The organism is Paraburkholderia tropica, from assembly GCF_014171495.1.
Classification (GTDB): domain Bacteria; phylum Pseudomonadota; class Gammaproteobacteria; order Burkholderiales; family Burkholderiaceae; genus Paraburkholderia; species Paraburkholderia tropica.
Window position 1 is genome coordinate 1,492,948 of sequence record NZ_CP049134.1, and the last position, 115,343, is coordinate 1,608,290.

Annotated in this window: 98 protein-coding genes and 1 pseudogene (2 of these 99 only partly in view); 64 read left to right on the top strand and 35 right to left on the bottom strand. The window is 65.7% G+C overall.

Annotated elements, in window-relative coordinates; all coding sequences use genetic code 11:
• From uraD to G5S35_RS06700, 3 genes are all read left to right on the top strand, one after another.
• Nucleotides 1–140 carry the 3' end of a 2-oxo-4-hydroxy-4-carboxy-5-ureidoimidazoline decarboxylase gene (gene uraD / locus G5S35_RS06690; RefSeq protein WP_065060139.1) on the top strand. The gene continues 382 nt to the left of window position 1, outside the view, so 140 of the gene's 522 nt are visible here — the last part of the coding sequence; its start codon lies off the left edge, out of view; the stop codon is at nucleotides 138–140.
• Nucleotides 141–218: 78 nt separating this feature from the next.
• Entirely contained in the window at nucleotides 219–1,229 is a 1,011-nt protein-coding gene (gene alc, locus G5S35_RS06695) for an allantoicase (RefSeq protein WP_124262037.1), read from the top strand.
• A gap of 8 nt (nucleotides 1,230–1,237) precedes the next feature.
• Entirely contained in the window at nucleotides 1,238–1,762 is a 525-nt protein-coding gene (locus G5S35_RS06700; protein WP_110329165.1) for an ureidoglycolate lyase, read from the top strand.
• Nucleotides 1,763–1,886: 124 nt separating this feature from the next.
• On the opposite strand, the gene G5S35_RS06705 is transcribed toward G5S35_RS06700, so the two are convergent.
• Together G5S35_RS06705 and G5S35_RS40255 are read right to left on the bottom strand one after the other, a co-directional pair.
• Nucleotides 1,887–5,273, bottom strand: a complete 3,387-nt coding sequence (locus G5S35_RS06705; protein ID WP_237181353.1) for a YadA family autotransporter adhesin — start codon at nucleotides 5,271–5,273, stop codon at nucleotides 1,887–1,889.
• Between the two features lie 12 nt (nucleotides 5,274–5,285).
• Nucleotides 5,286–5,369, bottom strand: a pseudogene (locus G5S35_RS40255) (ESPR domain-containing protein); the annotation flags it as partial.
• 674 nt (nucleotides 5,370–6,043) lie between these two features.
• On the opposite strand from G5S35_RS40255, the gene G5S35_RS06710 reads away from it, so the two are divergent.
• The 4 genes from G5S35_RS06710 (at nucleotide 6,044) to G5S35_RS06725 (ending at nucleotide 11,924) form a co-directional block, all read left to right on the top strand.
• Entirely contained in the window at nucleotides 6,044–7,003 is a 960-nt protein-coding gene (locus G5S35_RS06710) for a hypothetical protein (protein WP_183038760.1), read from the top strand.
• A 72-nt stretch (nucleotides 7,004–7,075) separates the two neighbouring features.
• The gene (locus G5S35_RS06715; protein ID WP_074984537.1) at nucleotides 7,076–8,284 is read left to right on the top strand and encodes a beta-barrel domain-containing protein; all 1,209 of its coding nucleotides are present in this window, start codon (nucleotides 7,076–7,078) and stop codon (nucleotides 8,282–8,284) included.
• Between the two features lie 2 nt (nucleotides 8,285–8,286).
• A complete protein-coding gene (locus G5S35_RS06720) occupies nucleotides 8,287–10,398 on the top strand; it encodes a peptidase domain-containing ABC transporter (RefSeq protein ID WP_124262042.1) in 2,112 nt (703 codons plus the stop codon).
• Nucleotides 10,399–10,430: 32 nt separating this feature from the next.
• Complete coding sequence (locus G5S35_RS06725; RefSeq protein WP_237181354.1) at nucleotides 10,431–11,924, top strand: TolC family outer membrane protein; 1,494 nt, start codon at nucleotides 10,431–10,433, stop codon at nucleotides 11,922–11,924.
• A 115-nt stretch (nucleotides 11,925–12,039) separates the two neighbouring features.
• Here G5S35_RS06725 and G5S35_RS06730 read toward each other — a convergent pair whose 3' ends face one another.
• Both G5S35_RS06730 and uraH read right to left on the bottom strand, forming a co-directional pair.
• Nucleotides 12,040–13,233 (bottom strand): urate hydroxylase PuuD, encoded by a 1,194-nt coding sequence (locus G5S35_RS06730; protein WP_124262043.1) that lies wholly within the window; start codon nucleotides 13,231–13,233, stop codon nucleotides 12,040–12,042.
• Between the two features lie 244 nt (nucleotides 13,234–13,477).
• Complete coding sequence (gene uraH / locus G5S35_RS06735) at nucleotides 13,478–13,831, bottom strand: hydroxyisourate hydrolase (protein ID WP_065060131.1); 354 nt, start codon at nucleotides 13,829–13,831, stop codon at nucleotides 13,478–13,480.
• Between the two features lie 270 nt (nucleotides 13,832–14,101).
• Here uraH and G5S35_RS06740 point away from each other — a divergent pair, with 270 nt between their 5' ends.
• Together G5S35_RS06740 and G5S35_RS06745 are read left to right on the top strand one after the other, a co-directional pair.
• Nucleotides 14,102–14,293, top strand: coding sequence for a hypothetical protein (locus G5S35_RS06740; protein WP_065060130.1), 192 nt, complete (start codon nucleotides 14,102–14,104; stop codon nucleotides 14,291–14,293).
• Nucleotides 14,294–14,446: 153 nt separating this feature from the next.
• Nucleotides 14,447–15,856, top strand: a complete 1,410-nt coding sequence (locus G5S35_RS06745) for an 8-oxoguanine deaminase (protein ID WP_110329143.1) — start codon at nucleotides 14,447–14,449, stop codon at nucleotides 15,854–15,856.
• Nucleotides 15,857–15,919: 63 nt separating this feature from the next.
• On the opposite strand, the gene G5S35_RS06750 is transcribed toward G5S35_RS06745, so the two are convergent.
• On the bottom strand, nucleotides 15,920–16,852 hold the full coding sequence (locus G5S35_RS06750; RefSeq protein ID WP_065060128.1) for a LysR substrate-binding domain-containing protein: 933 nt from the start codon (nucleotides 16,850–16,852) through the stop codon (nucleotides 15,920–15,922).
• A 365-nt stretch (nucleotides 16,853–17,217) separates the two neighbouring features.
• Here G5S35_RS06750 and G5S35_RS06755 point away from each other — a divergent pair, with 365 nt between their 5' ends.
• From G5S35_RS06755 to G5S35_RS06770, 4 genes are all read left to right on the top strand, one after another.
• A complete protein-coding gene (locus G5S35_RS06755; RefSeq protein WP_074984543.1) occupies nucleotides 17,218–18,840 on the top strand; it encodes an ABC transporter ATP-binding protein in 1,623 nt (540 codons plus the stop codon).
• Nucleotides 18,841–18,906: 66 nt separating this feature from the next.
• Nucleotides 18,907–20,013 (top strand): ABC transporter permease, encoded by a 1,107-nt coding sequence (locus tag G5S35_RS06760; RefSeq protein WP_065060127.1) that lies wholly within the window; start codon nucleotides 18,907–18,909, stop codon nucleotides 20,011–20,013.
• Nucleotides 20,014–20,109: 96 nt separating this feature from the next.
• Nucleotides 20,110–21,039: an ABC transporter permease gene (locus G5S35_RS06765; protein ID WP_065060126.1), complete on the top strand. Its 930-nt coding sequence runs from the start codon at nucleotides 20,110–20,112 to the stop codon at nucleotides 21,037–21,039.
• A gap of 60 nt (nucleotides 21,040–21,099) precedes the next feature.
• The gene (locus G5S35_RS06770; protein WP_065060125.1) at nucleotides 21,100–22,185 is read left to right on the top strand and encodes a BMP family ABC transporter substrate-binding protein; all 1,086 of its coding nucleotides are present in this window, start codon (nucleotides 21,100–21,102) and stop codon (nucleotides 22,183–22,185) included.
• A gap of 162 nt (nucleotides 22,186–22,347) precedes the next feature.
• On the opposite strand, the gene G5S35_RS06775 is transcribed toward G5S35_RS06770, so the two are convergent.
• Nucleotides 22,348–22,557, bottom strand: coding sequence for a dodecin (locus G5S35_RS06775; protein WP_065060124.1), 210 nt, complete (start codon nucleotides 22,555–22,557; stop codon nucleotides 22,348–22,350).
• A 217-nt stretch (nucleotides 22,558–22,774) separates the two neighbouring features.
• On the opposite strand from G5S35_RS06775, the gene G5S35_RS06780 reads away from it, so the two are divergent.
• The 4 genes from G5S35_RS06780 (at nucleotide 22,775) to G5S35_RS06795 (ending at nucleotide 28,531) form a co-directional block, all read left to right on the top strand.
• Nucleotides 22,775–23,674, top strand: a complete 900-nt coding sequence (locus G5S35_RS06780) for an NAD(P)-dependent oxidoreductase (protein ID WP_065060353.1) — start codon at nucleotides 22,775–22,777, stop codon at nucleotides 23,672–23,674.
• Between the two features lie 213 nt (nucleotides 23,675–23,887).
• Entirely contained in the window at nucleotides 23,888–25,480 is a 1,593-nt protein-coding gene (locus G5S35_RS06785; RefSeq protein ID WP_110329145.1) for an ABC-F family ATPase, read from the top strand.
• A 255-nt stretch (nucleotides 25,481–25,735) separates the two neighbouring features.
• Nucleotides 25,736–27,169, top strand: a complete 1,434-nt coding sequence (locus G5S35_RS06790) for an aldehyde dehydrogenase family protein (RefSeq protein ID WP_183038761.1) — start codon at nucleotides 25,736–25,738, stop codon at nucleotides 27,167–27,169.
• Nucleotides 27,170–27,340: 171 nt separating this feature from the next.
• Nucleotides 27,341–28,531 (top strand): NAD(P)H-dependent flavin oxidoreductase, encoded by a 1,191-nt coding sequence (locus G5S35_RS06795; RefSeq protein WP_183038762.1) that lies wholly within the window; start codon nucleotides 27,341–27,343, stop codon nucleotides 28,529–28,531.
• Nucleotides 28,532–28,623: 92 nt separating this feature from the next.
• On the opposite strand, the gene G5S35_RS06800 is transcribed toward G5S35_RS06795, so the two are convergent.
• Nucleotides 28,624–28,827 (bottom strand): DUF1289 domain-containing protein, encoded by a 204-nt coding sequence (locus G5S35_RS06800; protein ID WP_074984548.1) that lies wholly within the window; start codon nucleotides 28,825–28,827, stop codon nucleotides 28,624–28,626.
• A 120-nt stretch (nucleotides 28,828–28,947) separates the two neighbouring features.
• Nucleotides 28,948–30,171 carry a phospholipase A gene (locus tag G5S35_RS06805; RefSeq protein WP_234774757.1) on the bottom strand — a complete coding sequence of 408 codons (1,224 nt, stop codon included), beginning with the start codon at nucleotides 30,169–30,171 and terminating at the stop codon, nucleotides 28,948–28,950.
• A gap of 651 nt (nucleotides 30,172–30,822) precedes the next feature.
• Between G5S35_RS06805 and G5S35_RS06810 the strand changes: the two genes are divergently transcribed.
• From G5S35_RS06810 to G5S35_RS06825, 4 genes are all read left to right on the top strand, one after another.
• Nucleotides 30,823–31,923: a polyamine ABC transporter substrate-binding protein gene (locus G5S35_RS06810; protein WP_065059395.1), complete on the top strand. Its 1,101-nt coding sequence runs from the start codon at nucleotides 30,823–30,825 to the stop codon at nucleotides 31,921–31,923.
• A 112-nt stretch (nucleotides 31,924–32,035) separates the two neighbouring features.
• Nucleotides 32,036–33,205 carry an ABC transporter ATP-binding protein gene (locus G5S35_RS06815; RefSeq protein WP_065059396.1) on the top strand — a complete coding sequence of 390 codons (1,170 nt, stop codon included), beginning with the start codon at nucleotides 32,036–32,038 and terminating at the stop codon, nucleotides 33,203–33,205.
• Nucleotides 33,202–34,137 carry an ABC transporter permease subunit gene (locus G5S35_RS06820; protein WP_065059397.1) on the top strand — a complete coding sequence of 312 codons (936 nt, stop codon included), beginning with the start codon at nucleotides 33,202–33,204 and terminating at the stop codon, nucleotides 34,135–34,137. The genes G5S35_RS06815 and G5S35_RS06820 overlap by 4 nt, the downstream gene beginning before the upstream one ends.
• Nucleotides 34,134–34,952, top strand: a complete 819-nt coding sequence (locus G5S35_RS06825; protein WP_065059398.1) for an ABC transporter permease subunit — start codon at nucleotides 34,134–34,136, stop codon at nucleotides 34,950–34,952. Before G5S35_RS06820 ends, G5S35_RS06825 begins: the two co-directional genes overlap by 4 nt.
• 119 nt (nucleotides 34,953–35,071) lie before the next feature.
• Here G5S35_RS06825 and G5S35_RS06830 read toward each other — a convergent pair whose 3' ends face one another.
• Nucleotides 35,072–36,490: a methyl-accepting chemotaxis protein gene (locus G5S35_RS06830; RefSeq protein ID WP_183038763.1), complete on the bottom strand. Its 1,419-nt coding sequence runs from the start codon at nucleotides 36,488–36,490 to the stop codon at nucleotides 35,072–35,074.
• 247 nt (nucleotides 36,491–36,737) lie between these two features.
• Between G5S35_RS06830 and G5S35_RS06835 the strand changes: the two genes are divergently transcribed.
• Nucleotides 36,738–36,881 carry a hypothetical protein gene (locus G5S35_RS06835; protein ID WP_161495517.1) on the top strand — a complete coding sequence of 48 codons (144 nt, stop codon included), beginning with the start codon at nucleotides 36,738–36,740 and terminating at the stop codon, nucleotides 36,879–36,881.
• Nucleotides 36,882–36,940: 59 nt separating this feature from the next.
• Nucleotides 36,941–37,711, top strand: coding sequence for a class I SAM-dependent methyltransferase (locus G5S35_RS06840; protein ID WP_065059401.1), 771 nt, complete (start codon nucleotides 36,941–36,943; stop codon nucleotides 37,709–37,711).
• 43 nt (nucleotides 37,712–37,754) lie between these two features.
• On the opposite strand, the gene G5S35_RS06845 is transcribed toward G5S35_RS06840, so the two are convergent.
• The 4 genes from G5S35_RS06845 to G5S35_RS06860 all read right to left on the bottom strand — a co-directional run bounded on the left by G5S35_RS06845 (nucleotide 37,755) and on the right by G5S35_RS06860 (nucleotide 42,267).
• Nucleotides 37,755–39,245, bottom strand: a complete 1,491-nt coding sequence (locus tag G5S35_RS06845) for a flavin-containing monooxygenase (protein ID WP_124262048.1) — start codon at nucleotides 39,243–39,245, stop codon at nucleotides 37,755–37,757.
• 124 nt (nucleotides 39,246–39,369) lie between these two features.
• The gene (locus tag G5S35_RS06850; protein ID WP_183038764.1) at nucleotides 39,370–40,548 is read right to left on the bottom strand and encodes a tetratricopeptide repeat protein; all 1,179 of its coding nucleotides are present in this window, start codon (nucleotides 40,546–40,548) and stop codon (nucleotides 39,370–39,372) included.
• A 96-nt stretch (nucleotides 40,549–40,644) separates the two neighbouring features.
• Complete coding sequence (locus G5S35_RS06855) at nucleotides 40,645–41,325, bottom strand: PspA/IM30 family protein (RefSeq protein WP_065059403.1); 681 nt, start codon at nucleotides 41,323–41,325, stop codon at nucleotides 40,645–40,647.
• A gap of 348 nt (nucleotides 41,326–41,673) precedes the next feature.
• Complete coding sequence (locus tag G5S35_RS06860) at nucleotides 41,674–42,267, bottom strand: hypothetical protein (RefSeq protein WP_124262050.1); 594 nt, start codon at nucleotides 42,265–42,267, stop codon at nucleotides 41,674–41,676.
• Between the two features lie 657 nt (nucleotides 42,268–42,924).
• Here G5S35_RS06860 and G5S35_RS06865 point away from each other — a divergent pair.
• From G5S35_RS06865 to G5S35_RS06875, 3 genes are all read left to right on the top strand, one after another.
• Nucleotides 42,925–45,426 carry a penicillin-binding protein 1A gene (locus tag G5S35_RS06865; RefSeq protein WP_065059406.1) on the top strand — a complete coding sequence of 834 codons (2,502 nt, stop codon included), beginning with the start codon at nucleotides 42,925–42,927 and terminating at the stop codon, nucleotides 45,424–45,426.
• 394 nt (nucleotides 45,427–45,820) lie between these two features.
• Complete coding sequence (locus G5S35_RS06870; protein WP_161495531.1) at nucleotides 45,821–45,970, top strand: hypothetical protein; 150 nt, start codon at nucleotides 45,821–45,823, stop codon at nucleotides 45,968–45,970.
• Between the two features lie 6 nt (nucleotides 45,971–45,976).
• Nucleotides 45,977–46,384 carry a hypothetical protein gene (locus G5S35_RS06875; RefSeq protein ID WP_183038765.1) on the top strand — a complete coding sequence of 136 codons (408 nt, stop codon included), beginning with the start codon at nucleotides 45,977–45,979 and terminating at the stop codon, nucleotides 46,382–46,384.
• A 495-nt stretch (nucleotides 46,385–46,879) separates the two neighbouring features.
• Here G5S35_RS06875 and G5S35_RS06880 read toward each other — a convergent pair whose 3' ends face one another.
• The 4 genes from G5S35_RS06880 to G5S35_RS06895 form a co-directional block, all read right to left on the bottom strand.
• The gene (locus G5S35_RS06880) at nucleotides 46,880–47,302 is read right to left on the bottom strand and encodes a YfiM family lipoprotein (protein ID WP_124263260.1); all 423 of its coding nucleotides are present in this window, start codon (nucleotides 47,300–47,302) and stop codon (nucleotides 46,880–46,882) included.
• Between the two features lie 258 nt (nucleotides 47,303–47,560).
• Nucleotides 47,561–49,096 carry an efflux transporter outer membrane subunit gene (locus G5S35_RS06885; protein ID WP_124263264.1) on the bottom strand — a complete coding sequence of 512 codons (1,536 nt, stop codon included), beginning with the start codon at nucleotides 49,094–49,096 and terminating at the stop codon, nucleotides 47,561–47,563.
• 20 nt (nucleotides 49,097–49,116) lie between these two features.
• Entirely contained in the window at nucleotides 49,117–52,275 is a 3,159-nt protein-coding gene (locus G5S35_RS06890) for an efflux RND transporter permease subunit (RefSeq protein WP_183038766.1), read from the bottom strand.
• Nucleotides 52,272–53,432 (bottom strand): efflux RND transporter periplasmic adaptor subunit, encoded by a 1,161-nt coding sequence (locus tag G5S35_RS06895; protein ID WP_074984091.1) that lies wholly within the window; start codon nucleotides 53,430–53,432, stop codon nucleotides 52,272–52,274. Before G5S35_RS06895 ends, G5S35_RS06890 begins: the two co-directional genes overlap by 4 nt.
• A 336-nt stretch (nucleotides 53,433–53,768) precedes the next feature.
• Between G5S35_RS06895 and G5S35_RS06900 the strand changes: the two genes are divergently transcribed.
• Entirely contained in the window at nucleotides 53,769–54,401 is a 633-nt protein-coding gene (locus G5S35_RS06900) for a TetR/AcrR family transcriptional regulator (protein WP_065064693.1), read from the top strand.
• Nucleotides 54,402–54,420: 19 nt separating this feature from the next.
• On the opposite strand, the gene G5S35_RS06905 is transcribed toward G5S35_RS06900, so the two are convergent.
• The 5 genes from G5S35_RS06905 to G5S35_RS06925 form a co-directional block, all read right to left on the bottom strand.
• Nucleotides 54,421–54,651 carry a DUF2795 domain-containing protein gene (locus G5S35_RS06905; RefSeq protein WP_065064695.1) on the bottom strand — a complete coding sequence of 77 codons (231 nt, stop codon included), beginning with the start codon at nucleotides 54,649–54,651 and terminating at the stop codon, nucleotides 54,421–54,423.
• Between the two features lie 206 nt (nucleotides 54,652–54,857).
• Nucleotides 54,858–55,124 carry a hypothetical protein gene (locus G5S35_RS06910; protein ID WP_065064697.1) on the bottom strand — a complete coding sequence of 89 codons (267 nt, stop codon included), beginning with the start codon at nucleotides 55,122–55,124 and terminating at the stop codon, nucleotides 54,858–54,860.
• 366 nt (nucleotides 55,125–55,490) lie between these two features.
• On the bottom strand, nucleotides 55,491–57,248 hold the full coding sequence (locus G5S35_RS06915) for a ClcB-like voltage-gated chloride channel protein (protein WP_183038767.1): 1,758 nt from the start codon (nucleotides 57,246–57,248) through the stop codon (nucleotides 55,491–55,493).
• Nucleotides 57,249–57,450: 202 nt separating this feature from the next.
• Entirely contained in the window at nucleotides 57,451–58,185 is a 735-nt protein-coding gene (locus G5S35_RS06920) for a glutathione S-transferase (RefSeq protein ID WP_110329154.1), read from the bottom strand.
• Between the two features lie 200 nt (nucleotides 58,186–58,385).
• On the bottom strand, nucleotides 58,386–59,477 hold the full coding sequence (locus G5S35_RS06925) for a YeiH family protein (RefSeq protein ID WP_065064702.1): 1,092 nt from the start codon (nucleotides 59,475–59,477) through the stop codon (nucleotides 58,386–58,388).
• Nucleotides 59,478–59,590: 113 nt separating this feature from the next.
• Between G5S35_RS06925 and G5S35_RS06930 the strand changes: the two genes are divergently transcribed.
• The 8 genes from G5S35_RS06930 to G5S35_RS06965 all read left to right on the top strand — a co-directional run bounded on the left by G5S35_RS06930 (nucleotide 59,591) and on the right by G5S35_RS06965 (nucleotide 67,523).
• Nucleotides 59,591–60,550 (top strand): LysR substrate-binding domain-containing protein, encoded by a 960-nt coding sequence (locus tag G5S35_RS06930; RefSeq protein WP_183038768.1) that lies wholly within the window; start codon nucleotides 59,591–59,593, stop codon nucleotides 60,548–60,550.
• A 186-nt stretch (nucleotides 60,551–60,736) separates the two neighbouring features.
• Nucleotides 60,737–61,549, top strand: a complete 813-nt coding sequence (locus G5S35_RS06935; RefSeq protein WP_183038769.1) for a sugar phosphate isomerase/epimerase family protein — start codon at nucleotides 60,737–60,739, stop codon at nucleotides 61,547–61,549.
• A 68-nt stretch (nucleotides 61,550–61,617) separates the two neighbouring features.
• Complete coding sequence (locus G5S35_RS06940) at nucleotides 61,618–62,622, top strand: sugar kinase (protein WP_183038770.1); 1,005 nt, start codon at nucleotides 61,618–61,620, stop codon at nucleotides 62,620–62,622.
• Between the two features lie 142 nt (nucleotides 62,623–62,764).
• The gene (locus G5S35_RS06945) at nucleotides 62,765–64,048 is read left to right on the top strand and encodes an MFS transporter (protein WP_074984101.1); all 1,284 of its coding nucleotides are present in this window, start codon (nucleotides 62,765–62,767) and stop codon (nucleotides 64,046–64,048) included.
• A gap of 63 nt (nucleotides 64,049–64,111) precedes the next feature.
• A complete protein-coding gene (locus G5S35_RS06950; protein WP_110329158.1) occupies nucleotides 64,112–65,077 on the top strand; it encodes an NAD(P)-dependent oxidoreductase in 966 nt (321 codons plus the stop codon).
• 2 nt (nucleotides 65,078–65,079) lie between these two features.
• On the top strand, nucleotides 65,080–66,174 hold the full coding sequence (locus tag G5S35_RS06955) for a LacI family DNA-binding transcriptional regulator (RefSeq protein ID WP_065064714.1): 1,095 nt from the start codon (nucleotides 65,080–65,082) through the stop codon (nucleotides 66,172–66,174).
• A 133-nt stretch (nucleotides 66,175–66,307) separates the two neighbouring features.
• Nucleotides 66,308–67,114, top strand: coding sequence for a YhfC family intramembrane metalloprotease (locus G5S35_RS06960; RefSeq protein WP_065064716.1), 807 nt, complete (start codon nucleotides 66,308–66,310; stop codon nucleotides 67,112–67,114).
• Between the two features lie 43 nt (nucleotides 67,115–67,157).
• Nucleotides 67,158–67,523, top strand: a complete 366-nt coding sequence (locus tag G5S35_RS06965) for a DUF3022 domain-containing protein (protein WP_065064718.1) — start codon at nucleotides 67,158–67,160, stop codon at nucleotides 67,521–67,523.
• 37 nt (nucleotides 67,524–67,560) lie between these two features.
• Here the strand turns inward: G5S35_RS06965 and G5S35_RS06970 are convergent, their stop codons facing one another.
• Both G5S35_RS06970 and G5S35_RS06975 read right to left on the bottom strand, forming a co-directional pair.
• On the bottom strand, nucleotides 67,561–67,995 hold the full coding sequence (locus G5S35_RS06970; RefSeq protein WP_183038771.1) for a PGDYG domain-containing protein: 435 nt from the start codon (nucleotides 67,993–67,995) through the stop codon (nucleotides 67,561–67,563).
• 250 nt (nucleotides 67,996–68,245) lie between these two features.
• Complete coding sequence (locus G5S35_RS06975) at nucleotides 68,246–68,794, bottom strand: Spy/CpxP family protein refolding chaperone (protein ID WP_074984106.1); 549 nt, start codon at nucleotides 68,792–68,794, stop codon at nucleotides 68,246–68,248.
• Nucleotides 68,795–69,069: 275 nt separating this feature from the next.
• On the opposite strand from G5S35_RS06975, the gene G5S35_RS06980 reads away from it, so the two are divergent.
• Nucleotides 69,070–69,534 (top strand): Lrp/AsnC family transcriptional regulator, encoded by a 465-nt coding sequence (locus tag G5S35_RS06980; protein WP_065064724.1) that lies wholly within the window; start codon nucleotides 69,070–69,072, stop codon nucleotides 69,532–69,534.
• A gap of 256 nt (nucleotides 69,535–69,790) precedes the next feature.
• Nucleotides 69,791–70,897, top strand: coding sequence for a saccharopine dehydrogenase family protein (locus G5S35_RS06985; protein WP_065064726.1), 1,107 nt, complete (start codon nucleotides 69,791–69,793; stop codon nucleotides 70,895–70,897).
• Nucleotides 70,898–70,945: 48 nt separating this feature from the next.
• Here G5S35_RS06985 and G5S35_RS06990 read toward each other — a convergent pair whose 3' ends face one another.
• Both G5S35_RS06990 and cydX read right to left on the bottom strand, forming a co-directional pair.
• Entirely contained in the window at nucleotides 70,946–71,527 is a 582-nt protein-coding gene (locus tag G5S35_RS06990) for a P-loop nucleotide/nucleoside kinase family protein (protein WP_074984108.1), read from the bottom strand.
• The gene (gene cydX, locus G5S35_RS39395) at nucleotides 71,524–71,697 is read right to left on the bottom strand and encodes a cytochrome bd-I oxidase subunit CydX (protein WP_074984110.1); all 174 of its coding nucleotides are present in this window, start codon (nucleotides 71,695–71,697) and stop codon (nucleotides 71,524–71,526) included. Before cydX ends, G5S35_RS06990 begins: the two co-directional genes overlap by 4 nt.
• Before the next feature lie 297 nt (nucleotides 71,698–71,994).
• On the opposite strand from cydX, the gene G5S35_RS07000 reads away from it, so the two are divergent.
• The 20 genes from G5S35_RS07000 to G5S35_RS07095 all read left to right on the top strand — a co-directional run bounded on the left by G5S35_RS07000 (nucleotide 71,995) and on the right by G5S35_RS07095 (nucleotide 98,378).
• Nucleotides 71,995–72,381, top strand: a complete 387-nt coding sequence (locus G5S35_RS07000) for a hypothetical protein (RefSeq protein WP_231957737.1) — start codon at nucleotides 71,995–71,997, stop codon at nucleotides 72,379–72,381.
• Nucleotides 72,382–72,557: 176 nt separating this feature from the next.
• A complete protein-coding gene (gene corA, locus G5S35_RS07005; protein WP_065064734.1) occupies nucleotides 72,558–73,535 on the top strand; it encodes a magnesium/cobalt transporter CorA in 978 nt (325 codons plus the stop codon).
• A gap of 177 nt (nucleotides 73,536–73,712) precedes the next feature.
• Nucleotides 73,713–74,669 carry a sugar ABC transporter substrate-binding protein gene (locus G5S35_RS07010; RefSeq protein WP_074984113.1) on the top strand — a complete coding sequence of 319 codons (957 nt, stop codon included), beginning with the start codon at nucleotides 73,713–73,715 and terminating at the stop codon, nucleotides 74,667–74,669.
• Between the two features lie 361 nt (nucleotides 74,670–75,030).
• A complete protein-coding gene (locus tag G5S35_RS07015; RefSeq protein WP_110329162.1) occupies nucleotides 75,031–76,713 on the top strand; it encodes a sugar ABC transporter ATP-binding protein in 1,683 nt (560 codons plus the stop codon).
• Nucleotides 76,710–77,726 carry an ABC transporter permease gene (locus G5S35_RS07020; RefSeq protein WP_065064740.1) on the top strand — a complete coding sequence of 339 codons (1,017 nt, stop codon included), beginning with the start codon at nucleotides 76,710–76,712 and terminating at the stop codon, nucleotides 77,724–77,726. Before G5S35_RS07015 ends, G5S35_RS07020 begins: the two co-directional genes overlap by 4 nt.
• A 43-nt stretch (nucleotides 77,727–77,769) precedes the next feature.
• On the top strand, nucleotides 77,770–78,024 hold the full coding sequence (locus G5S35_RS07025; protein WP_146230084.1) for a hypothetical protein: 255 nt from the start codon (nucleotides 77,770–77,772) through the stop codon (nucleotides 78,022–78,024).
• Nucleotides 78,003–79,043: a LacI family DNA-binding transcriptional regulator gene (locus G5S35_RS07030; RefSeq protein ID WP_065064742.1), complete on the top strand. Its 1,041-nt coding sequence runs from the start codon at nucleotides 78,003–78,005 to the stop codon at nucleotides 79,041–79,043. The genes G5S35_RS07025 and G5S35_RS07030 overlap by 22 nt, the downstream gene beginning before the upstream one ends.
• Nucleotides 79,044–79,214: 171 nt before the next feature.
• The gene (gene rbsK / locus G5S35_RS07035) at nucleotides 79,215–80,096 is read left to right on the top strand and encodes a ribokinase (RefSeq protein WP_183038818.1); all 882 of its coding nucleotides are present in this window, start codon (nucleotides 79,215–79,217) and stop codon (nucleotides 80,094–80,096) included.
• Nucleotides 80,097–80,282: 186 nt separating this feature from the next.
• Nucleotides 80,283–82,022, top strand: a complete 1,740-nt coding sequence (locus G5S35_RS07040; protein WP_183038772.1) for a methyl-accepting chemotaxis protein — start codon at nucleotides 80,283–80,285, stop codon at nucleotides 82,020–82,022.
• 546 nt (nucleotides 82,023–82,568) lie between these two features.
• The gene (locus G5S35_RS07045; RefSeq protein ID WP_074984120.1) at nucleotides 82,569–83,330 is read left to right on the top strand and encodes a 2-keto-4-pentenoate hydratase; all 762 of its coding nucleotides are present in this window, start codon (nucleotides 82,569–82,571) and stop codon (nucleotides 83,328–83,330) included.
• A gap of 695 nt (nucleotides 83,331–84,025) precedes the next feature.
• Nucleotides 84,026–85,948: a PrkA family serine protein kinase gene (locus G5S35_RS07050; protein WP_065057456.1), complete on the top strand. Its 1,923-nt coding sequence runs from the start codon at nucleotides 84,026–84,028 to the stop codon at nucleotides 85,946–85,948.
• 164 nt (nucleotides 85,949–86,112) lie between these two features.
• On the top strand, nucleotides 86,113–87,381 hold the full coding sequence (locus G5S35_RS07055) for a YeaH/YhbH family protein (protein ID WP_065057457.1): 1,269 nt from the start codon (nucleotides 86,113–86,115) through the stop codon (nucleotides 87,379–87,381).
• Nucleotides 87,378–89,108 carry a SpoVR family protein gene (locus tag G5S35_RS07060; protein ID WP_065057458.1) on the top strand — a complete coding sequence of 577 codons (1,731 nt, stop codon included), beginning with the start codon at nucleotides 87,378–87,380 and terminating at the stop codon, nucleotides 89,106–89,108. The genes G5S35_RS07055 and G5S35_RS07060 overlap by 4 nt, the downstream gene beginning before the upstream one ends.
• 288 nt (nucleotides 89,109–89,396) lie before the next feature.
• Complete coding sequence (locus G5S35_RS07065) at nucleotides 89,397–91,073, top strand: SulP family inorganic anion transporter (RefSeq protein WP_110328987.1); 1,677 nt, start codon at nucleotides 89,397–89,399, stop codon at nucleotides 91,071–91,073.
• 281 nt (nucleotides 91,074–91,354) lie between these two features.
• Nucleotides 91,355–92,752, top strand: coding sequence for a GH1 family beta-glucosidase (locus tag G5S35_RS07070; protein ID WP_183038773.1), 1,398 nt, complete (start codon nucleotides 91,355–91,357; stop codon nucleotides 92,750–92,752).
• Between the two features lie 217 nt (nucleotides 92,753–92,969).
• Nucleotides 92,970–94,211 carry an ABC transporter substrate-binding protein gene (locus G5S35_RS07075; RefSeq protein WP_065057461.1) on the top strand — a complete coding sequence of 414 codons (1,242 nt, stop codon included), beginning with the start codon at nucleotides 92,970–92,972 and terminating at the stop codon, nucleotides 94,209–94,211.
• A 7-nt stretch (nucleotides 94,212–94,218) separates the two neighbouring features.
• Nucleotides 94,219–95,154, top strand: a complete 936-nt coding sequence (locus G5S35_RS07080; protein ID WP_065057462.1) for a carbohydrate ABC transporter permease — start codon at nucleotides 94,219–94,221, stop codon at nucleotides 95,152–95,154.
• Complete coding sequence (locus tag G5S35_RS07085) at nucleotides 95,151–96,098, top strand: carbohydrate ABC transporter permease (protein ID WP_080180155.1); 948 nt, start codon at nucleotides 95,151–95,153, stop codon at nucleotides 96,096–96,098. Before G5S35_RS07080 ends, G5S35_RS07085 begins: the two co-directional genes overlap by 4 nt.
• A 15-nt stretch (nucleotides 96,099–96,113) precedes the next feature.
• A complete protein-coding gene (locus G5S35_RS07090; RefSeq protein ID WP_074984125.1) occupies nucleotides 96,114–97,214 on the top strand; it encodes an ABC transporter ATP-binding protein in 1,101 nt (366 codons plus the stop codon).
• Between the two features lie 156 nt (nucleotides 97,215–97,370).
• A complete protein-coding gene (locus G5S35_RS07095; protein WP_110328991.1) occupies nucleotides 97,371–98,378 on the top strand; it encodes a LacI family DNA-binding transcriptional regulator in 1,008 nt (335 codons plus the stop codon).
• A gap of 19 nt (nucleotides 98,379–98,397) precedes the next feature.
• Here G5S35_RS07095 and G5S35_RS07100 read toward each other — a convergent pair whose 3' ends face one another.
• Nucleotides 98,398–99,798, bottom strand: coding sequence for a cytochrome c peroxidase (locus G5S35_RS07100; protein WP_124260988.1), 1,401 nt, complete (start codon nucleotides 99,796–99,798; stop codon nucleotides 98,398–98,400).
• A 301-nt stretch (nucleotides 99,799–100,099) separates the two neighbouring features.
• Between G5S35_RS07100 and G5S35_RS07105 the strand changes: the two genes are divergently transcribed.
• Nucleotides 100,100–100,861 (top strand): IclR family transcriptional regulator, encoded by a 762-nt coding sequence (locus G5S35_RS07105; protein WP_065057466.1) that lies wholly within the window; start codon nucleotides 100,100–100,102, stop codon nucleotides 100,859–100,861.
• A 44-nt stretch (nucleotides 100,862–100,905) separates the two neighbouring features.
• Here the strand turns inward: G5S35_RS07105 and G5S35_RS07110 are convergent, their stop codons facing one another.
• From G5S35_RS07110 to G5S35_RS07120, 3 genes are read right to left on the bottom strand one after another with little or no spacing between them, the layout of a single operon-like run.
• Nucleotides 100,906–101,757 (bottom strand): citryl-CoA lyase, encoded by an 852-nt coding sequence (locus tag G5S35_RS07110; protein WP_074984128.1) that lies wholly within the window; start codon nucleotides 101,755–101,757, stop codon nucleotides 100,906–100,908.
• 2 nt (nucleotides 101,758–101,759) lie between these two features.
• Entirely contained in the window at nucleotides 101,760–102,956 is a 1,197-nt protein-coding gene (locus tag G5S35_RS07115) for a CaiB/BaiF CoA transferase family protein (RefSeq protein WP_124260989.1), read from the bottom strand.
• 24 nt (nucleotides 102,957–102,980) lie between these two features.
• Nucleotides 102,981–104,423 carry an MFS transporter gene (locus G5S35_RS07120; protein WP_183038774.1) on the bottom strand — a complete coding sequence of 481 codons (1,443 nt, stop codon included), beginning with the start codon at nucleotides 104,421–104,423 and terminating at the stop codon, nucleotides 102,981–102,983.
• 372 nt (nucleotides 104,424–104,795) lie between these two features.
• Between G5S35_RS07120 and G5S35_RS07125 the strand changes: the two genes are divergently transcribed.
• From G5S35_RS07125 to G5S35_RS07135, 3 genes are all read left to right on the top strand, one after another.
• Nucleotides 104,796–105,689 (top strand): DUF2092 domain-containing protein, encoded by an 894-nt coding sequence (locus tag G5S35_RS07125; RefSeq protein ID WP_124260991.1) that lies wholly within the window; start codon nucleotides 104,796–104,798, stop codon nucleotides 105,687–105,689.
• 425 nt (nucleotides 105,690–106,114) lie between these two features.
• A complete protein-coding gene (locus G5S35_RS07130; protein ID WP_065057472.1) occupies nucleotides 106,115–106,300 on the top strand; it encodes a DUF6515 family protein in 186 nt (61 codons plus the stop codon).
• Between the two features lie 297 nt (nucleotides 106,301–106,597).
• Nucleotides 106,598–107,035: a Fur family transcriptional regulator gene (locus G5S35_RS07135; RefSeq protein ID WP_231957394.1), complete on the top strand. Its 438-nt coding sequence runs from the start codon at nucleotides 106,598–106,600 to the stop codon at nucleotides 107,033–107,035.
• A gap of 177 nt (nucleotides 107,036–107,212) precedes the next feature.
• On the opposite strand, the gene G5S35_RS07140 is transcribed toward G5S35_RS07135, so the two are convergent.
• From G5S35_RS07140 to G5S35_RS07150, 3 genes are all read right to left on the bottom strand, one after another.
• A complete protein-coding gene (locus tag G5S35_RS07140) occupies nucleotides 107,213–107,620 on the bottom strand; it encodes a PRC-barrel domain-containing protein (protein WP_065065502.1) in 408 nt (135 codons plus the stop codon).
• Nucleotides 107,621–107,764: 144 nt separating this feature from the next.
• Nucleotides 107,765–108,355 (bottom strand): cupin domain-containing protein, encoded by a 591-nt coding sequence (locus G5S35_RS07145; protein ID WP_373681704.1) that lies wholly within the window; start codon nucleotides 108,353–108,355, stop codon nucleotides 107,765–107,767.
• A gap of 26 nt (nucleotides 108,356–108,381) precedes the next feature.
• Entirely contained in the window at nucleotides 108,382–108,834 is a 453-nt protein-coding gene (locus tag G5S35_RS07150) for a hypothetical protein (RefSeq protein ID WP_183038775.1), read from the bottom strand.
• Between the two features lie 83 nt (nucleotides 108,835–108,917).
• Between G5S35_RS07150 and G5S35_RS07155 the strand changes: the two genes are divergently transcribed.
• A complete protein-coding gene (locus G5S35_RS07155; RefSeq protein WP_065065504.1) occupies nucleotides 108,918–109,103 on the top strand; it encodes a hypothetical protein in 186 nt (61 codons plus the stop codon).
• A gap of 50 nt (nucleotides 109,104–109,153) precedes the next feature.
• On the opposite strand, the gene G5S35_RS07160 is transcribed toward G5S35_RS07155, so the two are convergent.
• Complete coding sequence (locus G5S35_RS07160) at nucleotides 109,154–113,602, bottom strand: ATP-binding protein (RefSeq protein WP_183038776.1); 4,449 nt, start codon at nucleotides 113,600–113,602, stop codon at nucleotides 109,154–109,156.
• A gap of 420 nt (nucleotides 113,603–114,022) precedes the next feature.
• Between G5S35_RS07160 and G5S35_RS07165 the strand changes: the two genes are divergently transcribed.
• Entirely contained in the window at nucleotides 114,023–114,466 is a 444-nt protein-coding gene (locus G5S35_RS07165; protein WP_065065507.1) for a thioesterase family protein, read from the top strand.
• Nucleotides 114,467–114,488: 22 nt separating this feature from the next.
• Here the strand turns inward: G5S35_RS07165 and G5S35_RS07170 are convergent, their stop codons facing one another.
• The gene (locus G5S35_RS07170; protein WP_183038819.1) at nucleotides 114,489–114,806 is read right to left on the bottom strand and encodes a YnfA family protein; all 318 of its coding nucleotides are present in this window, start codon (nucleotides 114,804–114,806) and stop codon (nucleotides 114,489–114,491) included.
• Between the two features lie 395 nt (nucleotides 114,807–115,201).
• On the opposite strand from G5S35_RS07170, the gene G5S35_RS07175 reads away from it, so the two are divergent.
• Nucleotides 115,202–115,343, top strand: the beginning of a protein-coding gene (locus tag G5S35_RS07175) for an asparaginase (protein ID WP_124260994.1). It continues 953 nt past the right edge of the window; only the first 142 of its 1,095 coding nucleotides appear in the window; it begins with the start codon at nucleotides 115,202–115,204; its stop codon lies beyond the right edge, outside the window.

Here is a 115,343-nt window from a genome sequence, read left to right on the forward strand (position 1 = left end):
TGCGTGGCTATGACCGTCACGGCATCATCGCGAACTTCGAAGCGCGTGTGAACAACAGCCGCGCCGACGAAATGCGCGCGAGCCTCGACCAGATTTATCGCATTGCGCGCTTCAGGCTGGATGAGCTGATCGACGCGTGACGTGGCGATGCGCTCCGGCAGCCGACGCGGAGCGCAGCGCCTTTTTGAACCACAGAAAAGATACGAAGGAAGACAAAGATGGCACTCCCGACTCTCGACCCCAACGCACCTGACTTCACGCGCCGCTACGTGAATCTCGCGGACCCGCGTCTGGGCGCGCAGGCGCTCGAGGCGAGCGACGACTTCTTCGCGCCGAAGGAGCGCATGCTCAATCCGGAGCCGGCCGTCTTCATCCCTGGCAAGTACGACGACCACGGCAAGTGGATGGACGGCTGGGAAACGCGCCGCAAGCGCACGACGGGCTACGACTGGTGCGTCGTGAAGCTTGCGCGTCCGGGCGTCATCAAGGGCCTCGATCTCGACACGAGCCACTTCACGGGCAACTATCCGCCGGCGGCGTCCGTTGAAGCCGCGCACGTGCCGGACGGCGCGCCCAACGGCTCGACGCAATGGACGGAAATCGTGCCGTCGATGTCGTTGAACGGCAACAGCCATCACTACGTGGAAGTGGGCAGCGACAAGCCATTCACGCACCTGCGCGTGAACATCTATCCGGACGGCGGCATCGCGCGTCTGCGTGTCTACGGCCAGCCGCAACTCGACTGGCAGGGCGCGAGCCGCACGGAACTGTTCGACCTCGCCGCGATGGAAAACGGCGCGTATCTCGTCGGCGCGAACAACCAGCACTTCGGTCTCGCCTCGACGATTCTGATGCCGGGCCGCGGCGTGAACATGGGCGACGGCTGGGAAACGCGCCGCCGCCGCGAACCGGGCAACGACTGGGCGATCATCGCGCTCGCGCAGCCGGGCATCATCAAGAAGATCGAAGTCGATACGGCGCACTTCAAGGGCAATTATCCGGATCGCTGCTCGTTCCAGGCCGCGCGCGTGGTGGGCGGCACCGACAGCTCGCTCGTGACGCAGGCGATGTTCTGGCCCGTGCTGCTCGGCGAGCAGAAGCTGCAAATGGATAACCAGCACTACTTCGAAAGCGAACTCGCGGCGCTCGGCCCGGTCACGCACGTGCGCTTCAACATCATCCCGGACGGCGGCGTGTCGCGCGTGCGTCTGTGGGGCACGCTGGCCTGAGCCGCATCATGAGCGATACCCGTACCACGCTGACCATCGAGCCGCTCACGCGCGAGGCGTTCGCGCCGTTCGGCGACGTGATCGAGCTTGAAGGCGCGAAGCAGATTCCGATCAATCTGGGCACGACGATCCGCTATCACGATCTCGCGAAAGTGGATGTCACCGACGAAAACGGCCGCACGCTGGTCAACCTGTTTCGCGGACAACCGCGCGTGCTGCCGTTCGAAGTGAAGATGCTGGAGCGGCATCCGCTCGGCAGTCAGGCGTTCGTGCCGCTCAACGACAAGCCGTATCTCGTCGTGGTGGCGCCGGCCGGCGATCTGGACGTGACGAAGATTCGCGCGTTCGTCACGAGTGGCTGGCAGGGCGTGAATTACGCGAAGGGCGTCTGGCATCACCCGCTGATCGCGCTGGGCGAGGTGAGCGATTTCATCGTCGTCGATCGTGGCGGTGACGGGCTCAATCTCAACGAGCTGGATCTGCCGGAATCGCTGTGGCTCACGCAGGAAGCGATGGAGGCGGCGGGTCGCTGACGCGGTGTTTTCGTCGTCAGTTGTCGCTCCGCCATGCAAAAAGCCACGAACTCGCGTTCGTGGCTTTTTTGTTTGCTGCGAGGTGGCGCGCCCGCGTAGCCGCGAGCGCGCCACCGCATGCCGATCAGAACTCGTAGCCGACCTGGGCGCGTGCGCCCGCGTCGCCGTTGTTCGTGACCGCTACGCCGACGTTCGCCAGCCAGTGCATATTGGCCGAACGATACGTGACGGCGACCGCTGCCGCGCTGCTGCCCTTGTAGTAGCCGCCGCCCGCCGCGACCACGGTCTTGCCCGGGCCCGAAGGCGTCAGGTTAGGCATGGCCATGGCCGCTGCCACGCCCGCATACGCGTTCTTCTCGACCGTGTTGATCGAGCGTTGCAGGCTTTGCACCTGCTGGTTGAACGTGTTCGACTGCTGCGAGAGCGCGCTGTTCATCTGGCTCAGGTTGACCGCGTCCGTGCCCGACGTGCCCGCCGCGACGTTGGTGATCTGCCGCTCCGAACCTTCCGAGCCCACCGACACCGCGCCTGCGCGGTCCGCAACCGAATTCGCGCCGATGGCAACCGAGTTCGCCGCCGTGGCCGACGCGTTGCGGCCGAGCGCAACCGTGCTCTCGCCCGACGCCACCGACGAATCACCGATCGCCGTGGCGTTATTGCCCGACGCCGCTGCGCCGCCGCCGAGCGCGATGGTCTGCGCGTTCGTCGCCGATGCCGGACCGTTCGCACTGTTGACCGAAAGCGCCGTGGAACCCGTCGTGGCGATGTTCTGCACGGCCTGGTTCAACGCGTCGACTTGCAGGTTGGTCGCGAAGAGTTGCTGGCCGGTCACGGCGTCGCGGCTCGTCGACGACAGATCCGCGTTTTCCAGACCGCTGAGCTTCACGTTGCCGCCCGTTGCGCTCGCCAGCGTGATCTGGTCGTGCGCATCCGAGTCGTAATGCACGGCGCTGGTGTCCGTGGCAGCGCTCGCTGCGACGTTCGTGTCGCTCGCGGCGAGCAGGGTGCGGTTGACCGCGGACATCTGCACCACGGAGTTCGACGAGCCGCTCGCATGGATCGCGTTCGCGCCGCCCACGACATCCGCGAGATCGGCCGTGTTTTGCGTCACGCGGCTGTCGAGATTCGCGATGGCGTCGCCGACCGTGTTGACGACCGTGCCGCCTACCGAATACGACGGCGCGACGAACGCACCCGCCGAGTTGATCGACGCGCCGCCGCCCAGTGCGCTCACGACGCTGCGCATCTGACCGACGTTGACGGCGTCGTTATCGGCCTGACCCGCCGCCATGTTGACGATGCGGCGCGTGTTGGCCTGGCTTTGCGCGGTGTAGGCATTGCCGTCGGCGTCATAGGCGGTGAACACGCCCGTGCCGTCGCTACCCACGGAGACCGTGTTCGACTGGTTGGCCACCGAGCCCGCGCCGAGCGCGACGGCGTCCTTCGCGTTGGCGTAGGCCTGCACGCCGAGCGCGACGGCGTTCATCGCGGGCGTGTAGGCACCCGAACCGATGGCGATCGATCCCGCGCCGAATGCGCGCGCGACGTCGGTGGGCGCCGCACCACCCACGCCGTTCGCATAGCCCGCGACCTGTGAGTAGTAGGCCGCGCTCTGGTAGGAACTGGAGCGGCCCGACGAGTCCACGCCGGAGCTGCCATTGACGTTCGAACCGGGCGCGGACGCGCTCATCAGCTTGTTGCCGCCGCCGCCCGGGGTCAAGATCGTGCCCATGATGTCCCAGACCTGCCCAACGCTCGCGGCGTCGGTGTCCACAATGCCGTTGGCGACGTTGCTAATGCGCGTGCCGACGGGCAGATAGCCCTTGGACCAATCGTCACCGTCGACGTGATAAGGGCTATTGCCCGTGCCCTTGTCCAGCTCGATATGCGGGCTGCCTGAATCAATCGAACCCGCCACATAAGTCACGGCTGCATTGGTGACGTTGCCCATGCTGTCGAACGTGAAGCCGGCCGAGGCCATTTGCGCCACGTTCACGGCCGCGCTGTCGGCAATGCCGTTCGCGAGACCCATGAGCTGACGCGCACCGGCCGTGCCCGTGAAGTCAACGTTCGCACCGTCGGTGTCTTTCGCAACGGTGATGTCTCGCGTGTCCTCGTCCTGCAGGGTGAGGCCGATCTTGCCGTTCGTGATGTTGTACGTCAGGTTGTTGATCGTAGTGGTGTTCGCACTGGTTTCCTGGATCGTTGAGAAGAGCTGCGAGCCGTTCACCGCGTCGGTCGAGTCGGCGCTCAGGCGACCAGCCGCGACGTTCGTGAGCGTGCGCTCCGCGCCCACGTCGCCGATGCTGAGCGTACCGACCGGCGCTACGCCCGCGAAGGCGTAGTCGTTGTCGCCGATTGTGGCTTCCGTGGTGGCGACGACCGGCGCGGTCTTCGCGTCGGCGCCGAGCGCGATCGAGCCGTTGTCCGCCGCGTGCGCATTGCGGCCGATCGCAATACCGTCGATGCCGACAGCGGCTGCATTGGCGCCGAGCGCGATGGCTTGCGCGCCGGTTGCGCCGTCGTTGTTGAAGTTGCTGTAGCTGGTGTCGCTGTTCACGCTCAGATAGTGCAGCGACGAACTCGTGATCTTCCGGTCGATGGCGTAGAGCTGCGCGCCGTTGACGGCGTCGGTACTCGTGCTGCTGAGCGTGCCCGCCTTGATGTTGGTGAGTGCCACCGGCGTGGATGAGCCCGCGCCGCCGAGCGTCACCTTGCTGTGCGCCGACGAGTCGTAGACCACGGCGTCGGCGAGCTTGCCCTGGATGTTGGTGACGTCGCCCGCGAGGTTGGTGACCGCGCCGGCGATGTTCGTCACGGTGCCCGCGAGGTTGGTGACCGACTGATTGGTCGCGTAGAGCTGCGCGCCGTTGACGGCGTCGGTGCTCGCGCCGCTGAGCGTGGCCGCCTTGATGTTGGAGAGTGCGACCGGCGTGGAGGTGCCCGCGCCGCCGAGCGTCACCTTGCTGTGCGCCGTCGAGTCGTACACCACCGCGTTGGCGAGCTTGCTGTCCACGATCTGCTGCGCCGCATAGAGCTGCGAACCGTTGATGGCCTGCTTGCTGGTGGCGTTCACGTCGCCGTCCGCGAGACCCACGATCTTGTGGCCGGTCATCGTGGCCTGGCTGTCAAACGCCGCCGTGCCGTAGACCTTCACAGCAGCGTCGCTGCCGGTGCCGCCGCCAGTGCCGCGGATCTCGACCGTCTTGCCGTAGTTCACGAGCGTGCCGTCGGCATAGCCCGAAACGCGTGCGGTCGACGTAGTGAAACCGTAACCGCCATAGCCGTCGCCGGCGTTGTTCAGCGAGAAGGTGAGGCCGTCGGTCGTGCCCTTGCCGTCGGTCGAGCAGTCGATTCGCTCGTATCCCCCCGTATTGCCCCACGCATAGCCGGCGGCGCCGGAACACAGTTCGAGCGAGCCTTTGCCGACAGTGCCGACCGTGGCCGCGCCGGCGGAATTCACCGCGAGACTCGCCGCGAGCCCCATGGCTCCGGTGGCGATGACCGCCATCGTGCGCGATGATTTTCCGCGCGCAGCGGCAGTTTCCGGAGCAGCTACCCAGGTTTGGTCTGTTTCACTCCAGACGGAGCGATATATTTTGTTCATCTAACTACCTATAAGGTGAGGTGAAAGGCGAATGCGCGTGACATGGCGCAGGCAGTTCGAGATGCCCCCCGTATGACGATCACGTGCTCGGCGAAATTTATGTGGGGATCAATGCACCGAACATACGATTTGTCCTAAATGGACCCCGATGCGGCTGTTCGTTGTCTGAGAGCTTGCCTGGCAGGGAAGGTGTCTTCCCTAAACATGCAGAAGGGATTAGGCGGAAAAGTTGACGTAGATCGTTTGCGGCTGTGGGGAAATTCTTCCGCAATGAAGGATCACAATGAGGCGTGAGTCAGGTGGCGCTTAATTGTTGTGAACAGTGATCAAAAAATGTCAATCGGATTGGACGGCGATTCTGTGTTTGATAGGATCAATCCGCCCCCCAAAACGAGGGAGGCATAAACCAACTTAAATAAGGAAACCTAATCATGAAAAAATCGAACGCGCTCAACTCGCGGAAATCAAGGTAGCCGGCGGTTGCTGCAAGAAAGTTTGCGCACCGCGCCGTGTCGTCTCGACGCCGGCATCGTCGGGCAGCTCGGGTGGCTCGCCGGTTCCGCGTTAATCGCGTGAGTTGAGCAGGAGGGGCGCATGCCCCTTCTGCTTTCGACGTCACGGTCGCGCATGGACGGCGAGTCGCGTCGCCGCTCCATTGCATGCCGTCATTCACCATGCAAACACCACTCTCCGTCCTGCTGCGTCTTAATCGGCAACTGCGCTACCGGTTCGCCTGTGCGCGTCATGCGATGCGCCGCGCCGTGTTCGCGAGGCTGTCGTTCGCGGGTGTCGAGCGCGTCGCGTTACTGCGCTGGCTGATCGGCAGTCTGTTCGACGCACGCTCGCGCGCAAGCGGCATCGCGCGTTACGAAGCGGGACGCATGGACGTCGGGCTTGCACGCGAACACGCGTTGCGCACGATGTCGGCGGATCTGCGTCAGCGTTTGCTCGATGAATGCCTCTATGCCGGTCGCGCGCTGCATCGCGACACGTGGCCGGATCTGCGTGCCGCCGGCGCGCACGTGGCGCAGCGCATCCGCGAAATCAAGGCGCGCGAACCGGGGCGCGCGGTCCTGCTTTCGCCGTTTCATCATGTTTCGCAGTACGCCAACATCTATGTGATCGACGAAGTGCGCAAGGCGCTTGGCCTCGCGTCCATTGCCGTCGTGTCGGGCGTGCCGCGCGACGTCTACGGCGAGGACGCCGCGATGATCCCGTCCGTGCCGGTGCTGTACACCTACGACAGCGACAGTGAGCAGCGCAACAGGCTTGGCTTGCGCGTGGCGCGCGCGTTGCGTCGTGACGGCGTGCTGGCGATCTTCGCCGACGCCGCGCCGTTTTCGCTCGCGAAATATCCGATGGAAACCGTCGGCGTCACGATGTCGGGGCGCGCCGCGCGCGTGCATAACGGCGTCTTTCGGCTCGGGGCGCCGATCGATGCCTGTTTGCTGCCGTTTTACCTAACGCTGTCGAACGGGCGTTTCGACGTTCAGGTGGGCGAGCCTGTCGACCTCGCCGCGTCAGACGCGCCGCAACGGCTCGCCGACGCCATCGACGCCGCGCGTCGCCACAACTATCCGGACTGGCTGTTCGCGGGCCATCCGTGCGGCTATCACTTCGCGCCCACGCGCTGAGCCGCGCATAACACGCTGTAGACGAATCACACGCATTGCCGGCACCGCCGGCAACGGGGACCTGATAACAAGATGGAATCGAAGCCTCTTCCCGAGTTTCGGGATATTCGCTGGCGCTGGATCGCCTATGCGTCGTCGGCGTTCGTCGTCGTGGCCTTGGTGCTGGCGTTCACGCACGAAGTCGAGCTCAAGCAGGATGTGCGCTGCGAAATCGTCTCGCCGGCCGAAATCAAGATTCAGGGCGAGACGGGGCTGGTCTCGGCGATCTACGTCGAACCGCCCGCGCATGTCGCTGCCGGTCAGCCGTTGTTCCGTCTCGAACGCGACATGTCGCTCGCCAACGACGGCACGCGCCGCGCGACATTCGACGCACAGGTGCGCGACGAAGAGCGCCGCGCCGCGGACGCGCTCTACACGCAACGACGTATCGACCTGAACACTCAGCTCGCGACCGCGCGCGCCAACGAGGCGAGCCGGCGCGCCGAACTCGCGCAGCTCGGCGAACAAGGCGCGCAGAATGCGCAACTGGTCGGCGAAGCGCAGAAGAAGCTCGCGCGGCTCGAATCGGTGTCCGACTACGTCGTGGCGGATCGAATCGAGCAAGCCCGCGCGGATGTGCATCAGAGCCGCATCGCGCGCGCGGAATCCGCTTCGCGCAGGCAGCAGACGCTGGCCGCGCTCGCCGACCTCCAGAATTCGCAGACCGCGCTCGCGGCGCAGTTGAAGGAACTCGACGCGAGCCACGCGCGGGATCTCCAGGAGGCCGACGCGCGTTTCGAGCAGAACCGCCGCGACGCCACCATTTCCGCGCCGAAGTCGGGCGTCGTCACCTTTTCGCGACTGGTTCAGGGCGCGATGCTGCAGCCGTCGGATATCGCGCTCGTCATCGTGACCGACACCTCGCAGCCTTTGCGCGCCGAGTTGCGCATTCCGTCGCGGCGGCGCGGCTTCGTGCGCGAAGGGCAGACCGTGCGCCTGAAATTCGACGCGTTTCCGTATGCGAAATTCGGTTCCTACGAGGCGCGCATCGATTCGATTTCGCGCACGACAGTGGGCACGGCGCCGCCCGCGCCCGCGAGCGCGGGCGCCGACAAAGCCGCCGCCACGCCGCCCGGCGACGAGTACGTTGCGTGGGTCACCTTGCGCGGCCGCACCTTCGATTACGGCAAGCAGCACTTCGACATCTTGCCGGGCATGCAGGCGAGCGCGAGCGTCGTGGTCGAGCGTCGAACGGTGGCCGAGTGGGTGCTCGAGCCGCTCTTCAAGATCGCGCGAGGTTGAGCATGCACGTTATCTACCAGAATGAAGTCGCGGAGTGCGGCTATGCGTGTCTCGCGATGGTGCTCACGCATTGCGGTCGAGCGACGGAGGTTCGCGAGCTGTCGGCACATCGGCCAATTTCGGCGAACGGCTTGACGCTGATGGATCTCTATGACGTCGCGACCGAGTTCGGCCTCGAAGTGCAGGCGTTTCGCTTCGAACCTCAGGATGTCGCGGATATCAAGCGCGGCTCGATCGTGCACTTCGGCGGCGCGCATTTCGTCGTCGTCGAACGTTGCTCGCGCAACTATGTGAAGTTGATCGATCCAGCGATGGGGCGGCGGCGCATCTCCATGGATACGTTTCTCGCCAACGTGTCGGGTTTCCTGATCGAGTGCGCGCCCACGCCCGCGATGCAGCGCATCGCCAGACGCTGGCGCGTGCCGGCCGCGCTCGCGCAATTGCGTGCCCTCAATCCGCAGATGCGCGGCCAGATCACAAAGATCCTTTTCGTGGCGCTCGGCAGCCAGTTCGCCGTGCTCGCGCAGCCGTATCTCGGCTCGTTCGTGCTCGATCACGTGGTCGCGGAAGACAACCTCAATCTGTTGAACGTGCTCGCGATCACCTTCGCGGGCATCTTCCTGGTAGGAGCGATCAGCCAGTACGCGCAGGGCGTGCTCGTCGAACTGCTGCACGCGCTGATGAGCGTAAACGCGACGCAGGGGCTGCTCGGCCATCTGCTGCGTCTGCCGGTTTCGTACTTCGAAAAACGCAACGTGGGCGATGTCTTCGCGCGCGTGAAGGCGCAGGACGAAGTGACGGGCTTCGCTTCGCGTTCGGTCGTCACGCTCTATATCGATCTCGCGGTCGGCCTGCTCGCGCTGGCGATGATGTTCGTGCAGAACCCCGGATTGTCATTCGTCGTGCTGGCGATCTTCGGGCTGTATGTGCTGGTTTCCGGCTTGATGTTCGCGTCGATGTGGGAAACGCACGCGCGCGTGTTCAACGAATCTGCGCGTTGCGACGACGCGCTGATCGAAACCGTACGCGCCGCGCCGCTCATCAAGCTCTCGCAGGGCGAGACGCGCCGCGTCGCGCGCTTCATGGAGCAGTTTCGCAGTTACGCGTCGGTGCTGTTTCGCAGTACCCGGCTGTCCGCCACGCGCGACGCCGTGCTCAAGCTGCTCGCACACGCGGAGACGCTGGCCGTGACCTGGCTCGCGGCGAAGCTCATGCTCGCGGGCACGGTGTCGGTGGGCGCGTTCTATTCGTTCATGATCTACAAGTCGTTGTTCTCCGATCGCGTCGCGCACGCGATCAACACCGGTTTCGCGTACTTCATGCTGAGCGTGCCCGTCGCGCGCGTGGACGACATCACGCAGACCGAAACCGAGCGTTACACGCCGCTCGAAGATATGCACAAGACGGTCGAGGCGCGGCGCTTCGAATGCATCAGCGTGCGCGACGTGACGTTTGCGTATGGCGTGTCGGACCAGCCAGTGCTGCGCCACGCGAGCCTCGATATCGCGCGCGGCGACAAGATCGTCATCACCGGGCCGTCGGGCGCGGGCAAGTCAACGCTCTTCAAATTGCTCGCGGCGGCCGAGCAGGCGCAGTCGGGCGAGATTCAGCTCAACGGCATCGCGTGGCCGAATCTCGCGGTCGACGAAATCCGCCGACACGCGGTGCACATGCGCCAGGGCGACATCATCCTGCACGGTTCGATCGCCGATAACATCTCGCTTTTCGAAGGCAACGCCGACGAAAAGCGCATTCACGCGCTGCTCGAAGCCGTGGGCCTGCTCGACGACGTGATGCGTCTGCCGATGCGCACGCGCACGGTCATCAGCGATTCGCTGGCGAATATTTCGGCGGGGCAGCGTCAGCGGCTGCTGCTGGCGCGCGCGCTGTATCAGCCGCGCGAACTGCTGCTGCTCGACGAACCCACGTCGAATCTCGATCCGCTTGCTGTGCGGCGGATCGCGTCGCTGTTACGGCGGATCGAGCGCACCGTCGTGGTGATTACGCACGATGTTGCGATGGCCGAGGGCTTCGATCGCCACTATCGGCTGATCGACGGGGCGTTCGTGCCGGTGGATCGCGCGCAGGCGGAAGCCGCGATGGAGTCGGCGTGATGGCGGCTTCCGGCTCGAAACGATTGGTCTGCGTGACACGTACATGGACGTGCGCGTTGTCGGTCGCGCTGACGATGCTGACATCGCCGGCCGCGCACGCCGCGGACCTGCTCGGCGTGGTGGAAGACACGCTCGATCACGACGCGACGCTGGCCGCTTCGCGCGACGCGTACCGCGCGGCCATGCAGGCGGTCCCGAAGGCGCGCGCGGGCCTGATGCCGCGCGTGCAGGGCGGCTGGGGCCGCGCGTACAACGGCATCGTGATGGAAGACTTTCCCACCCAGCACTACTGGCAGAGCGGCTGGACCGTTTCGCTCGTTCAGCCGATTTTCGACTGGTCGCTCTGGACCGCGTATCGTCAGGCGGATTACGTGGTCGCGCGCGGCAAGCTGGAGACGGCGAGCGCGACGCAGGACGCGATCCTGCGCGCGGCGCAAGCCTATTTCGATGCGCTCGCCGCCGAGGACGAACTGGCGCGCGCCACCGCCTATCGCGCGGCGCTCGATACGCATTGCGCGCAGTTGGTGCGCGCGAAGGCGGCGGGCGAGGCCACGCTCGTCGATCTGCGCGAAGCCGAATCGAGCCGCGCGCAGGCTCAGGTGCAATGGCTCGATGCGCAGAGCCAGGCGAGGCTGACGCGGCTCGCGCTGGAGCGGCTGACCGGTAAGCCACCGGGCGCGCTTGCCGTGTTGCCAGCGCAGGTCGCACCACCCGCGCTCGCACCCGCCGACGTCGAACCGTGGGTCACGCAGGCGCAAACCCGTGCGTACGCGGTGCAGATCGGCGAGATGGCGTTGCAGGTCGCGAAGTTCGATACGCAGAAGGCGCAGGCCGCGCATTATCCGAACGTTTCGCTGCAAGTCACGCATACGCCGGCGGGTGCGGGCGGCGGCTACTCGCGTCCGACCACCACCACGACCGGCATGCTGCAAGTGACGATCCCCGTGTTTTCGGGCGGCGAAACCACGGCGCTCACGCGCGAAGCGCAGGCGCTCGAGGACAAGGCGCGCGATGAACTCGAAGCCGCCGTGCGCGACGCGGCGGCGAACGCGCGCGACGGCTGGCTGCGCGTGAACGCGGGTGTCGAGCGCAGCCAGGCGCTCGCGCAGTCGGCGCGGCGCGCGCAGGACGCGCTGGACGCCACGCGGATCGGTTTTCGCGCGGGTAGTCGCACGAGCGTCGACGTGCTTCGCGCGACCGACGCGCTCTATGCGAGCCAGCGCGATCAGATCCGCGCGCGCTACGACACGGTGCTCGCCTTGCTCAAGCTGCTGGCCGAAGCCGCGATTCTCGATCTCGATGAAGTGGGGCGTCTCAACACGCAGTTGTTCGGCCGTGAAGGCGAGGGCAAGATGGTCGACGTGCCCGCGCCGGTGAGGGCGACGACGATCGTCGAAGCGCACACGGCAGAGCCCGCACGGCTGCCGGAAAAAGCCGCATCGCCGGAAACAGCGCCTTACGCACGACGCCCGATGAGCGCCGCCGAGATGGCTCCGGCCGCATCGGTTTCCGGCGCAGTCTGGTAGCCATTTACACCGGCGCAACAAGCAAGAAAGCAAAGAAAAGAAAAGGCAAAGGCCCGAAGCATCGTCTGCTTCGGGCCTTTGCGTTTGACCGGTGACGCGCGCAGGCGTCATGCGCTTACTGTTTTGCGCCGCCCTGGAACCACATCGCGATCTTCTGGCGCTCGTCGTCCGTCATATGCGTGACGTTGCCGAGCGGCATCGCCTTGAGCGTCACCGCCTGCTGATACAGACGCTGCGCGTTCTGCGAGATTTCATCGGGCGTATCGAACATCACGCCGGCGGGCGCAGCGCCCATCATCGTCGGGTGGGCCGAGTGGCAGCCCGCGCAACGTTGCTGAAGAATCGGCTGGATGTCGCCGACCTTGAGCGTCGGCGCGTTCGCCGCTTCGGCTTGCGGCACGACCGGGCGCGGCAGCGTCCACACCAGCGCGACGAACATCAGCGCCACACCGCCGATCGGCAGATACCAGAGCTGCTGACCGCGATGACGCATCACGAAGAACTGGCGAATCAGCGCGCCGGCCAGCATGATCACGACGAGCACGGCCCAGTTGTAGGCGTGTGCGTACGTCATCGCGTAGTGGTTCGAGAGCATCGCGAACACCACCGGCAGCGTGAAATAGGTGTTGTGCACCGAACGCTGCTTGCCGCGCTTGCCGTAGATCGGGTTCGGCACTTCGCCCTTGAGCATCGCGGCGACCATCTTGCGCTGGCCCGGGATGATGACGAAGAACACGTTCGCCGACATGATCGTCGCCAGCATCGCGCCCATGATCAGATACGCGGCGCGGCCCGAGAAGATGTGGCAAGCGAGGTACGCGGCGATCACCACGTAAAGGCCCACGCATACGCCCAGCAGGCGGTCTTTCGTGCCGAGCAGGCGGCACAGCGAGTCATAGACGATCCAGCCAGCGGCGAGAAAGCCGAGCGCCGAGAAGATCGCCACGACCGGGCCCATGTCGAGCACGTTCTTGTCGATCAGATACGTGTTCGGCGCCATCAGATAGAGCACCGTGAACAGCGACGCGCCCGAGAGCCACGTCGTGTACGAAGGCCACTTCGACCAGTGCAGGTCGTCGGGCATTTCGGGCGGCGCAACCGTGTACTTCTGCATGTTGTAGAAGCCGCCGCCGTGCACGTGCCACAGTTCGCCGAACACGCCGCGACGGCGCTGGTTCGGGTCCGTCGGCGGTTTCAGGCTGTTGTCGAGCGCGACGAAGTAGAACGATTCGCCGATCCAGGCGATCGCCGCGATGACGTGGAACCAGCGCAGCGCGAGGTTCAGCCAGTCAGTGATAAAGCCTTCCATGAAACTCCTCCACTTCTGATTCGTGACGCGCGCTGGTCATCGTCCTGGGATCGATGCGCCGTCGCGCGCGGACTGCGGGGCTGGACGCCATGCAAAGAGGCGGCGTCGTGCAGGCAGGGCGCTTCAGTGCGCTCCACGGCGATACAGCGCCGTTGCCTCGACGTTGAATGTGTCTAGCCGCTGTCTTTGCGGTCCGTCTGTTGTTGTGTCTGTATCGTCTGCGCGATGCCGAAAAACGGCGCGCCTAGCTGCCGCGATACGTGCTGTACGCCCACGGCGAGACGAGCAGCGGCACGTGGTAGTGCGCGTTGACGTCGGCGATACCGAAGCGCAGCACCACGCGATCGACGAAGCGCGGCTCCGGCACCTTCACGCCGAGCGCCGCGAAGTAATCGCCCGCATGGAACACGAGTTCGTATTCGCCCGCGGCGAGCGCGACGCCTTCGAGCAGCGGTTCGTCGCAGCGGCCGTCGTGGTTGGTGGTCACGGTCTTCAGCGCCCGGCGTGCCTCGCCGTCGAGCGCATGAAGTTCGACCTTGATGCCCGCGCCGGGACGGCCGTTCGCGGTGTCGAGCACGTGGGTAGTCAGCTTGCCCATTCGCAGTTTTCCTTGTGTTTTGCTGGTGTCTTTGCGAGCTTGCGGCGGCAGCCCGATCCCGGAATTCGGTGCGGCGGATCGAGGCTCCACGTCGCTGGCGAGACAGTGGCTACATACCCGTCGGCGGATCGATGCGAGCGCCGTGAACGCATTTTAAGAACGATCGGGCCTCCAGCGCGCGAGCGATAGGAAAGATAATGCCGGCAGCATGAGCCTCGCGCACCGCGCCAGTCCTGGCGGCCTTCCGGTGCGATCCAACCCGCATTTTCCATGCGGGTTTTCACCCATGAGTGCATCCTCGCACAGCCAAAAATCGACCTTTATATGCTGGGCGTGAATTCGGGTATCTCATTGGCGCGAATTGTCAGCATTTTTTTGACCGCCGAAGGTAGAGGTCATGCGCTGCCTCGCCGGCTGAACGGCGGGCGGCGCATCCCGAAGACGGCGCTGCGCGCCGGGTAACCGGGCCAGCGGCGTCCTTGCGGGGATGCGTCGGCACCGGTTTCCGGCTCGGCGGCGCGTGCGGCAGGGACGTCTGTCAACACCCAGGGCCAGGGCCCGAACGCCGCGGCACAGCAGGGCCGCCGCGGCACGACAACGGAGCGAACAGACACGATGGAACCCACGAACCGCACGACGAACGGCATGGCGCGCGAACCCGGCAAGGGCAAGACCCTGCTGGTGAAGAACGCCGACATGCTGGTGACGATGGACGGCGCGCGCCGCGAGATTCGCGGCGGCGGCCTTTATGTCGAGGACAACCGCATCGTCGCGGTCGGACCGACGGCGGAATTGCCGTCCGACGCCGACGACGTGATCGACGCCACCGGCCATCTCATCACGCCGGGCCTCGTCAACACGCATCACCACATGTACCAGAGCCTCACGCGCGCGCTGCCCGCCGCGCAGAACGCCGAACTGTTTGGCTGGCTCACGAATCTCTACAAGGTGTGGGCGAATCTCACGCCCGAGATGATCGAGGTGTCGACGCTCACGGCGATGGCCGAGTTGCTGCTGTCGGGCTGCACGACGTCGAGCGACCATCTGTACATCTATCCGAACGGCAGCCGTCTCGACGACAGCATCCGCGCGGCGCAGCAGATCGGCATGCGCTTTCATGCGAGCCGCGGCAGCATGAGCGTCGGGCAGAAAGACGGCGGTTTGCCGCCCGATTCGGTGGTCGAGCGCGAGGACGCGATTCTCGCCGACACGCAGCGCCTCATCGAGACGTATCACGACGAGGGCCGCTACGCGATGCTGCGCGTGGTGGTCGCGCCGTGTTCGCCGTTCTCGGTGAGCCGCGACCTGATGCGCGAGTCGGCGACGCTGGCGCGGCACTACGGCGTCTCGATGCACACGCACCTCGCGGAGAACGTCAACGACATCGCCTATAGCCGCGAAAAATTCGGCATGACGCCGGCGCAATACGCGGAGGATCTGGGCTGGATTGGCCCCGACGTCTGGCATGCGCACTGCGTGCAGCTCGACGATCACGGCATCGGCCTGTTCGGGCGCACGGGCACCGGCGTCGCGCATTGTCCGTGCTCGAACATGCGGCTCGCATCGGGCATCGCGCCGGTCAAGAAGATGCGGCTCGCGGGCGTGCCGGTCGGGCTCGGCGTCGACGGCTCGGCGTCGAACGACGGCGCGCAGATGGTGGCCGAGGCGCGTCAGGCGATGCTGCTCGCGCGCGTCGGTTTCGGCCCCGATGCGATGACCGCGCGCGAGGCATTGGAAATCGCCACGCTGGGCGGCGCGAAAGTGCTGGGGCGCGACGACATCGGCGCGCTGGCACCCGGCATGGCGGCGGATTTCGTCGCGTTCGATCTGCGTCAGCCGTCATTTGCGGGCGCGTTGCACGATCCGGTCGCGGCGCTGGTGTTCTGCGCGCCGTCGCAGGTCGCGTTGAGCGTGATTGGCGGACGCGTGGTGGTGAAGGAAGGGGTGTTACAGACCGTCGAACTGGGTCCGGTGATCGAGCGCCACAACGCGCTCGCGGCGCGGCTCGTGCAGGCGGCGCGTTAATGCTTCGGTGATGAGTTGAGCAAGCGCGAAGCGGCGCCGAACGCCGCTTCGCCTGGACATCGTTTAAGGCTTGTCGATCAGCGTCTTCGTCGCTTCGGCGACGAGGCCGCGCAACCAGCGCACTTCGTCCGAATAATGACAACGCTCGTGCCACAACTGGTAGTACTGCATCGGCGGGAAATCGAGCGGCGCGGGCACGACCGTGAGCGGCAGGAAGCGCGCGTAGTGGTCGGCGAACAGACGCGTGGTCGTGAACACGAGATCCGACTTGATCAGCACGTAAGGCGCGAGATTGAAGTACGGCAGCGTGACGACGACGTGACGCTTGAGACGCTCGCGCGCGAGATGCACGTCGATGGCGCCGCGCTGGCCCACGGAATAGGGCGTGGGCGCGAGATGCGGTGCGTTCAGGTACTGATCGAGCGTGAGCCCGCCGCGCTTGGCGAACGGATGCGTGTTGCTCATCAGGCAGACGATCTGGTCGACGAACAGATTCGAGAGGTGCAGTTGCTCGGGCGGCTCGGGCCAGTTGCCGATGACGATATCGAGCTTGCCTTCTTCGAGCGCGAGTTCGTAATCGAACGCGGGACCGAGCGAATGGAATTCGAGCGTGGCGTTGGGCGCGGCCTGGCGGAAACGCTCGACGACGGTGGGCACGAACAGCACGTTCAGATAGTCGGGGCAACCGATGCGGTAGCAGCGAATGGACGTAGCCGGATCGAAATTATGCTGCTGGAAACGGATGCGTTCGATTTCGCGCAGCGCGTTCTGCACCGGTTCGAGCAGGCGCAGACCGTATTCGGTCGGCACCATGCCCGACTTGCCGCGCACGAGCAGCGGATCGCCCGTGATGTCGCGCAGACGGCGCAGCGCGGCACTGATTGCGGGTTGGGACTGATTGAGCTTGACGGCCGCGCGCGTGACGCTGCGCTCCATCAAGAGGGTGTGCAAGACGCGCAAGAGGTACGTGTCGATCGCCTCGCGTTGCTGACTCATGAACTACTCTCCGAATTATATGTTTTGGCTGATCGAAAGGCTTCGTGGGTATATGTTTTTTAATATGGACAAAAAGGGCCGTCAAGGGCGGCTTATACCGACGCCGTGTGAAAGCCCGGCCCACGTTGGCGCACGTCGGCCAAATAACCGGTATACGCCTGTGAGGTCTGGACGACGAACATTTTTGATGTCTCGACGTTGGCAGGGCTAACAGGTATCGTCACCCGCGCAGCGGCGCTTCGCGCGGCGCGGAACGAACCGGCTGGCGCCTCCGAACAGGCAATCGATTTCCGCGATTCAGCCGCACTCCGGCCGCACCTCGGCCGCAATGCAGGCGCACGACAACGAACTACGGCACAACCTCCATGGGCGACTCTTCTTCCCGTCAAGCCAGCACGCCGCGACTCGCGCTTTTTGGCATCACGAAGCAATATCCGGCGGTGCGCGCCAACGACGATGTCACGCTGACCGTCGCGCCCGGCGAAATCCACGCCTTGCTCGGCGAAAACGGCGCGGGCAAGAGCACGCTGATGAAAATCGTCTACGGCGCGGTGCGCCCGGACGCAGGCGAGATTCGCTGGGAAGGCGAGCGCGTCGAGATCGCGAGTCCGGCGGCGGCGCGCAAGCTCGGCATCGGCATGGTGTTCCAGCATTTTTCGCTGTTCGAAACGTTGACGGTGGGCGAAAACATCGCGCTCTCGCTCGACGAAACGTTCGATCTGAAGGCGCTCGCAAAACGCATCCGCGAAGTGTCGGCGCAATACGGACTCGACGTCGATCCGCAGCGCCACGTGCACAGCCTCACGGTGGGCGAGCGCCAGCGCGTGGAAATCGTGCGCTGCCTGTTGCAGAACCCGCGTCTGCTGATCATGGACGAGCCCACTTCGGTGCTCACGCCGCAAGCGGTGCGCAAGCTGTTCGGCACGCTGCGACGGTTGGCGTCGGAAGGCTGCAGCATTCTCTACATCAGCCACAAGCTCGACGAGATTCAGGAACTCTGCGATACGGCCACCGTGCTGCGCGGCGGCAAGGTCACGGGCAACGTGAATCCGCGCGAGGAAACGCATGCTTCGCTCGCGCGCCTGATGGTGGGCCGCGAATTGCCCGATTACACGCGTCGTGCGCACACGCCCGGCGACGTGCTGCTCGACGTGAAGCAGCTTTCCATGCCGAGCGACGATCCGTTCGGTACCTCGCTCAAGGACGTGTCGTTCGGCGTGCATAGCGGCGAGATTCTGGGGATCGCGGGCGTGTCCGGCAACGGGCAGGCCGAGTTGCTCGCCGCGCTCTCGGGCGAAGCGCAGACCACGCGCCACGGCATGCGCGCCGACGCGGTGACGATCTGCGGCAAGCCGGCCGCACGCATGTCGGCGGGCGCGCGCCGCAAGCTCGGCTTCGCCTTCGTGCCCGAAGAGCGGCTCGGACGCGGCGCGGTGCCGGCGATGTCGCTCGCGGAGAACGCGCTGCTGACGGCGCATCGCGAAGGCATGGTGCGCTCGGGCTGGCTCAAGACCGGCGCGATGCGCGCGTTCGCCGAACGCTGCATCGGCGCATTCGACGTGCGCTGCGGCGGTCCCGACGCGCTCGCGCAAAGCCTCTCGGGCGGCAATCTGCAAAAGTTCATCGTCGGGCGCGAGATTTTGCAGGCGCCGAAGGTGCTGGTGGTCGCGCAGCCCACGTGGGGCGTCGACGTCGGCGCGGCGGCGTTCATCCGGCAGCAGTTGCTCGATCTCTCGGCGCGCGGCGTGGCGATTCTCGTGATCTCCGAAGAACTCGAGGAACTGTTCGATATCTGCGATCGCATCGCCGTGCTTGCGGGCGGACGTCTGTCGCCCGCGCGCCTCACCGGCGAGACGAACGCCGAAGAAATCGGCCGCTGGATGGCGGGACTGTTCGGCGAACGCGCGGAACAGAACGGGCCGCAGACGGGCCCGCAGAACGGTGGCGAGCCGCCCGCCGAACCGGCCGCGCCGACGGCGCACGCGTGAGCGGCGCGACACGACCTAACACGCCGCGCATACCGACAACGACGCAACGTTTCCGATTCCACCGCCATGATTTTTCCCTACCGACTCGAAGCCCGCACGACGCCGTCCCGCACGGTGCGCATTGCCGTGCCGCTGATCGCCGCGCTTCTCACGCTCGCGATCGGCTTTCTGATCTTCGGCCTCGTCGGACGCGATCCCTTGCAGGCGATGCACGCGTTCTTCATCGAGCCGCTGTCCAGCGTCAACGGCTGGAGCGAACTGCTGCTCAAGGCCTCGCCGCTGTGCCTGATCGCGCTGGGTCTCGCGGCGGGCTATCGCGCCAACGTCTGGAACATCGGCGCCGAAGGGCAGATGGTGCTCGGCGGCATCGCCGCCAGCGGCGTGGCGATCTATTTCGACCAGTCGACGGGCTGGTGGATCCTGTTCCTGATGATGCTCGCCGGCGTGCTCGGCGGCATGGCCTGGGCGGCGATTCCCGCGTGGCTCAAGAGCCGTTTCAACACCAACGAAATCCTCACGAGCCTGATGCTCACCTACGTCGCGACGCAATTGCTGATCTGGCTCGTGAGCGGTCCGTGGCGCGATCCGAACGGCATGAATTTTCCGCTCTCCGAAATGTTCAGCGGCGACGCGCTCTATCCGACCTTCGGCGGCGACTGGCGCATTCACTGGCTGCGCGGCACGCGTCTGAACGCGTCGATCTTCCTGACGCTCGCGGCCATTCCGCTCGTCTGGCTGTTCATGCGCCGCAGCTTCGCGGGCTATCGGATGAGCGTGGGCGGTCTTGCGCCGCTCGCCGCGCGCTACGCCGGTTTCTCCGAGAAGAAGACCATCTGGACTTCGCTCCTGCTCTCGGGCGGCCTCGCTGGTCTCGCGGGCATGGGCGAGATCGCCGGTCCGATCGGCCAGTTGCAGGCGACGTGGTCGCCGGGTTACGGCTTCACGGCGATCATCGTCGTGTTCGTGGGGCGGCTGCATCCGGTCGGCATCGTGCTCGCCAGTCTGCTGATGGCGCTGCTGTATCTCGGCGGCGAAGCGGTGCAGACCTCGCTGCAACTGCCGCAGGCGCTTTCGGGCGTGTTCCAGGGCTTGCTGCTGTTCTGCCTGCTCGGCGCGGACCTGTTCGTGAACTACCGCATCCGTCGCCGCCATACCGTGGCGACGGCAGGCTGACACCGCCATCCGCGTCGCCTTTCGTCGCAACTAGCAACTAGCAACTCGTAACTCGCGCACTCGCCACACCAACGCATCCGAAACAGGTCACACGACATGGATATCCAGCAAGCCAGCTCGCTCGCGTCGAGCGCCGTCACCGCCGCCATTCCGCTGATGTTCGCGGGCGTGGGCGAACTCGTCACGGAGAAGTCGGGCGTGCTCAACCTCGGCGTCGAAGGCATGATGCTGATGGGCGCCGTCACCGGCTACGCGGTCACGACGATCAGCGGCAACCCGTGGCTCGGGCTCGTGGCGGGCATGGCCGCCGGTGTGGCGATGTCGCTGCTGTTCGGCTTCCTCGTCCTCACTATGCAGGCCAACCAGGTCGCCACGGGACTGTCGCTGACGATCTTCGGCGTCGGTCTTTCCGCCTACGTCGGCAAGCCGTACACCTCGGCCGCCACCTCGGCGACGATAGCCGCGTGGCCGATTCCCGGGCTGTCGCATCTGCCGGTCGTCGGCCCGGCGTTCTTCAATCTCACGCCCGTCGATTACCTCGCGTTCGCCATGTTCGCGGTGGTCGGCTGGTTCCTCTACCGCACGCGTGCGGGTCTCGTGCTGCGCTCGGTCGGCGAGTCGCCGCAGGTCGCGCACTCGGTGGGCTTTCCGGTGATCGGCGTGCGTTACGGCGCGACCGCGTTCGGCGGCGCGATGGCGGGGCTCGCGGGCGCGTATTACTCGGTCGTGCAACTGCATCTGTGGCAGGAGCAGATCACGGCGGGTCGCGGCTGGATCGCGCTCGCGCTCGTGGTGTTCGCGACGTGGCGGCCGGGGCGTCTGCTGATCGGCGCGCTGCTGTTCGGCGCGGTCACGGGCGCGCAGTTCTACGCGCAGGCCGTGGGCGTGCCGGTGCCGACGCAGTTCCTCGCCATGCTGCCGTACGTGGCGACCATCGTCGTGCTGGTGCTCATCTCGCGCAATCCGAACACCATTCGCCTCAACGCGCCGGCCTCGCTTGGCAAGTCGTTCTTTGGCGCGGCTTGAAACATTCGACAACAACAGAAGCGCTCGCAGTTTCTCAATTCACGACCGGAGATCCACACAATGAAAAAAACCCTCCTGACCGCTTTCGCCGTCGCCGCCACGTGCGGCACGGCGGCGCTCGTCCCGGCCGCGCAGGCCGCCGATGCGCCGGGCGTCGCGTTCGTCTACCTCGGCAATCCCGGCGATGCCGGCTGGACCTACGCGCACGATCAGGGCTCGAAGGCCGCCGAACAGAAGTTCGGCAACAAGATCAAGATCACGCGCGTGGAGAACGTGCCGGAATCGGCGGACTCGGAGCGCGTGTTCCGCGATCTCGCGAGCAAGGGCAACAAGATCATCTTCGGTTCGAGCTTCGGTTATCAGGACTTCGAACTGAAAGTGGCGAAGGACTTCCCGGACACCGTGTTCCTGCACGCGACCGGCTACAAGAAAGCGCCGAACTTCGGCACCTATGATGTGCGCATGTATCAGGGCGCGTATCTCGCGGGCGTGGCCGCCGGTTATGCGACGAAGACCAACACGCTCGGCTTCGTGGCCTCGGTGCCGATTCCCGAAGTGGTCCGCAACATCAACGCGTACACGCTGGGCGCGCGTTCGGTAAATCCGAAGGTCCACACCAAGGTTATCTGGATCAACAGCTGGTTCGATCCGGGCAAGGAAAAGCAGGCCGCCGAAACGCTGATCGGGCAGGGCGCCGACGTGCTGCTGCAAAACACCGATTCGAGCGCCACGCTCGCGACCGCCGAAGAAAAGCACGTGCACGCGTTCGGCTGGGATTCGAACATGAAGAAGTTCGGCCCGCACGCGCATCTCGGCTCGGTCGAGGCGAACTGGGGCGTGTACTACGTCGCCGCGATCCAGCAGGTGCTCGACGGCAAGTGGAAGAACGATCCGGTCTGGTGGGGCATTCCGCAAAAGGCCGTCGATCTCGGCGACGTGAATACGGCCGATCTGTCCGCCGACGCGCAGAAGGCCGTCGCCGCGAAGCGCGAAGCGATCGCCAGCGGCAAGTGGGATGTGTTCACGGGCCCGATCAAGGATCAGACGGGCGCGGTCAAGGTCGCGGCGGGCAAGACGCTCACCGACCCGGAACTGCAACGCCTGAACTGGTACGTCGAGGGCGTGGACGGCTCGCTGCCGAAGTGATGGCGACACAAGTGGGGAAATGAGCGGCGGGGAAATGAGCGGCGAAATAAGTGCGGCGCGTTTCCTCAGATTATTTCGCGCTCAGGACGTGAAACGGCAGCGCGAGGCCCGAGGGCTTCGCGCTGCCGTTTTGTCTTTGGCTGCGTGACCGGCCGCGCGCGGCTAGTCGTCGATGCGCATGCCCACCTTGATCGTCACCTGCCAGTGCGAAATCTGGTCGTTTTCGATCAGGCCGCGCGTTTCCACGACCTCGAACCAGTGCAGATGACGCAACGTTTTCGACGCGCGCGTGATGGCGCAGCGGATGGCGTCGTCGCTGGACACCTGGGACGATCCGGTGAGTTCGATCTGCTTGTAGACATGGTCGCTCATGACAGTGTCTCCGTTGGGCACGGTTGTTCGGGGATGCGCCAATCGAGTATAGATACGGTTGGGTGCGGATGCGCGCTGAGGCGGCCAGGCCGCCGGTTATGATGGCGCCTCGCGGAATCCGCGTGCATTGCGCATGCCCGGTGCCGAAGCCGGAGCGACGTCAAGCAACGCCGTACCGCACATCACGACGAGCCACGCCACGCAGGAGACGAAGCACATGCAGGAGCAGGACAAAACCGAACTGGGATTTTGCGGCCCGGGATTGATGGGCGCGCCGATGATCCGCCATCTGCTGCGCGCGGGGCACGCGGTGAGCGTGTGGAACCGCACTGCCGCGAAGGCCGAAGCGCTCGTCGCCGACGGCGCGCGCGTGGTCGCCACGCCGCGTGAACTCGCGCGCCGGGCCGAGGTGGTGCTGCTCTGCGTCGCGGACGGCGCGGCGGTCGAGCAGACCGTCTTCGGCGACGACGGCCTGCTGGCCACGCCCGACGACGCGCGCCGCGTGCGCCTGATCGTCGATCATTCGAGCATTCCGCCGGGCCTCACGCGCGAACTGGCCGAACGCGCAGCGGCGCTGGGCGTCGGCTGGGTGGATGCGCCGGTGTCGGGCGGCGTGGGCGGCGCGCAGGCGGGCACGCTCGCGGTGATGGCGGGCGGCGCGGCGCAGGACGTGGCGACGGTCGAGCCGGTGCTGGCCGCCTACGCGGCGCGGGTCACGCACATGGGCGGACCGGGCGCGGGGCAGACGACCAAACTCTGCAATCAGGCCATCGTGACCGCCACGGTCGCGGCGATCGCCGAAGCGGTGAGCCTCGCGCGCCGCAGCGGCATCGACGCCGCCAGGCTGCCCGATGCGCTCGCGGGCGGCTGGGCCGACTCCACGCTGCTGCGCACCTTCGTGCCGCGCATGACACAGGACGGGCTCGCGCCGATCGGCGCCCTGAAAACGTTTCAGAAGGACGTCGATACGGTCGCCGACGCCGCGCGCGAAACCGGCACGCCGATGCCGGTCGCGGGCACGGTGCAGCAATTGCTGCGTCTGGCGGAAGCGATGGGGCTCGCGCAGGCCGACTTCTCCGGTTTCGTCGACATTCTGCAGACGCCGCGTCAGGGCTGAATCCGGCGCTGAATCGGCGCTGAACCCGGTGCGCTGGGGGCCGGATGCGCGGACGAATTCCGGCCGTGCCACGCTCCGCAGCATGAATCTGCCACGAATTTCCCGTAATTTGCCGAGGCGCGGTCCTGTCGCCGGACAGGTGGCAGCCGCGCGCGAACTGGCATAACCTGCTAAAATTACAGGTTTTTCGTCGATCTACTTTCGGGACGCGCTGTGCTCTCTACCGCCAACATCACCATGCAATTCGGGCCGAAGCCCTTGTTCGAGAACATCTCGGTCAAATTCGGCGAAGGCAACCGCTATGGCCTGATCGGCGCGAACGGTTGCGGCAAGTCCACGTTCATGAAGATCCTCGGTGCCGACCTCGAGCAAAGCTCGGGCAACGTCATCCTCGAGCCGAACGTGCGCCTCGGCAAGCTGCGCCAGGATCAGTTCGCGTATGAAGACGTGCGCGTGCTCGACGTCGTCATGATGGGCCACACCGAAATGTGGGCCGCGATGACCGAGCGCGACGCGATCTACGCGAACCCCGAAGCGACCGACGACGACTACATGAAGGCCGCCGACCTCGAGACCAAGTTCGCCGAGTACGACGGCTACACGGCCGAAGCGCGCGCGGGCGAGCTGCTGCTGGGCATCGGCATCGACACGGAATTCCATCAGGGCCCGATGAGCGCCGTGGCGCCGGGCTGGAAGCTGCGCGTGCTGCTCGCCCAGGCGCTGTTCTCGAAGCCGGACGTGCTGCTGCTCGACGAACCGACCAACAACCTCGACATCAATTCGATCCGCTGGCTGGAAGATGTTCTGAACGAGTACAACTCGACCATGATCATCATTTCCCACGATCGACACTTCCTGAACCAGGTCTGCACGCACATGGCGGACATGGATTACGGCACGTTGAAGGTCTATCCGGGCAACTACGACGACTACATGCTGGCGTCGGCGCAGGCGCGCGAGCGTCAGGCCAATGCGAACGCGAAGGCGAAGGAACGCGTCGCCGACCTGCAGGACTTCGTGCGCCGCTTCTCGGCGAACAAGTCGAAGGCGCGTCAGGCCACCAGCCGTCTGAAGATGATCGACAAGATCAAGATCGAGGAATTCAAGCCCTCGTCGCGTCAGAACCCGTTCATCCGCTTCGAGTTCGAGAAGAAGCTGCACAACATCGTCGTGGTCGCGGACGAGATCACGAAGACCTACGAACGCCGCATCTTCAACAAATTCAACATCAGCGTGCAGCCGGGCGAGCGCATCGCGATCATCGGGGAAAACGGCGCGGGCAAGACCACGCTGCTGCGCTCGCTGCTGGGCAACGTGGCGGTCGACAACGGGTCGGTGAAGTGGGCCGAAAACGCGAACATCGGCTACATGCCGCAGGACACGTACGAAGAATTCCCGGCCGACGTCACGCTGATGGACTGGATCGACCAGTACCGCCAGGAAGGCGACGACGAGCAGTCGGTGCGCGGCACGCTGGGCCGTCTGCTGTTCAACGCCGATGACATCAAGAAGTCGGTCAAGGTGCTGTCGGGTGGCGAGAAGGGCCGCATGATCTGGGGCAAGCTGATGCTGGGCCGCCACAACGTGCTGCTGATGGACGAGCCGACCAACCACATGGACATGGAATCGATCGAGTCGCTGCAAATCGCGCTCGAAAAGTTCGAAGGCACGCTGATCTTCGTGTCGCATGACCGTGAATTCGTGAACGGCCTGGCGAATCGCATCATCGAAGTGAAGACCAACGGCACGATCAACGACTACAGCGGCAACTATGAGGACTTCCTGGCGAGCCAGGGTCTGCATTGAGCGCAGTTTGCTGATTGCTGATAGCGGCATGAAATGAAAACGGGCGACGCGTAAAGCGTCGCCCGTTTTGTTTTGGTGGTCCATTCCGCGTAGCGCAGGGCGTCGCCGCCACTTTACGTAACCGTCAACCACGCTAGAATGCAGTGTTGCCGTTGCGTGGGCCTCGACGCCCGCGCCGCCCCGAAACACGTCCGGCGTGCGTCAAACAGGCATGCGGCAAGAACACCAACAGACACGGAGACAGGAGCACACCGCATGAACAATTACGCCCAGCTCTACATCAACGGCCAATGGGTCGCGCCGCATGGCAAAGGCACGATCGACGTCTTCGACTCGGGCACGGAGGCCGTGATGGGCCGCATTCCCGAAGGCGTCGAAGCCGATGCCGAAGCGGCCGTCGCCGCCGCGCGCGCCGCATTCGACGCCTGGTCCGCGACACCCTCCGCCGAGCGCGGCGCCTATCTGCAAAAGATCGCCGAGAACCTCAAGGCCCGCACCGACGAACTCGCGCAACTGATCGCCGGCGAAGTCGGCATGCCGCTCAAGCTCGCGCGCGCGATCCAGGTCGGCGGTCCGGTCTACAACTGGGGCGCCTACGCGAAGCTCGCAAGCGAGTTCCCGTACGAGGAGCGCGTCGGCAATTCGCTGGTCGTGCGCGAGCCGGTCGGTGTGGTCGCGGCGATCACGCCCTGGAACTATCCGCTCAACCAGATCACGCTCAAGGTCGCCGCCGCGCTCGCCGCAGGCTGCACCGTCGTGCTCAAGCCGTCCGAAATCGCGCCGCTCAATGCGTTCGTGCTCGCCGAGGCCATTCATGCGGCGGGCCTGCCGGCCGGCGTGTTCAATCTCGTCACGGGCTACGGCCCGGTTGTCGGCGAACTGCTTGCGCGCCATCCGCAGGTCGACATGGTGTCGTTCACGGGTTCCACGCGCGCGGGCAAGCGTGTCTCGGAAGTGGCCTCGGCGACGGTCAAGCGCGTGGCGCTCGAACTCGGCGGCAAGTCGGCCTCGGTCCTGCTCGACGACGCCGATTTCGCGGCGGCCGTCAAAGGCACCGTCGGCGCGTGCTTTCTGAACTCGGGGCAGACCTGCTCGGCGCACACGCGCATGATCGTGCCGGAATCGCGCTACGAAGAAGCGCGCGCGCTCGCGAAAGAGGCGGTCGAAGCCTACACGGTCGGCGATCCGCGCGACGAGAAGGCGAAGCTCGGCCCGCTCGCCTCGAAGGTGCAGCAGGAGCGCGTGCAGCACTACATCGAACGCGGCATCGCGGATGGCGCCGAACTCGTGACCGGCGGCGCGGGCCTGCCTGAAGGCGTGACGCAGGGTTTCTTCGTGAAGCCGACCGTGTTCGGCCGCGTGCCGCGCGACGCCGCCATCGCGCAGGAGGAAATTTTCGGCCCGGTGTTGGCGATCCTCACGGCGAAGGACGAAGACGACGCCGTCGCTATCGCCAACGACTCGCTCTACGGTCTCGGCGGCGCGGTCTGGGCGGGCAGCGACGAGCGCGCGATGCGCGTGGCGCGACGTATCCGCACAGGTCAGATCGACATCAACGGCGGCGCGTGGAACATGGCCGCGCCGTTCGGCGGCTACAAGCAGTCGGGCCACGGTCGCGAGAACGGCGTCTACGGTCTGGAGGAGTACCTGGAATACAAATCGATGCAGTTCAAAGTGCCGAAAGCCTGATCTGTAGGCGCTTTTGCGCCTTGCAAATGTTTCGGCGTGACGTGTTGATGCGAATCATCCATGCGGGGTTCTTCATAAGACCCCGCATTTTTCATTGATTAATCGCAATGTGATCTGTGGGCGGCGCGCGACCATTATCGTTTTGTCATCGACAACGCAAAGCGGGTCACCATGTTTCCTACTCATTCGTTCTCGCCGCTCGTCATCCGCGGGCGTCAACTGCTGCCGGTCGTGCAAGGCGGCATGGGCGTCGGCATTTCGGCTCACCGGCTCGCGGGCAGTGTCGCGCGCGAAGGCGCGCTCGGCACCATCGCGAGCATCGACCTGCGCCATCATCACGCCGACCTCGCCGATGAATGCCGCGAAGATCACTCGCACGAAACGCTCGCACGCGCGAACCTGATCGCGCTCGGCCGCGAGATCGCCGCTGCGCGCCAGCTCGCCAGCGGCAACGGCATGATCGCCGTGAACGTCATGAAGGCCGTGAGCGCCCACGCCGACTATGTGCGCACGGCCTGCGAGGAAGGCGCCGACGCCATCGTCATGGGTGCCGGTCTGCCGCTCGATCTGCCCGATATGACCGCCGGCGTCGATATCGCGCTCGTGCCTATCCTGTCGGACGCGCGCGGGGTCGCACTGGTGCTCAAGAAGTGGGCGAAGAAGGGGCGTCTGCCCGACGCCATCGTGCTCGAACACCCGGCGCATGCGGGCGGCCATCTCGGTGTGACCGACATCGCCGACATGGACAACGAGCGTTTCGCGTTCGACCGCATCTTCGCCGATCTCGACGAGGTCTACGCCTCGCTCGGCATCACGCGCCGCGACGTGCCGCTGATCGTCGCGGGCGGCATCAACAGCCACGAAGCCGTGCGCAAGTGGCTGGAGGCGGGCGCCAACGGCGTGCAGGTCGGCACGCCGTTCGCTGTCACCGAGGAAGGCGACGCGCATCCGAACTTCAAGCGAGTGCTGGCCGACGCCACGCCCGAAGACATCGTCGAATTCGTCAGCGTGACGGGTCTGCCTGCGCGGGCCGTGAAGACGCCGTGGCTCGACCGTTACCTGCGCAACGAATCGCGTATCCGCGCGAAAATCGGCTCGATCAAGCTGGCCTGCCCGACCGGGCTCGACTGCCTGTCGATGTGCGGGCTGCGCGACGGTATCGAAAAATTCGGCCACTTCTGCATCGACACGCGTCTCGCGGCGGCTTTGCGTGGCGACGTGTCGAACGGGCTGTTTTTCCGGGGGCGCGAGTCGTTGCCGTTCGGCAACGCGATCCGCAGCGTGCGCGATCTGCTGGAGCTGCTTTTGACGGGGGTGTTGCGGCCGGCGGTCGCCAAACGGGCCGCTTTTGCGCTGAGTTGAGGGTGCAGTTGAGCGTCGGGAATTGACGCCCGGCGCGCCGCTCGGGCAGGAAAAAAACGCCGGTTCGTCCGGCGTTTTTCATGTGTGCGGCGTCAGGCGTTCTTCTTCTGGAAGCGCATGGCCGTGCCTTCGCGCTCGATGCGCGTCCAGACGGCGCGCTTTTCCTCGTCGCTGAGGAACACCCAGTTGGAGACTTCCATCGCGGTGCGGCCGCAGCCTTTGCAGATGTCGTCGAAGAGCGTCGAGCACACGCCGATGCACGGGCTGTCGGGGAGGTCGTGAAGATTGGATGCCATGAAATATCTTGGGGCGGGATGACCGGCGCGGTCACGTGCCGGTCGGGACCAGAAACCCCGCTATGTTAGCCGATCCGGCCAACTGCGGCCCGACGCCACGGCGGGCGCCGTCGCGCGCAGTCAGCGCGCAATGCTGTAGCCGATCCGCGCAACCCAGTGCTGGCGCTGGTTGTAGTCGAGCAGATCCTCCCCGTAACCGTTGAAATAGCCGATCCACAGATAGCCACCCCACTTGCTGCTGATCAGCCGCGAGAGCGGGTAGGTGAGCTGGGCGTCGACGCTGCCGTACCCGTGTTTCGTGCCCTTGCGCAGCGTCGTGGCGAGCTGCCAGCCGTCCGGGCTGCCGTACTTGATCAGCAGGTCCATGTAGCCGCGGTAATCGGCAATGTCCTCGTTGTCCGATTTGCTGAGGTAGTAGTACAGCTTCGGCGAAACCGTCACGTGGTAGTCGTCCACGTTGCCGAACTCCCACGTGGGCCGCACGAACACGATGTTGATGCCGCGCGACGCCGCGCCCGACTGGCCATTCGACTCGTGACCGACGCCCGCCGCGATGCCCATGCGCGTGAACCAGTCGCTCTTCCAGCCGGTATCCGGGATGTAATAGAACAGCTGCGGCATGTAGCTCGTGTCGCGGAACGGCGCCGAGGTCGCGCTCAGATCCCAGATCGAATTCTGCGTGTAAGCAAAATAAAGGTTGTCGAAGAAACCTTTCGAGCGCAGGTCGTCCGGCATGATGATCCGGTACTTGAAGCTGAGCTGGAAGCGCGCGGTCGTGTCACCGTTCTTGCCCACGCCGACGTACATCGGCTCGTAGTAGGACAGGCGCGCGAGCGTGCTGCGGCCCGTCGTGGCGAGCGAGTCGGCGGCGGGCGCAATGGCGCTGTCGGCGCCGGTGGCTTCGATGGCGGCGATCCTGGCGGGCGAGGTCGCGGCGCTTTCGGCGCGCGCGGTCTGGACGACGGCGGCCTGGTTCGGGCCGCGATTGAGCACGACGAGCGCGGGCGAGGCGTCGAAGCCCACCGGATCGATGCGCACCGCGCCGCGCGCGCTGTCAGGCCACGGCGCACGGTAGCGCACCTTGCGGAACTGGCCGGGCCGCAACGTCAACCTGTCGGGCACGCCGGGCTCGCGCACGAGATCGAGCGGCGCGGGCGCGACGTCGCCGTTCGTCAGCGTTACGCGCAGCGTCGCGGGCAGCGTGACCTTGAGCGGGCGGCCGTCGTCGGCGGTGACGAGCAGGGTGAGTTCGAGCGGCTGGGAGGCGGCGACTTCGCGCGGCGGCTGCAGCATGGCGATGCTCGCGTGCGCGGCCGGCGCGGCGGCAAGACCCGCGGCGGCCATTGCCAGCGCCGGAATCAAAGTCGATGCGCGATGGATCACGGCGGCTTGGCTTCGGCGGCGCCACGGCGATTGCGCGCGGATTGTGCCCCTGCGCGCCCGGAAAGGCATCCAGGTCGGCAAAAGCGGCGCAGAAGACACACAGGACAGAAGACGGCGAAACCAAAGGCTAAGGCAAGGCGCGGGAGTATCGAGGCTCATGCGTCGGGTCGTCAGGAGGCGGGCGGTGGTCGGAGGGGCGCGCGGGGCGGTGCATGCCGCCCTGAGGCTCGCGAGGCGCGGGCCCGGTCTGCTCAGGTTTTTTTTACCACGCGTCCCGCCCCGGCGCGCCGGATGTGCCCCCGCGATGGCGTGCCGCACGCCCCGGCCTGCGCGGCGCCTCGGCGTCGCCCGCGTCGCGCGAATGTCGCACGGTCCGGTTTTTTCGGTGGACAGGGACGCATAAACGGCTAAAATTGCGCCCGATTTGCCATCGGCGCCGCACGGAGAATGCGTGTTCCGTTTGCGCGACATGCGGCCGTTCTTTTTTGGCGCCTGGCATGTTTGATGGTAGGTTCGGTAAATTCTGGGGGCCGCGCGAGGCGCGGCGACATGCGAGGCAAAAACAAAGGGCGGGCGCGAGCCGCGCCGTGGCTGAGTGAATCGGAGAACGGGATGAAGAAACGGGTTTGGGCGCATCTGGGTGCGATCGCGTTGTGCGCGGCGCCGTGGGTGTCGTCGGTGGCGAAAGATACGCAACTGAACGTGTACAACTGGTCCGATTACATCGCCAAGGACACGATTCCGAACTTCCAGAAGCAAACCGGCATTCAGGTCAAGTACGACAACTACGATAGCGACGACACGCTCCAGGCCAAGCTCCTCGCGGGCAACTCGGGCTACGACATCGTTGTGCCGACCAGCAATTACGCGGGCAAGCAGATCGCCGCCGGCATTTTCTCGCCGATCGACAAGTCGAAGATCCCCAATCTCAAGTATCTCGATCCGCAGCTGATGGCGCTCGTCGCCGGCGCGGATCCGGGCAACAAGTTCGCGGTGCCCTGGGCGTATGGCACGACGGGTCTCGCCTACAACGTCACGAAGGCGCAGCAGATCCTCGGCAAGAACGTGCCGCTCGACAACTGGGACATCCTCTTCAAGCCCGAGAACATCTCGAAGCTGAAGGCGTGCGGCGTCTCGGTGCTCGACGCGCCGGACCAGATGTTCGCGGCCGCGCTGCACTACATCGGCAAGGATCCGCTCTCGACGAACCCGGACGACTATCGCGCCGCGCTGGCGATGATGAAGAAGATCCGTCCGTACATCACGCAGTTCAACTCGTCGGGCTATATCAACGACATGGTCGGCGGCGACGTCTGCTTCGCCTACGGCTGGTCGGGCGACGTCGTGATCGCCAAGCATCGCGCGATCGAGGCGAAGAAGCCGTACAAGATCGAGTACTACATTCCGAAGGGCGGCGCGCCGATCTGGTTCGACGTGATGACCATCCCGAAGGATGCGCAGCACAAGGAAGCCGCTTACGAGTGGATCAACTACATCGAGACGCCGCAGGTGCACGCGGCGATCACGAATACGGTGTTCTACCCGAGCGCGAATGCGGAAGCGCGCAAGTACGTGAACAAGGACATCGCCAACGACCCGGCCGTCTACCCGCCGCCCGAGGTCCTGAAGACCCTGTTCCTGCTCAAGCCGCTGCCGCCTGAGATCCAGCGTCTGCAGACGCGTCTGTGGACCGAATTCAAGTCGGGCCGCTGACGCGCCGCGCAGCAGACTGATCGTTTTACCCGAGCCCTCGGCACGACGCCGGGGGCTTTGTTCGTCAACCCCGTCCAGTAGTCAGGCAGAACCAGGCAGGGCAGAGAGAATCATGAGTGACCAGTCGAGCGCGCCGGCAACCGCCGGTGTGCTGCCTTCGGGCTTCGCCGCGGCCAACGGTGCCAATCCCGCCGCGGACAACTTCGTGCAGGTCGTGGATGTCGTCAAGAAGTTCGGCGACACCACGGCCGTCAAGGGCGTCAACCTGTCGGTCAAGAAGGGCGAGCTGTTCGCGCTGCTCGGCAGCTCGGGCTGCGGCAAGTCCACCTTGCTGCGCATGCTCGCCGGTCTGGAGACCGTCACGTCGGGCAAGATCCTGATCGACGGCGAAGACCTCGCCACGCTGCCGCCGTACCGCCGTCCGGTCAACATGATGTTCCAGTCGTATGCGCTCTTTCCGCATATGACCGTGGAATCGAATGTGGGCTTCGGGCTGCGCCAGGAAGGCGTCAAGAAGGGCGAGCTCAAGGATCGCGTGGCCAACGCGCTCGAACTCGTGCAGATGACGCGTTTCGCGAAGCGCAAGCCGCATCAGTTGTCGGGCGGCCAGCAGCAGCGCGTCGCGCTCGCGCGCTCGCTCGTCAAGCGTCCCAAGCTGCTGCTGCTCGACGAGCCGATGTCGGCGCTCGACAAGCAGATTCGCCAGCGCACGCAGATCGAGCTCGTCAATATTCTCGACAAGGTCGGCGTCACCTGCATCATGGTCACGCACGACCAGGAAGAAGCGATGACGATGGCGGGCCGCCTCGCGGTGATGAGCGAAGGCCAGATCGTCCAGCTCGGCACGCCCAACGAGGTCTACGAGTATCCGAACAGCCGTTTCTCGGCGGAATTCATCGGCTCGACCAATCTGTTCGACGGCAACGTCGTGGAAGACGAACCGGACCACGTGTTCGTCGAGTCGGCGGATCTGCCCGTGCGCCTGTACGTGAACCACGGCATCACCGGCCCGCTCGGCATGCCCGTGACGATCTCGGTGCGCCCCGAGCGCATCTCGCTCACGCGCAAGCCGCCCGAGGGCGTGTTCAACTGGGGCAAGGGCGTCGTCAAGAACATCGCCTACATGGGCGGCTACTCGCTGTATCACGTCAAGCTCGAATCGGGCAAGACGGTGATCGCGAACATGTCGAGCCTCGCGCTCTCCGAGATCGACTCGCCCACCTGGGAGGACGAAGTCTACGTGCGCTGGAGCGCCTCGGCCGGCGTGGTGCTGACCTCATGAGCGCGCCGACCTTCAAGGACGTGCTGCACTGGCCGGCGCGGCGCTTCAACCTGACGGGCCGCACCGCCGTGGTGGCGGGGCCGTTCTTCTGGTTGCTGCTGTTCTTCCTCGTGCCGTTCATTCTGGTGGTGAAGATCAGCTTCGCCGACCAGCAGCTCGGCATTCCGCCGTACACGGAACTCACGTCGTTCAGCGACGGCGTCTGGCACATCGCGCTCGACCTCTCGCATTACGCGTTTCTGTTCCAGGACAGCCTGTACTTCGCGACCTACGTGAACTCGGTGGTCGTGGCGGCCATTTCGACGCTGCTGTGTCTGCTGATCGGCTATCCGATGGCGTACTACATCGCGCGCTCGAATCCGGCCACGCGCAACATCCTCATGATGGCCGTGATGCTGCCGTTCTGGACGTCGTTCCTGATTCGCGTCTACGCGTGGATCGGCATTCTGAAGAACAACGGACTGCTGAACAATTTCCTGATGTCGGTCGGCATCATTCATTCGCCTATCGAGCTGTATCACACGAACACGGCGGTCTATATCGGCATGGTCTATTCGTACCTGCCGTTTCTCGTGATGCCGCTTTACGCGCACCTCGTGAAAATGGATCTCACGCTGCTCGAGGCCGCTTACGACCTCGGCGCGAAGCCGTGGCGCGCGTTCCTCGAAATCACGCTGCCGCTCTCGAAGAACGGCATCATCGCGGGCTGTCTGCTGGTGTTCATTCCGGCGGTCGGCGAGTACGTGATTCCGGAACTGCTCGGCGGCGCGAACACGCTGATGATCGGCCGCGTCATGTGGAACGAGTTCTTCGATAACGCCGACTGGCCGATGGCGTCCGCCGTCACCTGCGCGATGGTGCTGCTGCTGCTCGTGCCGATGGCGCTGTTCCAGCACTTCCAGGCGAAGGAACTGGAGGGCCGCGGCAAATGAAACCGAATCGCGTCCTGCAATTCATCGCGCTCGGCCTCGGCTTCGCGTTCCTCTACATTCCGATCGTCAGCCTGATCGTCTATTCGTTCAACGAGTCGCAACTCGTGACGGTGTGGACGCATTTCTCGACGCGCTGGTATCAGGCGCTCGCGACCGACGACGAACTCATCAACGCCGCGTGGCTCTCGCTGCGCATCGCGCTGATGACGGCGTTCGCCTCGGTGATCATCGGCACGTGGGCGGGTTTCGTGCTCGCGCGCATGGGCCGTTTTCGCGGCTTCACGCTCTACACGGGCATGATCAACGCGCCGCTCGTGATCCCCGAAGTGATTCAGGGCATTTCGCTGCTGCTGCTGTTCGTCGAAATGGGCAAGCTGCTCGGCTGGCCCGCGGGCCGCGGCGTGTTCACGATCTGGATCGGTCACGTGATGCTCTGCATCTCGTACGTCGCGATCATCGTGCAGTCGCGCGTGCGCGAGCTGAATCCCTCGCTCGAAGAGGCCGCGCTCGACCTCGGCGCCACGCCGTTCAAGGTGTTCTTCCAGATCACGCTGCCGCTGATTTCGCAGGCGCTCGCGGCGGGCTGGCTGCTGTCGTTTACGCTGTCGATCGACGACCTCGTGCTCTCGGCGTTCCTCTCGGGCCCCGGCTCGACGACGCTGCCGCTCGTGGTGTTCTCGCGCGTGCGTCTGGGCCTGAATCCGGAAATGAATGCGCTCGCGACGCTGTTCATCGGCGTCGTGACGGTGGGCGTGATCGTCGGCAATTACTTCATGCAGCGCGCCGAACGTCGGCGCTCGGCGATGGCGGTCTGAGGGTTTCGCTGCTTCGGCGGCGTCGCCAAAACAGACAAAACGGCGCGTGGACTTCGGTCTGCGCGCCGTTTTTCTTTTCGGGCGTGCGGGTTTAAGAGCCGCTTGTTTAGAGCCGGCTTTTAAAGCCGATACCCCATTCGAAAACCGCCCCAATGCCGTCCGTTGACGAAGATCGGCGCGGACGCGTCCTTCATCATCGCGAACTGGCCGCCGCCCATATCGCGCCGATACGTCTGCAACAGAAACGGCTTCGTATGCGAGCCCGCGGCGAGCCCGGTGCGGTCGTTGAAGATGCGCCGGTTGCGGCAGTTCGCGGCGTTCCATACCGGATCCGCGCCTTGTGGATGCGAGAACTTGCGGTTGTGCGTGGGAATGTAGCCGAGCGGATCGATGGCGGCGCAGAAAGCCACGCGCTCGTCGAGTTGCAGCAGCGGTTCGAGAATCGGCGGCAGCACGCGGTCGGTGAACGCGGTGAAGCGCGTCATGTGCTGCTGCGGCTGCGTGTTCGGCACCGGCGCGTGGTGGCGGTCGAACAGATCGGCCTCGCTGATCTCGCCGCGCGCGACGGCCGCTTCGAAGAGCTTGCCGACCTGCGCCGCCGCGCGCTGCACGCTGTCGATGAAACGCGTGTCCTCGGTTTCCACGCCGGTCGCGGCCGAGAGTTCGATGAGCGTCTCCGAGACCGCAAGCAGCTTGCCGAGCTGATCCTTGGCCTGCGCGAAATTGCGGCTCGAATCCTCGACGCCGTTGGCCATCTCGCTGACCTGCGATTCGAGACCGTCGCACTTCGCTTCGATCTCGCCGGTGAGTTTGGCGATCTCTCCGGCGTGCGCGTCGAGCAGGGTGATCGCATCGCCAGTGCTGTGCACGGCCTCGCCGATCGCGCGCGTGCCTTCGCGCACGCGATGCGCGCGCTCGGTGTTGGCGGCGCCTTCGACGATCAGACGCTCGGTCTGCTGCGTGAGTTTCGCGAGCGTCTGTTCGATCTGTCCGGTGGCTTGCGCGGTCTTGGCGGACAGGTTCTTCACCTCGGCGGCGACCACCGCGAAGCTCTTGCCGGATTCCCCCGCGCGCGCGGCCTCGATGGCGGCGTTCAGCGCGAGCAACTGGGTCTGGCGCGCGATCAGCGAAATTTCCTCGGAAACCCGCGAGACGTGTTCGAGCGCCGCCTTGAGCGCGCCGATCTGGGTTTCGATGACGGTCACGCCCTCGACCAGCCCGTGAATGTCGCCGAGCGACGCCTCGATGGTCTGCTGCGAGGCCTGCACATTGGCGGCCGTCCCGGCGCTGACTTCGCGCATGGCGCGCGCGGCGGTGGCGATCTGATGGTTCCCCGCGAGCGTGTGCGCGGCCGACTCGCGCAAGGCGTCGCACACGTCCGCCTGATGCCCGACGCGGGCCGCCACGGCCTCGACGTTGCCGGACACGTCGCAGATTTCAATGCCAAGCCGGCCCGCGTGCGCGGCGATATCGCCAACGATCGAGGCCGATTTTCCTGAGCGGCGGCGGCCGCGCCAGGCCAGGCGCAAAACTGTCATCGGAAGTCTCCTTGCTCTACGTATTCGCTGCGGCGATGCGTGTCGCGCCCGGTCGTCGCGCCACGCATGCATGACGCGTGCGCGATCGCCGGGATTTCAACGTGTTTACGGCAGCGCGGACGGCGACTTGAGCGGGCTTTCCGGGGTAGCTTCGGGCCAGGCTTCCAGGCCGCTTTCGCGTGCGGGTAGCGCGGGGCGCTATGATCGGGGCTTGCGGATCGCGATGGGCGCGCTCCGCAGTGGGAACATGATGATAGAAGCGATATTTGGGGAGGGCGCGTTTGTGGTGGTCGGCGCGTTCTGGCATCAACTGGCTCAGCTTTGGGAACTGATTGTGATGGTGTGCCGTTTTCTCTGGGACCTGCTCAAGCTGTTGAGTGGGGCCGGATGAGGCGGCGCGCCGCGCGAGACGCGACACGCTGAGCGCACAACACACGACGAGGGGCGTTCATGACCGACGATTCCACCCGGCGTTTCACCGACCGGGTCGCCGACTACGTGAAGTACCGCCCGAGCTATCCGCGCGAAGTGGCGACGTTCGCGCACGTCGAATGCGGCGTCGCGCCAGGCGCGACGGTGGCCGACATCGGCGCGGGCACGGGTTTGTCGTCGAAACTCTTTCTCGACGCGGGCCATCCGGTCGTCGCTGTCGAACCGAATGCGGCGATGCGCGCGGCGGCGGACGCATTTCTGGCCGACTATCCGCGCTATCGCAGCGTGGCGGGCACGGCGGAAGCAAGCACGCTCGATACCGCGAGCGTCGATCTTGTGATTGCCGCGCAGGCGTTTCACTGGTTCGACAAGGCGGGCGCGCGGCGCGAATTCGCGCGCGTGCTCAAGCCGCGCGGCAAGATCCTGCTGTTCTGGAACAGCCGTCTGCTCAAGGGTTCGGCGTTTCTCGAAGGCTATGAGGCCTTGCTGCACGCGTTCTGCGCCGACTACACCGAGGTGGCCGAAACCTATCCGTCCGACGACGCGATGGCCGACTGGTTCGGCGAGGGCTTCGAGCAGAAAACGGTGTTTCCGAACGCACAGCAGCTCGATTTCGACGCGCTGAAAGGGCGCTTGATGTCGTCGTCATATGCGCCGACAGCCGACGACGCACGCCACGCGCCGATGCTCGCGGCGCTACGCACGCTGTTCGATGCCACGCAGCAAGGCGGCACGGTGGACTTCGCGTACGAAACGCGGGTCTACGCGGGCAAGCCGGTGCGCGTGTAGACCGCGTGGCGCATATGATTCGGATGCCGAAACATATGCGCCTTTAGCGGCCGAACTCATAGTCGCTTTCGCGCACGCGCCGCGTCTGGTGACGAAACGCGAACGTGAAGCCAGGCCACAGCGACGTGACCTTGCCGCTTTTCGTCTGATAGTAGCTATGGCAGCCCGACTTCCAGACCGTGCGCGCGAGCTGCGCCTGCAGTTTCGCGTTGAACGCGCGCTGCACGTCGGCGCGCACGTTCATCGTGCGCGCGCGACGGCGCTGCATCGCGCGGATGCAATCGGCGATATAGCGGATTTGCGACTCGATCATGTAGATCATCGAGTTGTGGCCGAGACCCGTGTTCGGGCCGATCACGATGAAGAAGTTCGGAAAGCCCGCCACGCTCGCGCCCAGATATGCCTCGGGACCGTCGCGCCGCCACGCTTCGCCGAGATCCGCGCCATTGAGGCCCGTCACGCGAAACGGCGCATCCACGTCGTTGACCTGAAAACCCGTGCCGCAGACGATCGCATCGACGCGATGATGCGTGCCGTCTTGCGTCACGACGCCATCGGCGACCACTTCGCGAATCGGCTCCGTTACGAGCGCCACGTTAGGCTGCGTGAGCGCCGGCAGATAGTCGCTCGATAGCAGCACGCGCTTGCAGCCGAGCAGGTAATCGGGCGCGAGTTTCGCGCGCAGTGCCGCGTCCTTGACCTTATGCGCCAGATAGTTGCGCGCGAATTTCATCGGCGCATTCAGCAGGCGCAAATCGACGATAAAGCCGAGCGCACGTGATTCGAGCTGGCAATAGATGGCCGCGCGCGCGAGCCGCTGCGCGAGCGGAACGTGTCGGTATATCCAGCGCCGGCGCGCGCTGATCGCGCGGTCGCGGCGCGGCATGATCCACGGCGGCGTGCGCTGGAACACCGTGAGCTGCGCGACGCGCGGCTGGATGCGCGGCACGAACTGGATCGCGCTCGCACCCGTGCCGATCACGGCCACGCGTTTGCCTTCGAGCGCGTAGTCGTGATCCCAGCGCGCCGAGTGAAACAGCGTGCCTGCGAAGCGATCGAGCCCGTCGATCGCGGGCAGGGCGGGACGCGAGAGCGGTCCGTTGGCGGCGATCAGCAGATCGGCTTCCACGGTTTCGGTCACGCCGTCGCGCTCGATCTCGATCACCCAGACGGCGCGCGTCACATCGAAACGCGCGGCGCTTACCCGCGAGCGATAGACGACGAAGCGCTCGACGTCGTATTTGCGCGCGCAGCGTTCGAGATAGTCGAGAATCTCCTGTTGCGGCGCGTAGGTGCGCGTCCAGTCCGGGTTCGGCTCGAATGAAAACGAATAGAGATGCGACGGCACATCGCAGGCCGCGCCGGGATAGGCGTTGTCGCGCCAGGTGCCGCCGAGGCTCGCGGCGGCCTCGTAGATCGTGAACGACTCGATGCCCATGCGGCGCAAGCGGATCGCCATGCCGATGCCGGCAAAACCGCTGCCGACGATGACGATGCGCGGCGCAGTGGAGGAGGGTCCCGCAGGTGTGGCCATGATCGTGTGCTTCTTCAAAGCGGGAGCGCGTGCTCGAAAAATGAAAGGCAGCGCCGATGTAAAACGGGCTCCGCGAGGGAGCCCGTGATCCAAAAGCAGCGGCGAATGCGCGGCGGCTGGGCGCCTAGCTGTTCCAGTCGTCGGAACTGCTGTCGTTGCTGCCCATGTCGACGCCGCCGCCCGAACCGTCGTCCCAGTCGTTCGAGCCCTGGCCGAAGTCGAGACCGCCGCCGTCGCGCGGCACACGGCGGCCGTCGTCGTCGACGATCACATCGCGTTCGATCACACGGTCGCGGCCGTGGTTGAGCGCCTCGCCGAGCAGCACGCCCGTCAGCAGACCGCCCATGCCGCCCATTCCACCGCCGCCTTGCTGCACGATGACTTGCGGTTGCTGCTGTGGCGGATATTGCGGCGGATATTGCGGATTGTGACCAAAGGCGGCGTCGGCTTCACGCGCATAGGCCGAGCCGCTGCCGTACGCGGCCGCCGGCGCGGCGGCCTGGGCGTTCGGATCGGAGCGGCCTTCGGCGCGCGCCTTGAGGCTTTCGAACTGGCGTTCCAGATCTTCGATCTCGTAGGGTGCGACCGGATTCGTGCTGCCCGAAAGCCGTTCGACCACGCCGCGAAGCTGCGTTTCGAACGCTTCGAGATCTTTCTCCAGCACCTCGTGACCGGCGGCCGTCGAGAGCTTCACGTCGAGCTTGAGCGAACGCACGCCGTTGAGCAGGTCGGTGGCGCGCTTGAGCTGGTCGCGGCGGTCGTCGCCGGCCTTGGCGTCGTCGTTCGATTTCGCGCGGCGCAGCGTCCAGCGCAGCACGAGCGCGATGCCGATCACGACGATCGCAATGCCGATCCACATGCCAATGCCAGGACCGTGCCTGACCGGCGCGGCAGCGGCCATGGCGGCGGCGGGCGCGACGGATTGCGATTGCTGCGCGAACGGATTGCTTGCGCGGTTGGTGGTGACGCTACCGGCGCGCGCGGCGTCGGAGCGGATTTTGGCTTCGACCTGCGCGAAGCGCTGCGGCTGCGTGAAGCGCACTTGCGGGTCGAGCTGCTTCGCCTGCTGGACCTGCGTGAGCGCATCGGCGTAACGGCCTTCGCGGTTGAGCACCTGCGCGTACAGATAGTGCGCGCGGGCGTTGTCCGGATGCGCCTGCAGAACCTCGGTGAGACCCGAGTCGGCGCGTTGCCAGTCGCCTTGCGACATCGCGGATTCGATCTGCTGGACGCTCGGCACGGCGAACGCCAGGCCGCTCACGAGCGCAAGCGAAGCGAAAACAGCGACAAAAAACTTTTTCATGTTGCAGGCCGGGCGGCTTGTCGCCCGTCTCCATGACAGTGTTACGTGGATGCGGCGCGCGAAGACCGCTGCGCCGCATCCGTCACGCGCGGCGTGTTACTGCGCCGGCGTATTCAGCTGCTTTTTCAGGGCTTCGAGGCGGTCATCCACCGACGGGCCCTTGTTCAGCGCGGCGAGCTTGTCGTCGAGCGCCTTGCCGCTCGACGTGTCCGCCGAATTCAGGCGGGCGTCGGAGCGGGCGTTCGACAGATTCACCTTGTCTTCGAGCTTCTGGAAGTCCTGCGCAAGATTCTTGCCGCCGATGCCGCCGAGCGCGGTCGCCGCGACGTCCTTGGCCTGGGCGATCTGCTGCTTCGCCTGCAGGATGTTCGAGCGTGCGTTGAGGTCGTTGCGGCGCGAGCGCATGTCGTCGATCTGCTGCTTCAGCTGGTCGACCGACGGTTCGAGCTTGGCGAGTTCCGCCGCGAGCGCGTCGCGTTCGGCTTCAGCCGTCGACTGCGCGCCGAGCGCCTCGCGAGCGAGCGCTTCGTCGCCCGATTGCAGCGCGCGCTTCGCGCCGTCTTCGTACTTCTTCGCCTTGTCGGCGGCCACGTCGCGCTTGCTTTGCTGCATTGCGACCTGCGCCTGGATCTCGACGAGCGAGTTCTCGGCTTTCGCAATGCTGTCGTCGAGTTCGCGCACGATCTGGCGCGCGTCGCGCGACGGGTCCTGCACGGAGTCGGCGGCATCGTTCAAGAGACCCTTGACCGTGCGAGAGATGGAGTCGAAAAGCGACATGTAATTCTCCGGTGAAATGAGATCGGCCCTACGTTTGGCGGGCCGCGATGCGGCTTGCGGCACGTGCGCGCGCCTCGCGTTCAGCTTACGCCGCTTTGGGCGAGCCGCGCATGCAGCGCGCAAATCGGGACGAAAGCGCCGATTGCAATAGCGCGAACGATTCACGCCGACACAATTGACCTTTCTTCACGTCGCGCCGCGTTTCATGCGTGGCCCAGCGCGCATCGCTCGCGGATATTACACCACGGGGTCTCTTAAAAGGGACTTAAAGGCACGGCGCGCAGAGGGGGCGTCGCGCGTGCATCGGCCGCCGCGTTGGCGTTCAGAATGGCGCGGGCAGGCGCGCGCTCAGGCGAACTTGCCGCCCTCGGGCGCGGGGCCATGGCGATGTGTGTCTTCTTCGTCGCGGTCGTCGAGCGTGCGACGGGCGAACGGTGTGCCGCTGAGCGGCTGCAGCGGTTCGTTATCGGCGAAATGCACGTCTTGCGGCAGCGCGGCGTGGCTTTCCTGCGCAGCGCTTTCGGCGGCGGATGCCGCGAGGCGTGCGACCGCTTGCGCCACTTCGTGCGTGGCGTCGTGTTCGAGACGGGCCTCGTGATCTTCGTGTGTTTCGTCGGATGTCTGCGCGTGCTCGAGCGGCGTGGCGGCTTCGAGCGGCGCGTTTGCTTCGTCGGCGACAGCGGGCCGGATACCGGCGCGTCCCGGCTTCAGCGGTTTGGCGGCCTTGCGCAAGACCTGCGCGAGCGCGTCAGGCTGGCGCGGCGCGTTCAGACGGTCGACGATGCTGGCCGCCTTCACCTGGTCGCTGGTCGCGCTGAAGGCGATCACCGCGCGCCGCATGAGCTCGCTGATGCTGATGCCGAGTTCGTCGGCAGTGGCGGAGATCGCGCGTTTCTGCGCGGGGGTGACGAAGACCACGATGCGTTCGCTGGGCTTGTTCATGATCGGCTCGCCGATGGATCGGCGTCGGGGTCGGCCTCGAATGACCTCGGGTCCGGCGCGGGTGGGGCGGCCGTTACAGCAGCGCGATGGCCGCCGCTCGCGCAGGGGCGTGCAGCAATCTCTCCATGATAAGACGAGACGCGCGATGCGCAACGCCAAGCTGCGCGCACGGCGCTTGCGCATCGCGCAATGATCTATTGCGGATCGGGGCGCGCAGCGTCGAAAGCGCGCGCCGATCTCCTGTCGCTTCGACACTTTCTCCGCAGAACGCGTCGGATGGCGCAAACTGCCGTCACCGCACGGCATTCACGGCGAATAAACAGGTCGGCATGAGCTTGTCCAGGAAACTCTTACAAAAAAAGCGCGACCGCCCCCGCCCGAATTATTTAGAATGCGCTGTTACATTTCGCGTCGATGCAGCGCACAAGGCTTCATGGGCGGGCTTCGCGCGAAAGGGTGATGAAAGATTCACCTTGCGACGGCGCGCGGAATTCGCGCGCCACGTGGCCGGACGGGGGCGTTGCCGGCCGCGTTACGGAACCGCGCTCGGGGCGCGGCGCCGTCACATGCCGCATTGGCGCCATGACGCCATGATCGAGATCTACGCGCGCTTGCCGCGCAGCCGCGGCGCAAACGAACGCGCCAATCATTCCAGTCATGCCTATCATTAAACGACCGCCTTCACCGCAGTACCCGAACGACGATCGGGAACCCTCCTTCAACCGTGGACGCGAGCCGCAGCGCCGCGACGACGCGCGCGACGAACGGCCCAAACGCCGCTCGATCGGTGCGTCGATCGCGCTCGGCTTCTTCGGCCTGTTCGCCACGCTGGCCGTGGTGGGCGCGCTGATCGTCGGCTATGCGCTCGTCGTGATGGGCCCGCAGCTGCCTTCGCTCGACGCGCTCACGAACTATCAGCCGAAGGTGCCGCTGCGCATCTACACGGCCGACCACGTGCTGATCGGCGAATTCGGCGAAGAGCGACGTCAGCTCGTGCGCTTCGACGACATCCCCGACGTGCAGAAGAAGGCCGTGCTCGCGATCGAGGACTATCGCTTCTACGAACACGGCGGCGTCGACTTCGTCGGCATTCTGCGCGCAGGCGTGGCCGATCTGATGCACGGCGGCGCGTCGCAGGGCGCGAGCACGATCACGATGCAGGTCGCGCGTAACTTCTTCCTCTCGAGCGAGAAGACCTACACGCGCAAGATCTACGAAATGCTGCTGGCGTACAAGATCGAACGTGCGCTCACGAAGGATCAGATCCTCGAGCTGTACATGAACCAGATTTATCTGGGTCAGCGCGCCTACGGTTTTTCGGCCGCCGCGCGCGTGTACTTCGGCAAGGATCTCAAGGACATCACGCTCGCCGAAGCGGCGATGCTCGCGGGTCTGCCGAAGGCGCCGTCCGCGTATAACCCGATCGTCAATCCGAAGCGCGCGAAGATCCGCCAGGCGTACATCCTCAAGCGCATGCTCGATCTCGGCTACGTGACCCAGGCACAGTACGACGAGGCCATCAAGGAGCCGCTGCACACGCGCACCGCGGGCACCGAGTACAGCGTGCACGCCGAGTACGTCGCGGAAATGGTGCGCCAGATGATGTATGCGCAGTACAAGGACGAAACGTACACGCGCGGTCTCACGGTCACCACGACCATCGACAGCGCCGACCAGAACGCCGCCTACGCCGCCGTGCGCAAGGGCGTGATGGATTACGAGCGCCGTCACGGCTATCGCGGTCCGGAAGGTTTCGTGCAACTGCCGCCGGCCGGCGACGACCGCGACCAGGCGATCGACGACGCACTGACCGATCACCCCGACAACGGCGACCTCGTCTCCGCGGTCGTGATCGACGCCACGCCGAAATCGGTGACGGCGCAACTGCTCGACGGTACGCAGATCACGGTGACGGGCCAGGGCCTGCGCTTCGTGGCGGCGGGTCTGTCGCCGCGCGCGTCGAACGCGCTGCGCATTAAGTCCGGCTCGATCGTGCGCCTGATCGCCGACGAGAAGAACGACTGGCAGATCACGCAGTTGCCGCAGGTGGAGGGCGCGCTCGTCTCGCTCACGCCGCAGGACGGTGCGATCCGCGCGTTGATCGGCGGCTTCGATTTCAACAAGAACAAGTTCAACCACGTCACGCAAGCCTGGCGTCAGCCGGGTTCGAGCTTCAAACCGTTCATCTATTCGGCGTCGCTCGAAAAGGGCCTCGGACCGGCGACCATCATCAACGATGCGCCGCTGTATTTTCCGCCGAGCTCGCCGGGCGGCGACGCATGGGAACCGAAGGACGACGATCAACCCGACGGCCCGATGCCGATGCGCCTCGCGCTGCAGAAGTCGAAGAACCTCGTGTCGATCCGCATCCTGTCGTATATCGGCACGAAGTACGCGCAGGATTACGTGACGCAGCGCTTCGGTTTCGACGCGGACAAGACACCGCCGTATCTGCCGATGGCGCTCGGCGCGGGGCTCGTCACGCCGCTGCAATCGGCGGGTGCGTACTCGGTGTTCGCGAACGGCGGTTATCGCATCAATCCGTATCTGATCGCCGAAGTCGACGACGCGCACGGCCAGCCGATCTCGCGTGCGCAGCCGCTGGTCGCCGGCCAGAACGCGCCGCAGACGATCACGCCGCGTAACGCGTACATCATGAACAGCCTGCTGCATTCGGTGGCGACGGCGGGGACGGGCGCGGGCACCAACGTGCTGCATCGCGACGACCTGCAAGGCAAGACCGGTACGACCAACGACGCGCACGACGGCTGGTTCGCCGGCTATCAGCACACGCTGGTGGCGGTTGCGTGGATGGGTTACGACCAGCCGAAGAGCCTCGGCAGCCGCGAGTTCGGCGCGCAGCTCGCGTTGCCGATCTGGGTCGACTACATGAGCAAGGCGCTGCGAGGCATTCCGCAGGAAGAGCCGCCGATGCCGCAAGGTCTCACGACCATCGGCAGCGAGCTGTACTACTCGGATATGACGCCGGGTGCGGGCTTCGTTTCGGCCATCGGCATGGATGCGGGCGTGCCGGCCGGCGCGGCCAGCGATGCGAGCGGCGCAACGGGCAGCATGGGTCCGGGCGGCATGACGCCGCCGAGCGTGACCACGAGCGAGAAGCAGCAGATCATGGATCTCTTTGAGACGAACAAGCCGTAACGCTGCGGTATTCGCTCAGGTTCGCCGCTTCACCTCATTAACACGGCACGTCGGCAACGACGTGCCGTGTTTTGTTTTGTTTTGTGCGGACAATTCTCTTTGGCAACAAGGGTTTGGGTGGGTTGCCCAGGGCTTGTCCACAGGGACTTCAACAAAAACTGGGGATAAGTTGGCGTGACAACTGCATGCACGCTCGACCACGCAACGGACATTCACGTGCAGGTCGAGGCGCTATACACACCGCTAACGCAACATCGATCGATCGCACTGCTCGTGGAGGCGTTTTCACGCCCCGCGCCTGTGACACCTTTCTGAAGCCCACCGCGCATGCAGTCTGACTGTTGAGCAATGTCAACTGTCTTGACGCGCGCTGGGTACGCGCAGCAAGCCGTCCATGTATGCGCTGACCGACTTGCCGTCGCCCGGTGAGCCTGCAATCGCCTTGATGAAGGTGGTGCTGCAAGGGAAGCGCAAAACCGTGGGCGAGGGTATGTCGTCGATGGCAGGGGTATCATTCGCGACTCAATCCAAACAAAACAGGTGATGCACCTTGAGCTATGACCTGATGGTTTTTGAAGCGACGCGCGCGCCAGTAGAGCCGGAAGCATTCATGGCGTGGTATCGCGAACAGACCCAATGGACCGAGGACCATGGCTACAACGATCCTGCCATCAGTTCCGACGCACTGCGAAACTGGATGATGGACATGATCCAGATGTTCCATGCCATGAATGGACCGCTCGCGCCAGAAGTCGATCCTGAAGACGAAGCACTGCTGACGGACTATTGCATGGGTCGCGATGTGATCTATGTGGCCTTCGCCTGGAGCAAGGCAGAACTAGCCTACGCGACCATGTTTGATCTTGCGGCGCGCCACCGCGTAGGCTTTTTTAATGTCAGCTCTGGCGTGGACGAAACCTGGCTTCCCGAAGGCGAAGGCAAACTTAAACAGCTCTAAGTGGGGCGGCAATTCAATCACGTTATCCCTACGCCGTGAGGCGGAAGGCAGAATTTCACCCGTCACATGCTGCATGCCTCGTATGCCCTGGGGGATGTTGAAGATCACACGCCCGCCACCCTCGGCGTTGCCTTTCTCCGTGGCGGGATCGAGCAGGGCATAGTGCGCCAGAGACTCGAAGATGCGATGGCGCAACGCTGCATCGGTATTTGTGTCCTTGGCCAGCCCGTACACATTGGGCAGCAAATACTCGGCTAGCTGAGAAACCGGCACAACGCCACACGCACGATCTGCTGCATGGGCCCGTGCGTCGTGCGAGATCGCGCGCAGCTCATCCAGCAGCTCCTGCGGCAGGTACTGGCGGTAGGTGGCATTGCGGTACCGGCCGGCCATCGGGTCTCCCTGTCGTTCTGGCTCGCGCTGCAAGCCACTTGTTCCGCACGCTCAGAGGTCGAGCGCACCGGCGCTCAACAGCCGCGCAAGGCAGATTGCGCCTCAAAACACGCTGTCGTATCGCAGACCGAAGGTTTGGCTATGCGTTGTACGCGAGAACATCAACCCCCAGTGCGTGAGCCACGCGCCTGTGAGCGCGCCGAGCGCGTCCGCGAACAGGTCCTTGTACGAGAATCCGTCGCTGCGGCAGGTGCCGTCGAACGCCTCTTTCAGCAAGCCCGGCACCGTGCCGATCAATGTGCCGTAGATCACCGGATGTCCGGTATCGCGCGCGAGCCAGCCACCGATTGCACCGAATGGCGCGGACAAGCCGAAGTGTTCGAGCTTGTCCGTGCCGGTCCAGCTATCGTGGTTCTGGAAGCGAAAGCCGCCACGCGAGCCGGCGCAATCGATGCCTGCGTACGCCGCGTGACTGACGGCGATGAGCAGCGCGAGCGAGATCGTGTATCGGAAGAAGGCAGTCATGGTCGTCATGCTCGAGGTTGTGGTCCGCGGACGCGACCATGCACGCGATGCGACGATGCACAGCCCACGCCCTTAAACGCTCCGATCAGTCATTATTTTTATCAGCATCACTAATGAATTATTTTGCGATGAGCTGATGTGACGGGGAGTGTAGCAGCCACATCCCAAAAAGAGTCCTGCGATTTTTCTGACAGAAAAACGTGAAAAGCGCCTGTTTCAGGCGCTTTTCAACGAATCATGCGAAACGCGGGGTGCGTATCAGTTGCTCACCGCGGAGGCCGATGCAGCGGCATCGGCGGCCGCTTTCGGAGAAGAAACGGGATTGTCCGACGGCGGGGTGCCCATCGCCTGAAACAGCGCCGCCGTGTCGGACAGACGCGCGCCGCGATAACGAATCTCGTCGAGACGCGCATTGCGCCATTGCTGCTCGCTTTGGCGCACGGCGTAGTAGGGCAGCGCGCCGAGCTTGTAGCGCGCGTTGGTGTCGTCGTAGACGCCTTGGGCGGCCTGCGCCGAGGTGCTCGCCGCATCGAGCGCCTGCGCGTCGTGCTCCAGCGAGGCGAGCCGGTCGGCCACGTCCTGGAACGCCGCCAGCACGGTCTGCCGGTACGACGCGTTGGCCGCATCATAGGTCTGCAGCGCCGCGCGCCGCTGCGCGACCAGCGCGCCGCCGTGAAAGATCGGTTGCGTGAGCGAGGCGCCGATCGCCCACAGCGCGCCTACGCCCGACGTGACCACCGGCCAGCTGAAGCCCGCCTGCCCGAGGCCCGCCGAGAGCGTGATGCTCGGGAACATCTGCGCCGTCGCCGCGCCCACGTCGGCGGAAGCGGCAATCAACGCCGCGCTCGCGGCCTCGATGTCGGGACGCGTTTTCAGCAGTTCCGACGGCACCACCACCGGCACCTGCTGCGGCAGATGCAGGCTCGCGAGATCGAGATCGGGCGGCGCATTGTCGGGCGTGCGGCCGAGCAGCACGGCGAGCGCGTGGCGCATCGCCGTCCATTGCTGACGCAGGCCGGGCAGGTTGGCCGCCAGCGACGCCGCGCTCTGCTGCGCATTCAGCAAATCGGTGTGCGACACGGCGCCGAGCGCGTAGCGTTTCTGCATTTCGTCGGCTTGCGCGTTGGCGAGCGCGATCAACTGCACGGTCGTGTCGATCTGCGCATGCAGCGTGGCCGCGCCCAGCGCACTCGCGACGATGTTGGCGGCCAGCGCGCGTCGCGCCGACTCGAACTGAAACACCTGCATGTTCACGCGCGAGGCGAGCGCCGCGTTGTTCAGGCGCGTCGCGCCGAACAGGTCGAACGAGTACCGCACTTCGACGAGCCCCGCGAACACGTCGTACTGGAGCTTGTCGATGCCGAGTTGCGGTATGCCGGGCGCGCGCTGGCGCTGCGCGGTGCCGAGTGCATCGACTGTCGGCAGCATCGAACTGCCGATCTGACCGCGCAACTGTTCCTTCGCGGCTTGCAGGCTGTGATCGGCCGCGGTGAGATTCGGGCTGTTCGCGAGGCCTTCCTCGACGAGCGCATCGAGCTGCGGCGAGTCGTAGAGCGTCCACCACTGCGGCACCGGCTGCGCGCCCACATCGAACTGCTGCGCGACGCCTTGCGCGGCGACCGTCTGCGCCGCTTGCGGCTCGGCGCCGTAATGCGCGGGCTGCGGCATTGCGGGCGGCTTGCCGTCCGGCCCCCACGAACAGGCGCTCGCGAGCAGCGCCGCCAGGGCCGCCGCGCTCAGGCGCAGGCGCGAGGCAGCGGCCGTGCGCCGGGCCGCGCGTACGGCCTCGCCCATCTTCGTCGGCGTGGAAATGGTCATGATGCTTTCCCCGCGTTCGCTTGAGGCTGGTCGGTTTCGCTGCTGCGCACGCGGAACGCGGTCGCGTACAACGCGGGCAGGAAGAACAGCGTGAGCACCGTGGCGCTCGTGATGCCGCCCATCAGCGCGGTGGCCATCGGCCCGAAGAAGTTAGAGCGCACGAGCGGAATGAGCGCGAGCACGGCGGCCGCCGCCGTCAGCATGATCGGGCGGAAACGCCGCACGGTCGCGCCCACGATGGCGTCGAAGCGCGGATGCCCCGCGCGGATATCCATCTCGATCTGATCCACGAGAATCACCGAGTTGCGCATGATGATGCCGAACATGGCGATCACGCCGAGCATCGCGACAAAGCCGAACGGCTCGTTGAACAGCAGCAGCGCGACGGCCACGCCGATCAGCCCGAGCGGCGCCGTCAGCACGACCATCATCACGCGCGACAGACTTTGCAACTGGATCATCAGCAGCGTGAGCACGGCGATCACGAGTATCGGCAACTGCGCGTAGATCGACGTCTGGCCTTTCATGCTTTCCTCGACCGAGCCGCCCACTTCGATCCGATAACCCGTCGGCAGCGTGGCCTGGATCGACTTGAGCGTTTTCTGCAACGCATGGGTGACGTCGATCCCTTGCGCGCCCTGGCGCACATCGGACTGCACGGTGATGGTGGGCTGCCGGTCGCGCGACCAGATCACGCCGTATTCGAGCGTGTTCTCGAGATGCCCGAGCGCGCCGAGCGGCACCGGGCCGTTTGGCGTGGGCATGGCGAGCGAGAGCATGTGCGCGGGATCGACGCGCTCGTTGGGCGGCGAGCGCAGATCGACGCTGATGAGCTTGTCGCGCTCGCGATACTGCGTGACGGTGTAGCCGGAGTAGGTCATCTGCAGGAAGTTGGCGACATCCTGCGAACTCACATTGAGCGCGCGCGCCTTCTGCTGATCGATCTCGAAGTGCAGCGAGCGTTCGGCCGGTTCGTCCCAGTCGAAGCTGACGTTTTCGGTGCGCTTGTCGGCGCGCATGGCCGCGGCCACGCGATCGGCGATGCCGCGCACGGTCGCGATGTCGTCGCCGCTCACGCGGAACTGCACCGGATAGCCGACGGGCGGCCCGTTCTCCAGCCGCGAAAGACGCGTGCGCACCGCTGGAAAATCGTTGCGCAGTTTGGTTTCGAGCCATTCTGCCAGCTTCTCGCGATCCTTCACCGACTTCGCCGTGATGACGAACTGCGCGAAATTCGGCTGCTGCAATTGCTGGTCGAGCGGCAGATAGAAACGCGGCGCGCCGGTGCCGACGAAGTCGATCGAATGATCGATTTCCGGACGGCCCTTGAGCGCTTCTTCGAGTCGCTTCGCCTGGCGCAGCGTCGCGTCGAACGATGCGCCTTCGGGCAGCCGCACGTCGACGAGCAGTTCGGGGCGATCGGAACTCGGGAAAAACTGCTGCGGGATCAGCGTGAAGCCCGCGAGCGCGACCACGAACAGCACCAGCGTGAGCCCGAGCACGACGAAGTTGCGCTCGATGCACCAGCCGATCCAGCCGCGCAGCCGATGGTAGAAACGCGTGTCGTAGATGTCGTCTTCGTGATGCTCGTCGTGCGGCGCATTGGCGTCACGCTTGCGCTCGGGCAGCAGGCGGTAGCCGAGCAGCGGAATCAGCACCACGGCCGCGAACCACGACGCGATCAGCGCAATCGCCGACACCTGGAAAATCGAGCGCGTGTATTCGCCCGTGCTCGACTTCGCCAGCACAATCGGCAAAAAGCCCGAGACGGTCACGAGCGTGCCGGTGAGCATTGGGAACGCCGTGCTCGTGTACGCGAAGGCGGCGGCGCGCGTGCGGTTCCAGCCCTGCGCGAGCTTCACGGCCATCATTTCGACGGAGATGATCGCGTCGTCGACGAGCAGGCCGAGCGCGAGCACCAGCGTGCCGAGCGAGACCTTGTGCAGGCCGATGTCGAACAGAAACATCACGAGCGCGGTGACGGCCAGCACGATCGGAATCGTGATGACGACCACCATGCCCGTGCGCACGCCCAGCGAGACGAGGCTCACGACCAGCACGATGCCGACGGCTTCGGCCACGGCTTCGACGAAGTCGTCGACGGAATGCGAGACCGCGTCGGGCATGCTCGACACTTCGGTAAGCTTGAGGCCCGCGGGCAGTTCGGCGCGCAAGGTGTCGATACGGGCGTCAAGCGCTTTGCCGAGCCGGATCACGTCGCCGCCCGGCTGCATTGTGATGCCGATGCCGAGCACGGCCTTGCCGTCGTAGCGCATCTGCGTGGCGAGCGGATCGTCGTAGCCGCGCCGGATCGTGGCGATGTCGCCGAGCCGGAAGTTGTGGCCGTTCACGGTGATGAGCGTGTCGGCGAGCGTCTTGAGGTCGGTGAACTGGCCGCTCGGGCGCACGAACACACGGTCGTCGGCGGTGGTGAGCGTGCCCGAGGCCGCGACGCTGTTCTGCGCGCCGATCACCTGGCCGATCTGCGTAGGCGAAATGCCGAGGCGCGTGAGCTGCGCGTTCGGAATTTCGATGTAGATGCGCTGGTTCGGGTCGCCGAAATAATCGACCTTGCCCACGTCCTTCAAGCGCAGCAGTTCCTCGCGCAGCTTGTCGGCGTAGTCGTGCAGTTGCGCGGGCGAGAAGCCGTCGCCTTCGAGCGTGTAGATGTTGGTGTAGACGTCGCCGAATTCGTCGTTGAAAAACGGGCCTTGCACGCCTTGCGGCAGCATCGGCGCGATGTCGCCGACCTTCTTGCGCACCTGATACCACGTTTCGCGCACCTCGCTGACGGGCGCGGAATCCTTCATCGTGAAGAACACCAGCGACTCGCCCGGACGCGAATAGCTGCGCAGGAAGTCGATATACGGCGTTTCCTGGAGCTTGCGGCCGATGCGGCTCGTGACTTCGTCCTCGACCTGGCGCGCGGTCGCGCCGGGCCAGAAGGTCTGGATCACCATCACGCGGAACGTGAAGGGCGGATCCTCGGACTGCGAAAGACGCGTGTACGAGAGCGCGCCGAAGATCGTCGCGAGCGCGATCACGAAGATCACCAGCGCCTGATGGCGCAGCGCCCAGGCGGAGAGATTAAAGCGGCCTTCCTGATGATCCGCGCCTGGCTCGCGGTCGTGTTCCTGCTCGGGCACCTCGCTCATGACGCGAAGTCCTCGGGATGCAGCGGCGCAATCGGGTGCACTTTTTCGCCGACGGTGACCGTGTGCACGCCTTGCACGACGACGCGCTCGCCGTCCTTGAGGCCGTTCGTCACGGTGATGGTGCGCGCGTCGTAGCGCGAGACGCTCACGCGGCGCAGTTGCAGCACGTTGTCCGCGCCTTGCACGATCCAGAGCGCGGGCGCGTTGCCGTCGTGGAAGAGGGCGGTGGCCGGGACCGTGTATGCGTCCTGGGGCGCGTTGTTCGCGTTGTTTGCCGCCAGCGCGACGTTCGCGGTCATGCCGAGACGCACATCGGCGTCGGGATGTTCGAGCGTGAGCTTGACGCGCCACGTGCGGCTTTGCGGATCGGCGGCGGCCGCGAGTTCGCGCACGTTCGCGGCATAGCGGCGGCCCGGCAGCGCGGGCAGCGTGACCTGGGCCGTATCGCCGGTATGCAGGCCCGCGATGGCGTTTTCCGGCAGATCGCTCACCACGTCGATCTCGCCGGTCCAGGCCAGTTGATAGACGGCTTGCCCCGCCTGCACGTTCTGGCCGGTGTCGGCGTTTTCGGCGGTGATCACGCCCGCGTGGTCGGCAACCAGCTGCGTATAGCGGCGCTGATCCTGCGCGAGCGCGAGCTGCTGTTTGGCCTGGTCGCGTTGCGCGAGCGCCGACGCATACGCGTCCTGGGTCTGCTCGAACTGCGCGCGGGCGATGAGGTTGGCTTGCGACTGGGCGGTGTCGCGATCGAGCTGCTGCTTGGCGAACACGTAGCGATGCGCCGCGGCGTCGTACTGCGCCTGCGCGCTCGCGGCGTTCTTGTCGTAATCGCCCGGATCGAGACGCGCGAGCACCTGGCCGGGCTTCACGCTGTCGCCTAGCCGCACGTTGCGCTCGATGATCTTGCCGTTCACGCGGAACGACAGCGGCGTGGCGTTGCGCGACTGCACGGTACCCGGATAGCTGGCGCTCGCGCCGTGCGCGTCCGGATGCACGGTCATCGACACGACCGGGCGCGGACCGGGCGCGGCGGCCTCGTGCTTGCCGCAAGCCGCGAGGCCCGCGAGCGCGCAGCACGCGGCGACGCCCGCAAGGCGGCGCACGGCCCGGCGCAGAGTGGAAGGGGATTCGACGAAAACGGGGCACTGCCCGCGCATCCTGCTCGATGCGCCACGACCGCAACGATTCACTTGGACCTCGACACGCCTGGAACGCGCGCCGGGCCGGATCGAATGCACCGGACACGCCGCGCCGCCGCTGAGTCTGTCCGCGCGTGGCGCGGGACGCGCCTCGATGTCTCCTCCGCTGCGCGTCAACCGATCTCAGATGATGGTTTGCATTCTAATACAACGTTGTATCTGAATACACGATTGAATCCGAAGAATGATTCAGTGCTAGACTTCGGCGATCGCCTTTCCATCCGGGACGCATCGTTCCGGCGACGTTTTCCATCGAGGTCCCCACCTCGTTTCTCGCATCGTTATCGACACGCCATGGCACGCCAGACCACCGGGCGCAAGCGCCTTACCCGCGAAGAAAGCCGCGACCAGACGCGCGAGCGCCTGCTCGACGCCGCGCAGGCCATGTTCATGAAGAAGGGTTTCGTGGGCGCGAGCGTGGAAGACATCGCGGTCGCGGCCGGCTACACCCGCGGCGCGTTCTACTCGAACTTCGGCAGCAAGGCGGAATTGCTCGTGGTGTTGCTGCGGCGCGATCACGAAGCGATGGAAGGCGAGCTGCGTTCGATCTTCGAAACGCCCGCCTCGCGCGAGGAAATGGAAGCGCGCGTGCTGACTTTCTACAGCCGCTTGCCGCAGGACAACAAGATGTTTCTGCTGTGGGTGGAAGCCAAGCTGCTCGCGGCGCGCGACGCGCGTTTCCGGGCGCGCTTCAACGCCTTCATGAAGGAAAAGCGCGAGCGGCTCGGCGCGTATATCGCGGAGTTTTCGGCGCGCGTCGGCACGCCGGTGACGATCGCGCCCGATCTCATGGCGCTCGGGCTGATGGGCCTGTGCGACGGCGTGCAGTTTCTCGCCACGGCCGATCCGCAGCATGTAACGCCGCCGGTGGTGGAGGAAGTGCTGGGCCGCTTCTTCGCGCGCGTGGTCTTCGGTCGCGACGCCTGACGCGTGCGCGCGGCGTGCCTCAAATGCCGAGGCCAGGGCCGTAGTTGCTGCCGATGAGCGCCGTGACCGCGGCCACGTCGCGGTAATCCTGCTCGGGCATGCCGTCGAGAATCGCCAGCACCTCGTTGCTGGCGCCCGCCGCGCGTGCGGCGTCCACGAGATCGTCCTTGTTGGCGGGCCAGCGCACTTCGCGCAGGACGTCGGTGAACTGGAGGTCGATCGGTTCTTCGGGGAGGCGGGAGGCGGACATGCGTTGAATCCTTGCTGAACGGGCTGAAGTGTCGGAAATCGGTTCAATGGCGGTTTCTGGATACGGCCCGGCCATCCAGCCGGAGCCGATCAGATATGCGTTTCGGTCCACGGGCGTCGCGGCTCAAGCATACACAATCCACGTCGAAACCCGCCGCAGGGTGCGCGGCCGCCCGCCGCCCGTTTCAGCCCACGCGGGCGCGCGGCTCAGGTCTGCAGATGCACGTCGGGCGTGAGCGCGTGATCGAGACGGTGCGATTTGGGCAGGGTCAGATATTCCCAGCGCTGCGTGCTCGTGGCGGCGGGCACGTCGGGCGCGGGTGGCGCGACGGGCACGTCGGCCATCGGAGAGCGTGTGGACGGCTCCATCGCGTGTGCGCTGGCGCGGTCGATCTGGGCATCATGCGTGTGCACCGGCGCGGCAAAACACGACGCGGACAGCAACACAGTGGTCAACAGCGTCGAGGTTTTCATCGCTCGACCTCCTTTCCTCATGCGGCCCGAAGGCCACAGCAAGTGCCGTACCGCGACAGTGCGCCCCTGCGTCCGTGCGATGCGGCGACCGCGTGCCGAAGGCGCGCCGACGATGGCAAACATCACGGCAACCCCAGCAGCGAAGCGGCTCAGCGCGGCGCGTGCGAACGGCGGGCGAGGCGGCCTGTGCGACGAGGGGCCGGCTGGAGAAACCGGCTGTGACCGCCGGCCCGCGCACACGCGCGAGCGACCTGCTCATAATGGCAGCAAAAGCCTGCGCGCGTCGCGAACGCGCGTGCTTTTTTCATCGATCGGTCTGCAAAACGCGAGAGGCGAGGCGCTACAGGCGCGCACCGCCACGCGGCCTCAGCGCTCGGCGTTCAGCCGCTGATACGCATCGAGCAGCGATGTCTTATAGACCACGCCCGCGAGTTTGGGCTGTTGCGCGCTTTCGATCACCGGCAGACGCTCGCCCTGAAACGACATGAAATGCTGCAACGCAACAGCGAGCGGCATGTCGGGCGTCAGCACGTCGAACGAAGCCTTGAGGTAGTCGCAGGCATGCTTGTTCGAGGTATCGCGCTTTTGCAGCAGGTCGTTCGTGATGTCGGCGAGCGCGACTGCGCCGAGGAAGCGGCCGTCGTCGTCGGTCACGTAAAGATACTTGACCGGATATTCGAGGAACACGCGCGTCATTTCCTGCACCGTCGCCCCGGCGCGCACGACCGTGTCGGCGGGGCGCACGAGTTCGCGCATCTGCGTGGCGCGCAGGCGCAGACGCTCGGCTTCCTCGCGATTTCGATGCAGCGTGATTTCGTACATCGACTTCTTGCCGGTCGCGCGCGCGACGAAGTACGCGACCACGCAGGACAGCATCAGCGGCAGCACGACCTGATAGCTGAGCGTCATTTCGAAGATCATCAGGATCGCCATCAACGGCGCCTGGGTCGCGCCCGCGAGGAACGCGCCCATGCCGACCATCGCATACGCAAACGGCGCCGAGGTGCCGTGCGGCCACAGCGCGTGCATGCCCTGGCCGAACAGGCAGCCGACCACCGCGCCCATGAACAGCGTCGGGGTGAACACGCCGCCGACCGCGCCCGAGCCGACTGTCGCCGCCGTCGCCATCAGCTTGAAGACGAGCACCGCCGCGAGCGCGGTCCACGTCCACGGCGAATGCAGGATCGAATTCACCACGCTGTAGCCGTTGCCCCAGACTTCGGGCGTCCACACCGAAATCACGCCGCAGACGAGGCCGCCGAGTGCGAGTTTCGCGGGCAGCGGAATCGCCAGCTTGCCGAAGCCCGCCTTGGCGACGTCGAGCAGCGAGAGAAAACGCGGCGCGAGCACGCCGCACAGCAGCCCGAGCGCGACGAACAGCAGCACCTCGATGCCCGTCACGGGCGGAAACACCGGCATCTCGTACGGCGGCTTGTAGCCCGCGAACTCGCGCATGGTGATGTTGGCGACCACGGAAGAAACCACGATCGGCCCGAAGCTCTCCATCACGATCGAGCCGAGCACGATTTCGGTGACGAAGAACGCGCCCGCGATCGGCGCGTTGTACGCCGAGGTGATACCGGCCGCCGCGCCGCACGCCACCAGCAGACGCAGCCGCTGCGGATCGAAGTGCACCCAGCGGCCGATCAGCGAGGCGGCCAGCGCGGCGAGTTGCACCATCGGGCCTTCGCGGCCGATCGAGCCGCCGCTCGCGATGGTGAACAGCGACGAAACGCTGCGCCAGATGCTTTTGCCGACCGGCATCACGCCGTCGCCGATCGCCACGGCTTCCACGTAGTCGGTGTGGATCGGCTTGCTGCCGCCGCCCGCGGCGTCGCCCGCCGAACTGCGTTTGGCGACGAGCAGCAGACAGCCCGCGATAAAGCCGCCCGCCGCGGGCAGCCAGATGCGCGTGTGCCACGGCAGACGGCGCGCCATCTCGACGAAGCTGCCTTCGCTGCCCGTGAACAGAATCTGCAGATGCGCGATGCCTTCGCGAAACAGCACGGTCGCAAAAGCACCGGCCACGCCGACGATGACCGACCAGATCAGCATCGTGTGGGCGTCGGAGAGGCGAAAGAGATCGCGGGCGCGGGTGCGCAGTTTCAGCAGGAATGACAGCACGGCAGGCAGACGGATTGAACAGGTGAACAGGATCGCACGCGCGCGGGGCGGCGTGCGTGCGAAAGCGTCGATAAAGCGAGGATAACGTCGCGGCGGCGCGCGGGCGTCGCGAACGCCGGGGCCGCACAGCGCGCGGCATGCGCTGCGTCAGCCCGATAGCAGGCGGGCGGGCGCGGGAAGCGCCGGCAGCGCCGCCTGGCGTTCAGCGCACGGCGTGGTCGAGTTCCGGGTAGTGCCGGAAAATGCCGGTCTCGTTGAACGGCAAACGCCGCTCCGAAGCCAGATACGCGGCGATGTGCGGGCGCGCCGCCACCGCGTCGTGCAGCGCGACCACGTGCGGATAGTGATCGGCGAAATGTTTCGTGGCCTTCGGAAACGCATAGCGCAGCCCTTCGACGATCTGGAACATCGAAAGATCGACGTAACTGAGCGCGTTGCCGACCATGTGGCGCGGCCCGTCGGGATTCTGCGCCAGCACGCGCTCGAAATAGCCCATGAATTTCGGAATGCGATGCGCGATGAAATCCTTCGAGCGCGCCTTCGCCTCGTCTTTCTGGTCCTCGTAATAGAGGCCGCTCGCGATCGGATGATGCGTGTCGTGTGCTTCGGTCACCAGATCGGCGATCGTCAATTGCAAGCCGTTCGCAATGATCCGCAGACCCTCGTCGCGCGGCGCGAGCTTGAGCTTCGGCCCAAGGTAGAACAGGATGTTGGCCACGTGCGGCACGATCAGCTCGCCGTCCTTCAGAAACGGCGGCGCGTAGGGCGGATACGGGTCGTCGCTGTCCAGTTCGGCCATCATCGCGCCGATGCCCTGGCCATCGTCCTTCGAGCCGCGCGCCACGTCGATATACGGCGCCTTCGCTTCTTCCAGCGCGAGCCGCACGAATTCGCCCCGGCCTTGCAGGCCGTCCCAGTAATACAGTTCGTATGCCATCGGTCGTCCCCCTGGTCGAGCCGCCGCCTGAACGTCGGGCGGCAGTGGACAGTATGGCTCGCAACCGGCGCGCCTGGATTGCGCGTGCCCCCGGCGCACAAACGCCAAAAGCCCCGCGGCGGGCGGGGCTGACGGCGCTGTTGGCGCTGACGGGAAGGGCGGCGCGGGCGGCTCCCGCTCGGCCGCGGATCATGCGCGGGTCATCCGAACAGACGCTCCACGCCCCAGGTGATCGCGAGGCCGCCGAGCGTCAGCCACACGTAGAGGATGAACCCCGTCGTCAGCGCACGCGGACCGGCCTGGCGGATCTGCGAGACGCGCGTTTCGATGCCGAGCGCGGTCATGGCCATCGTGAGCGCGAAGGTGTCGAGCGTGTTCAGCGTCGAGGTGGCCGCTTCGGGCAGTACGTGCAGCGAATTCACCACCACCAGCGCGAGGAAGCCGAGCGCGAACCAGGGCACCGCGAGCTTGCGGGCGCCGTGGTGCGCTTCGTGCTGCGCACCGTGCGCCTTGCTGGCGACGGCCTGGCGCGCCGAGCGGTTCAGCCACACGCCGAGCACGAGCAGCACCGGCACGAGCAGCATGACGCGCGTCATCTTGACGATGGTGGCGATATGCGTGGCCTCGGGGCTCACGTTGCTCGCCGCGCCCACGACCTGCGCGACTTCGTGGATCGTGCCGCCGAAGAACAGGCCCGCGCCGACCGTGTCGAGATGAAGCCAGCCCGCGCGGTACAGCAGCGGATAGAGGAACATCGAGAGCGTGCCGAACAGCACCACGCTGCCCACGGCCATCGCGCTCTTGTGCGGCTTCGATTGCAGCGTCGACTCGAAGGCGAGCACGGCGGCCGCGCCGCAGATCGCGCTGCCTGCCGCCGTGAGAATGGCGGTGTCGCGATCGAGCTTCATGACTTTCATGCCGACCCACGTGCCGATCACGAGCGTGCTCACGACGATGGCGACCGACTCGACGAGCCCCGGCACGCCCACCTGCGCGATTTCCTGCAGGCTCACGCGCAACCCGAAGAAGGCGACGGCGATGCGCAGCAGCTTGCGCGCCGAGAAGTTGACGCCGGCGGCCCAGCTTTCGGGCATGCCGTCGCGCAAGGCGTTGCCGTAGACGGCGCCCGCGACGATGCCGACGATCAGCGGGCTCAGGCCCAGATTGGCGATGGCGGGCAGCGCGGCGACGCGCGTGACGGCGGCCGCGAACAGGGCGACGAACAACACGCCGTTCAGTTGGCCGCGTGTAGACGACGGGGAATGCGCAAGCGTGGTCGATGGGGTGGACATGACGGTTATCCAGTTAAGTATCGAGCGAATGCGCTAATCCTAATTTAGATATAACGATATGAATAATCGTCATTTACGAAGTAAAATATAGGTCAACCTTATAGATCTACGCCATGACCCCGGAGCAACTGATAACGTTCGCCGCCGTCGCGGAGCACCGCAACATCAGCCGTGCCGCGATGGCGCTGCATCTGTCGCAGCCCGCCGTGTCGGGGCAATTGCGGCTGCTGCAGGAGGAATTCGGCGAGCCGCTGTATCAGCGCGACGGCCGCGGCGTGCGGCTCACGCCCACCGGCGAGCAGCTCGCGGCCTATGCGGCGCGCCTGCGCGACACCTGGCGCGACGCTCAGGCGTTCCGTGACGCGCTGCGCGGGCTCGAACGCGGCACGCTGCGCATCGGCGCGAGCACCACGCCCGCGAGCTACCGGCTGCCGTATCTGGTCGCGGCGTTTCACCGGCGCTATCCCGACGTCAAGCTCGAAACCGCGAGCGGCAACACCTCGGACGTCGTCGCCATGCTCGGCCAGCTCGATATCGCGCTGGTGGAAGGGCCGGTGGGCGAGCAGTTGCCCGCCGATACCGCCGTGCATCCGTGGCACGAGGACGAGATCGTGGCCATCGTGCCGCGCGGGCATCCGCTGATCGCACAACTCGATGAACGCGAACGCGCGACTGCCACACCGTCACCGACACCGCCGCGCTGCGACTTGAGCGCGTTCGCCGACTGGCCGCTGGTGCTGCGCGAGGACGGCTCGGGCGTGCGCCAGCTCGTCGAGCGCGCGTTCGCGCGCGCCGCCGTGCCCATGCGCGTCGCACTCGAAATCGCGGGCGTGGAGGGGGTGAAAGAGGCCGTGCGCGCGGGCATGGGCATCGGTTTCGTCTCGGCGATGTCGATGCGCCACGAAGACGGCGCGCTGGGGCAGATCCGCATCGGCCCGGAACCACTGGCGCGGCGCTTTTCGATCCTCGTGCCGCACGCGGGCGCGGCTTCGCGGGTCGCCCAGCGCTTTCTTGAACTCTGTCTGCTCGATACGCCCGATGACGGCAGCGCGGCGGCCAGGTTCCCGCCGTGATTTAGGGGATTTCCACAATGGCGACGCGCGGCGCCTCGGCGCACTATTCGGCCATCGATCGGGCGCTTCACGCGCCTTTTTTCGGAACCTGATTGGAACCGGTTCCAAAGCAAATATGAAGCAATGAGAAAGGGTGCCGGATCGCGCAAATCGCGCTCCGGCCGGCCCGGAAACAGGAAGACGACGATGGCGGAAGTGGCAATTGTGGCGAGCGCGTTCGGCGCCGGGGCGATCCGGCGAGACGGACACGCGACGTGGCTGGAGGTCGCGAAAGCGGGCGGCGCGCACGCTTTCGAGGTGCGGCGCGAATTGATGGACGACGCCGACGCCAGCCTCGACGCGCTGCGCAGCCTCGGCACGGCATTTGCGGACGCGCAGATGTGGTCCGTGTGGTCGACGCCCGATTCGCTCTACGCCGAGGACGGCGCGCTCGACGCATCCGCGCTGCGCGAGGCGGTGGCGTGCGCTCAGGCGCTCGGTGCGCGGTTCGTGAAGCTTCAGCTCGGCGGTTTCGCCGGCGACGCGCACGCGGCGCATCTGGCCGACGTGCTCGCGGAACTGGGCGCGAAGGCCGCAAAGGCCACAACGAACGTCGTAGCAAGCGAAACGCGTTTGCCGCGCGTGGTCGTCGAAAACGGCCAGCTTGAAATGGGCGGTCGTCTCGCGCAATTCACCGGGCTGTTTCGCGCGCTGCGTGCGAGCGGCCACGACGGGCTGCTTGGCATGACGTTCGATATCGGCAACTGGCAATGGACCGGCGAAGCGCCGCTGATGGCCGCCGTGGCGCTCGCGCCGCACGTCGAGTACATCCACTGCAAGGCCGTGCAGGGCGAGGGCGCGCGGCGCTTCCCCTGCGCGCCCACCGCCGACGATCCGCTGTGCCGCGCCGCACTCGCGCGCCTGCCGTCGGACGTGCCGCGCGGCATCGAATTTCCGTTCGACGAGACGCGCCTCGCCGACGACGCCGCGCGCTACGTGAGCTGGCTCGGCGCCGCCTGAAGCGCGCCTCAAAGCACACCTCAACGCACACGAACGGCCCGCATTCTCTCCATTCAGGAACGCATTCCATGAACCACTCACTCGATGTCATCACTTATGGCGAGGCGATGGCGATGTTCGTCGCCGCCGAAACCGGTCCGCTGCACGGCGTCGCGCAGTTCACGAAGCGCGCGGCGGGCGCCGAACTCAACGTGGCGACCGGCCTCGCGCGCCTCGGCTTCAAGGTGGGCTGGATGAGCCGCGTCGGCGACGACTCGTTTGGCCGCTTCGTGCGCGCGGTGCTCGAACAGGAAGGCATCGACACGCAATGCGTGGCCACCGACGAGCGCTTTCCCACCGGTTTCCAGCTCAAGTCCCGATGCGACGACGGCAGCGATCCCGCCATCGAATATTTCCGTCGCGGCTCGGCGGCGAGCCATTTGTCGATCGGCGACTTCAAGCGCGGCTACGTGCTCGGCGCGCGCCATCTGCATCTGAGCGGCGTCGCGCCCGCGATCTCCGCCACCTCGCGCGAACTCGCGTTCCTGCTTGCGCGCGAAATGCGTGAAGCGGGCCGCACGATCAGCTTCGACCCGAACCTGCGCCCGACGCTGTGGGGCTCCGAACCCGAGATGGTCGCGACGCTCAACGAACTCGCGCGGCTCGCCGACTGGGTGTTCCCAGGCGTGAACGAAGGCCGCATTCTCACGGGCTCCGACGATCCCGCGCTGATCGCGCGTTTCTATCTGGAGCGCGGCGCGCGCGGCGTGGTCGTGAAGCTCGGCGCGGAAGGCGCGTACTTCGAGACCGCCGAGGGCGCGTACGGCCACGTGCAGGCGCAGCCGGTGGAGAAGGTGGTCGATACCGTGGGCGCCGGCGACGGTTTCGCCGTGGGCGTGGTCAGCGCGCTGCTCGAAGGCCGCACGCTGCCCGAAGCGGTGGCGCGCGGCAACCGCATCGGCGCGCTCGCGGTGCAGGTGATCGGCGACTCGGAAGGCTTGCCCACGCGCGCGCAGCTCGACGCGCTCGAAGCGCAGGAAGCGCAGGAAACGCCCGCTACTGTCGATCTCACCGATACCGCTCACGCCGCATAAAACACGCCACACCTCGCATCACTACGAAGCAGCCTGAAACGGCAAAAGCCGGGCGCAATTGAACCGCCGCCCGGCAGCCATCCGCCATGCAGGGGGCCGCACGAGGCGCAGCCGCGCCCGATGCGATCAACAGGAGACATCGATGACCTCAACCTCGCTCGCACCGCGCCGCTGGTGGGCGATCATGCCGATCGTGTTCATCACGTACAGCCTCGCGTATCTCGACCGCGCGAATTACGGCTTCGCGTCGGCGGCCGGCATCAATCGCGACCTGGGCATCAGCCCGGCGCTCTCGTCGCTGATCGGCGCGCTGTTCTTTCTCGGCTACTTCTTCTTCCAGATTCCGGGCGCGGTCTACGCCGAACGCCGCAGCGTGCGCAAGCTCGTGTTCGTGAGCCTCGTGTTGTGGGGCGGCTGCGCGGCGCTCACCGGCATCGTCTCCAACATTCCCTCGCTGATGGCGATCCGCTTCGTGCTCGGCGTCGTCGAGGCCGCGGTGATGCCCGCGATGCTCATCTACATCAGCAACTGGTTCACCAAGAGCGAACGCTCGCGCGCGAACACCTTCCTGATCCTCGGCAATCCGGTCACGGTGCTGTGGATGTCGGTGGTCTCGGGCTATCTCGTGCACGCGTTCGGCTGGCGTCATATGTTCATCGCCGAGGGCGTGCCCGCCGTGGTGTGGGCCGTGTGCTGGTGGTGCCTCGTGCGCGACAAACCCGCCCAGGTGACGTGGCTCTCGAACGACGAAAAGCGCGCGCTCGACGCCGCGTTCCGCGCCGAACAGGCCGCCATCAAGCCGGTCAAGAATTACGCCGAAGCGTTTCGCACGCCGGCGGTCATGCTGCTTTCGGCGCAGTACTTCTGCTGGAGCATCGGCGTGTATGGTTTCGTGCTGTGGCTGCCGTCGATCGTGAAGAACGGCTCGGCGCTCGGCATGGTCGAAACGGGCTGGCTCTCGGCATTGCCGTATCTCGCTGCTACCATCGCGATGCTCGCGGCGTCGTGGGCGTCGGACAAGCTCGACAATCGCCGCGCCTTCGTGTGGCCGTTCCTGCTGGTCGGCGCGCTCGCCTTCGCGGGTTCGTACGCGCTCGGCACGACGCACTTCTGGTTTTCGTACGCGCTGCTGATCGTGGCGGGCGCGGCGATGTACGCGCCGTATGGCCCGTTCTTCGCGATCGTGCCGGAGCTGCTGCCGAAGAACGTCTCGGGCGGCGCGATGGCGCTGATCAACAGCATGGGCGCGCTCGGTTCGTTCGTGGGCTCGTACGTGGTCGGCTATCTGAATGGCGCGACCGGCTCGCCTGCGGCATCCTATGCGTTCATGAGCGCGGCGCTGGTGGCCGCGGTGGGTCTCACGCTCGCCGTCAAGCCGCAGCGCGACGACGCGGCTGGCTATGCCGCGCCAGTACATGGAAAATAACGCTTTCAAGAACATCGTCACACCGTCCCGACCGCATTGAAGCATTCGAGAGATAGCGCACCTATGAAGCAGAAAATCGTTGCCTACAAAGCCTTGCCCGACGACGTCACCGCGTATCTGCGCGAGCACGCCGAAGTCGAATTCGTCGATGGCAACAACGCCGAAGCGCTCGCCGCCGCGCTCAAGGACGCCGACGGCGCGATCGGCGCGAGCGTGAAGGTGACGCCCGCGATGCTCGACGGCACGCGCATCAAGGCGCTGTCGACCATCTCGGTCGGCTTCGACCAGTTCGACGTGGCCGACCTCACGCGACGCGGCATCGTGCTCGCGCACACGCCCGACGTGCTGACCGAATCGACCGCCGACACCGTGTTCTCGCTGATCCTCGCGAGCGCGCGGCGCGTGGTCGAACTGGCCGACTGGGTGAAGGCGGGCCACTGGAAGGGCAGTATCGGCGCACCGCAATTCGGCGTGGACGTGCAGGGCAAGACGCTCGGCATCGTCGGGCTCGGACGCATTGGCGGGGCGGTCGCGCGGCGCGCGGCGCTGGGCTTCAACATGAACGTGCTCTACACCAACCGCAGCCCGAACGAGACGGCCGAGCGCGAGTATGGCGCGCGCCGCGTCGAACTCGACACGCTGCTCGCGGAGTCGGATTTCGTCTGCCTGCAGGTGCCGCTGACCGACGCCACGCGCCACATGATCGGCGCGGAGCAGTTCCGCAAGATGAAGAAGAGCGCGATCCTGATCAACGCCTCGCGCGGCGCGACCGTCGACGAACCGGCGCTGATCGCCGCGCTCGAAGCGGGCACGATTCACGGCGCGGGGCTCGACGTGTTCGATCAGGAACCGATCGATCCGGCGTCGCCGCTGCTGCGCATGCCGAACGTGGTGGCGCTGCCGCACATCGGCTCGGCCACGCACGAAACGCGTCACGCGATGGCGCGCAACGCCGCCGAAAACCTCGTCGGCGCGCTCGCGGGCACGCTGCGCAACAACATCGTCAATCGCGAGGTGCTCGCGCGATGAGCATGGGCGTGGACGGCGGCCATCGAGACACTCAGGCAGACCCGCACGCAGACGCCCCGGCGGCCGCGCCGCGCCGCGCGACGATCAGCGACGTGGCGCGCGAGGCGGGCACCGGCAAGACCAGCATTTCGCGCTATCTGAACGGCGAGTTGTCGGTGCTGTCGCCCGATCTGCGTGCGCGCATCGAAGCCGCCATTGAGCGCCTCGACTACCGGCCCAACCAGATGGCGCGCGGCCTCAAGCGCGGCCGCAACCGTCTGCTCGGGCTGCTGCTCGCCGACCTCGCCAATCCGTATTCGGTCGAAGTGCTGCAAGGCGTGGAGTCGGCGTGCCATGCGCTCGGCTACATGCCGCTGATCTGTCACGCCGCCAACGAAGTCGACATGGAGCGGCGCTATCTGCAACTGCTGACGACGTATCGCGTGGAAGGCGTGATCGTGAATGCGCTCGGCGTGCGGGAGTCGATGCTCAAGCCGGTCGGCAGCGGCGGCATTCCGGCCGTGCTGGTGGACCGCACCGTCGACGGCCTCGACGCCGACGTGGTCGGTCTCGACAATGCGGCGGCCGTGCGTCTCGGCGTCGAGCATCTGCTCGAGCGCGGTTACGACGACCTCGTGTTCGTGGTGCAGCCGTTCGAACACGTGAGTTCGCGGCGCGAGCGCGAAGCGGCGTTTCGCCACGCGACGCAGGACGCACAGCATGCCAAAACCGTCGCGCACGCGACGCAGGTGCTCGATCTGCGCGAGGAAGACGCCGTCGCGCCCGCGCTCGACGCACTCGACGCGCATCTCGCCCAGGCCGCGAAGCGTGGCGCGCGCTGCGCGCTGTTCGCGGCGAATGCGCCGGTCGCACTGCGCCTCGCGCTGCATCTGAAAGCGCGCTTCGGCGCGCAATGGCCGCAGCACGTGGGCCTGATCGCCATCGACGATCCCGAATGGGCCGAACTCGCCGGCATCACGACGATCCGCCAGCCGACGCGCGAGATCGGCTATCGCGCCGTGGAATTTCTGCACGAGCGCATCGAAGGCGCGGCGCCCGCCGCGCGCGCGGCGGCATTTCCCGGCGAACTCGTCGTGCGCGCGTCGACGCTCGGCTGAACGCCGCAGCGCCCGGACAAAAACGCGCGCGACGCGCCATGGGCGCGCAGCCGGGGCTGCGCGAGCCGCCCGATATCTGCGATGATTCGGGCTGCGGCGCGCGCCCGGCGCGCCGGATGTCACAAGGAAACCCATGCACGTAGATCCGGTCACGCTCGTCTGCCTGTCGCTCGCCACGCTGTTCGTCGCCGTTTTGCCCATTACCGTCTATCGCCGGCTGCGCAAGCCGTTCCGATTCGACTGGCGCGACACCATTTCCGGCGTCGCGGTGTTCGCCTTGTTTGCGACCGTGCTCGAACGCGGACTCAACGACTTCGTGCTGCATCAGAATCCGGCCACGGCGCAACTGTTCGAAAATCCGCTCGCCTTCGTGCTCTACGGCGCGCTCGCGGCGGGCGTCTGCGAAGAAGTGGGGCGCTACATCGCGATGCGCATGCTCGCGCGCCGCGGCGGGCGTCTGCCCAACACGCCCGTCGACAGCACGGGCCTCGCCTACGGCATCGGCCACGGCGGCGCGGAGGCGTGGTTCGTCGGCGTGCTCGTGCAGTTGCAGTGGATCTTCTTCGCGGTGCTCGCCAATCGCGGCGAGCTCGATACGCATCTGAGCAATCTCACGATGGATTCGGTGCTGCGCGTGCATCTGGTGCTCGCCACGCTGTCGCCGCTGCAGGCCGGCATTTTCGCGCTCGAACGCACGGCGGCCTTCGTGTTCCAGATCGGTCTGTCGGTGCTGATGTGGCGCGGCGTACAGGCGGGACGCAAGTCGATCCTGCCGCTCGCGATCGTGCTGCACGCGCTGATCGACGTGCCCGCGGCGATGTTCCAGGCGCGACTCGTGCCGCTCGTCGCCGTCGATGCGCTCTATGCGGTCGTGGCAGTCGCGGTGGCCGTCGTGCTGTTCCGCCGCTGCGCGCCCGGACGCCCCGCGCGCGCCGTCTGATAGAGTCCTGCACCGCAGCGCTTTTTCACTTTTTTGGTCAGCGATGGAAGACTATCTGTTTGAATGCGCGAGTCCCGATTTCGAGGAGCTCGCGCGCGTGATCGCCGATCTGTTTCCGGAACAGACGCGTTTTAGCGAGCAGCCCGCCGATAACGGCGCGCCGCTCCTCGTCGTGCATTGGGTGGCGATGCGCATGGGCGCCGCCGCACGCCGCATGACGCTCTCGGTGGCCATCGCGCCCGCCGCGCTCGCGCGTTACCGCGCGCTGCCGCCGCGTTTGCGCGGACGCAGCTTCGCGGTGTTGCGCGCCTACGTGGAAGCGACCATCGGCTCGCTCGAGGAGCAGCATGCGAAGGGCGAGGAAACGCCGCGCGACGTGACGCTCGCGCTGGACGAAGAGTTTGCCTGAGCGCGACGGACGCCCAATGAAGCGACGAGCGCGTCGCTCAGTCCGCCAGCCGGTAGACCTTCGCAAAACGCGCGGCTTTGACGACGCCGTAATCGCCGGGTGCGTATTGCATGACCCAGTCGCCGGCCGCGCCGGTGAGGCGGTCGCCGCCCGCCGAGCGCACGATAGTGAACGGTTCGTCGATCCGTTTGGCGAGCACCACGGACGGGCGGTTGCGATACGCGCCGGGCGTGCCGTGCGCGAGCGCGGCATCGGCGGGCAGGTATTTCGGATCGAAACGGTCGCGCGAGACCACCCAGCGTTCGCCGGTTGCGCCGGTGATGATCGCGTCGCCTTGCGCGTAGCGGTTCGGGCCTTCGAGGCTCATCAGCTCGCCGGGCGCGGCGGCGAATTCGACCGTCACGGTTTCGTCCTTGACGACGCGTTGCGCGGCGGGATCGGTGGCGAGGTCGAGTTGGTTCAGTTCGATCATGGTGGCGGAAGGCGCAGAAAGCAGGGAAAGCGGAAAACGACTGCCTGAAATATAGGCTAGAAAAGCGGCCCGCAAATACAGTCCGGAAATACCGTCCGGAAATACCGTCCGGAAATACCGTCCGGAAATACCGTCCGGAAGCGCAGTCCAGAAATACAGAAAGGCCGGGCATGATGCCCGGCCTTCGCAGGTTCCGCAAGGCTTCGCCGCTTCGAGCCGTGGCCCTGCAGCGGCGCAGCCTCCAGCGAGCTTACTCGGCTGCCGGCGCGCTTGCGGCTTCCGCGCCGCTGGCTGCCGCTGCGGGCGCCTTCGACTTCGGCTTGCCCTTGTGCTTGCCGTGAGCCGGACCCTTCGCGCCCGGACCCGGGCCGCGGTGACGGAAGGTGGTGTCGGCGAGCTTCTTCTGTTCCGGCGAGAGGCTGGTGTAGAGCGGCTCGAAAGCCGTCACGAGCTTCTGCATGTCTTCGGCGTGCGCCTGGCTGATCTGCGCGTACTGCTTCATGTCGTCGAGCGCGTTACGCGACGTTTCGCTGTCCGCGCGCTGCTTGTACAGCGTGGCCATCGTCTCGCCGTTGTTGCGCATCGTGTCGGCGAACGCCTTCCATTGCGGCTCCTGCTCGGGCGTGATCTTCAGCGCCGAGTGCAGGTAAGCGATACGCTCTTCCACGCGTTGCTGATGCTGTGCAGCGCGCACGTCGGCACCCGACGCCGCGGCAGCCGCAGGCGTGGACGCGGCGGTTTGCGCGAACGCACCGCTCATGGACAGCGTAGCGGCCAGGATGACGAAAGCTTTCTTCATTGTTGCTCCTTGAATCTTCGTTTCGTAGCGAGTAGGCGCGTTACCCGGCAGCGAGGCCGGGTTAACAGCCGATATTAGTACCACGTTATCGTGTAAAAGCGGCTGCGATGCCACAACTGCTTACAAACGAAACGCTCCGAAATACCCTGAAATACGCAGTGCGCATCGCATTTCGGCTCGCATGAAGGTGGCGGCGTGCTTTCGCTGTCGTGGCCACGCGCGCGATAATGGCGCGAGCTTCTTAACGTTTCTTCACATAGAGAGCCGCTTCCTCGATGAGACCGCCGCGCCTCGACCAACTCGACGACCTCGACCGCAGCCTCGTCGCGCTGCTGCAGGAAAACGCGCGCGAAAGCGTGGCCAATCTCGCGCGTCAGCTCGACGTCGCGCGCACCACGGTGCTCGCGCGCATCGCGCGGCTCGAACGCACGCAGGTGATCGCCGGTTATGGCGTGCGCCTGGGCCAGGACGTGCTCGACGCGAGCCTGCAGGCGTGGGTCGGACTGATCATCGCGCCGCGTCACGGGCCGGACGTGCAGAAGCGGCTCGGCAAGATGCCCGAGGTGCAGTTGCTCTGCGCGGTGAGCGGCGAATACGACTACGTGGCGTGGCTGCGCGCCGATTCGCCCGATCGGCTGAACGATCTGCTCGACCAGATCGGCGGCATGCAGGGCGTGGAGCGCACGACCACGTCGATCGTGCTCGCGCGCAAGATCGACCGCGGTACGGTGATGGGCTGAAGCGGATTGGGGTGGATTGAAGCGGATTGGGGTGGATTGAAGCGGATTGAAGCGCACCGACGCGGTTTGCCGCGGCGCGTTTTTACGCTGTTTTTACCCTTTTTCGTCACTCTGACGAAAACCTTCGTCGAAATGACGAAAGTCGACGACAAAGCGCATCATTTTGCGCCTATCAACTGATTTTGCACCTCCCTAGACTGTCTGCGAACGGGCGCCGCAAGCCCATCGATCACAGAACATGAAAAGGAGAGGCGAGATGAAAGTCGCGATTGCAGGCGCCGGCCTGATTGGCCACACCATTGCTCACATGCTGCGCGAAACCGGCGACTACGAAGTGGCCGCGCTCGACCGCGATGCACGCGCGCTCGACGCGCTTTCGGCGCAGGGCATTCCCACCGTGCGCGTCGACTCCGCCGACGCCGCCGCGCTGCGCGGCGCGCTCGAAGGCTACGACGTGCTGATCAACGCGCTGCCGTATTACCTCGCCGTGAATGTCGCGTCAGCGGCCAAGGGTGCGGGCGTGCATTATTTCGATCTGACCGAGGACGTGCGCGCCACGCATGCGATCCGCGCGCTCGCCGAAGGCGCCGATCACGCGTTCATGCCGCAATGCGGTCTCGCGCCGGGCTTTATCGGCATCGCGGCGCACGCGCTCGCGAGCCGCTTCACCGAGATCCGCGAAGTGAAAATGCGCGTCGGCGCGCTGCCGCAGTTTCCGACCAATGCGCTCAAATACAACCTCACGTGGAGCGTGGACGGTCTCATCAACGAATACTGCCAGCCCTGTGAAGCGATTCGCGACAGCCGCATGCAATGGGTGCAGCCGCTCGAAGGACTCGAACATTTTTCGCTCGACGGCGTCGAGTACGAGGCGTTCAACACCTCGGGCGGACTCGGCACGCTGTGCGAAACGCTGTCGGGCCGCGTGGAGTCGCTCGACTACAAGTCGGTGCGTTATCCTGGGCATCGCGCGCTGATGCAATTCCTGCTCGAAGATCTGCGTCTTTCAGGCGACCGCGACACGCTCAAGAACATCATGCGCCGCGCGATTCCGTCGACCGAGCAGGACGTCGTGCTGATCTTCATGACCGTCACCGGCATGCGCAACGGCCAGCTCGTGCAGGAAGTCTTCACGCGCAAGATCTTCGCGAAGACCGTCTGCGGCATGCCGATGAGCGCGATCCAGATCACCACGGCCGGTTCGATGTGCGCGGTGCTCGATCTGTTCCGCGAGAAGCGTCTGCCGCAAGCGGGCTTCGTGCGTCAGGAGCAGGTGTCGCTGCCGCAATTCCTCGCCAACCGCTTCGGTCAGGTGTACGAGGGCGCGACGCTCGATGCGCGTGCTCCGGCGGCGGTGGTCTAAGTCAGGTGGGAAGCAGAGGCGGCCGCGGCGTTCAGTCGGCGGCCGCCGTCACAACGATTGCAGGCGCTGCAATAGCGCGTCGTAGTCCGCGTCGGTGGGCGAGGTGGTGTCGAACGCGATCAGCGCGTCGAGTGCCGCGCCGACCGGGTCGATGCGGCGCTGCCGGTAATCGTCCCAATGCGCGAGCTTCCAGGCGTCGTCCGGATGGGCGCGCGCCACGATGCGGTGCTGTGCGGTCGCTTCGTCGCAGCGCACCCAAACGGCCGCCACTTTCACATCGGCGTCCACGCCCAGCCACGCACGATCGGTGAGACGCCGCTCACGCGCCTCGCGCGACAGCGGCGCGACCACCAGCACGCTCACGCCGAGTGCGAGATTCTCGCGGGCCGTGTCGAGCAGCCCCTGGTATTCGGGATCGCGCAGATGGTGGAGAAACAGCGGGCTGTCGCGGTCATGCGGGTCCTGACCGAGCGCGCTGAGCGTCGCGGCGCTCGTGCGGCCATAGAGCGTGTCCTTGTCGAGCAGGCAGAACGGTTCGCCCGTCGCGCGCGCCAGCGGGCCGATCAGGCGTTTGGCGAGCGAAGTTTTGCCCGTGCCGGCGTGACCGCACACCATCACGAGTCTCGTCACGAACGGCTTTCCGGTGCTGCCGGCACACGGGCGCGGCCATCGTCGCCGCTGGAGGCCGGGGTGTCGCCGGGCCGCTCGAAGAACTTGCCGTTCGCATCGAGCCACATCACGTTGATGATGCCGAAGCCGAGCGCGACGCCAATGCCGAGTATCCACGTGAAATACCACATCGCTCGCGTCCTCCTGCGGGTGCCCGATGAATTTCGGGACAGCATACTCCATCGCCGCGCGCCTCGTGCCGCCGCGCGTATATCATGGGACCGCACGCGAACATCGCGACATCGGCCTGACCGGCCGGTCGCGCATCACCGGCGAATGACAGAACAAACGAGGGGAGAGCGTCCATGCGAGCGAGCGGAGTGAGCGTGTCGTCGTCGGGGAGCGGGGCGGGAGGCAGGATGCGCAACCGGCGGGCGTCGCTTGCCGCGGTCTCGTGCGCCGCCCTGACAGTGGCGCTGAGTCTGCTCATGTGCCTGACGCTCGGCGGCTGCGCCGAGGAGCGCGCGGCCGCCGCGCCGTTCAAGCCGGTCCCGGCCGCACGCATCCTCAAGCCCGGCTACACCACGCCCGGCGAAGGGCTCGTGGCCGTGGACGTGCGTCGCGAGCGCACCGGCAACGTGATCGTCAAATTCCGCGACGCGCCCGTCTACCTCGACGGCGAGCGCGTCACCGACCTGATGGACGGCGAGCACGTCACGTTCTACCTGAAACCCGGCGTGCACCGCATCGGCGTCTCGACGCAGTTCGATCCGGTCGTCGAACTGCGTTTTCTCGTCGACGCCCGTTATACGAGCTTCGCCAGCGTAACGTTCGACAAGGATCATCGGATCGGCATCCGGCGCGTGCCGCACTGAGGCGGCCGCGTCCGCGCCCGCCGAGGCGCCGCACTGACCCGGGCGCGGAACCTGCTAGCCAGCGGCCTGGTCAATCCAGCGCTTACACTGGGAACCGCTTCAGCGAAACGATTCAACTTCAGGACGAGCGGCTTGCAAAGCTTTCAGTTTCCGCACGCCGCCAGGACGAACACGACATGCTCATCAATTGCGCCGCGTATCAGGGCGGCAAGAAACTGGCCGACATCGATGTCGAGGCCATCAGCGACTATCTGCAGAAACCGGAGTGCTTCGTCTGGGTCGCACTCAAGGATCCCGACGCGGGCGAGATGGCCGCGATGCAGGAGGAATTCGGGCTGCACGTGCTCGCGATCGAAGACGTGATGAACGGCAACCAGCGCCCGAAGATCGAGGAATACGGCGACACGCTGTTCGCGGTGTTCCACACGATCGAACTCGACGCCGACAGCGAACTCGTGACCGGCCAGGTCAACGTGTTCGCGGGCAAGAATTTCGTGCTCTCGGTGCGCCACCGCGCGCAGCAGGGTTTCACCGACGTGCGCGCGCGCTGCGAGCGCGAGCCGGAACTGCTCAGCGAAGGCTCGGGTTTCGTGCTCTACGCGCTGATGGACAGCGTGGTCGATCGCTACATGCCGGTGCTCGAATCGCTCGCGAGCGAAATCGAGGAACTGGAGGACCGCATCTTCGAGAAGCACAATCTCGCGGCCTCGCGCGCCATCATCGAAGATCTCTATTCGCTCAAGCGCCGTTTCGTGATCTTCCAGCATCACGTCACGCCGCTGCTCGACGCCGTCGGCAAGCTGATCGGCGGGCGCATTCCGCAGATCTGCGCGGGCATGCAGGCGTATTATCGCGACGTGTACGACCACCTCGTGCGCCTGTCCAACACGATCGACGCGCGCCGCGAAATGATCGTCACGGCGATCCAGGTGAATCTCGGCATGATTTCGCTCGCCGAGAACGAGGTGACCAAGCGGCTCGGCTCGTTCGCGGCCCTGTTCGCCGTGCCGACCATGATTGCGGGTATCTACGGGATGAACTTCGAACGCATTCCCGAGCTACATTACAAATACGGCTACGAAACCTGTCTGGCCGTGATGGCCGGCATCGACATCGTGCTGTACTTTCTGTTCCGCCGCGGCGGGTGGCTCTGAGTCAAACTCCGGGTCAAACCGCCGCCAGGACGGGTGGCCGCATGGCAGGACTGAAGGCGTAACACGCAGAGAAGAGAAGGACCGGCATCCCGTCCACCGTTTCGGGATGCTTGCAAACGTTTGCGCATAACCAGAAATACGGCCCGCACCGGGCCAGACAAACCGGAGACACAAACGATGAACTTCCGCATCCGCCGTCGCGTGCTGTGCACGGCCGTCGCCCTCGCCACCGTCGCGCTCACGCCGCTCGCCGCTCATGCGCAGGCGGCGGCCCACAAGCCCAAGGTCGCGCTCGTCATGAAGTCGCTCGCCAACGAGTTCTTCCTGACCATGGAAAACGGCGCGAAGGACTACCAGAAGCACAACGCCGGCGCCTTCGACCTCGTCACCAACGGCATCAAGAACGAAACCGATACGGCCGCGCAGATCCAGATCGTCGAGCAGATGATCGTCTCGAAGGTCGACGCCATCGTGCTCGCGCCCGCCGACTCGAAAGCGCTCGTGCCGGTCGTGAAGAAGGCCGTGGACGCGGGCATCATCGTCGTGAACATCGACAACCGGCTCGATCCCGACGTGCTCAAGTCGAAGAACCTGAACGTGCCGTTCGTCGGGCCGGACAACCGCAAGGGCGCGCGCCTCGTCGGCGACTACCTCGCGAAGAAGCTCAAGGCGGGCGACCAGGTGGGCATCGTGGAAGGCGTGTCGACGACCACCAACGCGCAGCAGCGCACGGCCGGCTTCAAGGACGCGATGGACGCGCTCGGCGCGAAGATCGTGTCCACCCAGTCGGGCGAGTGGGAAATCGACAAGGGCAATGCGGTGGCCTCGGCCATGCTCAACGAGTATCCCGACCTGAAGGCGCTGCTCTGCGGTAACGACAACATGGCGATCGGCGCGGTCTCGGCCGTGCGCGCGGCGGGCAAGCAGGGCAAGGTCTACGTGGTGGGCTACGACAACATCGACGCCATCAAGCCGATGCTCAAGGACGGCCGCGTGCTCGCGACCGCCGACCAGTACGCCGCCAAACAGGCCGTGTTCGGCATCGATACCGCCCTCAAGGCCATCAAGGAGCACAAGAAGCAATCCGATCTGTCGGGCGTGGTGGAAACGCCCGTGGTGCTGGTCACGAAGTAAGCGCCGTGCATGGCGCGCGGCGCGCACACGCTATGCATGCCGAATTTTCGGCGTGCATAACGGTGCAACCGACGCGCGGCGATTTCCCGGTGCGGCGGGCGCGCGGCCATTCTTCATACTTTTCGTGCAATAAGCGCTCAAGAAAGCTGCGGCGCCGCCGTTATTTCGTCGGTGATGGGCGCGTGTGCATCCGGGCGGCGGGAAGGCCCGTTTTCCCGCGCCGTCGCCTGACGATGTCCGGGCCAGCCGCCCGGCGTCGCAACCGCGGGATCGTCCGGATGGCAACCGCCCGGACGCGCCGGCGGAACCACGAGGCGTGCCCGCGGACCTGGGCGGCGCAGCCCGCGACTACAGGATCGTGATGGATGCAATTGCCCCCGACACCCACCCGGTAGCCACGGCCGACGCCGTGCTGACGGTCAAGGGCGTCGGCAAGACCTACGAGCAGCCCGTACTCGCCGACGTCAGCCTTGCGCTGCACGCCGGCGAGGTGCTTGCGCTCACGGGCGAGAACGGCGCAGGCAAAAGCACGCTTTCGAAGATCGTGGGCGGCCTGACCGCGCCGAGCGCCGGTGCGATGACGCTGGGCGGGCAGACTTACGCGCCCGCGAGCCGCAACGACGCCGAGGCGCTCGGCGTGCGCATGGTGATGCAGGAGCTGAACCTGCTGCCGACGCTGTCGGTCGCGGAGAACCTGTTTCTGAACCGGCTGCCGCGTTCGCGCGGCTTCGGTGCGCTGGGCTGGACGGGATGGATCGATCGCGCGCGCCTGCGCGAGGACGCACGCGCCGCGATGGCCCAGGTCGGACTGGAGGCGATCGACCCGGACACGCTCGTGGGCGAACTCGGGATCGGCCATCAGCAGCTCGTGGAGATCGCGCGCAATCTGATCGTCGACGAAACGCAGGGCGGTGCGCCGCTGCGCGTGCTCATCCTCGACGAACCGACGGCGATGCTCACGGGCCGCGAAGTCGAATTGCTGTTCGAGCAGATCGCGCGGCTCAAGGCGCGCGGCGTGGCGCTCGTCTATATCTCGCACCGGCTCGAAGAGCTGGAGCGCATCGCGCAGCGTGTGGCGGTGTTGCGTGACGGCCGCCTCGTGCGCGTCGACGCGATGGCGAATCTCACGCCCGAGCGCATCGTCGCGCTGATGGTGGGACGCGAGCTGGGCGAGCAGATCGATCTGGGCGAGCGGCGCATCGGCGCGCCCTTGCTCAAGGTGGACGGTTTGAGCCGGGCGAACGCGGTGCGCGACGTTTCGTTCGAGGTGCGCGCCGGTGAGATTTTCGGCGTGTCGGGATTGATCGGCGCGGGCCGCACGGAGTTGATGCGCCTGATCTACGGCGCCGATACGAAAGAGCGCGGCACGGTGGCGCTCGCGGGCAAGGACGGCGGCGCGCCGCAGCCGGTGAAGATCGATTCGCCCGTGGACGCGGTACGCCACGGCATCGCGCTCATCACCGAGGATCGCAAGGGCGAAGGGCTGCTGCTGCCGCAACCAGTCGCGGCCAACGTGTCGCTCGGCAACGTGGGGGCCGTGGCGCGGTACGGCATCGTGGACGCGGCGCGCGAAAACGCGCTCGCGCGCACGCAGATCGAGGCGCTGCGCATTCGCACGGCGGGTCCCGGCCAGCCGGTGGGCGAGCTGTCGGGCGGCAACCAGCAGAAGGTCGTGATCGGCCGCTGGCTTGCGCGGCGCATCAACAGCGACGTGCGCGTGCTGCTGTTCGACGAGCCGACGCGCGGCATCGACGTCGGCGCGAAGTTCGACATCTATGCGCTGATGGGCGCACTGGCGCGCGAAGGCCGCGCGCTCGTGGTGGTGTCGAGCGATCTGCGCGAACTGATGCTGATTTGCGACCGCATCGGCGTGATGTCGGCAGGCCGGATGACGGGGATATTCGCGCGCGGCGCGTGGAGTCAGGACGCGTTGCTTGGCGCCGCGTTCGCGGGCTATCGCGCCGAGGACGCCATGCTCGCGGACGCGGCCGATCTGCCGGCCGCCGGCGACGTGCACACAGACGCAGGAGGTAGCGCTTCATGACGAACGGACCGTTGCGCGAACCGGCAACGAATCAGCCCGCGCCGCAAGCCGCGAGCGGCAAGCCCGCGGGCACGCGTTTCGGCTTCTCGAATTACCTCGGGCTGGCGCTCGCGCTGGTCGCGATGATCGTACTGTTCTCGCTGTTGAGTTCGCACTTCCTGACATACGATACGTTCAGTACGATCGCGAACCAGATTCCCGATCTCGTCGTGATGTCGGTGGGCATGACCTTCGTGCTGATCATCGCGGGCATCGATCTGTCCGTGGGCTCGGTGCTTGCGCTGGGCGCGTCGGTCGTGAGCGTCGCGGCGCTCAAATGGGGACTCGGCGCGCTGCCTTCCGCCGTGCTCGGCGTGCTGGCCGCGGCGGCCACGGGCACGCTCACGGGCGCGGTCACGGTGGGCTGGCGGATTCCGTCGTTCATCGTGTCGCTGGGCGTGCTGGAAGCCGCGCGCGGCTTCGCGTACCAGATGACGAATTCGCGCACGGCCTATATCGGCGACGCATTCGATTTTCTCTCGAATCCGATCGCGTTCGGCATCTCGCCCGCGTTCCTGATCGCCGTCGCGGTCATGGTGATCGCGCAGCTGGTGCTCACGCGCACGGTGTTCGGCCGCTATCTGATTGGTATCGGTACCAACGAGGAAGCGGTGCGGCTCGCGGGCGTCGATCCGCGGCCCTACAAGGTGATCGTGTTCGCGCTGATGGGCGCGCTGTCCGGGCTCGCGGCGCTGTTTCAGGTGTCGCGCCTCGAAGCCGCCGATCCGAACGCGGGCGTCGGGCTGGAGCTGCAGGTGATCGCGGCCGTGGTGATCGGCGGCACGAGTCTGATGGGCGGGCGCGGTTCGGTGATCAGCACGTTTTTCGGCGTGTTGATCATCTCCGTGCTGGCGGCGGGGCTTGCGCAGATCGGCGCGAACGAGCCGACCAAACGCATCATCACCGGCGCGGTGATCGTGGTGGCGGTGGTGCTCGATACGTATCGCAGCCGGCGCGGCAAACGCAAGGCTTGATGGGCGTCGGAAGGGAATCGGAAAAGTATCGACTAGCCGTGCAATGCAGCATCGACGGAAAAACCAGCAGGAACCGGCAGCAACAGATGAAGCGATAAAAGCGGTAGACGAACGCTGCGCGCGCAACCAGGCGCGGCGCGACGGCTCGGACCGCGGCAAGAAGAAGACATTCGAAGGCGTGCCCGCGCATTGGACCAGCGCGGGCGACGAGAGCAATCACCGCCGCGTGGCGGCAGCAGTAGCAAACGGCAGCACGAAGCAGGAGCAACATACAAGATGGCGACGATCAAGGATGTAGCCGCAGTGGCGGGGGTGTCTTTTACGACGGTGTCGCATGTGGTGAACAATTCGCGTCCGGTCTCGGCGGACGTGCGGGCCAAGGTCGAGCGCGCGATACGCGAACTCAACTACGTGCCGTCGGCGGTCGCGCGCTCGCTCAAGGCGCGCTCGACCGCGACGATCGGGCTCGTCGTGCCGAACGGAACGAATCCGTATTTCGCGGAGCTGGCGCGCGGCGTCGAGGACGGCTGTGCGAAGAAAGGCTACTGCGTGTTCTTCTGCAATTCCGACGACGATCCCGTAAAGCAGCGCAACTATCTGCGCGTGCTGCAGGAAAAGCGCATCGACGGGCTGATCGTGGCCTCGGCGGGCGACGACGCGGTGCTTGCGGCGACGCTCGGCGACACCCGCGAGCCGATCGTGGTGGTGGACCGCAACATCGAAGGGCTCAACGCCGATCTGGTGCAGATCGATCACGAGCGCGGCGCGTGGCTCGCGACGCGCCATCTGATCGAACTGGGCCACGCGAACATCGGCTGCATCACCGGGCCGATCACGACGGCGGTCAGCGCGATGCGCATGCACGGTTTCCTGCGCGCGATGGCCGAACGCGGCATCGAGATCGCGCCGGGCGCGATCGTCGAAGCGGATTTTTCGGGCGCGGGCGGTTATCGCGCCGCGGCCCAGCTGTTCGACACGGTGCGCCCGAGCGCGATCTTCGCGGGCAACGACATGATGGGCATCGGCGCGCTGCGGGCGGCGGCGGAACGCGGCTTGCGCGTGCCGGCCGACTGCTCGATCATCGGTTTCGACGACATTGAACTGGGCAATTTCACGTGGCCGGCGCTCTCAACGGTTGGGCAGCCCGCCCGCGCGCTCGGCGAAATGGCGGCGCTCACGCTGATCGAGCGCATCGGCGGCGAGCCGCGCGCGCGCGATGGCGTGTCGGTGCTGCGCCGCGTGATCGCGCCGGAACTGATGCCGCGCGAATCGACGGCGCCGTGGTGCGCGCCGGCGTCGGCATCGCTGGCGGCCTGACGCGGAACGTCGCGACGACGTCCTCGCCGCAGGCGCAGCCGCAGCCGCAGCAGCGGCCACTGCACACGAGGGGACACAGTGACGACTCACGCAAGCCCGAACGCAGCTGACACTGCACACACTGCACCGACGACGACGGCGGGACGCGTCGCCGTGGTCGGCAGCCTGAACATGGATCTGGTCGCGCGTGCGCCGCGTCTGCCGCGCGCGGGCGAGACGCTGGCCGGCTGCGCGTTCGCGCAGGTGGCGGGCGGCAAGGGCGGCAATCAGGCCGTGGCGGCCGCGCGCCTGGGTGCGCGCGTGGCGATGGTGGGCTGCGTGGGCGCCGACGCCAACGGCGAACTGCTGCGCGCGGGACTGCTTGCGGAGGGTATCGACTGCGATGCGCTCGATACCTCGCCCGATGCGCCGACCGGCGTCGCGCTGATCGTGGTCGACGAGACAAGCCAGAACGCTATCGTCATCGTCGCGGGCAGCAACGGGCAGGTGACGCCCGCGACGCTCGCCCGTCACGAAGCGGCGCTCGCGGCGGCGGACGTCGTGATCTGTCAGCTCGAAACGCCCACCGACGCGGTGCATGCCGCGCTCGCGACCGCCCGCCGTCTGGGCAAACTCACCCTCCTCAATCCCGCGCCCGCGATCGGTCCGTTACCCGCCGGCTGGCTGCCGCTCGTCGATTACCTCGTCCCCAACGAACTCGAAGCATCCGCGCTCACGGGTCTGACGATCGACACCCCCGAGGACGCCGCACGCGCCGCACAGGCACTGCGCCAGGCGGGCGCGCGCAACGTGCTGGTGACACTCGGCGCGCAGGGCGTGTGCGCACTGCTCGGCGACGCCGCGCCGCAACACTGGCCCGCGCCGCGCGTGGCGGCCGTGGACACGACCGCCGCCGGCGACACCTTTATCGGCGCGCTGGCCGCCCAGCTCGCGGCGGGCGTGACCGCCGAGCCCGCGATCCAGTTCGCCCTGCGCGCGGCCTCGCTGTCCGTCACGCGCGCGGGCGCGCAGCCTTCGATTCCCACCCTCGCGGAAGTCCGTCCCGCAGGCTGAAAATGGGCCTTCCAGGAGGCGTCCTGTGGTTCCGGATTTGTAAATACGGGGCCGGCGGATTTTCGCCTAATCTTCATACAATATAACTATTTCAAGCTCTTCAAACGTTTGCCGTAAACGAAATTAGTGCAGTTATTCAAATTTCGGGGCGGATCACCCGCCTCACGGCAGCAGGCAAGGAGAGCCATGAACAAGGGCATCAGCATCAAGGCACGCATCGGCATCACGATGGGTTTTCTCGCAGCACTCATCGTTGCGATCAGCGCGGTGGGGATGCTCGGTCTCTCGCGTTCGAACGACGCGTACCGCAACACTTTTAGCAACCAGATGCCGAGCAGCCGCGCGGTGAACATGTCGGAGATCTATGCGGCGCGCGAGCGTCTCGCGCTCGACCGCGCGGCGTTCCAGATCGGCACGCCGGACGCGGCCACCACGATCGAACGCGCACGCGCCATGCGCGGCATCTCGGACGACTTCTGGAAGAAATACCTGAACCTGCCGCGCGACGCAGACGAAGACCGTCTCGCCCAGGACGTTGCCGCGCGCCGCGACGCGCTGCATCAGATCGCCGACAGTTTCGGGGCGACCGTGGCGGCAGGCGACCAGAGCAAGGTGCTCGACGGCGCGAAGGCGCTGCAGGCGGCCTATGACCAGCTTTCGAAGGCGGACTCCGCCCTCGACAAGTTCCAGATCCAGCAGGCCCAACAAGGCTACGACGAGGCGCAGACGGCGTTCAGCGAACTGCGTATTGCGGCCATCGTCGCGCTGCTGGTCGGCATTGGCGCGTCGGTGTTCTCGTTCCTCTCGCTGCGCCGCGCGATTTCCGAGCCGCTCGGCGAGGCGCTGGGCGCGTTTTCGGCGATCGCGGCCGGCGATCTGCGCCGCCCGGTCGTGGTGCGCTCGCGTGACGAAATGGGCGAACTGCTCGGCGGCGTCGCGCAGATGCAGCGCAGCCTGACGGATACGGTGCGCTCGGTGCGCGCCGGCACGGAATCGATCGCCACGGCCACGCGCCAGATCGCGGCGGGCAACATCGACCTCTCGTCGCGCACGGAGGAGCAGGCGTCGGCGCTGCAGGAGACCGCGTCGAGCATGGAGCAACTGACCGGCACGGTGAAGCAGAACGCCGACAACGCCCGCCAGGCGAGCGCGCTGGCCGCGAACGCCTCGGAAATCGCCAACAAGGGCAGCTCGGTCGTGAGCCAGGTCGTGGGCACGATGGGCGACATCAACCAAAGCTCGGCGAAGATCTCCGACATCATCACGATCATCGAAGGCATCGCGTTCCAGACCAACATTCTGGCGCTCAACGCGGCCGTGGAAGCGGCGCGCGCGGGCGAGGAAGGCCGCGGCTTCGCCGTGGTCGCGGGCGAGGTGCGCAGCCTGGCGCAGCGTTCGTCGGCGGCGGCGAAGGAAATCAAGGCGCTGATCGACACCTCGGTCGAGCGCGTGCAGGCGGGTTCGGCGCTCGTCGACGAAGCGGGCCGCACGATGACGGAAATCATCGGCGCGGTGCAGCGCGTGACGGACATCATGGGTGAGATCGCGGCGGCGTCGCAGGAGCAGTCGAGCGGCATCGACCAGGTCGCGCGCGCGGTCACGCAGATGGACGAGGTGACGCAGCAGAACGCGGCGCTCGTCGAGGAAGCGGCGGCGGCGGCGCAATCGCTCGAAGACCAGGCGAGCCGTCTGCGTGCGGCCGTGGCCGTGTTCTCGCTCGACGACAGCGGCAGCCCGGCTGCGTCGATGGGCTCGTTCGGTTCGACGAGCACGAAGGTGACGTCGAAGCCGGTCGTGCGTGCGGCGGCGAAGCCGGCCGCGAAGGCCGCGCCGCGCGCGTCGGCTCCGGCGCCGGCTGCGCGTCCTGCGGCCGCGGCCGCAGCGCCGGTGGCAGCAGGTTCGAACGACGATTGGGAAACCTTCTGATCGCCGCCGGCCGTCATTGCACCGATGGCGCCTCGATAACACACCGATAGCGCGTTGATCCCGCGTTGATCGCGTCCCGATGACGTCCGTATCGGCACACAACGATCGCCCGACACGCCGCTGCCTCGCAGCGGCGTTTTTTTCGCCTGTGCTGCCCGCACACGCGCCTCGCGGTCGTGCTTACGGTACATTGTGAGCCGTGTCACGCACGCCGGCAGGGACGCGCGGTACACTGCGCGGCAGCCTCGCAGAAACGGGGCGCAAAGACGGGCGCAACGCGCGGTGTGATGCCAACGGCGCCGCACCACGCGCATGTCGGCACGTCGGCACGAGCCCGGCTGAAACGCATGGCCGGAACCAACGGGGTAGCGCTGCGGTCAGGCAAGAGCGCCAGGGAGGGCGCACCGCATCGCTGCGCAACACAATCGAGCGGCGCAATGGACGGCATGCGCGCCGCGTCGCACCGCAACCCGGCAGATGACGGAACGCTGCGGCAATGCGCGCCGCGCTTGCCGCAGCGCGAACGGACAAAAAAAGGACCCAGACATGACGCATGACGATCTCGCGCAACGCCTCGTGAACGCGCGCCACCGCCATCAGCTCATCGCGACGCTGGAGCCCGAGCGCCTGCCGCCCGACGCCGCCACGGCCTACGCGATCCAGCAGGCGGTCATCGCCGGTCTCGGCAAGGGCACGGGCGGCTGGAAAATCGGTGCGCGCTCGCCCGGCGCCGCCGCGTCCGGCGCGCCGATTCCGGGCGCGCTCGTGCTGCCGTCGCCCGCGCGCGTCGAGCGCCAGAACTTCTTTCGCGTGCTCGTCGAACTGGAGATCGCGTTCCGTTTCGCGGAGCCGCTCGCGCCGCGCGCCGACGTCTACTCGCGCGACGAAGTGCTCGCGCACGTCGGGCAGATCCTGCCCACCATCGAAATCGTCGACAGCCGCTTCGCCGAATGGCCGAACGTCGCGCCGCTCGCGCAACTCGCCGACTTCCAGAACAACGGCGCGCTGATCACGGGCCACGCGCAGCCCTATGCCACGCTCGCACGCGCGCTCGACTTTGTCGCACCCGAACTCGAACTGAGTTTCGACGGCGCCTCGCTCGTGCCCGAAGCGCCCGGCAATCCGGCCGGCGATCCGCGCGAACTGCTGGTGTGGTTCGTCAATCATTGCGCGGCGTCGGGCATCACCATCGAGCCCGAGTGGACCATCACCACGGGTTCTTACGTAGGGGCGCACCGCATCGAAGGTCCGGGCCTGCTGCACGGACATATCGATGGTCTCGGCGAGGTCGAAATCGAGTTCGTCTGATCAAGGGACAAGGGGTTTCCCCGAGTCCTCGAAGCCACTCTGGCGAAGGGCCGTCGCGCATACTGCGTGACGGCCTTTTTTGTTGCCGCTCGCTTGCACAATGCGCGCACTATGCCCGCTCAAAGCCCGGCACTTTGCACCGCGATTGCGCATGAAAATCACCGGCAAAGCCACTACTGACGATAGGGGCAGTTTGCGCGCGATTTCAGCGCGTTTTCCGTCGTGCGCCAGCGCACTCACGCACGCGCGACAATGCGCGGCAGGTCACTGACGCGGGTGTTTTCGACGCGTAAAACGGGAAAAAATTAGCGATGACGTGTGCGGACAACAGGCTCGTCATAGGGCGTTACAAGGAGTTTGATGCGGCGTGTGCACGCGTTGCGCGCCAAAGCGTTTAAGGAGAAACAGCCTGGCTGCCGTAATGCTGTTTGAGCGTCGAATTCCGGCGCCATGACGTGACGCTGGCACGCTGCCGGCGAGCAGGTGAAATGCGCTTGAGGCGTGAATCTTGCGCGGGTGGGAAGATCATTGTAAGACGCACATCCGCGTAGCACCAAGCACTAAAACGAGCCCTTGAATTGGCGCGATTTTGTGTGAAAAAAAATTCAAAAGGGTTTAGGATGAATTCGAGCGATGTCGTTTCCGATTAGCGCGCCGCGCACGACATCGGTCGCAGATCTCGGCGAGGAGGTAGCATGGATATCTACAGCAGCTTCGCGACCCGCTTCGAAAAAACGCGAGAGGAGGAGTTCTCGCTCGAGGAGTATCTCGCGCTCTGCAAGGAAGATCCCAGTGCGTACGCCACGGCTGGCGAACGCATGCTGACGGCAATCGGCGAACCTGAACAGATCGACACTCGCAACGACCCGCGCATGTCGCGCATCTTTGCGAACAAGGTCATCAAGGTTTATCCGGCTTTCCGCGAGTTCTATGGCATGGAGGACGTGATCGAGCAGGTCGTCGCGTACTTCCGCCATGCGGCGCAAGGACTCGAAGAAAAGAAGCAGATTCTCTATCTGCTCGGTCCGGTGGGCGGCGGTAAATCGTCCATCGCCGAGCGCCTCAAGCAGCTCATGGAACGCGTGCCGTTCTACTCGATCAAGGGTTCGCCCGTGAACGAGTCGCCGCTCGGTCTGTTCGACTACGACGAAGACGGCCCCATACTCGAAGAGCAATACGGCATTCCGCGCCGCTATCTCAAGAGCATCCTGAGCCCGTGGGCGGTCAAGCGCCTGCACGAGTACAACGGCGATATCCGCAAGTTCCGCGTGGTGCGCCGCTATCCTTCCATCCTGCGGCAGATCGGCATCGCCAAGACCGAGCCGGGCGATGAGAACAATCAGGACATCTCCTCGCTGGTCGGTAAAGTCGACATCCGCAAACTCGAGCAATACGCGCAGGACGACGCGGACGCCTACAGCTATTCCGGCGGTTTGTGCCTCGCGAATCAGGGTTTGCTCGAATTCGTCGAAATGTTCAAGGCGCCGATCAAGGTGCTGCATCCGCTGCTCACGGCCACCCAGGAAGGCAACTTCAAGGGCACCGAAGGATTCGGCGCGATTCCGTTCAACGGCATCATCCTCGCGCACTCGAACGAGTCGGAATGGAAGGCGTTCCGCAACAACCGCAACAACGAAGCACTACTCGATCGTATCTTCGTGGTGAAGGTGCCGTACTGCCTGCGCTACTCGGAAGAGATGAAGATCTACGAGAAGCTGCTGCGCAACTCGTCGCTCGCCGAGGCGGTCTGCGCGCCCGGCACGCTCAAGATGATGGCGCAGATGTCGGTGCTCACGCGTCTGGCCGAGCCGGAGAACTCCAGCCTCTTTTCGAAGATGCAGGTGTACGACGGCGAGAATCTCAAGGATACCGATCCGAAAGCGAAGTCGTATCAGGAGTATCGCGACTTCGCGGGCGTGGACGAAGGCATGAACGGCGTGTCCACGCGCTTCGCGTTCAAGATTCTCTCGCGCGTGTTCAACTTCGATTCGACCGAAGTGGCGGCGAATCCGGTGCACCTGATGTACGTGCTCGAACAACAGATCGAACGCGAACAGTTCCCGCCGGAAACCGAGCAGAAGTATTTGTCCTTCGTGAAGGACGTGCTGGCCTCGCGTTACGCGGAATTCATCGGCAAGGAGATTCAGACCGCCTATCTGGAATCGTATTCGGAATACGGGCAGAACATCTTCGACCGCTATGTCACGTACGCCGACTTCTGGATTCAGGACCAGGAGTTCCGCGATCACGACACCGGCGAGAGCTTCGACCGCGCGGCCTTGAACGCCGAGCTGGAGAAGATCGAAAAGCCCGCGGGCATCAGCAACCCGAAGGACTTCCGCAACGAGATCGTGAACTTCGTGCTGCGCGCGCGTGCGGCCAATGCCGGTAAAAACCCGGCGTGGATCAGCTACGAGAAGTTGCGCGTGGTGATCGAGAAGAAAATGTTCTCGAATACGGAAGAACTTTTGCCGGTCATCTCGTTCAATGCAAAAGGATCGGCGGAAGAGCAGCGCAAGCATGAAGACTTCGTCAACCGCATGGTCGCGAAGGGCTACACGCCGAAGCAGGTGCGCTTGCTCTGCGACTGGTATCTGCGTGTGCGCAAGTCGTCATGAACGCGCAGGCATCACCTTCCTGCTGCGCCGCCGCATCGCTCATGCGGCGGCGCAAAAAGGAAATCCGGCGGGGCGCAGGCCACGCAGCCGCAAGCGGGTAGCGGCGGCGCCTGGCACGCAGACTGCGCACCTCGCCCATTCGAAACGTGAGCGGGAGACTGGATGTGCTTCATCAAATCATCGACCGCAGGCTGGCCGGCAAGAACAAAAGCATTGCCAATCGCGAGCGCTTTTTGCGCCGTGTGAAAAACTATATTCGTCACGCCGTCTCGGAAGCGGTGCGTGACCGCAGCATCAAGGACATACAAAGCAACCAGAGCATCACCATTCCGCGCAAGGACATCGCGGAGCCTTCGTTCCGGCACGGTCCGGGAGGGCGGCGCGAGATGGTCCATCCCGGCAACGAGGATTACATTCGCGGCGACCGCATTGCGCGTCCGCAAGGCGGCGGCGGTGGTGGCGGCAGTCAGGCGAGCAACGAGGGCGAAGGTCAGGACGACTTCGTGTTCGAGCTCTCCCGCGAAGAATTCATGCAGTACTTCTTCGACGACCTCGAACTGCCACGTCTCGTCAAAACCCATCTGATGGCCGTCCCCACGTGGAAAAGCATCCGCGCGGGCTGGGCCGCGGAGGGCACGCCCAACAACATCGACGTGGTGCGCTCGCTGCGCAGCGCGCTCGGCCGGCGCATCGCGCTGGGCGCGCCGCTCGTCAACGAACTGCATACGCTTGAGCAGCAGCTCGAAGCGCTGATGGCCGATCCGTCCGACCGGCGCGATGAAATCAAGACGCTCGAAGACGAAATCCACCACCTGCGCGGGCGCATCTGGCGCATCCCGTTCATCGACCCGTTCGATCTGCGTTACGTGAACCGCGTGAAGCAGCCGCAGCCGTCGAGCCAGGCCGTGATGTTCTGTCTGATGGATGTGTCCGGCTCGATGGACGAGCAGCGCAAGGACCTTTCCAAACGTTTCTTCATCCTGCTGTACCTCTTTCTCAAGCGCAACTACGAGAAGATCGAGGTGGTGTTCATCCGGCACCACACGCGCGCCGAGGAAGTGGACGAGGACACCTTCTTCCATTCGACGGAAAGCGGCGGCACGGTCGTGTCGAGTGCGCTGGAGCTCATGAAGAAGGTGATCGAGGAGCGTTATTCGCCGAGCGACTGGAACATCTACGGCGCGCAGGCATCGGACGGCGACAACTGGACCGACGATTCGCCGAAGTGCCGCAAGTTGCTCCAGGATGACATCCTGCCTCAGGTGCGCTATTTTGCGTATATCCAGGTGACGCCGGAGGAGCAGAATCTCTGGCTGGAGTATGCGCAACTGGCGCTCACCCAGCCGGCGCTGGCGATGAAGAAGGTCGACACGGCGGCGGATATCTACCCGGTTTTCCGGGAGCTTTTCGAAAAGCAGGTGGAGCACTCATGACGACACGCCACCTGCACAACGAGGCGCGCGGCTACGAGCCGGAGCGCCGCAAGACGGGCGGCCACGGAACAGGACAGCACGGCGATCACGCGGCCGCCACGGAAATGGGGGGACACGTTGCCGATCCCGGGCGCGAAGGCGCGCACGGGCTTCCTCAAGCGGATCTCCCTGAACGCCGGCTCCCGGACACCAGGGAATTGCATATGAACGTAGCCGACAGACGGCCGTTGCCGTGCCCATCCGACTGGACCTTCGAACTGATCGAGGAGTACGACACGCACATCGCGCAGGTTGCCGAGCAATACGAACTGGACACGTATCCTATCCAGCTCGAATTGATCAGCGCCGAGCAGATGATGGATGCGTATGCCTCGGTCGGCATGCCGGTCAATTACCGCCACTGGTCGTTCGGCAAGCACTTTCTCTCCACCGAGAAAAGCTATCGCCGGGGCCAGATGGGTCTCGCGTACGAGATCGTCATCAATTCGAATCCCTGCATCGCGTATCTCATGGAAGAGAACACCATGACGATGCAGGCGCTCGTGATCGCGCACGCGGCCTATGGGCACAACTCGTTTTTCAAGGGCAATTATCTGTTCCGTCTCTGGACGGACGCGCACGCGATCATCGACTACCTCGTCTACGCGAAGAACTACATCGCCGAATGCGAGGAACGTTTCGGGCTCGATCGCGTGGAAGAACTGCTCGATTCGTGCCACGCGCTCATGAATTACGGCGTGGATCGCTATAAGCGTCCGCAGAAATTGTCGCTGCAACGCGAGGCCGCGATGCGGCGCGAACGCGAGGCGTATCTGCAATCGCAGGTCAACGAACTCTGGCGCACGCTGCCGAAAACGCAGCAGCCGATCGCCGAGGAAACCGACGAGCGCTATCCGCCCGAGCCGCAGGAAAACCTGCTGTATTTCGCGGAGAAGAACGCACCGCTGCTGGAGCCGTGGGAGCGCGAAGTCATTCGCATCGTGCGCAAGGTCGGGCAGTATTTCTACCCGCAGCGCCAGACCCAGGTGATGAACGAAGGCTGGGCCACGTTCTGGCATTACACCTTGCTCAACACGCTCTATGCGCAGGGCAAGCTCGAAGACGGCTTCATGATGGAGTTCCTGCACTCGCACAGCAACGTCGTGTATCAGCCGCCGGTCACCAAGCCGTATTACAGCGGGATCAATCCGTACGCGCTGGGTTTTTCGATGATGAGCGATATTCGCCGCATCTGCGAAAACCCCACGGACGAAGACCGCAAATGGTTCCCGGAACTGGCCGGCAGCCCGTGGCTCAAGGCGCTGCATTACGCGATGCGCAACTTCAAGGACGAGAGCTTCGTCGCGCAATATCTGTCGCCGCATCTGATTCGTGAAATGCGCCTGTTTTCCGTGCTCGACGACGACATGCGCGACGCGCTCGAAGTCTCGGCCATTCACGACGAAAGCGGTTATCAGTACGTGCGTCAGGCGCTCTCGCGGCAGTACGACATGCATCATCGCGAGCCGAACATCCAGGTGTGGTCGGTGAATACGCGCGGCGACCGCAGTCTCACGCTGCGTCATTTCATGAGCGACAATCGCCATCTTTCGGGCGACACCGACGAAGTGTTGCGCCACATGGCGCGGCTCTGGCAATTCGACGTCTACCTCGAAAGCGTCGATGAAAACGGCACGGTGAGAAAGCGCTATGAATGCCGTTATGTGCCGCCGGCCATCAAGGTGTAGCGCGGCGTTCGGGTTCGACGTTGTTTGAAAAGGCCAGCTTCCACGCTGGCCTTTTTTCATGTCGATACGTGGCGACTCTTTCAGCGGGGTTTCGGCGCTGCCGGTTGCGCGGAGGAAAAGGGCGCAGCCGCGCTAACATAACGGCACGGAAAACAATCACGTCGAACGCGACGTCGAACGCGGCATCGAAACGCGAGGAGCAACAGACACGCATGCGCAGGTCGAAATCGAACCAACCGCGGCCCCCTCGGCAAACGCGGACGCTTCAGCAACAAGCAGGACGCCGCCATGGCGTTTGAGTTCTTCAAGGGCGTGCGGCCGCTCAACCGCGCAACGGCGTTGCGCGACGCCATCGCGGGCGTGCAGCTCGCGTCGATGAACGTGCCGCAACTGCTCGGCTACGCGCGCATCGCGGGCATGCCGGCCGTCACCGGTCTCTACACGGGCTTCCTGCCGCTGATCGCCTTCGCGCTGTTCGGCGCGTCGCGCCATCTCGTGGTCGCCGCCGACTCGGCCACGGCCACCATCTTCGCGAGCAAGCTCTCGACCATGGCCACGCCGTCGAGCGCCGAATACGTCGCGCTCGCGGGCATGACGGCGCTGCTCACGGCGGTCATGCTGCTGATCGCGCGCGTGTTCAAACTCGGCTTTCTCGCGGATTTTCTCTCGCGCACGGTGCTGGTCGGCTTTCTGACGGGCGTGGGCGTGCAGGTGGGCGTGGCGATGCTCGGCGACATGCTCGGCATCACGGTCAATTCGCGGCGCACGGTCCTGCAGATCAAGCAGATCGTCCTGCAATTGCCGCAGATTCACGGGGGCACGCTCGCGATCTCCGCGCTCGTCGTCGTGGCGATTCTGGTGTTCAAGCGCGTGCGGCCGCGCTGGCCCGTGCCGCTCGTCGCCGTGATCGGCGGCATCGTGGCGAGTGCGCTGTTCGACTTTCAGCGCCACGGCGTGGCCGTGATCGGGCCGGTGGCGGGCGGCTTGCCGCATGTCGCGTTTCCCGCCGTTGGCTGGTTCCAGATGATCGATCTGCTGCAGGTGGCGGCGTCGTGCTTCGTCATCATCGTTGCGCAGAGCGCCGCCACGAGCCGCGCATTTGCCGAAAAATACGGCGAGCGCGTGGACGAAGACGCAAACCTGCTCGGCCTCGCCGCCGCCAACGCCGCTGCCTCGATGAGCGGCGCGTTCGTGGTGAACGGCAGTCTCACGCAAACCGCGATGGCCGATCAGGCCGGCGCGCGCAGCCAGTTCGCACAAGTCGTCTTCGCCGGCGTGGTGGTGATCGTGCTGCTGTTCCTGAGCCGCTGGCTGCAATATCTGCCGCATTGCGTGCTGGCCGCCATCGTGTTCACGATCGCGGTCGGGCTCGTGCATATCGGACAACTGATCGATATCCGCAAGGAAAGCCCGGGCGAATTCGGGCTTGCCGTGACGACCGCGATCGCGGTCGTGGTGATCGGCGTGGAGAACGGCATTCTGATTGCCATCGGGCTTTCGCTGCTGCGCCATGTGCGCCATAGCTATCGTCCGCACACGATGGTGCTGGTGCCGAACGAGGAGGGCCGCTGGATGCCGGTGCCGTCGCACGCGGGGCTTCAGACCGATCCGGGACTGATCGTTTTCCGCTTCGGCGCCGACCTGTTCTATGCGAACGACCACCTGTTCGTCGACGAAGTGCGTCGTCTCGTGGATGGCGCGCCGACGCCCGTGCGCTGGTTCTTGGTCGATGCGGCGGCGATCACCGATCTCGATTACTCGGCGGGTCGTTCGGTTAACGAACTATGCGAGTCGCTGCGCGAGCGCGGCGTCAAGGTGATTTTCGGCCGCGTGAACCGCTATCTGCGCGCCGACATGGACCGACACGGCATCACGCCCGTGGTGGGCGCGCAAAATATCTACACCACCTTGCACGAGGCGCTCGCCGCCGTGCATCCCAACCTCGACGCGCACGCCGAGGCGTGACGCCGCCCACCTCGTCCTGGCGTTCCAGAGAGCCCGGCACGGACTGACTGTCCGCGCCAAATCACGCTGTTTCACGTCACATCGCTCCCGCAAGTAGTCAAAATCCAAAATCCGGTGCGCATAACCTACACAGGAACTACTTAAAAACGTCCTGACAAACCCTGATTTACCGCGGGAATTCGCGGCTGATATCGTGCGCCTCAAGCGCTGTGGAAGCGCTTCCACCCAATCACCCGCCGGCGTCCGCATCGCCCGGTTCCGACCCTTGCGCAGGAGCTTTCGTGACACACGATTCGCCACACACCGCCTCGGCCATTCTCGAGGACGACGCCTTCACGCCGTCGCCCGATTCCGCGCTCTGGCGCCGCGACTTTCTGCTCGGCGCGGCCACCGCGTCGTATCAGATCGAAGGCGCCGCGACCGAGGATGGCCGTCTGCCGTCGATCTGGGACACCTTCAGCGCCACGCCGGGCAAGGTGCTCGCGGGCGACACCGGCGCCGTGGCCTGCGATCACTACCATCGCTGGCAAGGCGACCTCGATCTGCTCGGCGACCTGAACTTCGAGGCCTATCGCTTCTCGATCGCCTGGCCGCGCGTGATGGACGCGTCGGGCCGCCCGAACGCGAAGGGCATCGACTTCTACAAGCGCCTGCTCGAACGCCTGAAAGGGAAGGGCATCCAGACCTACGCGACGCTCTATCACTGGGATCTGCCGCAGCATCTCGAAGATCGCGGCGGCTGGCTCAATCGCGACACGGCGTATCGTTTCGCCGATTACGCGGATCTCATGAGCCGCGAGTTGTCCGGTCTCGTCGACGCGTGGATGACGCTCAACGAGCCGTGGTGCTCGGCGTATCTGGGCTACGGCAATGGCCATCACGCGCCGGGCCTCGCGAGCCCGCGCTATCCGACCCAGGCGATGCATCATCTGCTGCTCGGTCACGGCATGGCGATTCCGGTGCTGCGCGCGAACGATCCGAAGTCGGCGAAAGGCATCGTCGCGAACGTGGGCCGCGGCACGCCGAACTCCGATTCGCCCGCCGACATCACCGCCGCGCGCCGTTTCGAAGTCCAGCACAACGCGTGGATTCTCGATCCGCTGCTCAAGGGCGAATATCCGGCGGAGTTGTTCGAGCTGTGGCCGGGCACCGAGCCGCTCGTGCTCGACGGCGACATGGCGACGATTGCCGCGCCGCTCGACTTCCTCGGCATCAACTACTATTTCCGCACCAACGTGAAGAGCGACGGCGCGCACGGTTTCACCGAGGTGCCGCTGCCCGACGTCGAGCGCACGCAGATGGGCTGGGAAGTGCATCCGGACGGTCTGCGCGATCTGCTGATCGGCTTCGATCGCACGTATGAGAACCTGCCGCCGATCTACATCACCGAAAACGGCATGGCCTCCGACGACGACGTGATCGGCGGCGAAGTGGTCGATTCGCAACGCATCGCGTTCCTCAAGCGTCACCTGGCCGCCGTGGACGCGGCGATCAAGGCGGGCGTGGACGTGCGCGGTTATTTCGTGTGGTCGCTGCTCGACAACTTCGAGTGGGCGTTCGGCTATGAGCGGCGCTTCGGCGTCGTGCACGTGGACTACGACACGCAGAAGCGCACGAAAAAACGCAGCGCCGAACTGATCGCGCGCTTCATCGCCGAACGCAAGACGCGCGGCGCCTGACGTCTCGACCGATCGATTCGCTCGACGCAAAGGTCGACGCGAAATCGAAAACAAGAACGGTAGTTACCGTAATTGCCGTACCGGCTGCGCGCCTCGAGAATGCGCGACAGGGGAAAGTTGCACCAAAGCACGATCGCGTGCGCGCAGCCACCCGCATCACCGCCAAGTTTGACTTCATCGACCAGCAGAGAAAACCGGATCAACCGGAGGAGACGCAATGAAGCAAAACGCACCCGTCCTGCGCGGCCTCGCCGCCGCGCTGGCATTGGCCGGAGCCGTCGCGGCGCACGCCGCCGACGCGCCGCTCAAGGCCAATGTGATTCACTGGTGGACCTCGGGCGGCGAGTCGGCCGCCATCAAGCAGTTCGCGCAAGCCTACGACCAGGCGGGCGGCCAGTGGGTCGACAACGCGATCGCGGGCGCCGACCAGGCGCGCGCCACGGCGATCAACCGCATCGTCGGCGGCGATCCGCCCACGGCGGCGCAGTTCAACACGTCGAAGCAGTTCCACGACCTGATTGACCAGGGACTCCTGAATAATGTCGATGCGGTCGCGGCGAAGGAAAACTGGAACGGCATCCTGCCCGATTCGATCCTCAACCAGATCAAGGTGAACGGGCACTTCTATGCGGCGCCCGTCGACATCCACATGCAGGACTGGTTCTTCTACTCGAAGCCGGTGTTCGCGAAAGCGGGCATCGCGGCCGAGCCGAAGAGCATGGACGAACTGTTCGCCGATCTCGACAAGCTCAAGAAAGCCGGGGTGATTCCGCTCGCGCTGGGCGGCCAGGCGTGGCAGGAGAAGATCACGTTCGACGCGATTTTCGCGGACATGGACCGCAATCTGTACATGAAGGTCTATCGCGACCGCGACGCGAATGCCGTCAATTCGCCCGCGTTCAAGAACGTGCTCACGACCTTCAAGCGTCTGCATAACTATGTCGATCCGGGCTCGCCGGGCCGCAACTGGAACGACGCGACGGCGCTGGTCATTTCGGGCAAGGCCGGCATGCAGATCATGGGGGACTGGGCCAAGGGCGAATTCTCGAACGCGAAGCAGGTCGCGGGCAAGGACTTCGGCTGCTTCCCGGGTTTCGCGAATTCGCCGTACATGATCGCGGGCGACGCCTTCGTGTTCCCGAAGACCGACAATCCGCAGGCCGTGAAAGCGCAGCAACTGCTCGCCAGCGTAATCACGTCGCCGACGGCGCAGGTCGCGTTCAGCGAGAAGAAGGGTTCGATTCCGATCCGTCTCGATGTCGATACGGCCGGTTTCGACGTGTGCGCGAAGCAGGGCATGGCGATCATGAAGGACAAGGCGCGTCAGTTGCCGAATCCGGAAATGCTGATCCCGCCTGACGTGCAGGGCTCGCTCCAGGACGTCATCACGAACTTCTGGAACAAGGACCAGTCGGCCGAGGACGCGCAGAAAGCGTTCGCGTCGGCGCTCAAGAGCTGAGAGGCTTATGTACGCGCTCAAGCTGGATCAGGCTAAACGGCAGGCGCGTGCAGCGCGCCCCATGCGGCGGCGGCTGTCGCTCGCCGCATGGATCGCGTTGCTGCCCATGGCGCTCACCGTCGTGTTCGCGTATCTCGGCACGATGCTGTGGACCGCGCGCGTTTCGGTGAGCTATTCGCGCTCGTTGCCGACGAACACCTTCGCGGGCTTCACGCAATACGTGCGGCTGTTCGAAACCGAACGCTGGATCGTCTCGTTGCAAAACCTCGCGATTTACGGCGTGTGCTTCGTCGTGGCGTGTCTCGTGATCGGTCTGCTGCTGGCGATCTTCATCGATCAGCGCGTGGCCGCCGAAGGCGCGCTGCGCACGATTTTTCTCTATCCGTATGCGATGTCGTTCGTCGCGACCGGTCTCGTCTGGCAGTGGATCCTGAATCCGGAACTCGGCGTGCAGGCCGTGCTGCGGCACATGGGCTTCACGCACGCGCATTTCGACTGGATCGTCTCGCAGCAGTTCGTGATCTACACGCTCGTGATCGCGACCGTGTGGCAAGCCTCGGGCCTCGTGATGGCGCTGATGCTCTCGGGCCTGCGCAGCATCGACGACGAGATCTGGAAGGCCGCGCGCCTCGACGGCATTCCGCGCTGGCGCGTCTACGCGAGCATCGTCGTGCCGATGCTGAAGACCTCGATGTCGACCGCCTTCGTGCTGCTGTTCGTGATGGTGGTGAAGCTCTACGACGCCGTCGTGGCAATGACGCAAGGCGGTCCCGGCACCGCGAGCGAAGTGCCCGGCAAATTCGTGATGGATTATCTGTTCAACCGCGCCAACATCGGGCTCGCCTCGGCGGCCTCGATCGTGCTGCTCGCCACCGTGCTCGCGATCCTCGCGCCGGTGCTCTACGCGAAAAGCCGCGCCGCACGCAAAGGAGAACGAGCATGAGCGCGCCGCTGACCGAACCGTCGGGCGCCATTCGGCCCATTCCGCCCGTTATCCGGCGCACGCCGGGCGCCTCGAAAGGCAAACCGAAGCGCAGCCGCTTCACGCCCGCGCGACTCGGCGTCTACGGCTTTCTCATCATCGCCGCGCTGTTTTTCCTGCTGCCGCTCTACGTGATGCTCGTGACTTCGGTGAAGCCGATGGACGAGATCCGCATGGGGCATCTGCTCGCGCTGCCGCGTCACCTCACGTTCGCGCCGTGGCAGGACGCGTGGGCGTCGGCCTGCACGGGGCTCGAATGCGCGGGCATCCGCGTGGGCTTCTGGAACTCGGTGCGCATCGTGGTGCCAAGCACGATCATTTCGATCGCCGTGGGCGCCGTGAACGGCTACGCGCTGTCGTTCTGGAAACCGCGCGGTGCGGGCGTGCTGTTCGCCGTGCTGCTCGCGGGCGCGTTCATTCCGGTGCAGGTGATGGTCTATCCGCTCGTGCGCGTGCTGGCCACCGTGCATCTGTTCAGCTCGCTGCCCGGCATCGTGCTGATTCACACGGTCTTCGGCATGCCGGTGATGACGCTGCTGTTCCGCAACTACTACGTGTCGCTGCCGCAGGAACTGTTCAAGGCGGCGCGTATCGACGGCGGCGGCTTCTGGCGCATCTTCGTGCAACTGATGCTGCCGATGTCGGTGCCGATCATCGTGGTCGCGATCATCATGCAAGTGACGGGCATCTGGAACGACTACATTCTCGGCCTCGTGTTCGCGGGCACGAAGAATCTGCCGATGACGGTGCAACTGAACAACATCATCAACACCACCACGGGCGAGCGGCTCTACAACGTCAACATGGCCGCGACGATCCTGACCTCGCTGGTGCCGCTCGCGATCTATTTCGTGTCGGGGCGCTGGTTCGTGCGCGGTATCGCGTCGGGCGCGGTGAAAGGCTAAAAGCGGAGACACACAATGACGAATCTGGCAAACGTCTCAGTGCGCAAGCTGCGCATCGATCTGGGCGCGAACACGGTGATCGACGACCTCGACCTCGACGTGCGCGCCGGCGAATTCGTGGTGCTGCTCGGGCCGTCGGGCTGCGGCAAATCCACCTTGCTGCACAGCATCGCCGGGCTGATCGACGTGAGCGACGGCAGCATCGAGATCGGCGGCGAGGACATGACCTGGGCCGACCCGAAGGATCGTGGCGTGGCGCTGGTGTTCCAGTCCTACGCGCTGTACCCGACCATGAATGTCGAGCGCAACATGTCGTTCGCGCTTCGCATCAACGGCACGCCGAAGCCGGAAATCGAGCGCCGCGTGAAGCGCGCCGCCGACATGCTGCAACTCGGGCCGCTGCTTGCGCGCAAACCCGCTCAACTGTCCGGCGGTCAGCGTCAGCGCGTGGCGATCGGCCGCGCGCTGGTGCGCGAAGCCGACGTGTTCCTGTTCGACGAACCGCTCTCGAATCTCGACGCCAAGCTGCGCACCGAACTGCGTCGCGAGCTCAAGCAACTGCATCAGCAACTGGGCGCGACGATGATCTACGTGACGCACGACCAGGTCGAAGCGATGACGCTCGCCACGCGCATGGCCGTGATGAAGGGCGGCGTGATCCAGCAGTTCGGCACGCCCGCCGAGGTCTACGCGCGGCCCGAGAATCTGTTCGTGGCGACGTTCCTCGGCACGCCGCCGATGAACCTGCTGAAAGGCAAGCTCGAAGCCAATGAAGGCAAGCTCTGGTTCCGCGGCGCGCAGCTCGACGTGGACGTGACGAACTACGCGTTCAAGGGCGCGCCCGATCTCGCGCAACCTTGTGTGCTCGGCGTGCGGCCGGAAGACGTGCACGCCACGCGCCTCGGCGCGCCGGGCAGCGAAGGCGCGCATCAGGGCAGCGTCACGCTGGTCGAACCGATGGGCAATCATCGCGTGCTGTGGCTCGATTATCACGGCGCGCAGATCGCTTCGATCGATCAAGACAAAACGCCGCTCGCGAGCGGCGCGCACGTGCCATTCAGCATCGACGCAGCACATGTGTCGCTGTTCGACGAAGCGAGCGGCGAGCGCGTTTGAGCGGCCGCGAAAGGTCTGCTATTCCTCCGATCAATGCACCAAAAAAGCACGCTCGGAAGTCAGTAAGAACGTGGTAAAAATTTGGCCGTGCTGATACAGCGCGCGACGTCGTACACAGATCGCGCAACGACAATAAAACCGAGGGACGTACGAGAAGTGGCAACCCTGAAAGACGTGGCAACGCTGGCCGGCGTGGGACTTTCCACCGCCTCGCGGGCGATTTCCGGCAAGGGCCCGGTGTCGGCGGACGCGGCGGCGCGCGTGCAGGCCGCCATCGAACAACTGAACTTCCGGCCGTCGTCGATCGGCCGGGCGATGGCGACGCAGTCGCTCGGCATCATCGGCATTTTCGTGCCGACCTTCTTCGGCTCGTACTACGGCACGATCCTCAAGGAGACCGACACCGAACTGCGCGCGGTGCGCCGTCACGTGGTGGTGGCGACGGGCTGCGGCGAAGCGTCGCCGCGCGAGCAGGCGATCGAGGCCGTGCGCTTCCTGATCGGGCGCGATTGCGACGGCGTGGTGGTGATCAGTCACGACCTGCACGACGAGGATCTGGGCATGCTGCACGCGCTGCATCCGCGCATGGCCTTCCTCAATCGCGCCTTCGCGCACTTTCCCGAAGCCTCGTTCTGCGCGGACCACTTTCACGGCGGCGAACTGGCCGCGCGCACGCTGATCGAGCACGGCCATCGCGAGATTGCGGCGATCGGCGGCACGGCCAGTTCATCGGACAATCAGGCGCGTCTGGACGGCTTCTTCGCCGAACTCGCGCGCCATGGCATCGAACGCGAGCGCGTGCCGCTCATCATGTCCGACTTCTCGCCCGAGGGCGGTTATGCGGCAGCGGGGCGGCTGCTCGAATCGAAGCGCCGCTTCACGGGCCTCTTCTGCGCGAACGACACGATGGCGATGTCGGCGCTCGCGCGCCTGCAGCACGCGGGCATCTCGGTGCCGCGCGACGTCTCCGTGATCGGCTACGACGACGACTATTCCGCGGCTTACATGGCGCCTGCGCTGACGTCGGTGCATATTCCGACCGCCGAGCTGACGCGCAATGCCGTGCGCTGGCTGATCAACCAGTGCTACGGCACGGAGTGGGACATCGAGCGCAGCTTCAACGTAAGCGTGACGATGCGCGCCTCGGTGACGCACGCGAAGTAGGGCGTGCGTTGATATCGCTTCACGGCTGCGCGGCCAGCGCGGGCGAGGGCGTATAAGTGCCGCTGAGCGCGTTCAAAAACGCGACCAGTGCATCGACGTCGGCGTCCGATGGCGCAGTGCCCAACTGGTATTGCGCCATCTGCTTCACTGCCTCGCGCAGATCGCTCACGCTGCCGTCGTGAAAGTACGGCGCGGTGAGCGCCACATTGCGCAGCCCCGGTACCTTGAACGCCTGCACGTCGTGCTGATCGTGCGTGACGTTGGCGCGGCCGTTGTCGGCTTCGGTGAGCGCGCCACCGCGCGCCGCAAACCAGTCGCCCGCGCGGCCCATCCGCTCGAACGACTGGCCGCCCAGATTCGCGCCGACGTGACAGGTCGCGCAGCCCATCGACTTGAATAGCTGATAACCGTGCGCCTCGTCGCTGTTCAAGGCGCGTGCGTCGCCGCGCAGATAGGCGTCGACGCGGCTCGGCGTCAGCAGCGTCTTTTCGAATTCGGCGATCGCGTCGGTGATGGCCGGGCCGCTGATGCCGTCAGGATAGATCTGCGCGAAGGTCTCGACGAGCGCCGGATCGGCCTGCAATTTGCCGACGATCTGCTCCCACGACACCGAAGCCATTTCCACCGGATTCAGCGGCGGTCCGCCCGCCTGTTCCTGCAAGGTCGCGGCGCGGCCGTCCCAGAACTGCGCGTGATTGAGCGCCGCGTTGAACACCGTCGGCGCGTTCACACTGCCCAACTGGCCGCCCACGCCAAGCGAGAGTTTTCGGTTGTCCACGCCGCCGGTCCCGAGCGCATGGCAACTGGCGCAGGAAATCGTGTTGTCGGCGGACAGACGCGGATCGTGAAACAGCCTCATGCCGAGCGCGACCTTGCGCGGATCGGCGCGCAATGTGTGCGGCAGCGGCTGCACCGCGTCGTTCTCGAACGCCGCCGCGACGCCGGGCGTCGCATACCAGCGCTTGCGTTCGTGCGCGATCCAGTCGAGCAGCGTATGCCGGTCGCCAGCGCTCAAGCCGGTTCCCCAGTGCACGGCGCGAAAGCGCGCGGGCGGCATGGTGTCGTTTTGCGCGACGCGTTCGAGTTTGGCGAGATCGGCTTCGCCAGGTTTCGCGCCATCGTGCAACGCGGCATACAACGTATCGAGCCGGAAATAGCGCTGGCCTCTTTCGGTATCGAACTGCGCGATCTGCTTGATGCCGGGCAGCGACGCATAAGGCGGCAGCACCGCTTTTGTCGAATGACAGCTGTAGCAGGCGTTGCGGTCGAGAATATCGCGGATGCGCGCGGCTTCGGGCGAGGCGGCGGGGCGGGCGGCCGCCCCTTCCGCGTAGGTCGTGTCGTGATACCAGGCGAGGGCGCTGAGGCCGAGATAACCGGCCGCGAGCAAACCCGCAACGCTGACGAAAAATTTATTCATGGCGATGTGAGGTGGAGAAACCTGGGAATCCTGAGCGGATATCCGGCTTTCGATGCCCACTCGGCGGCGCTGTCGGAAAGCGGGCCTGCAAGGCGAGTGGGGCGGTGCCGGCCGGATCAGCGTCCGATGCTACGGACGGAGCCCGCACGCGCCATTGCGGACGGTCAAGCTACGCGCGAACCGCAGGCATCGCCGATGAGGCAGCGCGCGAGCGATCGCAGGAAAACGGCACGAATGCGGCCGAATCACGCATGAGATCGCGTAAAATTCAGGCTTCTCTGCTTGCCTTTCATCGCCCGACATGCCCGCGGAACAACCGCCCAAGAAGGAAGAAGGCGTCGCCGTCATCGACCGCGCGTGCGCCATCCTGTTCGCTTTCCGTCCCGAAGACGGCCCGCAGAACGCGGCGCTCACGCTCGCCGAACTCGCGGCGCGCACGGGGCTCTACAAGAGCACGCTGCTGCGCCTCGCCGGCGCGCTCATTCAGCATCGCTTGCTGCTGCGGCTCGAAGACGGCCGCTATCAGCTCGGACCGGCCACCTTCGGACTCGGCGCGCTTTATCAGCGCAGCCTGAATCTCGGCGACATCCTGCTGCCGCTGATGCGCGAACTCATGGAAAAAAGCGGGGAAAGCGTGTCGTTCTATGTGCGCGACAACGCGGTGCGCGTGTGTCTGCATCGCGTGGATTCGATGCATGTCGTGCGCCATCACGTGCGCGAGGGCGACGTGCTGCCGCTCGAAACCGGTTCGGGCGGGCGCGCGCTGCTCGCCTTCGGTCATGAACCGGGCGAGGCGTTCGAGCAGATCCGGCGCGACTTCTATTGCATGTCGATCGGCGAGCGCGATCGGGAAACCTCGGGCGTGTCGATGCCCGTGTTCGGCGTGCAGAACGCGCTGCGCGGCGTGATCACGCTCGCGGGTCCGAGTTCGCGCATCGACCGCGCGTTCGTGGAAACGAATCTCGATGCGTTGTTCGATTGCGCCGTGCGCGCCACCGACGCGCTGGGCGGCGACTCGCGTGCGCTGCGCGCGGCCCGTCAGGCGCACGCGCAGGGCGCGTAAAACGGCAAAAAAGCGGCTAAAAACCGCGTTCAAACGCCGAAAGCTCAGCCCCCGCGCGGCTGCGCGCCAGCCGGCAGATGACGCTCCGGCGCGCCGGTGTACGCGTAATCGATCTGACGCGGCATTGGCCCCTTGTTGCGCTCGCCGCGTCCGCGCTGCTCCCACGCATGCGCCAGAATCCCCACCGCGCGCGAGAGGATGAACACGCCGCGCGCGAGTTCGGGCGCGAAGCCCAGTTCCGCGTAAATCACCGCGGTCACGCCATCGATATTCATCGGCACGGGCTTGTTTTTTCGGCGCTTGAGCAGCGCTTCCACGCCGCGCGCGATCAGCGCGTAACGACCGTTGATCGCGCCCGATTCCACGCGCGCATCGACGAGTTCGAGCAGCCGTCCGGCGCGCGGATCGACCGGATGAAACCGATGCCCGAAGCCCGGCAGATACTTGCCGTTTTCCGCGACGAAGGCGTCGACGCCCGCCTCGACGGCCTCGTCGAGCGGCGCGCCCGCATCGAGCCGCGCCGCAATCGACGCATAGAGTTCCACTGCCTGCTGACCCGCGCCGCCGTGCACGTCGTCGAGCGCGTTGATGGCGGACGCCATCGCGCCGTTGAGCGGCAGGCCGCAACTCGTGGCCATGCGCGAGATCGCAATCGACGGCGCATGCGGACCGTGGTCCACCGAGGCCACGAGCGCCGCTTCGAGCAGCGACGCTTCGTCGTCGCCGGGCAGCTCGCCGCGCAGCATCAGCCAGATCATCTGCGGAAAACTCACGCGGCCGATCAGCTCCTGAATCGGAAAACCGCGCACGGCGATCGAGCCGGGATGAATGTCGATGATCGAGGTGCGCCAGTAATCGGCGCAGAGGGCGGCGAGGTCGGTGTTCGTCGTGCTCATGTTCAGATGACTCCTTCGGCGCGCAGGGCGTCGATGTGCGCGGCGTCGTAGCCGAGTTGTGCAAGGGTTTCGCGTGTGTGCGCGCCGAGTGCGGGCGCGGGCGCGGCGGGGGCGGCGTCGCCGTCCGAAAGACGCAGGCCCGCGCGCGTCACGCGCTGCGCCGCCTCGCCGTTCGCCGGCGCGAATTCGCGCACGAATTGCCGCTCCGCCAGATGCGGATGCGCGAGAATCTGCGGCACCGACAGCACGCGGCCAACCGGCACGCCTTGCGCGAGCAGCCGCGCTTCCCAGTTTGCGGCGCTGTCGGCGGCGAGCGCGGCTTCGATTTCGGCCTTCAATTCGGTGCGATGCTGCTTGCGCAGATGGCGCGCGGCGAAGCGCGCATCGCTCGACAGTTCGGGACGGCCGATCACCGCGCACAGGCTCTCGAACTGACGCGTTTCGTTGGCCGCGATGTTGAGCAGACCGTCGCCGGTCGCGAACGTGCCCGAGGGCGCGGCGGTGAAATTTTCGTTGCCCATCGGCACGGGCTCCACGCCCGCGTTCAGATAGTTCGACACGACCCAGCCCATGGTCGCGAGCGTCGCTTCGAGCATCGACACATCGAGGCGGCGTCCGCGCCCGTTCGTGCGCGCATCGACGAGCGCCGCGCAAATGCCGAACGCCGCCGTCAGGCCGCCGACCGTATCGGAGACCGGATAGCCCACGCGCAACGGCGCGCTTTCGGCGTCGCCCGTCACGCTCATCACGCCGGCCATGCCCTGGATGATTTGGTCGTAAGCGGGGCGGGGCGACAGTTCGCCGGAATCGCCGAAACCGGAAATCGCGCAATACACCAGACGCGGATTGACTTCGGATAGCTGATCGAATCCCAAACCGAGACGATCCATCACGCCGGGGCGGAAATTCTCGACCAGAACGTCGGTATCGCGCACGAGATCGAGCAGGATCGCCTTGCCGCGCGGGTCCTTGAGATTAAGCGTGATCGAGCGCTTGCCCGCATTCACGGCGACGAAGGACGCGCCCATGTTGCGCGCGGCGGCGTCTTTGTCGGCGCCGAGACGGCGCGCGAGATCGCCGCCTTCGGGATGCTCGACCTTGGTGACGTCGGCGCCGAACAGCGCGAGCTGATACGCGCAGAACGGCCCGGCCAGCACGTTGGAAAGATCGAGAACGCGGATTCCTGCTAAAGGCAACATCGTGATTCCAGCCTCTGGTTCAGTTCAATGGGAAATATCGTCGAGCGAGCGGTTGTTGGTGCGCGGGCCGAACAGACCGATGGCCGCCATCACCGCGACCATCGCGCCCGTGATCAGGGCGAAGACGCCCGGCACGCCGAAATGGCGCAGCGCGAACGCGATCATGAAGCCCGAGAACATCGCGGACAGCCGCGACATCGAATAGACGAAACCGACCGCCGTGGCGCGCATGCGCGTGGGAAACAGTTCGACCTGGTAGGCGTGATAGCCGACCGAGAGCAGCGTGCCGCCGAGCGTGATGAGCACGCCGAGCACCATCAGCATCACGGGCGAGGTCTGCATGGCGAACAGCGAACCGAAGACGGCGATGGCGAGCGCGGAGAGCACGACGAGCGTCTTGCGTTCGATGCGGTCGGCGATGGCCATGCCGATCAGCGGGCCGAACGGATTCGACGCCGCGATTACGAACGCGTAGAGCAGGCTGTGCGTGATCGTCACACCCTTGGAGACGAGCAGCGTCGGCACCCACGACGCGAAACCGTAGAAGCCGATCGCCTGAAACAGATTGAAGACGAGCAGCGTGATCGTGCGGCGGCGATACGGCGGCTGCCAGATCTCGCTGAAGCGCGCCTTGCGCGGCGGCGCGGCGGTCGCGCTTTCCGTCGCAAGCGGCGGCGCGGGCAGCAGGCGGCCCGTCTGCGCTTCGATCTTCGCTTCGAGTGTCGCGAGCACGCGCGCCGCTTCGTCGTGGCGTCCGCGCTGCGCGAGCCAGCGCGCGCTTTCGGGCACGTTGCGGCGGATCGCCCACGCGATCAGCGCGCCGGCCGCGCCGAACATCACGACCCAGCGCCAGCCGTCGAACCCGAGCGGCGCGCGCGGCACGAACCACCACGCGAGCAGTGCGACCGTCGGCACCGCCGTGTACTGCACGAGATGCACGAAGGCGAACGCGCGCCCGCGCATGTGCTTGGGCACCAGCTCGCTCACGTAGGTGTCGATGGTGACGAGTTCGATGCCCACGCCGATCCCCGCGATCAGCCGCCAGAGGTTGATCGCGGGCGCGGACGTTTGCAGCGCCATCACGCAGGTGGCCGCCGAATACCAGAGCAGCGACGCCGTGAACATCGTGCGGCGGCCATAGCGGTCGGCGAGGCCGGTGAAACAGAAGGTGCCGATGAAGAGCCCCGCAAACGAGGCCGCCACGAACGCGCCCAGCCCCGAAAAGCCGAAGAACGAGGCCGTCGTGGTCGAGTAAAGGCCGCTCTTGACGAGCCCCGGCCCGACGTAGGCCGTGAAGAACAGGTCGTAGAACTCGAACCATCCGCCTGTCGCGATCAGCAGGACGAGCGTCCAGACCGCGTGCGCGGCCGGCAGGCGGTCGATGCGCGCGTTGATCTGCGCCGCGCTCGCGGGCGGGACGGCTTCACGGAGCGACTCGTGCGTCGCGCCGACCGGCAAACTGGACATGGCGGGCTCCTCCTGAGCTCGGGACAAGGGCATCGGGCTGTCTCGTTCTTGTCGTTCTATCTGAGAGAACGATGTTCTAAAAATGGATGAGCGGCATGATAACCCGCGTCCGGAACTCGCCTGACCAGGGCTTTTACTGAGCGAACGCAAACGGGAAACCGGCGCGCAGGGCGAGGGCGGCGCATTGGGGGGACGAAGAAACGTTGCGCTGGTAAGCTCGTCGATACGAGACGCGAGGCACGCAAGGCACGAAGAGGCTTGCGACATCGCCTGCAACGGCCCGGCGTTTCGCCGACCCAGGACGTCAGTCGCTGCGCGCGCAACGACTTGCACCGGCGGTCGAATCCGGCGAACTTTCAGTCAGGAGACGATGTGAACAAGAGAGTCTTCCCTGGAGTCATCGCGCGAGCGGCGCCTGCTTGGCTCGCGTTGTCGATCTCGATTGCACTCGCCGGCGGCCTCGCGCTCGCCGGCTGCGCCCATCAGGACAACGGCGGCGAACATGTGCCGGCGCAATCGAACGTCCCTTCACCGCTCGTCGATCTGGGCACGAGCGAGACCGGCGGCAGCAGCGAGACGCCTGCCATCGACGAACAGGCCACGGACGCGCTCGACGCCATGGGCGCGTATCTGCGCACGCTGCGCACGTTCCAGGTGGACGCCGACACGGTCACCGACGTCGTGCTCGACAACGGCCAGAACGCCGCGCTGCTGCGCCATACCGTGCTCAAGGTGAAGCGGCCCGATCGCATGCGCGCCGACATCACCGGTAACGGCAACGTGCGCGGCATGGTCTACGACGGCCATCGCTTCACGATCTTCAACGAGAAAAAAGGCTACTACGCGCGCCGCGACGCGCCGCCGACGCTCGACGAACTCGTGCGCGATCTGGCCGTGACGTGGCACATCGAAACGCCGCTCGCCGACCTGTTCTACTGGGGCGCCGACAAGCCCGACGATCTCGCGATCAGCTCCGCGCAGTCGCTCGGCACGGAGAAAGTCGATACGCGCACCTGCACGCATTACGCCTACCGGCAGCCGGGCGCCGATTGGGAGCTGTGGATCGAAGCAGGGCGGCGACAGCTGCCGTGCAAGATGATCATCACCGATACCACGCAGCCGTCGCGGCCCCGGCACGAGGTCACTTATCACTGGAATCTGAATCCGGTTTTCGCGGCGTCGACCTTCGTGTTCCGCCCGCGTCCGGGCGCGCGGCAGATCGAGATGAAGCCCGCGGACCGCCCGCCTTATCAGGAGGCGGAATGATGAACAGGCACACACAACGGGCCATTGCGGCGGGTCTTGCCGTCTCGATGGCGCTGGCCGCGCCGGCGGCGCTCGCGTTCCGCGGGATGGCGCGAACCAGCATTCATCCGATGGGCGGCGGCAATTTTGGCGGCGGCGGACAGTTTCATGGACGACCGGGATTCAACGGCGGCGGCGTGCAGCACAACGGTGGTCAGCCGGGGCCGCATCCGAATCCTGGGCCGGGGCCACAACCACAACCGCATCCGCCGGGGCCGGGTCCAGGGCCGCAGCCTCATCCGCCCGGGCCTGGGCCGGGACCGCAGCCTCATCCGCCGGGACCCGGACCCGGACCGGGGCCACAGCCTGGTCCGGGTCCGCATCCGCCCGGGCCTCCGCCTCCACCCCCGCCGCCATATTGGGGTGGCGGCTGGTACGTCGATCCGGTGGCTGCCGCCGTGACGGTGGGCGTAACGGCCGCGGTGGTCGGCTCGATGGTCGCCACGCTGCCGCCGTCGTGCACGGCGGTCGTGATCGGCGGCGCGAGTTACGAACAGTGCGGCGCGACGTGGTATCAGCCGCAATACATCGGTGCGCAGGTGCAGTACGTGGTGGTTTCTCCGCCGCGCTGAAGTGCGGCGAATGCGTCTGACGACGGCCGCGCCGCGCCCGGCGCGGCCGTTTGCTTTTCACTCGCCATTGCTCGCCGCGCCACCTTTATCGCATTGATTCAACGGGGATTTTCCGCGAAAAGCAGGGCGGCGAGAGCGTCGCGGGGTAAAGCCGTGTAATGCCCCCCTCATCGCAAATCGCTTCGACGCACCGGGCCTTAAGCAAGCCTTAAGCAACGGCAATCGAGACTATTGGCCACGTATGAAAAGTGTGCCGATGCGATGAGAGCGATCTATGCCGACCTGAAGCGAGCCCGTATGCGTCCGACCTCGAGTCGCGTCGCGGTGCTTCGGCTGTTCCACGAATTTCCGAACGAGCACATGACCGCCGATCAGGTTTTCCGGCGCGTGCCGCCGGAAACGGAGCAATGCAGCCTGGCGAGCGTGTATCGGGCGCTGTCGCAGTTGCTCGAAGCCGGTCTGATCACGAACGCGTGGATCGGCGAGCAGCGCGTCGTCTACGAACTCAATCGCGGCACGCGTCATTCGCATCTGGTCTGCAACGACTGCGGCGAAGTCGCGGATATCGACGATACCGAACTCGAGTCGCAGCACGAGACGATCGCGGGCGCGCGCGGTTTCCGCTACACGAGCGCGAGCCTCGTGATCTTCGGACGCTGCGCGCACTGTGAGGCGACGCTGGAATCGCGGGTTCGTCGCACGGGCGCGATGCACGGGCTGAGCCGCCGGCCGTAACGCGTCACACGATGCGAAGGCCGCCCGAGGCGGAAATCGGGCGGCCGGACGAGGCTGGAAGGCGCGCGGAAGACGTTTGAAACACGTCGTTCACCGCGAATTTGTGATTTTACATAACATAAATTATCGACATTTTTTGCGGCGCAGCCTGGCGTGTCGAGCGCCCATTCCTCAGCCTCAATCCTTCGCGTAATGAAACTCCGGCATCGCCTTGAGCGCGGCCTTGTCGGTTTGCAGCACGATCTGCTTGGCGCTGATGTGCAGATCGTTAAACGGCACGGCGACGAGATGTTCGCCCATGCCTAGAAAACCGCCGACGGACAAAATCGCAAATGCGCCGTCGTTCGGCGATTCGAGCACGATGTCGTCGATCGAGCCGATCTTGCTGCCGTTGTTGTCATAGACATTCGAGCCGACGAGTTTGGAGGCGCGAAAGCCCGTGCCGGACTGAACCGTCGCCATGCGCTGGACGGCGATCGATTGCGGCGCGCCCTGGGCATGCACGAGCGTCGCGCTGCCCAGCGCACCGGTGAAAACAGCCGCGTTGGCGATGGCCGCGGCAAGCGAGATGGCGCGTCGGTTCATGGTTTCCTCCTTCTATTGATTGTCATTGGCGCGGCGCGTGGCGCCGCCTGGCGAGAGCGAGGAACAAAACGCAACTGCCGTGCCTGTGAAATCGGCAAGAAGCAAGAAGCAAGAAGCAAGCGGTCAGCGGCGCGCCAGGCGGCGCTACGCCTGCGATACCCAACGCTCGATCACCGGCCCGCTTGCGCCATCAACCGGATCGCTGGCCGGAAACGGCAACGCCGCCATCGCGCGCAATTCGTCGGACGTGAGCGCATCGCGTCGGATATCCCACTGCTGCCCGGCGGGATAGCCGCCCGCCACCTGAAACGCATCCGTGCGCGACAGAAGACAGTGGCCCGTGCCCGCCGGCAACAGCAGCACGTCGCCGGCCGCAAGGCGCACCGTTCGTCCGCCCGGGCCCCCGAGAATCACTTCCGCCGCGCCCGCGAACACGCCCAGCACCTCGTGCGCCGTCGAATGAAAATGGTGAAAGTCGAACACGCCGTTGCGCCATTGCACGGGCCACGCGTGATGCGCGAAACGCGTTTCGATCTGCTCGACGAGTTTCGGCGCATCGGCATCGAAAGCGTGTCGGTAGACGATCACCGGCAGGCGGCTGTTATTCGGCACCCAGCCGTTCGGCTGCAGCACGAAGGCGTCGATGTCGTGCGCCGACGCGCTCACTTCGCCGCGATGTTCATCGTGCCGACGATGCTGCGCGCGCATGCGCGCCAAACCGCGTGTCAATGGCATGATCACTGGTCCTGTCATGGGTTCTTTCACTCGCCGACAGCCGCCGATGCCCCGCTCGCCGGATGTTTCGACATCGTGTGCGCATGCCGTTGCGACGCGCGATTCGCCGTGCGCGTCGCGCGTGCGCCGCTCGCTGCCACGCCCGGCTCGACGCCCTGCATCGGTGCCGGATACACGCCGTTGACACCGCTTGCGGGCAGCCCCGGGCCGCCGCCGCGTGCGCCATTCGCGCCATTCGAATTGCCCTGTGCGTGCGCCTGCATGCCGCCGAACAGCGACGCCGTTACGAATACAGCGCATGCCAACCGGGGCACCGCGCGTGCGCCGAGCAGAGTGCGGATTTTCATCGGATTGACCATCGGATCGACCTCCTGGTGCGGGTTGCCGCTTCGCATGTCGAGTTCGCAACCCGCGTTCCAGCAGCGCTTTTCGTTTGCGACCGGAGTGGACGACACGGCGAGAACCGGACGAGTCGGCACGTCGCTTGCGCCATCGTCATCTCTCGCGCTTCGCCGGCGCGCGCTTTTACAGGCCTGCGCTCGACGAACACCCGGAGCCATCTATGCCCCACGCTTTCCTGCCTCATCCCTATCCTGCGCCTCTTCACGCGCATCTGCCGACCGAAGAGCCCAACACGCCGGAAACGCCCCAGCGCAAGCCTCCGCCCGTTCCGGACAGCGATGTGCCGCCGCCTCCGCCGCTCGGCGATCCGCCGTCCGACGCACCGCCCGAACGCGCCGTCGATTAGCGCAACAGCAAACGCATCGGCGAACGCGCCGAAAAGCGCGCCGAAAAACGCTACGACGACCGCTGCGGCGCGCGCGCGCCTTGCGCCGCGGTGCGCACGCTCACGAGTTCGCTGCGCGAGCGCGTGAGCAGATGCAGGATTTCGTCGGGATCGGCGGGCTTCGTGATGTGCCAGTCGAAGCCCGCGTCAAGCGTGCGCTTGCGATCCTCGTCCTGCCCCCAGCCGGTGAGCGCCACCACCACCGTCTCCTGCGTATCGGGCAAGCTGCGCAGCGCGCGCGCCACTTCATAACCGCTCAGGCCGGGCATGCCGAGATCGAGCAGCACCGCCTCCGGATGAAACACGAGCGCGAGTTCGAGCGCCGCCGCGCCCGCATGCGCCACCCGCACCTCGTGGCCCGAGAGCGAGAGCAGCAGCGCGAGACTTTCGGCCGCGTCCTTGTTGTCGTCGACGACGAGTACGCGCCGCGCCGCCCTCGCCGGCTGATGCGCGTCGTCGACGATGGCGCGCGAACGCAGCGTGGGCACGACGATCGGCAGCACGACACGGAATTCGCTGCCGCGTCCCGGCCCGTCGGAACGCGCGTGAATGGAGCCGCCGTGCAGCCGCACGAGTCCTTTCGAGAGCGCAAGGCCAATGCCGAGTCCGCCTTCGGCGCGCGGCGAACGCGCGTCGATCTGCGAGAACATGGCGAAGAGACGTTCGTCGGCGTCGGGCGGCAGGCCGATGCCGTCGTCTTTCACGACGAGTTCGATCGTCGCGCCCTCCACCTGGATCGCGAGTTCGACGTGGCCGCCCGGATCGGTGTATTTACCCGCGTTGTTCAGCAGGTTCGAGATCACCTGTGCGAGCCGCAATGCGTCGGCGTCGATCAGCACGTCGGGTAGCGGCGCATGCACGGTGAGCGTGTGCTGCTTGCGTTCGAGCAGCGGCCGCGACGCCTCGACGGCGGTCTTGATCACGCCGCCGAGATTCACGACATCGCGGCGCAAATCGAGCTTGCCGCACGTCACGCGCGCGAGGTCGAGCAGATCATCGAGCAATCCGGACATATGCGAAACCTGACGGCGAATCACGTCGGTCGCCCACGCCAGTTGCTCCGGCGTCAGCGACTTCGAATCGAGAATCGCCGCGGCGCTCCGGATCGGCGCGAGCGGATTGCGCAGTTCGTGCGAGAGCGTGGCGAGAAACGCGTCCTTCTGCTGATCGGCCTCCTCCAGTTGCTGACGCACGCGCACCTGCGCCGAGATATCGCGGAAATAGCAGACGAGACCGAATTCGCCGTCCGCGAGCGGCGTGCGATGCACTTCCCATTCGTAGCACTCGACGCGCTCGCGGTCGCGGCGCGGCTCGCTGCGTTCGGGCGTGTGATACGGCGCGCCGGTCGCCAGCGTGTCGCGAAAGATCGCGACGATTTCGTCCGCGTAGGGCGGGTGCCAGACGCGCCGCATCAGCGCGCCCACATCCTGGCCGGTGAGGTCCGCGGCGTCGCCGAAAAACGCCTGCGCGCCCGGATTGGTTTCGCGGATGCGCAGTTCGCGATCGATCAGATAGACGCCGAGCGGCGCTTCGTTCATCAGCGTTTCGAATTGCGCGGTGCGCACGCGGATCGCTTCCTGATCGGCCTTGCGTCCGCTGATGTCGGAGAGCAGCACGGCGGCGCCATGCGCGGCCGGATAGATGCGCACTTCGTACCAGCGCCCGCGACGCGCGCACCAGGTCTCGAACTGCTGCACCGCGCCGGCGTCGAGCGCCGCCCGCAGCGCTTCGTTGAAGCCGTTGCTGTTGGCCTCCGGACACACATCGACGATGTGCCGGCCGAGCGCGTGCGGCGCGCTCACGCCGGTCATCTCCAGGAATTGCGGATTGGCGAGCGTGATGCGCGCGTCTTCGTCGAGCATGAAGAACTGGTCCTGAATGCTCGAGAGCGCGAGTTCGAGCAACTGCTCGTTGGCGTGGCGGATCTGCGTGCGTTCGAGCAGCGCGCCCACGCGCGCGGCCAGTTCGCGCGCCGAAAACGGCTTGACGAGATAGTCGTCGGCGCCCGCGTCGAGGCCTTCGATGCGCGCCTCCTCGCCCGCGCGCGCCGAGAGCAGGATCACGGGGACTTCGCGCAGCGCCGGGTCGCGCCGCACTTCGGCCAGCAGGCCGAAGCCGTCGAGGCGCGGCATCATCACGTCGGCGAGGATCAGGTCGGGACGCGTGCGGCGGGCGCGTTCGAGCGCTTCGGCGCCGTCGGCGGCAAGTTCGACCTGCCACGCGCTCGCGAGCAAGCTGCCGACGTAGGCGCGCATGTCGGCGTTGTCGTCGACGAGCAGGATGCGCGAGCCGAACGTGAGCGCGAAACGCCGGTCGCGCAGCCCCGCCGACCATGCCGGTGCGGCGGCAGCCTCGGCGGCGACGCCATTGCCAGCGCGGGCCGCATCGACGCCGTGCTGCGCGCCCTCGCCGTTTGTCTCGCCCGCGCCCGGCGGCAAGGTACCGAGCCAGCCCGCCGCTTCGGCGGCGAACGCGGCGGCCAGTTGCGCATCGCCGTTGCGCAGGACGTCGACGCCGCGCGGCGCGTCCGGCCCCGGCTCACGCACGCGCTCGGCCGGCAGATGCGCGCGGCCCAGCGGCACGCGCACGGTGAAGCGCGAACCGCGTCCTGGCTCGCTCGCCGCCTCGATGGTGCCGCCGTGCAGTTTCACCAGTTCCTGGACCAGCGCGAGGCCGATGCCGGAGCCCTCCTGCGTGCGCCCCTGCGTGCCCTCCACGCGATGAAAACGCTCGAACAGACGCGGCATTTCGTGCGCCGGAATACCCGAGCCGCTGTCTTCCACCGTGAGCACCGCACACTGGCCATCGCGCGCGAGATTCACGCCGATACGCCCCGCGAGCGTGAACTTGAACGCATTCGACAGCAGATTGAGGACAATCTTTTCCCACATCGGCCGGTCGACGTAGACCGCTTCGTCGAGCTGGCATTGCACGCGGTACGCGAGTCCGCCGCGCTCGATCGCCGAGCGGAACGTGCTCGCGACGTGCTGCGTATAGCGCGCGAGATCGGTGGCTTCGTAGCCGACGTCGCTGCGCCCTGCCTCGATGCGCGCGAAATCGAGCAGCGAATTCACGAGCCGCAGCAAGCGGTGGCCGCTGCGGCGCGCGAGACGCAACAGCGCGAGGCGCGCGGGATCGCGGTCGGCGGCCACGAGATCGTCGATCGGCGCGAGCATCAGCATGAGCGGCGTGCGCAGTTCGTGGCTGACGTTCGAAAAGAAGGTGGTCTTGGCGCGGTCCAGCGCGGCCAGTTGCTCGACGCGCTCGCGCTCGGTTTCCACGGCGCGCGCGCCTTCGACGATGCTGCCCGCCTGCGATCCGACGAGGCCGAGGAAGGCGCGGTAATCGTCGTCGAAAAGCAGACGCGGACTCACGCCCGCGACGAGAAAACCGAGCGTCGCGTGGCGCGCGCCATGATCGGTCGCGGCGCCCGGTGCAGCCGTCGCGCCCTGCCCGCTCTGTCCGCTCTGTCCGCCCGGCGCGCGACGCCGAAGCGGCACGATCGCCGCGCGGCTCACGGGTTCGGGCCATGCCGATTCGGCGGGCAGCACGCCGTCGAGTACGGTGGTTTCGAGCAGCACGTCTTCGTGCGGCGCACATGACGCCTCGGCGAGCGCCGCCGCGAGGCTGCCGGGCGCGGTGTCGGCGAGATTCAGCCGGATGGGCAAGGGCGACGCGCCGGCGTGATTGGTGGCCGCGAGGCGCGCGCTGCCGCCATCCGCGTCGAGCAGATAGAGCGCGACGAAAGGCAGATCGTGACGGTTGCCGTCGAGCGCGGCGAGCATCTCGGCGCAGGCTTCGGCCACTGACTGCGCGTTGCGCGCCGTCCCCGACAACTGCGCGACGGTGGCGAGCCGCCGCTCGGACAGCACGCGCCGCGTTTCCTCCGTGACCACGCAGAGCATGCCCTGAACGCTGCCGCTGTCATCGTGCACGGGACCGTATGAAAACGTGTGATAAGTCTCTTCCTTGAAACCATTGCGTTCGAGAAAGAGTTGCAGGCTTTCGTCCCAGGTGGCCTCGCCGGTGGCGAGCACGTGCTCGATGCGTGAACCGGCTTCGGCCCAGACCTCGCGCGCGGGCAAACCGATGAACTGCTGCTTCGCGCCGAGCGTCGGCCGATAGGCATCGTTGCAGAGAAACGTGAGTTCGGGGCCCCAGGCGAGCCACATCGCGTAGCGCGACGCGAGCATCAGGCGCACGACGCTCTGCAGGCTGTGCGGCCACGCCGCGCTCGCGCCGAGCGGCGTCGCGGACCAATCGTAGCCGCGCACGAGTTCGGCCATCGTCGCCAGCGTGCCGGCGGCCTGCTGTGCAATATTTGCCGCGCTTGCCGGTATGAACTGCGCGTTCTGGGTGGGCTGCGCGTTCGCCTGGAGCGCGGGGCGCACGCCTTCTCTCACGGCCGTGCGGGCGGCCGGATTCGGGGCATGGGCATCGTCGATCCGTTCTGACGTCATGGACATTCCCGCGTAAGCGTAGGGGCGCAATGTGGACGCGTTATAGCCGCGTCGGGGCGGCATGCTGGCTCCGTGCGCGCGCGACGCTGGGCGGCGGTCGCGTTGCGCGCGACGAACGGGCAGCATCGCGCGGGAGGCGCTTCGCGAGCAATGCGGATGAGAGCAATTTTCGCGCCCGGTCCGCGACCGGTTGCGCGTGCGCGAAGGCCGGGCCGACGGCGGCCCCGATTCATCCGACGAATGACGACCGCGTCGCGACGCATCCGGAACCGCGCAGAAGCGTGCTTGCGCGCGGTTGCGCATAGGCTCGCGGACGCCGACCCGCTACAATCCCGGCTTGCGCGCGGGCGCCGTGGATGAGACACGCGGCATGGACGACCCGCCGCGAAGCCTTTCTTATTCGATTATCCGCATTGCGCCATGGCCCGCATCGAGCTCCACTTCCCCGAAGACCAATACTTTTATTCGACGCATCTCACCGTACGCGTCACCGACATCAACTCGGCGAATCACCTCGCCAACGACTCGATGATCTCGATGATTTCGGAAGCGCGGGCGCGCTTCCTGTTCGACGCCGGCATCGAGGACATGAAAGACGCGCACACCAGCATCATCGTCACCGACCTCGCAACGACCTATCGCGCCGAAGCCTACGCGCGCGACCAGCTCTGCTTCGAAGTGGGCATCATGGACTTCAACAAGTACGGCGGCGACATCATCTTCCGCATCACGCGACCCACGGACGGCGCACTGATCGCCATGGCGAAGTCGGGCTTCGTGTTCTTCGACTACGAAGCCAAAAAGGTCGTGCCGATGCCGCCCGCCTTCCGCGCGAAATTTCCCGGCGTCAATTCGCTGGTCTGAGCGCCGGTCTGAGCACGCGCGCTCAACGCGGCTGGAACGCGATCAGCGCCATGCCCGCGAGCGTGAAGGCGATGCCGGCCCAGTCCCACGGGCTCGGCCGGATCGCTTCCACGCCCCACAGCCACAGAATCGCCACGCACACGTAGACGCCGCCGTAGGCCGCGTACGTGCGCCCCGCCGCGCTCGGATGCAGCGTGAGCAGCCACGCGAACAGCGCGAGCGACGCGGCGGCCGGCACGAGCCACCAGGCGCTCGCGCCTTCGCGCAGCCAGCGATACGGCAGATAGCAGCCGCCGATTTCGGCAAGGGCGGTAACGACGAACAGCAGAAACGTCTTCATGAGCGGCGTGGTGGGCGCAAAGGCGCTCATGGTAGCGCAGCGGGCGCAAGACGCGCGGCGTGATCCGCGACGATTGAATCAAGCGACGATTGTGCGATTCGCAAGACTCCATTCCGGCATTGCATATCCATCAACGGATTTTCCCGTTGTTGCGGATTTAAATCGACCCTCGCATCACCAATCATTTAATCGATTTCGATTATTCGAATAATAGTCTACAAACTCATACCCATACTGCATTTGGGCGAATTTTCATCCATGCCGATCGCATTGAATCGCAAATAAAAAGCAATTATTTCGCAATCCAGATTTGAATTTAATGGTCTATGACGAATAATGTATTTTCGCAGTGGTCGTTTTTAATAATCGATTATCGATCGCCGAGGAAAACCATCATGCTGATCATGCGACATGCCATTTACGCCCGTTGCCTCGCCGCGGCGCTCGCGGCCGCAGCCGCCTTGCTGCCCGCTCGCGCGGCGCTGGCGCAGGAGACGGCCGCCCTGCCGCGCGTCGCCGTGCTCGCCACCGGCGGCA

Coding starts and splice junctions, on each gene's coding strand:
- G5S35_RS06845 (WP_124262048.1), bottom strand. CDS start 39,245: ATGGCCACACCTGCGGGACCCTCCTCCACTGCGCCGCGCATCGTCATC.
- G5S35_RS06940 (WP_183038770.1), top strand. CDS start 61,618: ATGAACCACTCACTCGATGTCATCACTTATGGCGAGGCGATGGCGATG.
- G5S35_RS06900 (WP_065064693.1), top strand. CDS start 53,769: ATGGCACGCCAGACCACCGGGCGCAAGCGCCTTACCCGCGAAGAAAGC.
- G5S35_RS07120 (WP_183038774.1), bottom strand. CDS start 104,423: ATGTCCAGTTTGCCGGTCGGCGCGACGCACGAGTCGCTCCGTGAAGCC.
- G5S35_RS06870 (WP_161495531.1), top strand. CDS start 45,821: ATGTATGCGCTGACCGACTTGCCGTCGCCCGGTGAGCCTGCAATCGCC.
- G5S35_RS06815 (WP_065059396.1), top strand. CDS start 32,036: ATGAGTGACCAGTCGAGCGCGCCGGCAACCGCCGGTGTGCTGCCTTCG.
- G5S35_RS06700 (WP_110329165.1), top strand. CDS start 1,238: ATGAGCGATACCCGTACCACGCTGACCATCGAGCCGCTCACGCGCGAG.
- G5S35_RS07030 (WP_065064742.1), top strand. CDS start 78,003: ATGGCGACGATCAAGGATGTAGCCGCAGTGGCGGGGGTGTCTTTTACG.
- G5S35_RS06730 (WP_124262043.1), bottom strand. CDS start 13,233: ATGGAAGGCTTTATCACTGACTGGCTGAACCTCGCGCTGCGCTGGTTC.
- G5S35_RS07135 (WP_231957394.1), top strand. CDS start 106,598: ATGCGTCCGACCTCGAGTCGCGTCGCGGTGCTTCGGCTGTTCCACGAA.
- G5S35_RS07065 (WP_110328987.1), top strand. CDS start 89,397: ATGGCGTTTGAGTTCTTCAAGGGCGTGCGGCCGCTCAACCGCGCAACG.
- G5S35_RS07000 (WP_231957737.1), top strand. CDS start 71,995: ATGTGCCTGACGCTCGGCGGCTGCGCCGAGGAGCGCGCGGCCGCCGCG.
- G5S35_RS06890 (WP_183038766.1), bottom strand. CDS start 52,275: ATGAGCGAGGTGCCCGAGCAGGAACACGACCGCGAGCCAGGCGCGGAT.
- G5S35_RS07010 (WP_074984113.1), top strand. CDS start 73,713: ATGAACTTCCGCATCCGCCGTCGCGTGCTGTGCACGGCCGTCGCCCTC.
- G5S35_RS07155 (WP_065065504.1), top strand. CDS start 108,918: ATGCCCCACGCTTTCCTGCCTCATCCCTATCCTGCGCCTCTTCACGCG.
- G5S35_RS06825 (WP_065059398.1), top strand. CDS start 34,134: ATGAAACCGAATCGCGTCCTGCAATTCATCGCGCTCGGCCTCGGCTTC.
- G5S35_RS06960 (WP_065064716.1), top strand. CDS start 66,308: ATGCACGTAGATCCGGTCACGCTCGTCTGCCTGTCGCTCGCCACGCTG.
- G5S35_RS06950 (WP_110329158.1), top strand. CDS start 64,112: ATGAAGCAGAAAATCGTTGCCTACAAAGCCTTGCCCGACGACGTCACC.
- G5S35_RS06895 (WP_074984091.1), bottom strand. CDS start 53,432: ATGCGCGGGCAGTGCCCCGTTTTCGTCGAATCCCCTTCCACTCTGCGC.
- G5S35_RS06745 (WP_110329143.1), top strand. CDS start 14,447: ATGGAACCCACGAACCGCACGACGAACGGCATGGCGCGCGAACCCGGC.
- G5S35_RS06800 (WP_074984548.1), bottom strand. CDS start 28,827: ATGGCATCCAATCTTCACGACCTCCCCGACAGCCCGTGCATCGGCGTG.
- G5S35_RS06865 (WP_065059406.1), top strand. CDS start 42,925: ATGCCTATCATTAAACGACCGCCTTCACCGCAGTACCCGAACGACGAT.
- G5S35_RS06810 (WP_065059395.1), top strand. CDS start 30,823: ATGAAGAAACGGGTTTGGGCGCATCTGGGTGCGATCGCGTTGTGCGCG.
- G5S35_RS07015 (WP_110329162.1), top strand. CDS start 75,031: ATGGATGCAATTGCCCCCGACACCCACCCGGTAGCCACGGCCGACGCC.
- G5S35_RS06925 (WP_065064702.1), bottom strand. CDS start 59,477: ATGTCCACCCCATCGACCACGCTTGCGCATTCCCCGTCGTCTACACGC.
- G5S35_RS06885 (WP_124263264.1), bottom strand. CDS start 49,096: ATGGGCGAGGCCGTACGCGCGGCCCGGCGCACGGCCGCTGCCTCGCGC.
- corA (WP_065064734.1), top strand. CDS start 72,558: ATGCTCATCAATTGCGCCGCGTATCAGGGCGGCAAGAAACTGGCCGAC.
- cydX (WP_074984110.1), bottom strand. CDS start 71,697: ATGTGGTATTTCACGTGGATACTCGGCATTGGCGTCGCGCTCGGCTTC.
- G5S35_RS06945 (WP_074984101.1), top strand. CDS start 62,765: ATGACCTCAACCTCGCTCGCACCGCGCCGCTGGTGGGCGATCATGCCG.
- G5S35_RS07100 (WP_124260988.1), bottom strand. CDS start 99,798: ATGAATAAATTTTTCGTCAGCGTTGCGGGTTTGCTCGCGGCCGGTTAT.
- G5S35_RS07025 (WP_146230084.1), top strand. CDS start 77,770: ATGCAGCATCGACGGAAAAACCAGCAGGAACCGGCAGCAACAGATGAA.
- G5S35_RS07160 (WP_183038776.1), bottom strand. CDS start 113,602: ATGACGTCAGAACGGATCGACGATGCCCATGCCCCGAATCCGGCCGCC.
- G5S35_RS06765 (WP_065060126.1), top strand. CDS start 20,110: ATGGATATCCAGCAAGCCAGCTCGCTCGCGTCGAGCGCCGTCACCGCC.
- G5S35_RS06760 (WP_065060127.1), top strand. CDS start 18,907: ATGATTTTTCCCTACCGACTCGAAGCCCGCACGACGCCGTCCCGCACG.
- G5S35_RS07075 (WP_065057461.1), top strand. CDS start 92,970: ATGAAGCAAAACGCACCCGTCCTGCGCGGCCTCGCCGCCGCGCTGGCA.
- uraH (WP_065060131.1), bottom strand. CDS start 13,831: ATGGGCAAGCTGACTACCCACGTGCTCGACACCGCGAACGGCCGTCCC.
- G5S35_RS06770 (WP_065060125.1), top strand. CDS start 21,100: ATGAAAAAAACCCTCCTGACCGCTTTCGCCGTCGCCGCCACGTGCGGC.
- G5S35_RS07165 (WP_065065507.1), top strand. CDS start 114,023: ATGGCCCGCATCGAGCTCCACTTCCCCGAAGACCAATACTTTTATTCG.
- G5S35_RS07060 (WP_065057458.1), top strand. CDS start 87,378: ATGACGACACGCCACCTGCACAACGAGGCGCGCGGCTACGAGCCGGAG.
- G5S35_RS07140 (WP_065065502.1), bottom strand. CDS start 107,620: ATGAACCGACGCGCCATCTCGCTTGCCGCGGCCATCGCCAACGCGGCT.
- G5S35_RS06715 (WP_074984537.1), top strand. CDS start 7,076: ATGGAATCGAAGCCTCTTCCCGAGTTTCGGGATATTCGCTGGCGCTGG.
- G5S35_RS06775 (WP_065060124.1), bottom strand. CDS start 22,557: ATGAGCGACCATGTCTACAAGCAGATCGAACTCACCGGATCGTCCCAG.
- G5S35_RS06755 (WP_074984543.1), top strand. CDS start 17,218: ATGGGCGACTCTTCTTCCCGTCAAGCCAGCACGCCGCGACTCGCGCTT.
- G5S35_RS06975 (WP_074984106.1), bottom strand. CDS start 68,794: ATGAAGAAAGCTTTCGTCATCCTGGCCGCTACGCTGTCCATGAGCGGT.
- G5S35_RS07050 (WP_065057456.1), top strand. CDS start 84,026: ATGGATATCTACAGCAGCTTCGCGACCCGCTTCGAAAAAACGCGAGAG.
- G5S35_RS07040 (WP_183038772.1), top strand. CDS start 80,283: ATGAACAAGGGCATCAGCATCAAGGCACGCATCGGCATCACGATGGGT.
- G5S35_RS06720 (WP_124262042.1), top strand. CDS start 8,287: ATGCACGTTATCTACCAGAATGAAGTCGCGGAGTGCGGCTATGCGTGT.
- G5S35_RS06955 (WP_065064714.1), top strand. CDS start 65,080: ATGGGCGTGGACGGCGGCCATCGAGACACTCAGGCAGACCCGCACGCA.
- G5S35_RS06780 (WP_065060353.1), top strand. CDS start 22,775: ATGCAGGAGCAGGACAAAACCGAACTGGGATTTTGCGGCCCGGGATTG.
- G5S35_RS06935 (WP_183038769.1), top strand. CDS start 60,737: ATGGCGGAAGTGGCAATTGTGGCGAGCGCGTTCGGCGCCGGGGCGATC.
- G5S35_RS06905 (WP_065064695.1), bottom strand. CDS start 54,651: ATGTCCGCCTCCCGCCTCCCCGAAGAACCGATCGACCTCCAGTTCACC.
- G5S35_RS06820 (WP_065059397.1), top strand. CDS start 33,202: ATGAGCGCGCCGACCTTCAAGGACGTGCTGCACTGGCCGGCGCGGCGC.
- rbsK (WP_183038818.1), top strand. CDS start 79,215: ATGGATCTGGTCGCGCGTGCGCCGCGTCTGCCGCGCGCGGGCGAGACG.
- G5S35_RS07170 (WP_183038819.1), bottom strand. CDS start 114,806: ATGAAGACGTTTCTGCTGTTCGTCGTTACCGCCCTTGCCGAAATCGGC.
- G5S35_RS07080 (WP_065057462.1), top strand. CDS start 94,219: ATGTACGCGCTCAAGCTGGATCAGGCTAAACGGCAGGCGCGTGCAGCG.
- G5S35_RS06850 (WP_183038764.1), bottom strand. CDS start 40,548: ATGAAAAAGTTTTTTGTCGCTGTTTTCGCTTCGCTTGCGCTCGTGAGC.
- G5S35_RS06965 (WP_065064718.1), top strand. CDS start 67,158: ATGGAAGACTATCTGTTTGAATGCGCGAGTCCCGATTTCGAGGAGCTC.
- G5S35_RS06980 (WP_065064724.1), top strand. CDS start 69,070: ATGAGACCGCCGCGCCTCGACCAACTCGACGACCTCGACCGCAGCCTC.
- G5S35_RS06790 (WP_183038761.1), top strand. CDS start 25,736: ATGAACAATTACGCCCAGCTCTACATCAACGGCCAATGGGTCGCGCCG.
- G5S35_RS06985 (WP_065064726.1), top strand. CDS start 69,791: ATGAAAGTCGCGATTGCAGGCGCCGGCCTGATTGGCCACACCATTGCT.
- G5S35_RS06835 (WP_161495517.1), top strand. CDS start 36,738: ATGATGATAGAAGCGATATTTGGGGAGGGCGCGTTTGTGGTGGTCGGC.
- G5S35_RS06840 (WP_065059401.1), top strand. CDS start 36,941: ATGACCGACGATTCCACCCGGCGTTTCACCGACCGGGTCGCCGACTAC.
- G5S35_RS06970 (WP_183038771.1), bottom strand. CDS start 67,995: ATGATCGAACTGAACCAACTCGACCTCGCCACCGATCCCGCCGCGCAA.
- G5S35_RS06920 (WP_110329154.1), bottom strand. CDS start 58,185: ATGGCATACGAACTGTATTACTGGGACGGCCTGCAAGGCCGGGGCGAA.
- G5S35_RS06930 (WP_183038768.1), top strand. CDS start 59,591: ATGACCCCGGAGCAACTGATAACGTTCGCCGCCGTCGCGGAGCACCGC.
- G5S35_RS06830 (WP_183038763.1), bottom strand. CDS start 36,490: ATGACAGTTTTGCGCCTGGCCTGGCGCGGCCGCCGCCGCTCAGGAAAA.
- G5S35_RS07105 (WP_065057466.1), top strand. CDS start 100,100: ATGCCCGCGGAACAACCGCCCAAGAAGGAAGAAGGCGTCGCCGTCATC.
- G5S35_RS06880 (WP_124263260.1), bottom strand. CDS start 47,302: ATGACTGCCTTCTTCCGATACACGATCTCGCTCGCGCTGCTCATCGCC.
- G5S35_RS06740 (WP_065060130.1), top strand. CDS start 14,102: ATGCGGGTTTTCACCCATGAGTGCATCCTCGCACAGCCAAAAATCGAC.
- G5S35_RS07085 (WP_080180155.1), top strand. CDS start 95,151: ATGAGCGCGCCGCTGACCGAACCGTCGGGCGCCATTCGGCCCATTCCG.
- G5S35_RS06705 (WP_237181353.1), bottom strand. CDS start 5,273: ATGGCGGTCATCGCCACCGGAGCCATGGGGCTCGCGGCGAGTCTCGCG.
- G5S35_RS06910 (WP_065064697.1), bottom strand. CDS start 55,124: ATGAAAACCTCGACGCTGTTGACCACTGTGTTGCTGTCCGCGTCGTGT.
- G5S35_RS07090 (WP_074984125.1), top strand. CDS start 96,114: ATGACGAATCTGGCAAACGTCTCAGTGCGCAAGCTGCGCATCGATCTG.
- G5S35_RS07045 (WP_074984120.1), top strand. CDS start 82,569: ATGACGCATGACGATCTCGCGCAACGCCTCGTGAACGCGCGCCACCGC.
- G5S35_RS07020 (WP_065064740.1), top strand. CDS start 76,710: ATGACGAACGGACCGTTGCGCGAACCGGCAACGAATCAGCCCGCGCCG.
- G5S35_RS07145 (WP_373681704.1), bottom strand. CDS start 108,355: ATGCCATTGACACGCGGTTTGGCGCGCATGCGCGCGCAGCATCGTCGG.
- G5S35_RS06750 (WP_065060128.1), bottom strand. CDS start 16,852: ATGAGTCAGCAACGCGAGGCGATCGACACGTACCTCTTGCGCGTCTTG.
- G5S35_RS07115 (WP_124260989.1), bottom strand. CDS start 102,956: ATGTTGCCTTTAGCAGGAATCCGCGTTCTCGATCTTTCCAACGTGCTG.
- G5S35_RS06710 (WP_183038760.1), top strand. CDS start 6,044: ATGCAAACACCACTCTCCGTCCTGCTGCGTCTTAATCGGCAACTGCGC.
- G5S35_RS06795 (WP_183038762.1), top strand. CDS start 27,341: ATGTTTCCTACTCATTCGTTCTCGCCGCTCGTCATCCGCGGGCGTCAA.
- G5S35_RS07110 (WP_074984128.1), bottom strand. CDS start 101,757: ATGAGCACGACGAACACCGACCTCGCCGCCCTCTGCGCCGATTACTGG.
- alc (WP_124262037.1), top strand. CDS start 219: ATGGCACTCCCGACTCTCGACCCCAACGCACCTGACTTCACGCGCCGC.
- G5S35_RS06805 (WP_234774757.1), bottom strand. CDS start 30,171: ATGGCCGCCGCGGGTCTTGCCGCCGCGCCGGCCGCGCACGCGAGCATC.
- G5S35_RS06860 (WP_124262050.1), bottom strand. CDS start 42,267: ATGAACAAGCCCAGCGAACGCATCGTGGTCTTCGTCACCCCCGCGCAG.
- G5S35_RS06855 (WP_065059403.1), bottom strand. CDS start 41,325: ATGTCGCTTTTCGACTCCATCTCTCGCACGGTCAAGGGTCTCTTGAAC.